Here is a 111,891-nt window from a genome sequence, read left to right as displayed (position 1 = left end):
GGCCGCACGACCCTGTAACGCCCCGGGAGGGAGACGCCCCCTGCCCGGCCTGGTTTTCAAGGAGGATCTTTTGCCCTCGGACGACTACACCAAAGACCTGCAAGGTGAGCTGGCCCGCTACGCCCTTCCCAACCCCTACCGCCATACCCGCCAGTGGCGCCTCCTTTTTGTCAGCACCGACGGACGCATGGTCCACTCCGGCAACTACCGCCGGGTGGTCACCGCCACCCTGATATGCATGGGGCTGCTCCTCATTGCCCTTGCCGTTATCACGGGCCTCTGGCTCCACACCCGAAACACCCTGACCGAAAGCATCCTGCGGGAACGCAACCTCAGCACGACCCTGGCCCGGCAGACCGCCGACCAGGAGCTGCTCATGGCCCGACTGGCCCTGGCCGAAAAAAACGTCAAGGCAAAGGCCCCCGAGGCCACACCCGCCAAGGGGCCGTCCAAGGCCAAAAAGCCTGTGGCGCCCCCTGAGCCCCCCTTTATCCGGGTGGACGCCATGGACGCCCAGAGGACCGAGGACGGCTCCTTTCTCAATATCACCTTCAAGATCGCCAACGACACCCCGGAAAAAAAGCGCATCAAAGGCACCCTCTTTCTGGTGGTCCCGCCAGGCAAAGGGGAGACGCCAGCATCCTCCCCCCGCCCCCAGCTGAAAAAGGGGGTCCCGTCAGATCCTGCCCGCGGGGAAGGGTTCAAGATGCGCAACTTCACCAACCACACCTTCACCATTGGAACAGATCCGGGAACGTTGCCCTTTAAAGAGGTCACTCTCTACGGTTTCGACCAGGGCGGTGCCCTGCGTTATAAGAAAAAATTCACCTTCTAACCGCCCGGCCCGCCTGGGTACGATATGGAAACAGTCACACAATGAACCCATCGAAACATCTCTCCGTTATCGACAAAAGCCTCACCTTTACCGGAAACATCTCCGGCAAGGGCCAGCTCGTGATCAAAGGGGTGGTCAACGGCACCATCCAGGCGGACAGCCTCATCATCGCCGAAGAGGGAAAAGCCTTATGCGACGTCACTGTCAGCTCCATCACCGTCGGCGGCACCTATGAGGGGACCCTCAAGGCGGAAAAAGAGCTCATTGTCCTTAAAGGGGGCTGCTGCTCCGGAACCGTGACCTGCGGGGACCTCATCGTGGAGGCCGGCGGGGTTATCAACGCTGCGGTGACCTGTACCAAGCCCGCCACCGGCAAGGGGCAAAGCCACGCCCGGGGCAACGAGACCCACGAGGCCGCGGTCAAGCCCTTCGCTGCCAAGGCCAAGGCCGAGGCTTAGCCCCGTCCCCGGCTTCAGCCAGCGGCTTCGAAGCGCTTCAGGACCTTACCAAAGTCGTGGGTGAGGCCTGAAAAGTTGTCGAAGGTCAGGTTGGAAAAGGGGAGATCGAACTCGGTTTTCAGGGCCTCGAAAAGGGAGAGGTAGTTGGTGGCGATGCGGCCTTTACGGGCCAGACCCAACAGGGCCGCCACCTCCTCGATGCGCGCCTTCTCTCCTTCGATCTCCATGAACTCGCCGTAAGGGAGGGTGTCCAGGCAGATCTCGCAGCCTTTGAAGTGAAGGGTCTCCCGCCACTTCTCATAGGTCTGAACCGCCTCAAATCCCAGGGCGTTCAAGATTTTGTCCATGGTGTCGAAGTCACTCACCTCCACCTCCAGCTCCCGGAAGATTTTAAAGCCGTCCGTCCCGGTGTCGGCGTGGGGCGTTTTGTGGGTGAGGCGCGTTTTTCCATCTTTTCTCAGGCGAAGCAGACATCCGGCTTGCCTGATTCCGCCATCTGCAGTATCATAGCGAGAGTTGGCTTCAAAAACCCTTCCCGTCCCCTTTGCCCCGGCATCCACCAGGCGTTGTCTCAGGGCATCGGCATCGGCCAGACGGTATTTCACCTCCACTTCCACATTTTTCATTTTTTTTGAAATCTCCTCTTTCTTTTACGATCTGATTTGTGGTATCACGTCTCCGGCAAGCCTTTACCACGTGTGCCCAAATATTAAGAATCCACTTGACAAATCAGGTGAATTCAATTATTTAATTTCAGTTATTTGTACGAAAACCGACCGGGAGTATACAACATTGAAAAAATATACCTATAGCGCAAAGAAATCGGACAATCCACAGAAATGGTTCGTCGTCGATGCCAAGGATCAGGTGCTTGGCCGACTCGCTTCCGTTGTCGCAGCACACATTCGTGGTAAGCACAACCCCATGTACACACCGCATGTTGACACCGGAGATTGGATCATTGTCATCAACGCCGACAAGATCAAGCTCACCGGCAACAAGCTCAAGAACAAGACGTACTACCGTCACAGCGGCTACGTTGGAGGCATCACCGCCATCACCGCCGACAAACTTCTTGAGAAGCGTCCCGAGGATCTGCTCCGTTTCGCCGTTAAGGGCATGCTGCCCAAAAACCGACTGGGTCGTGAGCTGAACAAAAAGCTTTTCGTGTACGCAGGGGAAGAACATCCTCATGCGGCCCAGAAGCCTGAGACCCTCGCAGTCTAAGCAACCATCACAGCGAATCAAGAGATACTGAGGATATTCATGGAAAAAGAAAACGTATTCTACGCCACCGGCAAACGGAAAAACGGCATTGCCCGCACCTGGATCACCCCCGGTAGCGGCAAAATCACCGTCAACAATAAACCTGTTGAAGAGGCGTTCCCCAACCCCATGGCTCGCCTTGTTCTCGCCTCCCCCCTGGCCCTCGTTGAGGCCCAGGACGCCTACGACATCAACGTCAAGGTCAAAGGCGGCGGTATCATGGGACAGGCCGGTGCCATCCGTCACGGCATCACCAAGGCCCTTCTCCTTGCCGACCCCGAGCTTCGCGACGTGCTGAAGCGCGCCGGGTTCATTACCCGTGACTCCAGGGTCAAAGAGCGTAAGAAGTACGGCCAGAAAGGCGCCCGAGCACGCTTCCAGTTCTCCAAGCGCTAATCGCCGTTCGATTTTTTCAAAGGAAGGAGGCAGGAGACTGCCTCCTTTTTTTGTATGCGTTTCTATTCAGGTTGCCCCGGCAGCCTGCCCTATCCCATGCAAGGCCCTCCCCCCCGGGCGCGGTGATTTTCTCACGGACTTAACGACCTTGAGTGAGGTGCCCTTGGACTCTCCACACAGCCGACTCTCCCACGAAGGGGTCATCCGTCGTTGCCTGGCCCGTCGTTTCGGGGTCTTCGCCTTTCCCGAGCCCCTGGAATCCCTATTTCGGGACCAGAAAACCGACAAACGGAACCGCCACTTCCCCCTGGCCGGCTTCCTGGCCATCGTCATCTATAATCTCTTCTTCATCAGCGACCGCATCATGGTGCCCGACATCTCCGCCACGGCATGGCGGCTCAGGCTTTTTGTGGTCTCCCCGGCCATCCTGCTGGTCATGGGCCTAGTGACCATCAAACGTTTCCGGCGCCACAGCGAGTTCTTTATCATGGTGCTGATGATGCTGACCTCCTCGGGGATCATCTACCTGTAGCCCAGAGCCGCCGTCCCAACGTCACCCCCTACTACTACACCGGCATCATCCTCATTGCCATCTTCGGGAACATCGTGGCAGGCATCCGGTTCAAGACCGGGCTCATCACCTCCTCGGTCATTCTCTTTGCCTATGTCGTCAGCCTGGACAGCATGCCCGCCATCGGCGGGGGGGCAGTCGACCAGCGCCCTGGTCCTTTGCGCTGCCCTCATCATCAGCCTCTTCGGGTGCTTTCAGCTCGAAAGCGAGGCACGGCGGGAGTTCCTCCAGGCCATGCTCCAGCGTATCAACGCCCGCAAACTGGCCGAGACCAACCGGAAGCTCGCCCGGATCTCCATCACCGACGGTCTTACCAACCTTTACAACCGCCGCCACTTCGATACCGTCTATGACGCCCAGTGGCGCAGCGCCGCGCGCGTCAGCTCCCCCATCTCCCTGATCTTCATCGACATCGACCACTTCAAGAGATTCAACGACCACTACGGCCACCAGGCCGGGGATCGATGCCTGGAACGGGTGGCCGGGGCCATCAGCGCCTGCGTCAAACGAGCCCACGACCTGGCGGCCAGGTACGGTGGCGAGGAGTTCGTGGTCCTTCTCCCCCACACGCCCCTGGACAAGGCCCTTATCGTGGCCGACCTCATTGTCCGGAGCACGGAAAAGCTGGGCATTGCCCACGAGGCATCCCCCACCCACCCCTTTGTGACCCTGAGCATCGGCGTCTCCTGCATGACCCCCGGGGATTCCGGGTGCCCCGAGCAACTCCTTAAATTTGCGGACACCGCCGTCTACCGGGCCAAGGAGTCAGGGCGGAACCGCATTGTCTCCCTGGACCCGGCCAAAGAGGGCGACGTGCTCCTTCATACCGCCCTGTAGACGTCACCTGCTTTTGTGCGGACACGCCTTTTCCCCGAGCTGGCCGCAGGCCGCCAGGAGATCTTCCCCCTGGGACCAGCGCCGTCGCACATGGATCCCCTCGGCCACCAGCCGGTCATGGAAAGCGTTGACCTCTGCATCGGAAGGGGGCTCAAAGGGGGTCTCTTCCCCGGAGGGATTAAAGGGGATCAGGTTCACGGTGGCAGACACCCCCCTTGCAAAATCCGCCAGCCTGGAGATATCCTCGCTTCGGTCGTTGAGCCCCCGGATCAAGACGTACTCCAGGAGCACCCCGTCCCGTATCCGGCGGTTTACCGCCAGGCCACGCAGGCTTTTTTGAGGGTGGCCAGGGGGTAGCGCCTGTTCACCGGCATCAGGTCGGCACGCACGGCGTCGTCCGACGCATTCAGGGAGAGGGCCAGGCGAACCCCTGTCCCTGCGTCGGCAAGGCGGGGGATCTCATCGGCCAGCCCCACGGTGGAGACGGTGATGCGCCTGGGTCCGATGGAAAAGCCCCGGCCGTCCGTCATCACCCGAATGGCCCGGACCACGTTCTCAAGGTTGTCCAGGGGCTCCCCCATCCCCATGAACACAACGTTTCGGATGGGGGCCTTCAAGACAAACCGGGCGTTCCAGAGCTGCCCGGTGATTTCGGCTGCGGTGAGGTTCCGGTGCAGGCCCATGCGCCCGGTACGGCAGAACCGGCATCCCATGCGACACCCCACCTGGGTGGAGACACACAAAGTGGCATACCCCTTCATGGGGATCACCACCGACTCCACGGCCAGGCCGTCGGAAAGGCGGTGGAGGACCTTCACCACCCCCTCCCGCTGAACCGTCTCCTCTATCACGGGCGGGGCAAAGCGCACCTCTTTTGCCAGGGAAGAGGCCAGGGCCGGTGCCTCGGAAAACGCCTTTGCCTCCCAAAAGCGGGGGTTGCCGTGAACCATCACCTCCCGTACCAGTGCCGAGGCATGAAAGGCCCCCTTGCCGTACCGGGCCTTCACATAGCCGACCACCTCGTCGTAGGGGGTCTCCAATATCTCCATTCTGCACTCTCCATCCCGTGAACTTATTATGTCATCCGGCCATCTTATCTCACGCCGGGGGCAATGCCCCGCCCGGTGGCACGAATACCTCCCACCAAAGGTGTTACCTATGAAGTAACACAAAATTGAAAAGACTTATCCATGTTGCATTTGACAGGGTATATTGATACACTTTTTACTTCCTTGTCACCCGGTATGAATATCACTAAGGAAATGACTCGCTCAGTCATTCATACCGACAGGGAAGAGAACACCGCAGGATATTCCGGTACGTGAGGGGCTCGGCACACAACCCACACCATCCCACGTTTCGGCCGCCTTGGCGATGATATTCGGCACCGCTCAACGCCCTTTGTGTATGCAAAACCGGAGCCGACGTCAAATAGAGTCATGCCCGCGTCCATGCCCCTTACATACCGGCCAAGTCTTAACCGGGCAGCAAGGAGATACGATGAGCCCCACGCCCTACCGAATGAACGTTCTGATTGTGGACGACATGCCCACCAACATCAAAATTCTCGGTGAAACCTTAAGAAAAGAATACGACATCAGCTTTGCCCGGAGCGGCTCCAAAGCCCTTGAGATGGTTGACGACCATTGCCCGGACCTCATCCTCCTGGACATCATGATGCCCGGCATCGACGGCTACGAGGTCCTCCGACGCATCAAGAACAACCCCGAACACGCCCACATCCCCGTTATCTTCATCTCAGCCAGGGACGACGAAAAAGACGAGACCTTCGGCCTGGAGCTGGGGGCCGTGGATTACATCACCAAGCCATTCCGCCCTGCGGTGGTCAAGGCCCGGGTGCGCACCCACATGGAACTCAAAATGCACCGGGACCGCCTCAACAGCCTGGTCCACGACCGAACCCGCCAGCTGATCCACTCGGATCGCCTCGCCACCCTGGGGACCCTGTCCGCGGCCATTGCCCATGAGGTGAAAAATCCCCTACACTACGTGGTGGGCAACGCGGAGATGATCATGGACGACATCCTCGGGGGGAACATGGTCTCCATCCAGCAGCGGGCAGTCAACATCGTCAAGGGGGCCCAGCGCATCAACGCCCTCACCGACCGGCTCAAGGGCTACTCGAAAAAGCGGGGGCGTTCCAATGTCCTCACCCCGCTGTGCGACATCATCGACGACGCCCTGGAGATGCTCCGGTACCGCCTCCTGAAATGCGGCGTGGAGATCAACACTTCCGGCGTCTCCAAAGAGTTGAGCGTCTGCTGCGACCCCCACCAGATCTCCCAGGTCTTTGTAAACCTCATCAACAACTCCACCGAGGTCCTCACCACCGGCTCCGGTTCCATCGTCATCCGGGCCGGAAAAACAGACGACTCGGCCTGGGTCACCCTCTCGGACAACGGCCCCGGTATCCCGCCGGACAAAATCGACACCATCTTCGAGCCCTTTTTTACTGAAAAAGCTGACGACAAAGGCACGGGGCTGGGCCTCTTCATCACCCCACCCGGCACATCCTTTCGCGGCACGGGCGGGAAATCCACCTGACGCGCACCGACGCCTCGGGTTCCGAGTTCACCTTTACCCTGCCCCTGAACTGACCGCTCCATGAAGAGACGCTGGACCATCTCGGAATCCTACTTCTCCCTCATGATGATCCTGATGACCTGCGCCCTGTCGGGGCTGGGGGCCCTCTGGGTTGCCGTTGAGAACAACCGCCTCCGGGACCAGTCCGACCAGGTCCGCACCCACTTCATGGAGACCCGGAAACAGAGCCTCGTTGAGATGACAAATCGCCTGGAGGCAACCCTGGACCGGGCCATCACCATTGCCGAAGAGCAGCGCCGCCAGCAACTCAAAGAGCGGGTCCTGGAGACCTCCTCCATCCTTCTGGCCATCCATTCGGAAAACCAGGCCGGGCTGCCCCTCCAGATTCGCCACGCCCTCATGCGCAACGCCCTTCGAAAGGCACGGTCCCAGAAAAACCAGCGTTTCTTCTTTGCCTTGAATGAAGACGGCACCCTCATGTTCAACGCCATTCGCCCGAAGCTTGACGGCACCCCCTTTGCCCGCCTATCGGGCCAGGAGGAGTTTCCCATCGCCAGGCGGGCCGTGGACCTCGCCCTGTCCGCCGGAGACGGGTACCTCACCTACCGATACCCCAAACCGGAAGCCCCCGAAGGGCCCCTTTTCCTGAAAACCACCTACGTCCGGTTGATCAAGCCCCTGGGTTGGATCGTGGGCACGGGCTATTATCATGACGAGTTCTACCGCACCCTTAAAAAACGGATCATCAAGGAGCTTTACCGCCCCACAAGCCCCACGGCCGACCGGGTCTTCATCCTCTCGGACACTGGCGCCCCCCTCACCGGCCACGACTTTGCCTCAGAAAGTACCGCCGCCCTTGCCACCCAGGGCTTAGAAGAGGACGGACGGTTCATCCAGTACGATGCTCCGGACGGAAGCACCGCCTACCTGGGCTATCTCCGCCCCTTTTCCAGGTTGGGCTGGGTCATCGGGGCGTCGGCGGACACCCACGCCATGGGCCTTGCCCTCGGCCAGAAACAGGATGCCCTGAAGCAACGAATCCGCGAGCAGCTCCTCTATGTCCTCGTCATCCTCTGCGCGGCCGTGGCCGTCAGTGCCACGGTCTCGGGGTTCTTTGCCAGGCACCTGGCCCGCTCCTTCGCCTCCTTCGGCACCTTTTTCAAAAAAGCCTCCAGGGACTTCACCACCATTGATCCGGACAAGCTCTTCTTCTCCGAGTTCAAGCACCTTGCCGATGCCGCCAACCGCATGATCCTCAAGCGGAAAATTGCCGAAAAGGCCCTGAAGGAAAACGAAGAGAAATACCGGACCCTGGTGGACAACACCCTGCAGGGCGTCATGATTCTCCAGGATCAGCGCATCGTCTTCACCAACGCCGCCTGCAGCATCCTCTCCGGCCGCACCACCGGGGAACTCCTCGAAGCCACCGCCGACATCCTCTGGGGGTGGACCCACCCCGATGACATCGACCCCGTCTGGACCTATTTCGACTCGGCCCTCAGAAACCCGGACAGCCCTCCCCGCACCTGGGCGTACCGCATCCGTCACGGCAACGGCAGCACCGTGTGGATCGAGATCACCGTGAGCCACCTGAGGTACCTGGGGCGGCCTGCGGCTCTCTGCACCTTTTCGGACATCACCCGTCGAAAAGCCACGGAGATCGAGCTTACCGATTACCGGGAGCGCCTGGAAGACAAGGTGGCGGAAAAGACCCGGGAGCTCACCAAAGCCAAGAACCTGGCCGAAAGTGCCCTCAAGGCAAAAAGCCGCTTTCTGGCCAACATCAGCCACGAAATAAAAACCCCCATGAATGCCATCATGGGGGTTGCCGAGCTTCTGGAGGCCGAGGGGCTCACCGAAAAGCAGCGAAACTACATCGAGATCATGATGCGCTCATCCCACGCCCTCATGACCCTCATCGACGATATCCTCGACTTTTCACGGGCCGATGCGGGAAAACTCACGGCCGAAGTCATTGATTTCAGCTACCTGGAGCTCCTGGAAGAGGTCACAGACACCTTCACCCCCCAGGCTGAAAAAAAAGGGCTGGCCCTGGTCCTGGAGGTGGACCCGGATCTGCCCGCCATGGTCACCGGGGACCCTTTGCGCATCCGCCAGGTGCTTGTGAACCTCATGGCCAACGCCGTGAAATTCACCCCCTCGGGGAGCGTCACCCTCTGCTGCCGGGTGGTCGGGCGCGAATCAGACCTCATCACCCTGGAGACCGGTGTCCGGGACACGGGCATCGGCATCGACTTCTCCAGGCTGCCCCACGGAGACGCCCGCATTCTCTTCGAGCCCTTCAGCCAGGCGGACTGCTCCACCACCCGGGAGTACGGCGGCACCGGCCTGGGCCTGGCCATCTGCAAAAAAATCGTGGCCCTTCTGGGGGGAGAGATCACTGTCCGCAGCAGGCCTCACGGATACGGAAGCGTCTTCGCGTTTCAGCTCACCGTTCCTGGAGAACCCCACCGCACCTGCCGCGCCTCACCACCTCCCAACCCGTGGTGCTCGTGGGCCCTCCCTGCGCTGATGAGACAGGCCTTTGCCGGTGCCTGGAGTGGTGGGGCTATCAGGTGGACCGCATCCACCCGGCCCATGCGGTGCCCTGCCCCAGCCCTCCCTGGGAGCTTGCCTTCTGGCTCCTCTCCGATGCCGAGCTGTCGCCCCCCGGTGCGCCCGTTGTCCCGGACTGGCCCCAGGGAATTGCCCACACCTTTGCCGTCTGCTCCGGAGGGCTCTTCGACGCCGCTGCCTCCCTGTTCAAGGAGGTTGAGGCCCTTTCCATCCTGAAAAAGCCCCTGAAACCCACCCACCTTTCACGGCGACTGGTGGAAATCCGTGGTTCCCTCAGCCCCCTTCCCATGCCGTCCACGGAAGCCCCCGAAAAATGGGGTCCCACCCCGTCGGCTCCGCCCGCCCAGCTCACCCACACCCTGGTACGGCTGCGGGACAAACTCTCCCACAACAAATTTGAGACGACCCAGGAAACCGACCTTCTCAAGGTCCTGATCCCCCCTGAAGCCGGGCACCTCATCGAAGAACTCACCTACAGCATTGAAAACTTCAATTACTACTCAGCCCTGGCCACCCTGGAGAAAATCATGGCGTCCTGCCGCTGAGCCAAAGCGCGTCAACGGCACAAAACAGCCTCATCGTTACCTGATATTCCCACCGTTCAAGCAAACCGGGTGCACCCCATGGCCCTCACCCCGCCGGAAAACGCGCGTGCTTTATTCCCGGACCAGGCCGCTGGCCAGGATCAGCAGCGCCCCCAGGCCGAAGCAATAGATATACAGGGGGGCCGCTTCCATCCAGTGGGCTGCGGACTGGAGCCCGGAGCTGGAGATACCGTCGATCCACGTCAGCCGCTCAGGAGGCAGCAGGCTCTTGAGGCTGTAGTCGAACCGAAGGGGATCCCCGGAGTAGAATTGGCCAAAGCTACCATCACCAGCAGAAACAGACCGACAACCATTGAGACACTTCCCATCAGAAACCAGCGATTCATGGTCCTCTCCTTTGTCTTTCCCTGGCGAGCCCCCTGGCTACCACGGGAGCTGCACCGGGTAGAGTTCGTGGATCAACTCCCGATACGCCTCGGAACTCTGGTAATAGAATCGCGCCAGGGACATCAGCCGCATCCCGGCGTCCACCACGGCGTGGATATTTTCATTGGATGAGGCCCCGTTTTTTTCCAGGACCTGGCGCTCCAGGGCCAGCCGCTTTTTCAGGGCGATTTTCAGCACGGACTCGGGAAGGCGCGACCACACCGAGTAGTCCCGGTTGAAATCTTCCATGTCCTCCTTGAGGAGAAACTCCCCCAGGGCTTCCACCCGGGCGATCTCCTGGGAGTTAAACGGCATCAATTGTCTCATCTCTCCTCCGCGGGGGAGCCGTCAACCACCCTCCCCCGTTGGAAAAGGTTGACCTTGCCCGGCCTGCGACCCTGTGACATACTTTGCACTTTACCCATAGACAGCAACTGATATAAGGCCATGACGAAACTCTCTCTCCAACCGTGGAATCGGCCCATGTACCGATTCCTTCTGCTTTTGACGCTCGGTGCCACCTTCGGGCTGCAATCCTGGCGTATCCTTTTTGACAACTTCTCCGTACAGGTCATCGGCCTTGACGGCAGCCATGTGGGCGCCATTCAATCCATCCGTGAAATCCCGGGCTTTCTGGCCCTGCTTGTGGTGTACGTCACCCTCTTCCTGAAAGAGCACCGCATCGCCTCGTTTTCCGTGATCATTCTCGGCATCGGCGTCTGCGTCACGGGATGGTTTCCCAGTTTCTGGGGCCTTGCCCTGACCACCCTGGCCATGAGCTTCGGGTTCCACTACTTTGAAACCGTCAACCAGTCCCTTACCCTTCAATACTTTGACCGTGACACGGCTCCCCTTGTGCTGGGCAAGCTGCGGAGCTTCGGTGCCGCCACCGCCATTTTCGCCAGTGTCCTTTTTTTCTGCGCCGCCCCCTTCCTCAGCTTTGAGGGCATGTACATCTTCAGCGGCACGGCCATCGTTGCCCTGGGCCTCTACAGCCTTGTGGGAGACCCCACCCACAGCGCCGCCGTTCCCCAACGCAAAAAGGCGATCTTTCGAAAGCGCTACTGGCTCTTCTATTTCCTCACCTTCATGGCCGGGGCACGGCGACAGATCTTTGTTGCGTTTTCCGTCTTCCTCATGGTTCAGCGCTTTGGCTTCTCCGTCCAGGAGATCGCCGTGTTGTTCCTCTTCAACAACCTGGTGAACTATTTCCTGAGTCCCTTTATCGGAAAAGCCATCGTCCGCTTCGGGGAGCGGCGCATCCTCTCCCTGGAGTACCTGAGCCTTATCTTCATCTTCATCGCCTACGCCTTTGCGGAGTCCAGGGTGCTGGTGGCCGTCCTCTACATCCTCGACCACATCTTTTTCAACTTCGCCATCGCCATCCGGACCTTCTTCCAGAAAGTGGCCGATCCCCGGGACATCGCTCCGAGCATGGCAGCAGGCTTTACCATCAACCATATTGCAGCGGTGGTGCTGCCCTTCATCGGGGGCCTGCTCTGGGTGGTGGACTACCGCATTCCTTTTATAGGGGGAGCCCTCATGGCCTGTGTCTCCCTGGCGGCGGTGCAGCGGATCCCCGAAGAGTTAAAAAGGCACCAGGCCGACATGGCCGCAAGATCCCTTCGATGACATCACGGGCGGGAGTGGATCCCCGCCCTTTAGCCTTCCCTGGCCGCCATGTACCCGTTCCGGGTGGAGGCGTTCTGCAGGGTCCCGATGTTTTCCATGTACCGGGCGGCATCCTCGAAGGTCACCTCCCCCCTGGAGTAAAGATCCGCCAGGGAAAAATCCAGGGGGACAAACTCCTCGCCGGCCGTCTGCATCTGGGTGCGGATCATGTGGGTCTTCTCTTCACGAATCAGGTTCTTCATGCGGTAGCTGTTGATGAACTTTTCCACAGCCAGAACAAGCCCCTTGCCGTCCCGTCTGGGAATCAGCCGCTGGGAAATCGTGCAGAGAAGGGAGGCGGAAAGAAGGCTCCTGATGAGGTTCTGCTGATGGGAGGGGAACATGTTGATCACCTGTTCGATGATCCCCGTGGCGTTGTCGGCATGGACCGTGCTGATCACCAGGTGCCCGGTATTGGCCGCCCGAAGGGCGATCTCGAAACTCTCCTTGTCCCGCATCTCTCCCACCACGATCACGTCCGGTGACTGCCGGAAAATGCTTCGCAGCCCGTCATGGAAGGTCTCGCAGTCTCGCCCCACCTCCCGCTGGTTCACGTTGCACTTCTTGTGCTTATGAAGGTACTCCACCGGGTCTTCCAGGCTGATGATGTTGCACCGGCGGTTGTCATTGATGATGTCCACGATCTTGGCCAGGGTGGTGGACTTTCCGTGGCCGGCCGGTCCGCACACCATGATCAGCCCCTGGGGCTTCAGGGCAAAGTCGTGGACCCAGTCCGGCAGGCCGAGGGCTTCCATGCTGGGCAGCACCTCGGGCAGGGCCCGGAAAGCGATGGAGACCGTGTTGCGCTGTTTGTACAGGGCAATGCGGAACCGCCCCACCTCCTTGACGTTCAGCGCCATCTCCACATCGTTTTCCACCTGGAACCTGCGCCACTGGTCATCGGTAAGCAGCTCGCGGGCATACTTTTCACAATCTGCAGGGGAGAGTACCCCCATGGGCATGCGCTTGAGCTGGTTGCTGATCTTCAGGGACGGAGGCGCCCCCGCCGAGATGAACATATCGCTGGCCCCCTGCTTGACCATCTCCTCCATCAGGCTTTTCAGCTTCGGCGCCTTTTCGATGCGAAGGCTCAAAGCCTCGGCCGTGCGCCGGATCACCTCCCCGGAGATGCCGTCGCCGTATCCCCCGGCAAGGGACTGGAGGGCCGCCTCCATCATGAAGCTCGGGGTCACAACGGGCCGTATCTTCATGCCCAGGGAAAACCCCAGGTCATTGATGGTCATGAAATCCTGGGGCGCCACCATGGCAAGGACAAGTTCATGCCCCTCCAGGCGTACAGGAAGGACGCGCAGGGTCCGCATCTTCTCCTGGGGAATCATGTCCAGGACATGCTGGGGGATGTTGATGCTGAAGAGATTGACGGGCTTCACCTCAAAATGCTTGCTCAGAAACTTCAACAGGTCGTCCACCCCGATGAAGCCCATGTCAATGAGGATGGAGCCCAACTGCCCGCCGTCGTGCATCTGCCGTTTCAGGGCCGTCTCCAGCTGCTCTTCGCTGATGTAACCGTACTCCATCATCAGTTCGCCCAGGCGATGCTTCCGCCCCGGAATGCGCTTGGCGCCACTGCTCTCCTTTGCCATGGTGATGCCTCCTTTCTGCGCGGGCAGCGCCCTCCTCCGGGCCCGGATGTACCACAGACCAAAGCGAGACCAACCCCGCATGAGTTCTCACATTGCCTCAAGGATTCAAGACTGATTTTCGCAACGATTTTAGGAATCATGCCGGGTGACAAGGCATGATATACAAAGACAGATTCCCCGTTTCACGGGCCATCGCACAGCGCCCGGCCCGTAGCGTCAGGGGACGGGATTACCGTCGGCCAGGCTGTGGATGATTTCGACCTCCACCATCACCTCGACGCTGCCCGCCCCTTCAGGGTCCCGGACCCGCATGGAGACGCACATCTCCCCGCCGCTGAGCCCCTGCACCGTGGCATAGTACTCCCCCCATTCCGGGCGGCTCTCTTTCATGGCGTCGTGCCCGGAAAACCACAGGGATATGGCTTTGAGCATGCCCCTGGGAACCTGCTTCCGGTTTGTAAAATAGGTCATGGCCGGGATGCCGCCGTCGGGATTCCCCGGGTAGTGTTTTTTCCGGTCCATGGAGACAAAGAGGCCGGACATCTCTGGGGGCAGGGTCCTTATTGCCTGGGTGATACGTGCCTGCTGAACCGGTGCGCCATCCATAGCTCAACCTCCGTGTGGCCCTGCAAGGGGCTGGTGGAGAAAGACTCTGGGGAAACCATAGGGAAACATGACAAATTGAGGTAATTTTCGATGGGTGCAATTATACCCCATCGCCCCTCTCCTTTCAAGGCACAGCCTCCCCGGCACAGCGGATCATCCGGGCTGTCCGGGGCGCACCCCACCGGAACAGAGCCCCTCTATCACAGGGATTTCGCGCCTGCAACGCGCTGTTATTCCCTGATTTACCCCCGTCAGATCACCGCTGCCCCCCGGCATCCCCCTCATTTTTCCCTTGCTTTCCTACCTCATTCCTGCTTTTTCTCAATGACGGCAATCTCATAAAAAGTACTGACAACCGTTCATAAAAGTCAGCATGCCGCGCGATGAAATACCCCTGACGGCATCACAGGTGTGGCACGCCCCACTGCACGGCAGCCACACAGCCTTGCCATACGACTCGACCCGGTGGGATCTGGCCACCGGGTAACCCTGCAACACATGCGTTACAGTTTAAGGAGGATACCCATGGTTCGTTCACGCAAAATGGCCTTGTTTACGGCCGTTTCGTTTTTATTGACCCTTGCAGTCCCCGCGATGCTCCTGGCCGCCGATCCGGCGATGGCCAAGGCCAACGCGGATCATTTCAAGATGCTCACCCTGATCCCGCCGGTGGTGGCCATCGTGCTCGCCTTTGTCACCCGCAACGTGGTGCTCTCCCTGTTTGCAGGCATCTTCTCCGGCACCTTCATGCTCTCCCTTGAAGGCGGTGTTGTCTCCGCTTTCAAAGACGGCTTCATCAAATTGAACCACGAGGTCCTGAGCTCCCTGGCCGATCCCTGGAACGCGGGCATCGTCCTGCAGTGCCTCGCCATCGGCGGCCTCATCGCCCTGGTCTCCAAAATGGGCGGCGCCAAGGCCATCGCCGAGGCCCTGGCCAAGAAAGCCACCGGTGCCACCAGCGCCCAGCTCTACGCCTGGTTCATGGGCCTGTTGATCTTCTTCGACGACTACGCCAACTCCCTCACCGTGGGCCCCATCATGCGACCGGTCACCGACCGCATGAAGATCTCCAGGGAAAAGCTGGCCTTCATCATCGACGGCACCGCCGCCCCCATTGCGGGCATCGCCCTCATCTCCACCTGGGTGGCCTACGAAATCGGCCTCATCAAAGACGGCTACGCAGGACTCGGCATCGAGGCCAACGCCTACGGCCTCTTTGTGGGCACCATCCCCTTCCGGTTCTACAACATCCTGATCCTCATCTTCATCGTGGCCACGGCCGTCATGCTCCGGGAATTCGGTCCCATGCTTACCGCCGAGAAGCGGGCCCGCAAAACCGGCAAAGTCCTGGCCGACGGCGCCAAGCCCATGGTGGCCGCCGAGTCCACCGGCCTTGAGCCCGATGAGTCCGTCAAGCTCAACATCTGGAACGCCATCATCCCCATCATGACCCTGATCCTGGGGGCCTTCGTCGGCTTCTACTTCAACGGACGGGGCGCCATCATGGGCGGGGACGACGCTGCCCTCATCCAGCTCCTCAAGGAGAGCCCGGCCTCCTTCACCGCCATCCGGGAAGCCTTCGGTGCGTCGGATGCCTCCATCGTACTTTTTGAGGCGGCCCTCTTCGCAGGCATCGTGGCCATGATCCTGGGGGTTACCCAGAAGATCTACACCATCGAGGCGGCCGTGGACACCTGGGTCCAGGGCGTGAAGTCCCTTGTCATCACCGGGGTCATCCTCCTCCTGGCCTGGTCCTTAAGCTCCGTAATCAAGCAGCTCGGCACCGCCATGTACCTTGTGTCGGTTCTCTCCGACGCCATCCCGCCCTTTACGCTGCCGGCCATCATCTTTATCCTGGGCTCCTTTATCTCCTTTGCCACGGGTACCTCCTACGGCACCATGGGGATCCTGATGCCCCTGGCCATTCCCCTGGCCCACGCCATCAACCCGGAGAGCGGGTACATGCTCATGAACATCGGTGCAGTCCTCACCGGCGCCATCTTCGGGGACCACTGCTCTCCCATCTCCGACACCACCATCCTCTCGTCCATGGGTGCGGCCTGTGACCACATCGACCACACCCGGACCCAGCTGGTCTACGCCGTGACCGTTGCCCTTGTCACCGTGTTCCTCGGCTACATCCCCGCAGGCCTCGGTGTACCCGTGTACATCATCCTGCCCGTGGCCGTGGTTGCCCTCATCGGCATCCTCTTCTTCTTCGGCAAACCCGTGGAAGAGGCCTGATCCGTCCCTTCGGGATGAGCTTTGAGTCAGTCCCCGCCCCTGCGGCGGGGGCTGTCTCCCCTGTATTGGTAAGACATCTCTGTTTCATTCCCCCTTTGTGAGACACAGCCCGCCCCCCGGGGCTTCCGCGTATCTCCCACCGACCTGTGCAATCGCCCCGCAGCCCGATCTATCTGATGCCACGGCACATTCGCTCCGTCACCCAGGGCCCGCCTCCGGTTTTTACCACCTTCTCCCCCGTTCTCCCGCGCTTCTGGCATGTATCTTGAAAGATTGAATCACAGGGAAACGCCCGTTGCGGAGCGCCCTGTTGAACGGAACCCAAGCAGGAGACAAAACGTGAGAGCATGTGACCACAACATAAAGACAACCCTTGAACTGGTTGAGGCCATGATCCAGCTGGCGGAAAGAGGGGACAGCGACCGTGAAGACAGCGGATGCGGTATCCTGTACGGCATCCTCCGGGACGCCGCTTACAAGATCAAGCAGGTGGCGGAGATGGAGCGGGAAGCCCATATTCGGAAAGGCTGGTGGGAAGAGCACCCTTGAACGAGATCGACCCCGAGACCTCCCCACCTTCCGGTAATGGCCGGTGACACGACGCGTTTTCATTCCACCCAGCACCCGAACACGGGACACAAAAAGAGCCCTTTGTACTGCATCGCCCCACGGCAAAGCCTGCCGTCACACCCATCGCTTTTCTCTGAGCAAGGGGCGCGCCCAGCCTGAAAGCACCTCCAACCCACGTCCCCGCACCGCTGAACAAAAACGGGCCCCCACACCCCGGATCACCGGGGCGTTCCCTTGTGGATTCCATGGCAAGGACGGGTTCGCCTTAGTGCCCCCAAGTGAACCGACAGACCAGCCCGCACATCAGAGAAAGGGTACAAAACGCATGTCACCCTCCCATCCACCGTCCACCCGACGGATGCATTCTCCCCTCCCCAGGTGCCCTGCCTGCGCTTCATGACTCCCATACCCTACTGAATCAACAAGACAAACCCTCGTCCGCACCGTAGAATACGGAGAAATTCTCTGCGTCCTCTATTCCCATAATATGAAACTAATATTTTATTTTATCATATTGTGTTGACACTATCCAAAAAGGTGTGCCACCTTATCAACCATCGGGGTGAGCAGAGAGGTCCATGCCCCCTCTCTTCGGCACACACCGCCCCGACGCAACCCAAGGGCACGGACATCCCTGATTGTAACGTTGAAACCTTTGCACTGTGCCACCATGCCCTGTGGTGGTGAGCCAAAGGAAGGGCCGGGATCTCAACCACGCCGGCCATGGAGTTACAGCAAACGTACACAGGGACATCCCCAGAAAGAGACCACGCGGCGCCTCCCAAGGCCCGCCTCCAGATACATACCGCTGGGTGCCCGGATCGCTCTGCCCGACGACCCTCCAGGTGCCCTGTTTCGAACCGCAACGCGGCGGCTCGAACCATGCGAACGCGTACACCGTCCGTTGCCTTCATGGGAACGGACAAGGCATATATCCCTGTATGGTTACCCGGGGTCCCAATCCGCCCCAAACCGTATATGCCCCAATCAACAATGCGTATAGGAGGAGGTAGTATGTTACGTAAGTCTTTTGCCGTTGCCCTTTCATTCCTTACCCTGGCCGTGTTCGGCCTCTCAGGCGCTCAGGCCGCACAGACCATCAAGCTGGGCTACGGTGATCCCCCAGAGTCTGACCAGGGCGTTTACGCCCGGCGCTTCAAAGCTATTGTGGAAGGTCTTTCCGACGGCGAAATCAAAGTGGAGCTCTTCTCCGGCGGCGCCCTGGGCACCGAAACCGAGATGCTCCAGACCACGCGAAAAGGGACCCTCCATGTTCCTCCGTCTTGGGCGGCGCCCGTCGTCCCGAGGCTGGGGCACCCTCACCATGCCCTACCTCATCAAAAACGAGTACGATGCGGTGAAAGCCACCACCGGCGAACTCGGCGCCTTCTGGAACGAGACCTGCGTTAAAAAAGGGGGATTCCGTATCCTCGGCTGGGTCTACTCCAACTTCCGCCACCTCACCAACAACAAGCGACCCGTTACCTCCCTCAAGGACGTCAAGGGCCTGAAGATCCGTATCCCCCAGAACAAAATCCACATGGCCACCTACCGCGCCTGGGGCGCCAACCCTGTGCCCATCTCCTGGCCCGAGACCTTCACCGCCCTTCAGCAGGGCGTGGTGGACGGACAGGACAACCCCTACATCGTCATGCACACCTCCAAGTTCCAGGAAGTGCAGAAGTACTGCACCGAAGTGCACCACATGTATGCCCTGCAGTTCCTCTCCGTGGGTGAGCGCAGCTGGAAAAAATACGACCAGAAAACCCGGGACATCCTGACCCGCGCCGGTATCGAGGCCCAGCAGTACAACCTGCTCTTCCAGGTCAGCGAAGCCTCCAAGGCCAAAGAGGCCATGGCTGCCGCAGGGGTCCAGATGGACAACCTCACCGATGAAGAGGAGTGGATCCGCCTGGCCAAGGAGAAGGTCTGGCCCGAGTTCTACGACTTCATCGGAGGCAAGGACCTCATCGACAGAGTCGAAGCCACCCTCGAAGCAAAATAACCCCAGTGCTTCCCTCCACTGCCTCCGGTTAGCCACCCTGACCGGAGGTGTCCCCCGATGCCTGCAAGTGATTCGGCCGAGGACGACCCGGGCCGACCACGCGTCCGCCCCGGCCGTGTTCAGCCGAACCGCAACTTTAAAAAACAAGGGGTTTTCCGGCACCTGCACCAGGCCCCGGAGCCCCAGTGCCCAAACGACGTGAACCCACAGACACGAGATCCCTTTCCGGGATGAAGGAGTGATCCATGAACCATAAAGAACGCGCACTCACCGCCCTGAACCACGAAGAGCCGGACCGGGTTCCCATCGACCTGGGAGGTCGCAACACCACCCTCATGCTCAACGGATACGAGGCCTTCAAGAAAAAACACGGAAAAGAGGACCTCACCACCGAGGTCATGTCCAAGGTGTGGCAGACGGCCTTCATCGATGAGCACTTCCTGAAAATGTACAACGCCGACTTCCGCCATGTGCGGCCCAAAAACATGGTGGTCCTGGGCGAGGACGTGAAGCAGGAGTTCACCGAAGACGGTTGCGAAATTTTCACGGATCAGTGGGGAGTCAAAAGGAAAGTGGACGGCGAATACGCCACCATCCACGAGTACAACATGAAAGAGCCCACCCTGGAGGCCATTGAAAACCACCCGTGGCCCCATGCGGCCACGGACTTTGACTTCAGCCATGTGCGGGAAGAGGCAAAAAAGCTCCACGATGAAGGGGAGTACGCGGTGGTGGGATGCATGGGAAGCCCCGGCAACCTCTTTGAGCAGTGCTGGTGCATGCGGGGCATGCCCGAGTTTTTCATGGACATGATGGCCAGAAAGGATTTCGCCCACGCCCTGCTCCGCAAGGTCTGCGACCATCGAAAAGAGAACGCCCGCCTCTTCCTCGAAGAGGCCGGTGAGTACATCGACGTCATCCAGTGCGCCGACGACCTGGCCATGCAGAACGCCCCCTTCATGTCCATGCCCATGTACCGGGAATTCATCAAGCCCTACCAGGCCGAGCTTTTCAGCTACATCAAGAGCATGACCAAGGCAAAGCTCTACTACCACAGCTGCGGGGCCGTCACAGGCCTTCTGGACGATCTCGTGGAGATCGGCGTGGATATCTTAAACCCTGTCCAGGTCTCGGCCACGGGCATGGAGACCGACCAGCTCAAAAAACGCTTCGGGGACAAGCTCTCCTTCTGGGGCGCCATCGACACCTTCCATGTCCTGCCCAACGGCAGCGTCGACGACGTCCGCAAGGAAGTGGCCACCCGCATCCGGGACCTCGCCCCGGGCGGCGGCTACATCCTGGGGTCGGTCCACAACATGCAGTCCGACATCTCCCCTGAAAATGTCGTGGCCATGCTGGAGGCCGCCGTGGAGTTCGGCCAGTACCCCATCGCCTGCTGATTTCCTCCTGGGTCCCCCACGTGGTGGACTCGAAAGGCCAGCCAGCCCCCCTTCATCCGTGAAGGGGGGCTTTTTTTATGGTGGCAAACCCGGCGCAAAAAAAAGGCGGCGCTTTTAAAAAAAGCGATCCGCCAGCCATACAACGCCATGTCCGGGCAACGCCCTGTCAGCCGATGTTCTGCTTGAGGTAGCCCACCAGCTCGTCCCGTTTGGACTCCCATTCACGGCCCACAAGGGCATCCACAGCCATGGCCCCTACGATTTTGCCTTCGAATTTCAAGGGATAGGAGACCCCAAGCCCCCCCTGGACAAGAAAGGACTCTGCGTACCCGTAGCCCAGCTTCCTGGAGAGCGCCACAAATTCCATAAAGGTCTCGCGGTCCACCAGCAGCACATCGCGAAGCCGCTCTGTGTTTCGGTCCAGAATGGCCGTGATCCTCTCATCGTCGAGGAAGGCCAGCATGCCCATGGACGGAGACCCGAACCCCAGGGGTGCCCGCTCTCCGGGTCGACAGGCCGCCAGCTGGATCACGTTGGTACCCTGGTAAATCCCCACGCATTTGCAGTCGTCCCCCTCCCGGATAAACAGGGAGGTGGTGTAGCCGAACATCCGGGCCACGTTGCCTGCCAGCGCCCCGTAGCTCGTCCGCACATAGTGCTCCATGGAGAGGCCGGAGTAGATCACGCTGTCCGAGCCGATGATGTAGGTCTTGTTTTTCTGGTCAAAGGAGAGGAACCCGCAGTCCGTCAGCACCGAAAGGAGCCTGTGGGCCGTGGAGGTGGTGATCTCCATGGTTTCGCTCACTTCTTTGAGGGTGGTGGGGGACTCCCCCCGTTGAATGATCATCTTCAATATATTGAGGGTACGATACACACTTTGTGCGCCTTGAATCATGGAATCCAACCTGTGGTGTCTTGGGATCCGTCACTCTCTTCCGGCCGGACCGGCCTGCAGAATACCTCGAATCCATCATTAATTCACAACGATGACATACCCACGCCCCGGGAAAATTGCAAGTAAAATCCCAGGTTCCCAGGCGACTCCGCACCCCATTAATTTCATATTGTGGGATAATAATTATAAATTCCCATATCAGATCGCACACGATATCCCCTGTGTCATGATGCCCGTGAAGATGCCGGGAAGCCACTGTCACACGGTCCATCCCCCGTCTTCCCCATGCACCGCGCAAGCGGAAATCCCTGATGCCCAGGCACCGTTCAAGGGAACCCGCTGCAGGGACGGTACCCCGTCAAGGTCCCGTCCAGTCAACCGATCTGTTTTTTCGACGGACGGGTTCGCACCCGACCACAGGCGCCGGCAGTGATGTGCGCCGCCCCGTCCTTTCCGGCCCAACCAACCGCCAGGTCCCGGAAAGAACGATGCCATCTGTCCGTCTTCATCAAAGGAGTAAGCAATATGTCTGTTGAAAGTGTCTTCGATGCCGTCATCGGCCTTGATCCGGCCAAAGTGGTTGCAGATGTCAACGCTGAAATTGAAGCAGGAACCCCCGTCGATGAAATCCTCAACCAGGGGCTCATCCGTGCCATGGATGTTGTGGGAGAGCGATTCGCCGGGGAGACCTTCGTCCCCGAAATGCTCATGTCCGCCCACACCATGAAGGCCGGTGTAGAGGTCCTGAAGCCCCTGCTCACCGGGGAGAGCGTGCAAAAGGTGGGAACCATCGTCATCGGCACCGTGCACGGGGACCTGCACGACATCGGAAAAAACCTGGTCTGCATCATGCTGGAAGGAGCGGGATTCAACGTGGTGGATCTGGGCGTGGACGTGCTGAAAGAAAAATTCATTGAGGCGGCCATCGAACACAAGGCGGACATTATCGGGCTCTCCACCCTCCTGACCACCACCATGTGCGTGGTGGAAGAGACCGTTGAGGCCATCAACGAAGCAGGCCTGCGCGACTCCGTGAAGATCATGGTGGGAGGCGCCCCCCTGAACCAGGACTTTGCAGACCGCATCGGGGCCGACGGCTTTGCCCCGGACGCCGGTGCCGCAGGCAAAATGGCCCGGGAGCTTGTCCTTCACTAGCCGCAATCAGCCTCCGGCGGCGAGATGAGCCACCCCGAAAGCAAGTTGCCGGAATGCCCTTCCCTCGTTCCTCGGGGAAAAGCGCATTGGCCTTTGATGTTGATCGGCCTGAATCTGCTTTTTAAAGGCCTGTTTGCTAAACCCGTCAACATGTGCAGGGGCTTTGGACTCCGAGCGTTTACGAACCCGGAGGCCTGTCTTTGCCTCGTCCCTCACCCGCCCCGCAACCATCGCCTTCTTTTTCTCAACCCCCTTGCAATTTGCAGGCATCGCGGTATGCTCATCCACGTTTTCACATGAACCCTTCAAGAAGACGGGATACTGCCATGGCACCTGCCCCCACCACCCTTTTTCTGCGCCATGCGCACGCCCCCAACCTTGAATGCCGCCTTCAGGGCCACGCTAACTCACCCCTTACGGAGACCGGACGCAACCAGGCCCGGGCCGCCGGAGACATCCTTGCAGACACCCCCATTGCCGCAGCCTTTTCCAGCCCCTCGGGCCGCGCCGTGGGCAGCGAACCCAATGATCGGATACTGGGACATCCCCACGCACCACGACGGGCTCCGGGAGATCGGCCTGGGCCCCCTGGAGGGCATGCCCCTAACCGAGGCGGAGAAAATTCACCCCAAGGCATGCCGGGACTTCTGGGAAGCGCCCCAGGACTTTGACCTGCCCGGGGCCGAGCGGTACAGCCAGGTGCAAAACCGGGTCCTTGCCGCCATCGACGAACTCTTCCAGGCCCACAAGGGCCAGGCCATTCTCCTGGTCTCCCACGCCATCGCCATCAAAACAGCCCTGGCCCACTTCCTGGGCAAGGCCATCTGGGAGCTGGGCGACATCCGGCTGCCTGAAAACGGCCGCATCCTCACCCTGCAGGCAACAGACGGACACCTGGCCCTGAAGGACCCGGAGGCCTGCCTCTTCCAGGCAGAAGCCAGTCACTAAAAAGAGCTGTGCTTTCTATGGTTAAAGTGGGTGGAAAAATCAGGTCTCCGGCGGCCAGGTGGGGCACCTTGAATAGTTAGAAATCATGTAACTATTCAGCTCAAAATTGCCTCCGGCGGCCCTGCCGGGGGCCAAACTTTTGCCCGATTTTATGAGTCGGGTTTGACAAACAGGTCTTAAGTAAGCCTTCCAGGCTACGCCGAAATAATTTCGACATTTTCACACCCGCCTTAGAAGAGTTTTTTGCGGAGCTTTTTTTTAAAAAAGCGACCCGCCGGAGGCTGGCTTTAAGGGCGGCTATGAGATATCACCCTTTGGATTCTGTGGCCTCGCCACCTGCCTTCTGGTCGCCGTCTGCGATCCTGGCGATGGAATCCAGAAGCTGTGGCCGGTACCGGGCCATGATGCGGGAAAATTCGTCTTTGCGGGTTTTGTCGATGGACGAGGCACGGGGGGTGTCGATCTTGGTGGGGTCCACGGGCTTGCCGTGGATCTTCATGCGAAAGCAGAGATGGGGCCCGGTGGCAAGGCCGGTGGAGCCCACGTAGCCGATGAGGTCTCCCTGCTTCACCTTTTTGCCGGTGCGCATGCCCTTGGCAAAGCGGGACATGTGCAGGTAACCGCTCTCGTAACCGTTGCCGTGGGTGATGAGGATGTGGTTGCCCGAGCTGTTGTTGGAGGCCACCCGCTTGAGGGTGCCGCTGCCGATGGCGTAGATGGGGGTTCCGGTGGGGGCGGCGTAGTCAACGCCGTAGTGGGGTTTGTAGCGTTTCTGAATGGGATGGTAGCGCCTCAGGGAAAACCCCGAGGAGATGCGGGTAAAGGCCACGGGGGTTTTGAGAAAGACGTGGCGCAGGTTCCTGCCGTCCGGGGCGTAGTACTCACCGCTGCCGTCGGGCTCTTCCATCCTGAAGGCCTCGTGAAGCTCCCCCTGGTTGGTGAAGGCCACGGCCAGGATCTTGCCGTACCCCTTGAACCGGTTTCCCGCATACCGTTTTTCCACGAGCACCGAAAAGGTGTCCCCCACCCGCAGGTCATGGACAAAATCGATCTCCCAGCCCATGAGGTTGCCGATGCGGACCGCCAGTTCGGGCCTTTCCCCCACGTGGGACATGGCACCGTACAGGGAGGTCCGGATGGAGCCCGTCACCGTCTCGGTGCGTACATCGTAGGCGATGGGCTTTACAACGGCCGTGTAGTCATCCCCTTCCCGGGACACCTCAAGATAGCTATCCGAATCAATGGCGTACTCAAACCGGGCAAACTCTTCGTCCAGGGTGGCCACCTGCCAGGTGTTGCCCACCTGGATCCGGGTAAGGTCGTACACCGGGGTGCATGCCCCTGCGAAGGGGCGGCCAAAGGCGAGAGCCACTTCTTTAATATGGAGGCGGCGGTGTTTCCTGAGGAAACCTTTCCCTTGACCAGGGTCTCCCGGGGCTCCGGGGGAAGGACGGGGGCCTGTGCTTCCGACACTGCTGCCGGGGCGTCGGCGGCATCGACGGCAGCAGACAAAGAGGTCTCATCGTGTTCGTCACAGGCGGTAAACAAAAGGGCAGCCAGAAGGACAGCAAGAAGGGAACGATATGTATAATTCATGAAGCGAATTCACTTACGTTTGGGGTCATTGTATCGGGCAACGGACGCGGCGATGCCCGGCGAGAAAAGGCCGGGCCAGCAAGAATGGGATGAAGAGAAGCCGCCGTCCTGCTGAAGAATTATTGTCAACAGGACGTACCACGATCAATGATTCGCTGTCAAACGGCCCCGATGCCGCCTTGCCCCAAGGGTCGGGAAATCGGCACGAATACCGCATGTTGGGAACACAAAGGCCGGGCAAAGGAAACGGGTGGTACCAATGCGCAAAAAATAAGCCCGTGAATCCTGGAATTCACGGGCTGTGGCTGTCCTGAAAAAACTGAGGAGGGGGAGGGAAGGCTTACAGGGTAAAGCGCCCTGTCATCCCTTTGAGCTCGCCGGCCAGGGTGTTCATGTCTCCGGCGCACCGGGTGAGGATGTCCGTGCTGTCGGTGATCTCCCGGGCCGACACGTTGACATCGGCGATATCCCGGGCAATGGAGGCCACAGTGGCCGAGTTTTTCCCCACCTGGCGGTTCACATCCTCCACCTTGGCCGAGGCCGCCTCGATGTTTCCGGCGATTTCGTTGGTGGCAATGGCCTGCTCTTCCATGGCCGAGGCGATGATGGAGACAATCTCCTCCATCTTCCCCACCACGGAGGAGACATTGGAGATCTCAGAGACCGTGGACTCGATCTGGGCCTGGACTTCGGCCACCTGCTCATGGATTTTTTCCGTGGCCCCGGAGGTCTCACCGGCCAGGTCCTTGATCTCCCCGGCCACCACGGCAAAGCCCCGTCCGGCTTCCCCGGCACGGGCCGCCTCGATGGTGGCGTTCAGGGCCAGCAGGTTAATCTGCTGGGAGATGCCCGAGATGGTCTCGGAGATGGTGCCGATCTCGTGGGCGGACTCGGCCAGGGCCCCCACCTTTTCGGTGGCGTTCTTGGTCCCGGAGACCGCCGAGTCCGTGATCTCCTTGGCTGTGTTGGCGTTCTTGCCGATCTCTTCGATGGTGGAGGCCATCTGCCCGGCGGCGGATGCCACCGAGGAGATGTTATCGGCCGCCTCCTCCACGGAGGAGGCCACAAAGGCAATGCCGGTGTTCATCTCTTCGGCGGCCGCGGCCACGGTGTCCGAGCGCTCCGAAGTCCCTGCGGCACCGGATTTCACCTGGGCGGTGACGGCGGAGAGTTCACTGGACGAGCGGGCCAGGTGATCGACCCCTTCGTTGATGCTCCCCATCATGGTATGCAAACTCTTCACCACGCTGTTCAGCGACGACGACAGGGCTCCGATCTCATCGCCCCGTTTCACCGACAAGGTCCGGGTGAGGTCCCCTTCGGCCATGCTCCGGGACAGATCGACCCCCTCCTGGAGGGGGGAGGTAATGGCCACGCTGATGGCCACCCCGAAAAAGAGAGAGAGGGCCACGGCAATCGCCATGATGATAAAGTTGGCGGCCTGGATCTTGGAATACAGGGCCTGCCCGTCTTCGGTGAGGTGCCGGGCGTCCCGGCTCAGGGCGGCCACGGCCTCGTCCAGAAGGGCCAGGGTCTGGGTCTGCTTTGCCAGGCAGGGGCCGTTGGCCATGGCGTTGAGTTCGATGTTCACGGCCACCGCCTTGTCCACCTCTTCGCCGATCCTGGAAAAGGCCTCGGAGACACTGGACTGCACGGGCAACAGGTCCTGCTGGTAAATCCCCGCGGCCCGGGACCTGAAGCCCTGATCCACAAAGGAATCGATCTGGCTGAAATGCCGCTGCAGGGACATGGCCTCCAGCTCGATGTTCATCAGCTCCCCTTCAATCGCCTCTCTGAGCGAGGGGATTGTGCGCGCCACGGTTGTTCAAGGGACTCGGCAATGACGTTCCAGTCCGTGCCGTCCTTGTCTTCAAGGGTGTAGATCCGCCGGGCCATGCGATTGACCGCGGCGTCAAAGGCCCCTTTGGCCTTCAGGGTCTCAGCGTGGAGCGGAAGGGGGTTGAGGATGCCTGTGGCCTCCAGCTCTTTGAGCTTGGCAAAGAAGGCGTCGTTGACGCCCGTCCACTCTTCAAAGGACTGGGTGTAGGCCTTCCACGCCGCGTCCACCTCCGGTGACCGGGGAAAGGCCTCAAAGGCCGCCATGCTTTCGGCGTATTTCGTTCGAACAATATCCAGCTCTTCATATTCGGCCTGGAGGGCCTCCGGGTCCAGGTAGGCACTCAGGAGCCCTTGCTGAGCCTGCACAAACCGATTTGCCAGCTCACGCATCTCCGCGATGTGCTCCATGGCCGGCAGGCTCTCTTCGGTGGCCGTCTGGAGGTAACGCCCGATGGTGGTGGCCGCGTATCGACCGAAAAGCCCGATCACCACCGTTGCCACCGAGAGCAGCAAAAAACTTCCCACCAGTTTTTTCTTCAAGGGAATATCACTGAGTTTCAACATACAGAGCAGCCTCCTTTCCTTCCGTTCGATGGTCCGTGTCTGCCGACCATAACGGACAGGCATCGGTCCCCCTCACAAACCAAACCTTATATCACGACAAATGCTACCCCTAAGGGAACGCACCGTCATATTTCCAACCTCTCAAATTTATTCGGCATACCCAAGCACTGCCTTTACTGATTTATTCCTTACGATGCGGGGATCTCGGGCAGCGGCGGAGGTAAAGGCCGCAAATCAGACGACAAAGAACAGGTAGAAAAAAGCACAGCCCCCGGCCACGCCATGGCTGTCTACCGGTTCAGCCTCAGGATGCCCACGCCCAGAAGGGTCATCAGGGTGGAGAGCACCTTCATCAGGTCCAGCCGCTCCTTGAGCACCATGACTCCCAGGAGCAGGGCAAAAATGATGCTGGTCTCCCGCACCGCCGCCACCATGGCAATGGGGGCCAGGGTAAAGGACCAGGTCACCATGGCGTAGGCGGAAAAAGAAGCGCCCCCGCCCTTGAGGGCAAAGGCCCACTCGTGGCAGACCACCCGGGTCAGGATCCCGGGCCTGAGGACCCGCATCACCGCGGCAAACCCAATGGCGTTGAGCACCGACAGGCAGCCGTAAAAGCCAAGGGCCGTGCCCGCCACCCGGGCCCCCATGCCGTCCACCAGGGAGTAGGAGGCGATGAAGCACCCCGTCACAATGGAGAGAAATGCGGCCTGGCCGTTGCGGAGCCCGTCGCTTTTGCGCACCAGGGTCAGGCTCATGATCCCGGTGCCGATGATCCCGATGGCGGCCATCTCGCTGTAGGAGAGTTCCACCCCCAGAAGCCCCACGGACACCACGGCCACGATCATGGGGGCCACCCCGCGGGCCAGGGGATAGACCTGGCTTAAGTCCCCGATGCGGTAGGAGGCCAGCAAAAAGAGCTGGTACCCCACATGGAGCAGGGCCCCTGCCACCAGGTAGGGCCAGGCGTCAAGGGACGGCAGGGGCGCCACCAGAAGGGCGCCCAGGGCAAAGGGGGTGTGCCCCAGCACCACGGCGGTCATGCTCACGTGCTTGTCCGGTGTGTTTTTGACCAGAAAATTCCAGGTTGCGTGCAAGAGGGCCGCAAGCAACACAACGATCATAACGGTAAGAGACATCATAAAACTCCTGTACGGCAGGGGTTAAAGCGAAACAGGCCTCGATAGCAACAACATAGCACATAATGATGCCCCGGCAGGAACGGGGCCCCGGGTCCTGAAACAGGAGCCCGGGGCCCGTCAAAAACCCTGGTCATCAGATCTTGAACTGACCCACCACCTCATTGAGGCCTGCGGCCAGGCCCGCAAGCTCTTCGGAGCGACCGTGGACCGCGTTGCTGCTTTCGGTGAAGCGACCGGCGGACCGGTTCACCCCGGCCATCTCCTCGGCGATCTCACCTGAGACGCCTGCACACTGGGCCACCTGGCCGGAGACCTCCTCCAGGCCCCGGGAGGCCTGGGCAAGGTTCTCGGCGATTTCGCCGGTGGAGCCGGATTGCTGCTCCACGGCGGCGGCGATGGCCCCCACCAGCTCGCTGACGTCGTCGATGACCGCAGAGATCCGGCCGATCCCCTCCACGGATCGGGTGGAGGAGTCCCGGACCCCGTCGATGCGCTGCCGGATTTCGCCGGTGGCCTCGGCGGTCTGACCGGCAAGGGCCTTGATCTCTCCGGCAACCACGGCAAACCCCTTGCCCGCCTCACCTGCCCTGGCCGCCTCGATGGTGGCGTTCAGGGCCAGCAGGTTGGTCTGCTCCGAGATCTCGGAGATGGCCTCGGTGACCTTGCCGATGTCCCCGGCGGCAGCCCCCAGGGCATCCATGATAACGCGTACCTCTTTGGCCTGATGCACCATCTCCGTGGTGACGCCCCGGGCCCTCTCGGAATTCCCGGCGATCTCTTGGATGGTGGCGCGCATCTCCTCGGTGGCTGCTGCCACCATGTTCACGTTGGCGGTGGCCTGCTCGGTGGATGCGGCAACATCGGCCATCACGCGATTGGTCTCCTCGGCAGAAGCCGCCACCGTTCCGGCGCGGTCGTTCATCTCGGTGGCGCCGTCGGACATGGTCACCGAGAGACGGGAGAGCTCGCCCCCGGAGTCCTTCACGGCCTCGGCATTCTCCGCAAGGGTACGGATCACCCCGTGGATTTTGTCGATAAAGGCGTTGAACCAGGTGGCAAGGGCCCCCACCTCATCGCCTGTGCCTGCCTCAAGCCGACGCGTGAGGTCGCCCTCCCCTTCGGCGATGTCCCGCAGCATTTCGGCGGTGTTGACAATGGGGTGCGTCACCACCCGGGCCAGGCCGAGGGCCGCCCCTGCGGCCAGAAGAAAAAGCACGCCGCCGATGCCCAGAATCATCAGGGTCAGGCGCCGGGTCGGCCCCATCACTTCCCGGGTCTCAATGACGCCGATGAGCTTCCAGCCCAGGGTGGGAGAGGTGTAGACATCGGCCAGGCAGTCCACCCCGCCCATCTCCACGGCCACATGGCCCGAAGCGATTCCGTTGAGGGTGGCGTAGGCCGGTGAGTCCAGCTCCGTCATTTTTTTGAAGTTGGTGGCAGGGTCATGGGGGTTGGCCAGGATGGTTCCGTCTCCCTGGACCAGGATGGCAAACCCGCTTTCGCCGATGCGGATGCCGTGAATCATGTCGGTTAAGCGCGACAGGGAGACATCAATGCCCACCACCCCGGTGCGCCTGCCGTCGGGCCCGGTCACCGGGGCCACCAGCCCCACAACCGTCAGCCCGTTACCGCCGGAGAGATACGCAGGGGTCATCACCAGCTTGCCTGCCTCGGCGGGCTTCCGGTACCAGCTCCTCTTGCGGGGGTCGTACCCCGGTTTTTTCACCGCAGGAAGGGAGGTGAGCAACCCGCCGGCCTCGGAACCCATGTAGATCTCGCAATAGGAGGGGCTGGATTCGTGAACCCTCTTGAAAAGACGGTAAAGATCTGCGTTGACGCCTCCGTCCTCAAGGGGAGTGACCCGGGTCTTTTCCGTTGTGTGCACATAGGAGGTGACCTTGTCCCCCACCCCTTTGAGCAAAGGGTCGGAGGCCAGCTGGGTCACGTGGCTGGCAATCCCGTCCATGAAAAGGTTCATGGCGTTGTCCACCTGGACGAGCTCCCGGGTCGTGGCCCCTACAAATCCGTCCATGGACAGCTGCTTTAATTGAAGGGCAACCGCCCCCATGATAATGGCGATGGGGACAACGGCAACGCATGTAAAAGCGATCACCAGTTTCTGCTTGATTGAAAATGTCATGTTCTATGGCCTTTCGACTGGGGCGGCACCCGGGATGTACCTGCCGGTACGGGTTGCCCTGCCTGTGTGTGGGGATGGCAGCGGACTCACTCTCCAGAACAGAGAAGGAAGCCTTTCGTATACATCCCTTGTTTTCGCGTAGAATGACATTTTCTTTACTTTCTTTTTTCCCCGGGATAGAAAATTTCCGTAAATCCCCCGGGACCACACACCCTTCAGCCCCCCCCAAGGCAAAAATAAGTTGCTGTAAAAATCAGCCATACGATACAATGGATGCCGATGTGGCAAGGCCCCTCACACAATCCTTACAAAACAGCGGTATGGTGAACGGTCCATTTAAAGGGAACAGCCCGAGTTCCCTCAACACACACCCAACCGAATCAAAAAAACAGAACACGCATTCACGATTAAGGAGACACACCCATGCCCCAGAAGCTCACCCTTCTCTTTCTCTGCACAGGCAACTCCTGCCGAAGCCAGATGGCCGAAGGCTGGACCCGCCACCTGAAGGGCGATGTCATCGACGCCTGCTCCGCGGGCATCGAGACCCACGGCTTGAACCCCGACGCCGTTGCCGTCATGGCCGAAGCCGGGGTGGACATTTCCGGCCAGAGGTCCCAGAACATTGCCGACTTCATGGAGACAAAAATCGATGTGGTGGTCACGGTCTGCGATCATGCCCACGAGACCTGCCCTCTGTTTCCGGGCGGCGCCAGGGTGGTACACGTGGGATTTGACGATCCCCCCCGGCTGGCCCGGGATGCAACGAGCCGCGAAGGCGAGCTGGACTGCTACCGAAAAGTGCGCGATGAGATCAAAGCCTTTGTGGAGACCCTGCCCGGCGCCATCACCGGATAACCCCATCGCAACATAAGGAGACGCCATGACCACCCCACGCCCCGACGGCGACCATCGCGAAATGAAAAACCCCTTTGAGCGATACCTGACGGTCTGGGTAGGCCTCTGCATTGCGGGGGGCATCCTCCTCGGCAAAATCGCCCCGGAGCTGGCCAGGACCCTGGACGGCATCAGCATCCGGGTCAACGGCGCCCCGGTGGTCTCCATCCCCATCGCGGTCTGTCTCTTTTTCATGATGTACCCCATCATGGTCAAGATCGACTTTGCCGAGGTGGTCAAGGCAGGGAAAAGCGGAAAACCGGTGACCCTGACCCTGGTGCTCAACTGGATGATCAAGCCCTTTACCATGTACGGCATCGGGATTCTCTTCCTGGGGGTCCTCTTCCGGGGCTTCATCGGCCCCGAGGCCACGGACCTCGTCAAGATGCCCTTTGGCCTGGACCTCCCCGAAGGGGCCGCCCACGGGGCAGGCACCGTGGTGGTCTCCGGCGGCATCAGGATGCTCGAAGTCCCCCTGTGGCGGAGCTACCTGGCTGGCTGCATCCTCCTGGGCATCGCCCCGTGCACGGCCATGGTGCTGGTCTGGGGCTACCTGGCCCGGGGAAACGACGGCCTCACCCTGGTCATGGTGGCCATCAACTCCCTGACCATGCTCCTTCTCTACGGGGTGCTGGGCGGGTTCCTGCTGGGGGTGGGCCGCCTCCCCGTGCCCTGGGAGGCCCTGTTTCTCTCCATTGCCGTCTACGTGGCCCTGCCCCTGGTGGCGGGCTACCTCTCCCGACGGTGGCTGATCAAGGCCAGGGGGCGCGCCTGGTTTGAGGAGACCTTTCTCCACCTGCTCACCCCGGTGACCATCACCGCCCTTCTCACCACCCTGGTGCTTCTCTTCAGCTTCAAGGGCGAGGTGATCCTTGCCAACCCCCTGACCATCCTCTGGATTGCCGTTCCCCTGTTCCTGCAGACCATCCTCATCTTCACCTTAGGTTACGGTGCGGCCCGGGTCCTGAGGCTCTCCTACGAAGACGCGGCGCCCGCGGCCATGATCGGGGCCTCCAACCACTTTGAAGTGGCCATCGCAACGGCCACCATGCTCTTCGGGCTCTCCTCAGGCGCTGCCCTGGCCACGGTGGTGGGGGTCCTCATCGAAGTGCCGGTGATGCTCATGCTGGTAAAAATCTGCACCCGGACCCGCCACTGGTTTACCCCATAAAAAAAAGCCCCATGCAGCCGGTCGCTGCATGGGGCTTTTCCTTACTTTTTACGTCAAACGAGGCAGGCACCGCTTAGTAGCGGTCGTACCCTCCGCCGTCTCCGCCGTTGTTGTAACCGCCTCGACGGCCACCGCCGTAATCCGAACGGGGTTTTCTCGGCCGTGCTTCGTTAACGGTCAGGGTCCGGCCCATGATCTCGGAGCCGTTGAGCGCTTCCAGGGCCGCGGCCGCCTGGTCTGAATCAGGCATCTCCACAAACCCGAACCCTTTGGAACGGCCGGTGTCACGATCGGTGATGATGCGTGCTGAATCCACCTCACCAAAATTTTCAAAGACTGTCCTGAGCTCATCATCGGACATACTGTAGGCAATATTGCCGACATATATGTTCATCTGCGCTTTTCCTCATCGCCATTGGTTCCATGTCATCATCGAAATTTACCCCATGGCGAACGCAGACAAACTTCGATACCCGGGATACGTCATCCGGGCTTTTTCCATTTTGCCGGTACCATCAGACCTGGATATCCTGTGTCACGGCCTCCCCACGTTCGGCGCCATTTCGATACAGTACACTTAGTCATTGGAATACCTAAAAGATTACAGATCAACACCAAGGCTGTCAACACGAATAGTGACCGGCGGTTATTTTTTCAAACCCCAGGCCCTGCGGATCTTTTCACGTGTTTCCCACACGCAGGAGCCCCCGTGGACCTTGCATCCCCTTCAGCCCCGGCTCCGGACCCTGAGATTTCTCCCTTGACACGGCAACCAAAACCATGCAATTAATTAGTAATTATAACCAATTATAAGTAATACTCGCCTTTCATATCCATGGCGCCCAGCCCCCATGGTTCCACGCACGAAGGCCCCTTCGCCGGAGTCTCACCCCATCGCCGCCAACCCGACGCACCAGATAACGGTCCCACGGACCATGGCACCTGCCGCCACGGCAAGACAATGCCCCTCCCAACCCACGTGATGCCTCCCCGGGGAACACGGCAGACGCCACACAACCTCGACCCGTAAGCCCCTCGACCCTTCTCATCAAAGGTGTCGACGTCAACACGGCCCTGCTCGCACCCCGCTGCGATGCGACTCACAGAAGGCCCCACCCCATCCCGGAGGACTGAATGAAAGCCAAAGCCAAGTCTGCCAAGCCGTCAGCACCCCATCGCCAGTCTATTTCCCGACACCTGAGGTACTCTTTGGGAACCCCGGAGAAACAGGCAACGCTCCCAAGCCTCTACGAAGCCACAGCCCTTGCCGTACGCGACCACCTCATCGACAAGATGATGGAGACCGAAGCCCGGTATGAGAAAAAAAAGGCAAAGCGTGTTTACTACCTCTCCCTTGAATTCCTCATGGGGCGATCCCTTGGGAACAACCTGTACAACCTGGGGCTCTTCAAAGACTTTGCCCAAAGCCTGACAGACATGGGGGCCGACATCGACGAAATCCGCGCCCAGGAACACGATGCCGCCCTGGGCAACGGTGGCCTGGGCAGGCTCGCCGCCTGCTTTCTGGACTCCATGGCCACCCTGGGCCTGGCCGGATACGGCTACGGCATCAATTATGAGTTCGGTCTGTTTAAACAGGAGATCGACAACGGTTACCAGAAAGAAAAACCCGACAACTGGCTGGGGGACGGCACCCCCTGGCAGATCACGCGCCCCCAGGAGCAGTGCATCATCCCGGTGTACGGGCGCATCGTCCACGCCAAAGACCGCGACGGCAACTACAACCCCATGTGGATGGACTGGAAGACCCTCATCGGGGTCCCCCACGACATGCCCGTGGCCGGGTACGGGGGCAAGACCGTAAACACCCTCAGGCTCTACGCGGCCAAATCCTCCGACGATTTCGACATGGACATCTTCAACACCGGCGACTACTTAAGGGCCGTGGAGCAGAAGATGACCTCCGAGACCGTCTCCAAGGTGCTCTACCCCTCCGACGCCATGGAGTCCGGCAGGGAACTGCGACTGGTCCAGGAGTACTTTTTCGTGGCCTGTGCCATCCGGGACATCGTGAACCGCCACCTTAAAAACTACAAAACCTTCAACACCTTTGCCGACCGGGTGGCCATCCAGCTCAACGACACCCACCCGGCCCTGGCCGTTGCCGAGCTCATGCGCCTGCTGGTGGACGAGCATGCCCTCTCCTGGGACCGGGCCTGGACCATCACCCGCGCCACCTTTGCCTACACCAACCACACCCTGCTCCCCGAAGCCCTGGAAAAATGGCCCGTGGGCCTCATGGAGTATGTGCTGCCCCGGCACATGCAGATCATCTTTGAGATCAACCACCGGTTCCTGGACGAGGTGAAAGCCAAGTGGCCCGGAGACACGGGCCGACTGGCCTCCATGAGCATCATCGAAGAGTCCCACCCCCGCCAGGTACGCATGGCCCACCTGGCCATCATCGGAAGCCATTCGGTCAACGGGGTGGCCGCCCTGCACTCCGAGCTGGTCAAGACCGAGCTCCTGCCCGACTTCTATGCCCTCTACCCCAAACGGTTCAACAACAAAACCAACGGGGTGACCCCCCGGCGCTGGCTCTACAAGGCCAACCCGGGCCTGACCTCCCTGATCACCCGGCACATCGGAGATTCATGGGTCACCCAGATGGAGCGAATCGAAGACCTGGCCCCCTTGAGCCGCGATGCAGCGTTCCAGGACGAATTTGCCGCGGTGAAGCGGGCCAACAAGGAGATCCTGGCCCAGACCATCTGGGACACCTGCCGCCTCAGCGTCTCCCCGGACTCCCTGTTTACCATCCACGCCAAACGCATCCACGAGTACAAGCGGCAGCTCCTCTGCCTGCTTCACATCATCCACCAGTATCTGGAGATCGCAGAGGGGGGCAAGCTCCCCGAGGTACCCCGCACCTACATCTTTGCAGGCAAAGCCGCCCCGGGCTACGAGGCGGCCAAGCGCATCATCAAACTCATCAACAGCGTGGCCGAGACCGTCAACAGCGATGACCGCGTGGGCGATGCCCTTAAGGTGGCCTTTATCCCGGACTACCGGGTCTCCCTGGCCGAAAAGATCATCCCGGCAGCCGACCTGAGCGTGCAAATCTCCACGGCAGGCAAAGAGGCCTCGGGCACGGGCAACATGAAGTTTGCCATGAACGGGGCCCTGACCATCGGCACCCTGGACGGGGCCAACATCGAGATCATGGAAGAGGTGGGGGAGGAGAACATTTTCATCTTCGGCCTCACCGCAGGGGAGGTGCAGGCCATCCGGGCTTCCCACAACTACCGCCCCTGGGAGATCGCCGAGACCAACCCGGCCATCAAGCGGATCCTGGATGCCCTGGGCACAGGCCGGTTCAGCCCGGACGCCCCGGGACGGTTCATCCCGGTCTGCGAGAGCCTGCTCAGCAAATACGACCCCTACCTGCACCTTGCCGATCTGGCGACCTACATCACAGCCCAGGAGCAGGTGGAGACCTGTTACGCCACGCCCCGTAGCTGGATGGAAAAGGCGATCCTCAACGTGGCCCGCATGGGCAAGTTTTCCAGCGATCGCACCATCATGGAATACGCAAAGGACATTTGGAATGCAACGCCCCAGGTCTGACCCGGAGGGCATAATCGCCATACTTTAAGGAGGCAGCACATGCGTTTAGAGACACGCAAAGAGGGAGAGGTCTTCATCGTCCGTTCCCTTGAAAACAGAATGGACGCCAAAGTGGCCGTGGACTTTCGCACGGACATGGCCCGCTACATCGACGACGGCAACACGCGCATCGTCCTCAATGTGGGAGGCCTCAACTTCATCGACAGCAGCGGATTGGGAGCCATCGTCTCCTGCCTCAAGCAGGTGGGCCGGGACGGCGCCTTCGTCATTGCCGAAGCCGACGAAACCGTTCTGAGCATGTTCAAGCTCACGCGCATGGACCGGGTCTTCCGGATGTTCGATACGGAAACCGAAGCGGTCCAGGCCCTTTCCAGCTGACCCCTCAGGAGGATCCCATCATGGATTCAAAAAAAATCACCTTTGCCATCGACAGCAACCTGAGGGACGTCTCCCTCATCGGCCTGTCCATCAACAAAATCTGTTCCCAGATCCCTTTGTCGGACGTGGAGGTCTACCAGATCGAGGCCTGCGTGGTGGAGGCCATCAACAACACCATTGAACACGCGTATCAGAACACCACGGGCCACCGCGTGGAGGTGGACGTGGATCTCTACCTCGACCGCATCGCCTTCAAGGTCAGCGACACCGGGTTGAGCATGGACCCGGCCGTCAGCCCCTCCCTGGACTTTGACCCCGAGGATCTGGACAAGCTGCCCGAAGGCGGCATGGGCCTGTTCATCATCCACCAGGTCATGGACCAGGTGGCCTATCGCACGACCAGCGGCAAAAACACCCTTGAGATGACCAAGAACTTCGGGCCCCACCCCCTCCTCGACGGTCACACGGATCCCCACCAGGCGCCCTCTGCCTCCCCACACCCCGGGTAAGGGACAAGGAGACCCATGAAGACACCTTCCTTTACACAGGCAGACCGTGAGGCCTTAGCCGCCCGGGGCATCTCCGAGGAGCAGGCGACAGAGCAGCTCAGGACCCTTGAGCAGGGAGTCCCCTACCTCCCCCTGGACAGGCCCTGCACCATAGACGACGGCATCATCCGGCTCTCCCCGGACACCATCCGGGAGTGCATCGCCCGTTACGAGCGGGAGGCCCCGAGGCGGGAGATCACCAAGTTCACCCCGGCCTCGGGGGCGGCCACCCGCATGTTTCAGGACCTGATCCGCATGGAAAAAGACGACGCCTTTGTGGAGCCGGACTGGGTCCAGAAAAAAGCAGACAAAGGGGACGCCGCCAGCAAGACCCTGGTCACCTTCATGGCGAACCTGGACAAATTCGCCTTTTATGAGGCCCTTTCCGTGCTGTCCGCCCACGAAGGGATCCCCCTGACCCGCCTCCGGGACCGCAGCCACCACCTCCGGATCCTGCGCTACCTCCTTCACCCCGTGGGCCTGAATTACTCCCGGCGCCCCAAGGGCCTCATCCTCTTTCACCATGCCCCGGAAGGTCCCCGCACCGCCTTTGAAGAGCACCTGGTGGAGGCGGCCCACTACGCCAGGGGAAGAGGCGATATCTGCCGACTCCACTTCACGGTTTCCATGGATCACCAGCCCCGCTTTGAAGCCCTGTTCAACCATGTGCGCCAGGGTTACGAATCCCGCCTCGGTGTCCGTTTCGACCTGCACTTCTCCACCCAGAAGAGCAGCACCGACACCCTGGCCCTGGACCTCTCCGGAAACCCCTTCCGCCAGGACGACGGCTCCCTTCTCTTCCGACCCGGCGGCCACGGGGCCCTTCTGGATAACCTGAACCGCCTGAAAGGGGACATCGTCTTTATCAAAAACATCGACAACGTGGTCCCCGACCCCTTAAAGCCCCCCACCACACGGTTCAAAAAGGCCCTGGCCGGGCTGCTGCTCACCCTCCAGGCAGACACGTTCAGGTGGCTCAAGCTCTTGAGCGTGCCCGGGCCGCCCACCATGGCCGACGAAGCCATGGAATTCGCCCAAAGCTGCCTCAACATCAACATTCCAGAGTCCATCCGGCGGGCCTCGCCCCCCCACCGCCGCACCTGGATCATCGACAGGCTGCATCGCCCCTTGCGCGTCTGCGGCGTGGTGGAAAACCACGGAGAGGCCGGGGGAGGCCCCTTCTGGGTAGGCCAGGGCAACGGCCCTTCCCTGCAGATCGTGGAGGCGTCGTCCGTGGACCCGTCCTCTCCCCGCCAGCAGGAGCACCTGAAGTCCGCCACCCACTTCAACCCCGTGGACCTGGTCCTGGGGCTCCGAGACTTTCAGGGACGGACCTTTGACCTTACCCAATTCACGGACCCGGAGGCGGTTTTTATCTCCAGAAAGACCAAGGCCGGGCGAGACCTCAAGGCCCTGGAGCACCCCGGACTCTGGAACGGCGGCATGGCACGATGGAACACCGTGTTCGTGGAGGTGCCCCCCGAGACCTTCGCCCCGGTTAAAACCGTTTTGGACCTCCTGCGGGACGAGCATCGGTCCGCCCCCGCGTACCAGGACCCCTCACGTCCCTGGGCCCTGTGCAGGGGCGCCGAATTCGGAAAACCTTCTTCGGGCACAGCGCCCCCCGACGGAGAGGTCCCCCCATGAAACCTGAGCGCCCCATACCGTCCATGGGCCCGGTACGCACAGGAGCCTGGGTCGCCGCCTTCCTGGCGGTGGTGATGGGGTGTGTCGCCTGCATGACGCCCCAGGCGCCTCCCGACGCATCGCCTGAAAACCATGCCGTACAGGCGCTCTCCCTGGACGGCCCCTGGCACTACAAAACAGGGGGCCTGGGCCCTGAAAATCTCTTTGACCCGGCCCTCTCCCATGGGGACTGGGCCCTGATGGAGCTCCCGTCCAACTGGTACCTCCGCGGCCTGGACCACGCCGGGGTGGTCTGGTTTCGAAAAACCGTGACCCTTGACCTGCCGAAAGACGCCCTGGCCCGGCTCCACTTTGAGGGCGTGGACTATGCCTGCGACGTCTGGGTCAACGGCCACTGGGTGGGCCACCACCAGGGCTATTTCGCCCCCTTTGCCTTTGATGTCACGGACCGGCTCACGCAAGGAGAAAACCTCATCGCCGTGCGGGTCAACAGCCCCAACGAGGAGTACGGCAAAGAGTGGAGCCTGAACAAGCGCCTCATCAAAGGGGTGCTGAACCACCACGACACCCGCCCCGGCGGGGCCTGGTCCCACCGGGGGCAGGAGAAAAACTGCGGCGGAATATGGGCGCCGGTAACCCTTCGGATCACCCGAAAAGCTGCCATCACGCGCCTTGCCGTCACGCCAAAGATTACGGGCACCGGCGCCGAGGCCCGGGTTGCCATTGACCTGGCCACACCGAACATTGAAGGGGAGACCGTGGAGGTCCTCCTCGGGATCACGCCCCACACGGCAGAGGGCCAGCCAACGCAAACCGTCACCACCCGGGCGGAGTTCCCCTGCCCGGGCACTGCCCTTACGGGCCACATGGTCCTTTCCGTGCCCGAGGCCAGGCTCTGGTGGCCCTGGGACCACGGAGAAGCCGCCCTCTATCGCCTCACGGCCACGGTTCGCCAGGGCAAGACAATCCTGGATACACGCTCGGAGACCATGGGGTTCCGAGAGGTCCGAAGGGATCCCGACTCAGGCACCTGGTTCATCAACGGCAGACGAATCTTCCTGAGGGGCACCAACTACATCGCCTCCCAGTGGCTCTCGGAGATGACCGAAGAGCGCCTGGCAGCAGACCTTCGGATGATGAAAGAGGCCCACATCAATGCCATCCGCGTCCATGCCCACGTGGAACCCAAGGCTTTTTACCGCCTCTGCGATGAAATGGGCCTTCTGGTCTGGCAGGATATGCCCCTGCAGTGGGGCTACTCAGACGACAACGAGGTGGCAACTGAGGCCGCCCGTCAGGCAGGGGAGATGGTGGTCTCCCTCTACAACCACCCCGGCATCTTCACCTGGTGCGGCCACAACGAGCCTCCCTGGGATGCCACCTGGATGAAGTGGAAATACCCCAATTACACCCCGGGCCAGAACCGCCTGCTGGGCGAGACGGTGGGGCGGGCCCTGGCCAAAACCGATGCCACCCGGCCCGTACAGAATATCTCCCCCACCGCCGACCACCCCTGGCTGGGGTGGTACTCGGGGCACTGGCGGGATTATGCCCGGCCCACGGACAGGGCCCTTATCTCGGAGTACGGGGCCCAGGCCCTGCCCGCACGCAAGACCCTGGAGAGCTTTCTGCCCCCGGACGCCCTCTGGCCCCGGACCCGTGAGGCATGGGACCTCTGGGCCTACCACAACTTCCAGAAGAGGGAGAGTTTTGAAATCGCAAAAATCCCCCGAGGAGAGTCCGTCGATGAGCTGATCCACGCCACCCAGTCCTACCAGGCCAAGCTCACCCAGCTTGCAGCGGAATCGTACAGGCGCCAGCGTTTTGCCCCGGTGGGGGGCATCTTCCAGTTCATGTTCGTGGAGGGCTGGCCCTCCATGAACTGGGCCATTGTGGATTACCTCAGGCACCCGAAACCGGGCTACGAAGCCCTGAAACAGGCCTATCAGCCCCTGCTGCCCAGCATCGAAATGGACAAGGAGACCTGGGCAGAAACTGAAACCGTCACCGCCCGGTTCTGGGTCATCAACGACCGGCCGGAGGGAATCCCCGAGGCCACCTTGACCCTGGCCCTCATGCAGGGTGACAAAACCCTCACCAAAACACGGACGCCCGTTACCGTTGAGGCAGACAGCGCCCGAGAAATCACCCACCTCTCCCGGGCCGGGCTGATCCCAGGGGACTACCGCATGGAGGCGGCCCTCCAGGGGCCAGACGGCGGGGTCCTGGCCACAAACGCCCTGGATTTCAGGGTGGAAAAAGGAGACAAACCGTGACCCGTGTCCTGGCCCTTGCCCTCATGGTTGCCGCCCTGCCCGTGGCAAGCCTCGGCAACGCATTGCACCCGGGGTCCGAGCCCACGCGCATCCTGGTCAATCAGGTTGGGTACCTCCCCCACCTGCCCAAGCTGGCCCTGCTCACCGGAGAGCCGAAGGGCGCGCGGGATGCCCGGGCCACCCTGGTGGACGAGAACACCGGCACCCCCGTCCTTGAGATCGCCCCGGGGACCCCGTACCGGGAAGAGCCCCACGGCACCGCCCTGAGGGTTCTGGATTTCTCAAGGCTCACACAGCCGGGCCGCTACCGCATCACCTGGCAGGGGGTACGCTCCGCCCCCTTTGAGGTCAGCCCCAAGGCCTTCCATGACGGCCTGACTCTGTTGCTGCGCTCCTACACCCTGCAACGGTGCGGCACGGCCCTGAACGACCCTGTCACCGGGCTGGTCCACGAGCCCTGCCACACCCGGGACGGGGTGGTGGCCCATGAAGATGCCTTTGCCGCCACGGGCTCTACCGTGGACGCCCGGGGCGGATGGCACGATGCCGGAGACTTCGGAAAATACGTGGCCACCACCGCCGTCACGGTGGGCAGGCTCCTCGCGGCCTGGGAAGAGGCACCGGCGTTCTTTGAAAACCTCGACCTCTCCCTGCCCCATAAAGAGAAAAGCCCTCTGTGCGACACCCTTGCGGAGATCCGGGTGGGCCTTGACTGGATGCTGCGCATGCAGCGGAGCGACGGCGCCTTTTACCGAAAGCTCTCCGGGGCATCCTGGCCCGCGGCCATCCCGCCGGACGCGGATTTGCAGATCCGGTATCTTTACGGCATCTCCTCCCCGGAAACAGCCAAGGCTTCAGCAGCCCTTGCCATGGCGGCCCGGGTTTACAGAACCAAAGACCCCGCCTTTGCCGGGACCTGCCTTAAGGCAGCCCGGCGCGGCTGGGACTTTCTTGAAGCCACCCCGGAGATGGTGGTGGATGTCCATAAGGGGGACGACACGGGCTCCGGCCCCTACCTTGCCGGTCCCATCGACCGGGAGGCCACCCTCACCACGGATATAGACGACCGGTTCTGGGCTGCGGCCGAGCTCTACATCACCACGGGAGAGGCCCCCTTTCTTTCAGAGGTGCAACGCATCCTGCCCCTGCTCCCCTGGGGACTCTTTGAGTGGAAAGACCCCTCGGCTCTGGGCATGGCCAACCTCCTGCGCCACAAAAACACACCGGGCAAGGTCTCCGCAGCCCTTGAGGCCAAGCTCCTCCGCAGGGCGGACAGCCTCCTTGCCAATGTACGCAAAAGCCCCTGGATGACGGCCAACCCCCGCATCATCTGGGGATCCAACAAAATGATCGCCGAAGAGGGCATCACCCTGGCCCTGGCTGCCGAGAAGACCAAAAACCCCGCCCATGTATCGGCGGCCGCAAGCCAGCTCAACTACCTTCTGGGGATCAACCCCTTTGGCATAAGCTACGTCACAGGCCTTGGGGAGACCTCGGTGAGCCACGTCAACCACCTCTACGGCAGGGCCGTGGGCATCAACATCCCGGGGCTCCTGGTGGGCGGGCCCAACGCCAACGCCGAAGACGGCGTCGCCCCCAAAGACAAGGGGCTCAGGAGCTACATCGACAAAGAGACCTCCTACGCCACAAACGAGTACGCCATCGACTACAACGCAGCCCTCATCGGCCTGATGGTCCGCTTAAGGGCCCTGGAGACCACCTTATGACCGCCTATTTCGAAAAATACGAATCGGTCCTGCCCCCGGAGCCCATCCCCCACTCCATCCCCCGGGAGCTTCTCTGGCAGTTCCTGGCCACCATGAGCCTGGGGGTGGGGTTCTGGTACATTGCCTGGCGCTGGACCGACTCCCTGAACCCCGAGGCTCTCTGGTTTGCCGTGCCCCTGGCCACGGCCGAGACCTTTGCCTATGTGGGGCTCATCCTCTTTGTCATCAACCTCTGGGCCGTGCGGGACATCCCCATGAAAGAGCCCCCCTCCTCCATTCGCCAGTGCGTCTCCGAACCGGACGCCTTTGAGGACCGCCCCCTGCAGGTGGACATCTTCTTTCCCACCTACGACGAAGATCCCGAGCTGGTAAGGCTCAGCATCCTGGACGCCAAGGCCATGGACTACCCCCACCCCCTGTCCCTCACCATCCATGTGCTGGATGACGGCAAGCGCCCGGCCATGGAAGAGGTGGCCCGGCAGGAGGGGGTCAACTACATCACCCGGGACTCCAACATCGGGTTCAAAGCGGGCAACCTGCGAAACGCCATGGAGCAGACCTTCGGGGACTTCATCGTCATCTGCGATGCCGACACCCGCCCCTTTCCCACCATGCTCCGGCGCACCCTGGGCTACTTCCGGGACCCGGACGTGGCCTGGGTCCAGACCCCCCAGTGGTTCTTCGAGCTTCCCCCGGGCACTCCCCTTGCCCAGGTGATGAAAAAGCGGCTGGGCACCCCGGGCCACCTCCTCGGCCGGGGCATCGAAAAGATCGTGGGCCCGGTCATGGTGGGGGAAGACCCGTTCTGCAACAGCCCCCAGATGTTCTACGACGTGATCCAGCGGCGCAGAAACTGGGCCAACGCCTCCTTCTGCTGCGGGGCGGGCTCCATCCACCGGCGTGAGGCGGTGATGGAGGCGGCCCTGAAGTCCTACTCCACGGCCATGGACCGCTTTATCGGAAACATCACCCGGGACATCAAAGACCTCTCCCTGAAGTCCGACCTCACCGAAGCCATGCAGCGGGAGCTGGCCCTGGAGACCGAGCTCACGCCGTACAAGTTCCACGTCTCCGAGGACATGTACACCTCCATCGTCCTCCACTCCGACCCGGACCGGCAGTGGAAGTCGGTGTTTCATCCCCCCATAGAGTCCAAGATGCTCTCCACCCAGGACCTGGTGAGCTGGGCGGTCCAGCGGTTCAAGTACGCCGGGGGCACCATCGACGTGGCCTTGAACGACAACCCCCTGTTCAGGCGGGGCATGACCATTCCCCAGAAGCTCATGTACGCCTCCACCTTCTGGTCGTACCTGGGGTGCATCTGGAACGTCATCTTCCTTGCGGCCCCCATCATCTACCTGTTTACGGGCATCGCCCCGGTGGCCGCCTACTCCATGGACTTTTACAAGCACGTGCTCCCCTTCCTCTTTTTGAACACCCTGGCCACCATGGTGGGCACCTGGGGGGTGGCGGCCTGGTCCGGCCAGTCCTTTTACCTCTCGTTTTTCCCCATCAACTTCCGGGCACTGACCACCGTGCTCAGGGGAAAAAAGATCTCCTTTCCCGTGACCCCCAAGACCCGGCAGGAGGGAAACTTCGCCCACCTGGTGGTCCCCCAGATCCTGGTGATGGTCCTCACCGCCGCAGGCCTTGTCTATGCGGGCCTCATGGCCTGGGCAGGACGGTTCGACAATGTCAACGGCCTGCTCACCAACGCCTTCTGGGGCGCAAACAACATCCTGGCCATGTGGGGCATTGTGGCCGCCGCCTTCTGGAAACCCGACCCGAACGATGAAGGAGAGACACCATGACCTTTACCCAAGGCCTGCTCAGGGCACGCAGTCACATCGTCTTCCTCCTGGGACTCGTTGCCGCCTTCGGCACGGTCATCGCCCTGGAACGGGCCGAGTTCCAGCAGGCCGCGGCCCCGGCCCTTGTTATCGAAGAGACCGCCGACCTTGCCATGGGGGCTCCGGCGTCCCTGTCCCAGACAGAGATGGCCTGGGCCCGCATCGCCTGGACCTACTTTGAGAACAACCTCCAGGAAAACGGCCTCGTCAACTCCGTGGACGGCTACACCGCCACCACCCTCTGGGACACCGCCTCCTACATGATGGGCCTCATCTCGGCCCGGCGCCTGGGGCTCATCGACGACGGGACCTTCCACGGCCGCATGGGCACGCTCCTTGAGACCCTGGAAACCCTGCCCCTGTTTGACGGCAAGCTCCCCAACAAATCTTACAACACCGTCACCGGCGCCATGGTGGATTACAACAACCGGCCAACAGAACGTGGCATCGGATGGTCGGCCATCGACATCGGGCGGATCCTCACCCCCATGAACATCCTGGTCTGGAACCACCCCCGCCACACCCAGCGCGTGGCCGCCATCCTCTCGGCCTGGGACTTTGAGGCCCTTATTCAGGAAGGAAGCCTCTACGGGGCGGCCCTGGACGATAACGAAGAGATCCTCCTGCTCCAGGAGGGACGGGTGGGCTACGAGCAATACGCGGCCAAGTCCCTTGCCCTCATGGGCCTGGACGTGACCCGGGCCCTCTCTTACACGGCCTTCCTCGATTTCGTGGATGTCTACGGGGTCATGGTGCCCCACGACAGCCGGGACCCGGAGATCTACCACGCCCACAACTACGTGGTCAGCGAGCCCTTTATCCTGGATGCCCTGGAATACGGCTGGGACGAAACCTCCCGGGAGTTCGCCTACCGGGTCTTTACGGCCCAGCAGCGACGGTTTGAGGCCACAGGCATCTTGACGGCGGTGAGTGAGGACAATATCGACACCGCCCCCTGGTTCGTCTACAACACGGTCTTCACCGACGGAAAGATCTGGAACTGCATCACCGAAGCCGGAGAGGACGCCTCGGCCTTCAAGAGCCTCAGCACCAAGGCGGCCTTCGGCTGGCACTGCATCTTCGACACCGACTACACCCGCCGCCTCATGACCGCCGTGGCCGGGCTCAACGACCCGGCCAAGGGCTGGTACTCCGGCCTCTACGAAAAAAGCGGGGCTCCCAACAAAGCCATCACCTGCAACACCAACGCCATTGTCCTGGAGAGCCTCTGCAGGAAGCAGACAGGAAAACTCGTCGCCATCCACGGCACCAGCGACGCCAAAGAGTCCGAGCCGCAGACCGCGGTGCGGCTCCACCCCGAAGGAGAGACCCCATGACCACTCCGACCCCAGCCCGACGCACGGTGTTGTTCGGTGCCGCTGCCGGGATGCTCCTGCTCATCCTCGGCGCCTGCTCCCCGGACGGCTACCGGTTCATCCCCTCCTACGACGACGGCGAGGAGGACCGCATCGAGGCCATTGCCATCGACAAAAAGCCCGAGCCGCCCCGGGACGGTCCGCGCCATGTGGGGCGCAACGGCGCCCTCACCGAAGAGGAGATGGCCCTGGCCAGGGTGGCCTGGGTTTACTTCGAAAACAACTACAACCCGGAAACCGGCCTGGTGAACGCGGTCAACGCCTACCCCTCCACCACCATGTGGGACACCGGCTCCTACCTTGGGGGCCTCGTGTCTGCCTATGAGCTGGGCATCGTCGACAAGAACGAACTCAACATGCGCCTCACGGCCATCTTAAAAACCTTCAATGAACTGGACTTTTTCAGAGGAGAGCTGCCCAACAAGGCGTACAACACCAAGACCGCCCAGAAGGTGAACTACGCCAACCAGCCCGGGGAAATCGGCTACTCGGCCCTGGACCTGGGCCGCCTGCTTATCTGGCTGCGCATCATCAAGGAGCGCTACCCCGAGCACAGCAACGCCATCGACAGCTTTATCCTGCGCTGGGACTTCTGCCAGGTGCTGGACCGATGCGGCACCATGTACGGGGCCATCCTCAAGGACGGCCAGCCCCAGTACCTCCAGGAGGGGCGCCTGGGTTACGAAGAGTATGCGGCCAAAGGGTTCCAGCTCTGGGGGTTCGACACCACCCGGGCCTCCAAGGCCGAGCCCTTTGCCTACATCCTCATGTTTGACGTGGACGTCCCCTACGACACCCGGGACCCCCGGGAGCTGGTGGCCCACAACTACGTGGTGTGCGAGAGCTACGTGCTGGACGGCATCGAGCTCAACTGGGACCTCACCACGGACAGGGACGACAACGACCGCTCCCACTCCGACACGGTCTCCGAGGATTTTGCCCAGCGGATCTACGCGGTGCAGGAGGCAAGGTACCGCATGAAAGGGATCCTCACGGCCCGCACCGAGCACCAGCTTGACGGCCCCCCGTACTTTGTCTACGACACCATCTACACCGACGGCTACACCTGGAACACCATCACCGAGGACGGCACCTACGTGCCCCAGTTTTCGGCCATTGCCCTGAAAGGGGCCTTCGGCCTCTGGACCCTCTGGGAGACCCCGTACACGGACCTGCTCTACGACGCGGTCTCCGGCCTCTACGACCCGGAAAAAGGCTTTTACGAAGGACGCTACGAGGTCAACGGCGGCCTCATCAACACCTTTACCGCCAACAACAACGGCATCATCCTGGAGACCCTGCTCCACAAGGTCCAGGGCAAGCTCCTGAAGTTCGGGGACCACCCGAGCAAGTGGGATAAGGTCATCGCCGACGAATTTTCAGGATCCGACAAGTGTTACCCCGGCCACCGCGAGAGCTGCGGCCCCTTTGTAAAAGAGAAGGTGCCCTGACCCATGACGGGAGAGCCCATGGCCCGCGTTCCCCTTTTTGGCCCCATGCTGCTCGGCCTGCTCCTGCTCATGCTTGGAGCCATGACGGGCTGCGGGGTCATCGTCCGCGGGGTGGACCGGGGGGTGTCGGCCACGGCCAACTCCGACCTGTTTCACCAGGGGCGCCACGGGGAGCTCACAGAACAGGAAGAGACCTGGGCCAAAATCGCCTGGCGATACTTTGAGAACAACCACAACCCCAAGACGGGGCTCGTCAACTCCGTGGACCGCTATCCCGCCACCACCATGTGGCACACGGCGGACTACCTGGGGGCCATGGTCTCGGCCCGGGAGCTCGACATCATCACCCCGTGCGAGTTTGACGAGCGGCTCAGCCGCCTGATGCACTTTTTCAACACCATGCCCCTGTGCTTTAACGAGCTCCCCAACAAGGTCTACAACACCCAGACCGGGGCCATGGTGGACTACACCAACCAGCCGGGCGAAATCGGCTGGTCGGCCATGGATTTAGGAAGGCTTCTGTCCTGGCTCTACATCGTCAAGTGCCGCTACCCCATCTACTCGGAGTACATCGACAAAGCCGTGCTCCGCTGGACCTTCTGCCGGGTGGTGGACAACTGCGGGACCCTCTACGGCGGCCTCAAGGTACACAACGCCGTGGACACCTTCCAGGAGGGGCGCCTGGGTTACGAGGAGTACTGTGCCAGGGGCTATCAGCTCTGGGGATTTGACACGACCCAGGCCTCCCGCATCGAGCCCTTTGAAAAGGCCACCCTGTACGGAATCGAGTTTCCCTACGACAGCCGGGACGTCCGGGAGACAGGCACTTACGCTCCGGTGCTGAGCATGGGCTACCTTTTAGACGGCCTGGAGTTCAACTGGGACCGCACCGACCAGAGGCAGGGGTGGGACAGCGTCCACAGCGACACGGACATGGCAACCATCGCCGACGCCATCTACCGGGTCCAGGAGGCGCGGTTTGAAAACGACCACGTCTTCACCGCCCGCACCGATCACCAGGTGGCCGGGCCGCCCTACTTTGTCTACGACTCCATCTTCGCCGCCGGGTACCCGTGGAACGTCATCTCGGACAGCGGCACCTACCACAAGGAGCAGGCCCTGGTCTCCACCCGGGCCGCCTTTGCCATGTGGGGCCTCTGGGAGACGCCATACACCGACCGCCTCATGGAGCTGCTTCACTGCCTCAACGACCCGGAAAAAGGGTGGTACGAAGGCCGCATGGAGAACACCGGGAGCCACATGAAGCTCATCACCGCAGGCACCAACGCCGCGGTGCTGGAGACCCTGTTTTACAAGGCCGACGGCAAGCTCTCGGCCTGCGTCGACCCCAATGAAGCGTTTCCCAGGCCCTATTACGACCTCAACGTGGAAAACCCCTTTACCGAGGAGGGCAAATGCCTGCCCCTGGAGCGAACAGGATGCGTCCCGTAACCCAAGCAAGCCCCCATGGCGGCCAAAGACGCCCTGGCCCGTGGCTCCTTGGGCTGTGCCTGCTCCTGTGGGCCTGGACCGCTGCGGCCGGTCCCCTGTCCGATCCGTCTCCCTTTGAAGACGGATTCCGCCATGCAGAAGAAGAGGCCTGGGAACGCGCGGCCCAGACCTGGGTGGCCGACGGCGAGACCCACCTCAAGCGTTCCCGGGACCAGGAAACCCTTCGCCTGGCCGCCTGTTTCAACGTGTTTGCCACCATCGCCTTTGAAAAGGCGAACAACGCCAGGGCTTACGTCACCTGGTCGGCTGCCGTGCGCTACTTTCTGGAGAGCAACACCTCGTGGGAGGCCCAGCAGGAGGATCTCCGCCTGGAGGCCCACGCCATCGACACCCGGCTGAAGGCGGGCCTTTCGGGCAGCCTGCCCCTGTCTGGAAACGATCCCCAGCGGCGGCTCATGGACATGGTGGAGGGCCTGGGTCTCCTGACCTACAGCGGCCCGAAAGCAGGGCTCCAGGTACGGGACGTGGCCGACGACGAACCCGAGATCCGGGTCACTCGGAATTACTTTCCCCGGCCCCAGGCCCTTGCCGTCCGCGAGACACAAGCTCCCGTGGACCAAAAAGGGACCCGCCACGGCGCCCTGGCAGCAGAGGCCGCGTCACAGCCCAAGACAGAGGGTCTTCCGGGCAAAGGGATGATCCCGCCCCCCGCCACCGAGACGGTACCCACGGACGTTCCTCCGTTACCACCGCCGCCCGTCAGGGAGGAGCCCCTTGCCGCGTCCCCGGTCCAAGACGTGCCGGAGGCGGATGCCACGGTGGTCGAGACAGCCCCCAAGGCGGCCCCCATGCCCTTCACCACCCGGGGCAACATCCGGAAAGCCGAGGGGTTCACCGCCGAGGACCTGGAGATCTCCCGCACGGCCTGGCGCTATGTCATCGAAAACTACCAGACCAACACCGGCCTGGTGAACTCCGTGCACAACTACCCCTACGCCACCCTCTGGGACCTGGGGAGCACCCTGGCCGCCTTTTCCTGTGCCATGCAGCTCGGCATCATCGGGCCCACGGAAGGGAAACAGAAGATCACCCGGTTTTTAGAGACCCTCCAGGTTGTGGAACTCTACAACAACGAGCTTCCCAACCGGGAATACATGACAAAGACCGGAGAAATGACGGATCTTGGCAGCAGGCCCAGCAGCGTGGGCAGCGGGTGGTCGGCCCTGGACATCGGCAGGCTCCTCATCTGGCTCAAGATCACCGCGGCCTGGTACCCGGACTTTGCCCCCATGGTGGACAAGGTGGTGGACCGGTGGACCTTTGACCGCCTGGTTCAATACCGGGAACTCAACGGCATGCTTTTTAACGGAGAGAAAGAGTGGCTTCGGCAGGAAGGACGCCTGGGCTACGAGCAATACGCAGCCACGGGGGTGGCCCTCTTCGATCTGGATGTGCGAAAGGCCCTGGATTACAAGGAGACGGACACGGTCACCATTTTGGAAAAGAAGATTCTCCACGACACCCGGAACAAGGCATTTTTCACCAGCGACCCCTTTGTCATGGCCGCCATGGAGCTGGGTCCCATCGACGATACCTTTTCGGACCTCACCCGTAAGGTCTACGACATCCAGCGAAAGCGATGGCTCAAGAGCGAAGAGGTGACGGCGGTGAACGAAGACGCTGTGAACAAGGCGCCCTGGTTTGTCTACACCAATGTCTATTACGAGGGCACCCCCTGGGCCTGCGTCACCCACGACGGCGCCCCGGCCGACGACTTTTTTTCCCTCTCCACCAAGGCGGCCCTGGGCTGGAGCGCCCTTTTTGACGACGCCTACGCCACCGCCCTTCGCCAGGCCGTCGTCGGCCTGAAGCACCCCCGCTACGGCTTCTACGCAGGGAAATACCCGGACGGCACCATCAACACCTCCCGGAACATCAACACCAACGCCGTCATTCTTGAGACGATGCTTTACATGAAACGAGGGTCCACCCCATTTTTAACACAAGGAGTCTTTCCATGATCAACACCATCAACCTCAACCTCAACTACGACGACCCCATCAAAATCGCCGAAAGCATCTACTGGGTAGGCTTTTACGACGAGGAAACCGGGCTGCACTGCAACCCCTACCTCATCGTGGACGGCGACGAAGCCGTGGTCATCGACGGAGGCAGCCGTCCCGATTTTCCCACGGTCATGACAAAGATCCTCAAAACCGGCACCAACCCCTCGGCCATTCGGTGCTCTATGACCACCACTACGACCCGGACCTCTGCGGCAGCGTCTCCGATTACGAAGACATCATCGAGCGAAAGGACCTGCGCATCATGTCGGCTTTAGAGAACAACTTCTTCATCCGGCACTACGGCCCGTCGGCAACCCTCATAGACATCGCAGACTACAACGACCGGTTCACCTTTTCGTCGGGACGCGTGCTGGAGTTCATCCGAACCCCGTATGCCCACAGCGCAGGCAGCTTCATCACCTACGACGAGTTGAGCGGCGTGGCCTTTACCAGCGATCTGTTCGGCAGCTACGGCAGTCAATGGGAGCTCTTCATCGGCCTGGACGACGAATGCAGGACCTGCAAGCACCTGGACGACTGCCCCAAGGGCAAGGACTACTGCCCCATCACCGACATTCTCACCTTCCACCAGATGATCATGCCCTCGGGCAAGGCTTTGAGGCACGCCATCCGGCAGATTTTGAAGACCCCCGCAGGCATGGTGGCTCCCCAGCACGGCAGCGTGATCCCCATGGAGCAGGACTTCCGGGCCATCGGAGAGAGGCTCATCAACCTTGACGGGGTGGGCATCGACAGGATCATTACAGACGAAGGAGACACCTGATGAACATGGAAGAGCTGGGCTTCCCGGAACTCAGCGGGTTCAAGCTCAAACGGGACATGGCCTACAACGTTTACAAGGCCGCCGTACGCTACCGTACGGAGAAGAAAGACCACGACCTCAACAACCGGGTGCTGAAAACCATCATCCTGCACTTCTCCCAGTCCCAGCGACAGCTCGCCGCCCTCAACCGCAAGCTTCTGGCTTCCCAGCAGGAGCTGGAGATCGACCTGAAGGCGGCCGCCGGGATCCAGGAGAGCCTGCTTCCCCAGTCCGCACCCAACGTCGAGGGGTTACGCCTTCGCCGTGGGTTTATCCCCTGCCAGAGCATCGGCGGGGACATCTTCAACGTCTTTCGCCTGGACGAGGACCACATGGGGCTCTACATCCTTGATGTCAGCGGTCACGGGGTGCCGTCTGCCCTGGTGACGGTGTCCGTGTCCCAGCGCCTCAACGCCCAGAGCGGCATGCTGGTGAAAAAAAAGCAGGACGACCCGCCCCGCTACAGCCTCACCTCTCCGTCTGAGGTGCTTCAGGCCCTGGACGAAGAGTACCCCATGGAGCGGTTCGACAAGTACTTTACGGCGGTCTACCTCATCATCAACTTCAAGACCGGCCACCTGACCTACAGCAACGCAGCCCACCCGGCCCCCATCCTCCTCCACCCGGACGGCCCTCCGACCCTTCTCACCGAAGGAGGCACCATCGTGGGCATGGGGGGCATCATCCCCTTTGAAGAGGAGACCATCCGCCTCCGCCCGGGCAACAAACTCATCCTCTACACCGACGGCATGACCGAATCCCGCAACCTTCTGGGAGAGTTTTACGGAGACCAGCGCCTCCAGGATACCCTGGACGCCCACAAACACCTGCCCATCGACGAGCTGCTCACCCGAACCCACGAGGACATGATGAACTTCGGGGAGAACGAACCCCTGGGGGACGACGTCACCATGCTGGGAGTTGAGTTTGTGTAGTCCCCGTCTCCCATGGGCAGCAAGCTTCGCCGCCCTGGTTCTGGTCCTGCTGTTCCACGTGCCCTGCCGGGGCGAAACAGCCCAGGAGATTTACCATGCGGCCTTGAGCTCCTTTTCCATGCCCTTAAGCGATCTTATGGAGAAAGAGCACGACTCGGAGTGGCGCAACCTCTTTTCCGGCTTCAGCGGCAACGTCGCCTTCAACTACCCCCTTGCCGACACCGTGGAAGAGTCCCGGGGGCCGGACGGCACCCAGACCGAATCAGGATTTCGAAAGGCCACGGTATCGGCCACCTTCAAGTACAACCCCCTCAGCTACTGGTTTGCTTCGGTGACCTTTTACGGGTACCTGAACTTCGATGAAAGCAACCCCTGGTGCCCGGACTGTAGAGCTCCCTGGGACCCTGATTTTTCCTACGTCTTCGGCTACGACGACTGGCACCCCTACACCTTCAGCCTCACCTACGCCAATTACGGAGGCAACCGGCTCAACCCGGACAAAGAAAAAGGGGAGAAGGTCACCGACTTTTCAAGCGGCACCTACTCCCTTGGCTGGAAATTCCTCATCCCCCGCAGCGTTGAAGAGCTCTTCATCGTCCACCCCACCGGCGGCCTGGGCGGCGGCATCAACTACAACCTCACCCCCACCTACTCCGACCTCGCGTCCGGTGAGGAGAAAAGCTGGAAACAGAGCCTCTCTTTAACCCTCAAGTACACCATCTACAAATGGTGGTACGCCACCATCACCTGCTATTACTACCCCCGGCCGGACCAGCAGCAGCCCTGGGACCCCGACTACACCTACGGGTTCGGCTACTTCGACTGGCACCCCGGCACCGTCTCCGTTCAGTACAACAACTATTCGGGCAACCGGTACCCCTGGAACGACTCCCCGGAGGATACCGGCAGCTTCAAGTACGGAAGCATCTCCGTTCTCTGGTCCTGGGTGTGGTGACCCGTGGAGCCCCAATCCTAAGGCGCCCCACGGGCCGCGCCTTCACTCCGCGCTCTCTTTGCCGCCGTTGCCTGAACGTGCCCCCTTGCCCGCCATCACCGTGCGCTCACGAAGCACGATAAAGTAGGCCAGAAGCGCCACCTTCTTCTCCCAGTCCATCTCCTGGTCCAGCACCGAAAGCACAAGGTCCGCCATCTCTGCGGCGTTCTTGGAGACCCCGGAGGCGATGCGAATGCGGGAGACCCCTTCGGAGAGCTCCTTGAGCAGCGCCTGGTACATCTCGTTGGTGAGCTGGGTCTTGAACTCCGGCACCACGGCGTAGGGGACCACGTTGGAGGAGAGGATCCCGGCCAGGCAGAACACCTGCTCGTCCTTCTCTTCCCGGCCTTCCAGGAGCTTTTGCACCTCTGCGGCGGCCGAGTCCGGCTCCATGCGGTTGGAGAGGATGCTGCCCAAGGTGGCGTCCACCATGCTCCCCACCTTTCCGGTGAGCTCTTTCATCCGCTCCTGGGACAAGCCGCCCCCGTAGATGGGGTCTTCGGTCCGAAAGGCGGGGAGCCGGTAACGGGTCATGAGGTCCTTCAGCGCCACCTGGCGGTCATCGGGCTCAAGGACGGACCAGAAGTCCAGAAAGGCGTCGGCATGATGGACGAGGCTCTCTGCCTTGCCGCCGATGAGTTTGGTCAGGGTCTCCTGCATGTCGTGGTTCATGGTTTGCCTCCAATTCATCCCGTTTTCATGGGGATCGTAGGTATATTCCGGTAAGGGTCCGGGGCCGTGACACGGGCAGAACCGAAGAGGTCGGTCTCCCCTTGTGAATGTCGGCCCCGAAGGTGTCGGCGGACCGCGGCGCGTCGGTCCGGCCGGTTGCCAATCGCACCAGGTTCAAGGCGGGCACAGGGCCCGGGCAGGAATGGGAAAGGGAAAGAATCGCTTGTGCAGGTCGCTGGAACAGAGCCCGAAAGGGCTGGGAGCAGGCGCAAACAGGGTCGTGGAGAGCAAGGCGGCGCACCGCCCCGGCAAGAGAAAAAAGAAACCTGTTTTCAATGGGATATATGCAACAATTATATATTTTTTCAATACGTTTGGCAACCGGAGCGTCAGAATACCCATTGACAAAGGGGGCAATCAGGCGTTTAATGGGTGCCACTTATTCTCAGGGCGGGGTGAAATTCCCCACCGGCGGTAAGCCTCAATGGCAAGCCCGCGAGCGCTCTTTCCGGTTCATCACCGGCGAGGGGACAGCAGATCCGGTGAGATTCCGGAGCCGACGGTTACAGTCCGGATGGAAGAGGATAGGATGTCCCCATACGGGGCCTGAACGAAATTGATTTTTTCGTTGTGCCCTGTTTCGTGATGCCTTTCGACGCGTGCGGCAAAGGATGGTCCTTTTGCCCACACCCCTTCCGTTAGCCCTGATTCTGGAAATCCTCGACCCTGGTGCATGATTTTTTTCGTCTGGTCCCATGCGTGCCTTTAGGAGTCGGGTTAAACATTATCTGGAGGTTTTTCCATGAATCAGAATCTTCTCGAACAGTTTGGCAACCCCATTGAACGGGTTGAAAAGGCCCTTGAAGCCCTTCGAAACGGCAACGGTATCCTTGTTGCCGACGACGAAGACCGTGAAAACGAAGGCGACCTGATCTTTTCCGCCGAAAAGATCACCGATGCCCAGATGGCCCTGATGATCCGGGAGTGCTCCGGCATTGTCTGCCTCTGCCTCACCCCGGAGATGACCTACCAGCTGGACCTGCCCCAGATGGTTCCGGCCAACAGCTCCCAGTACGGCACCGCCTTCACCCTCACCATTGAAGCCGCCAAAGGGGTCACCACCGGTGTCCGGGCCAAAGACCGCGTCACCACCATCAAGGCTGCCATCGCAGACGGCGCCCACCCCGACGACCTCAACCGGCCCGGCCACGTCTTCCCCTTGAAAGCCAGAAAAGGGGGCGTGCTGGAGCGCGGGGGCCACACCAGGGAGGAGGCGCGGATCTGGACCTCTGCCGCCTGGCAGGGCTCAAGCCCACGGGCGTCCTCTGCGAGCTCACCAAGGAAGACGGCACCATGGCCCGCCTTCCCGACCTGGTGGACTTCGGAAAGAAACACGGGTTCCCGGTCCTTACGGTGGAGGACATTGTCCACTACCGCCGGACTGTGGAGTCCAGGCAGGTGGCCTGATCCAAGCCCTTCGTCCGGGGCCGGCCAAAGGCCGCACCTTGTCACGATGACATCACCTGACCTATGACAACCCGAATAAAAGGGGGCGCTGTCCCTCCTCCCGACAGCGCCCCTTTTTTGTTTTGTCCCTCCAACGCGCCGAACCGCACCCTTCTCCCTCAGCCCCCAAAACAGCAGCATCTTTCCCATACGGTGTTTACCCTGCGCAAATACCTGTGCTATGACCAATAACATCAACCATCCAAGAACAGTACGTATCGCCAACCGGACCACGACATCAGACCGAGCAAGGGCCCATGACCACTTACTGTCTCCACCACCCCCACGACCCTGCCCACTGGAGCTGCCCCCTCTGCGGCGGCACCTTCTGCAATGCCTGCGTAAAAACCAGCACCCATCGCACCCTCACCGTCGACCGCCAGATCACCCTCTGCCCGAAGTGCAACCGGGAGATGGACTGGATAGGTGCCCAGAACGCCATCGTCCCTTACTGGGAGAGGCTGCCCCACTTTTTCCTCTACCCCCTGACCACAAAGATCCTCCTCTTTCTGGGGGTGCTGGGCCTGCTTCACTACATCTTTGACCCGGAGAGCCTCCCGGGAGTGCTCGTAAGCATCTCCAGTTCGGCCCTGGTCCTCCGGTACGCATACCTGGCCCTGACCACCACGAGCAGCGGAGACCTGACCCCGCCGCCCATGGGCGGTATTCCTTTGGGCAGCAGCATCGTCATTGTGCTGAAACAGGGGCTGGTGGCCTTTCTCCTCATCGTGCCCTACGCCTTTGTCGTTACCATCGCAGGCCAGACCGCCGCCTACCTTCTGCTGGTCGTTATCATCCTCTGCGTCCCGGCCATCATCATCCTGCTGGCCACCTCCAACCGGGTACTCCACGCGGTGAACCCCAACGCCTTTATCCGCCTGGCCACCCGCATCGGCAAGGGGTACCTGGGCATGTTCGGTCTCCTCACCATCCTCTGGGGCGCCCCTGCCCTGGTGGTCGGCCGCCTGGCCCCCCATGTTTCCCCCAACTTTCTGAGTGCCCTCACCTGCGTCGTCAGCGGGTACTACAGCCTGGTCTCCTACCACCTCATGGGCTACGTCACCCTCCAGTACCATGAATCCATCGGGTACGACGTGGCCCAGGAAAACTTCAAGGCCGCCGCCACACCCATGAAGGCCGCAGAAGAAAAAACCGTGGAAGACCCGCAGCTCAAGCAGGTCACCTTCCTGCTGCGGGAAGGCCGACTGGAGGACGCCCTGGCATATATCGGGGAGATCAAGGCACAGAAAGGAGAGTTGCCCACACCGGAGCTCTCGGAAAAATACTTCAGCCTGCTGAACATGCTTGGACACACTGAAAAGCTGACGGCCCACGGCCACACCCACCTTGACGAGCTCATCACCGCAGGAAAAAAAGAGGAGGCCTTAGCCACCTATGCCGCCTGCATGGAAGCGGACCCGGACTTTGTCCCCTCGGCAGGCATCCTCTACCACATCGGCACCTGGACCAGCGACCGGGTCTCCCCGGAACAGGCCATCGCCATCCTCCAGCGAGCCATCCGAAACCACCCGGACGACCCCATGCTGCCCGCCATCTGGTTCCGGGCCGCCCGCATCTTAAACGACCGGCTACACCAGCACGACAAAGCGCTGAAGCTGCTGAACGGCATCCTCAAAAAATTCCCGGAGCACGACATCGCCCCCCAGGTGAGAAACTACCTTTCGGTTATGTGATGGAAAGTTAAAGCCTGCCTCCGGCGGCGGGGTGAGCCACCTCGAAAGCAGATTGCCCTGGTGGTTTGTGCAAGCTCGCCCACAGGCTTCGAGCTATCCTTACGTCACCGCTCCCCATGGTTCGCTGAACCAGGGCGGCTTCGGCGGAGTCGGGAAACTGCTCCCGGAGCACGGCAAGGAAACGTCTGCAATGTGCATCGTCCCCCTTTTGCTTGAAGTGGGTGGCGTGCCGCAGGAGGGCATCGGGAAGACCCGCAAGGTTCGGGGCTTTGCGGGTAAGCATCATGAGAAACCGATCGCATGGCTTCCACCGTGACCGGGGAAAAACCCGGCAAGGGCGGGGTAGAAGGGAGGGAGGAAGACCACGGACAAAGCGTTCCACGTAATCGTCATAGGTACTGAGCACGGCCTCGGGCAGGGCGTTGTGACGGAGCATGGCCGTGAGCACCGCCACGGCCGTCTGATGGTAAGCAGGGTCGTTGGGGGTATTCCGGGCAAGGGTGTAGAGCTGTTCCAGGGCCTTGGGATGCCCGGGTTCCAGGGCGAGCACCGACTCCAGGGCCGTTTTCGCACCGGCCACATCAAGCTGTGCCATGCAGGCCAGTGTCTCGTCCATCAACACGGAGACCCGGTCCTCTTCCGGTTCCGTGTCAAACACCTCCTTGACCTGCCCCTTGAGCACATGGGTAAAGAAAAGGGCGCACAGTCCCCCGGAAATCAGCCCGCCGATGTGGGCCATATACGCCACATGAGACACACCTCCGAAGACCAGTTGCCCCACCTCGCAGGCCACCCACACGGGAAACAGAAGCCAGGCATGGGCCCACACCGTGTTGAAATAAAATCCCAGAGAATAGAAGACCCGGATTTTGCGCCTGCCGAACAGAAGGGAGAACGCCCCCATGAGCCCGGCGATGGCCCCGGAGGCCCCCACCAGGGGCGTGGTGCTCGTGCTGTACACCAGCCCGAAAAGAACGGCTGAACAGACGCCCGTCACCACGTACCCGATGCCGTAGGCCAGGCTTCCGATGCCCAGCTCCAGGGCGCACCCCACCAGCCACAGAAAAATCATGTTGCCCACAAGATGGGCCAGGCCTCCGTGGAGAAACATACAGGTTACCCAGGTCAGGGCCCTGGGCTTGTCCGGGATCAGGCCCCACCGTCGGGAGGTCATCTTGTTCAGGCAGTCTTCATAAATGTCCCTGTTCAGGCGCCAGCGCCTGTAGCCGTCCATACCCGGGGAGATCACCCGGTTAGCTGTAAGCTCCCGCTGGAACGCCTCATCCTTCACCATCTGGCTGTAGCATTCTGGAAACGCCTGGGACTCCGGGTCCACGGCATGTCGGCATGGCCCACTCTCCCCTTCGTCGCCCCCCAGGTATTCGCGGTAGGCTGTCACCTCGGTCTGGTAAAGCCCCGACGCCTCGTAGTGCGCCATGGCGGCGTTATACGCGTCCTGGTCGGCCTGGTTGGTAAAAAAAAAGACCGCGCAGTTCAGCACGATCAGTGAGATGGTGACCACCGGCAGGTTTTTGAGGGTCAGCTTTCCGGTCAGTGGAACGACGAGCATGGGTGCCTCCGGGCGACAGCGCAGATGAGGGTAAATACCGGATCAACGGGCAAACGGGTCTGGGCACTACGGGCCGGAGGGACAAGGGCGGCAGGACAAAGGGACGTCCGGGGCGATTTCTTTTCCCAAACCGGCGGAAAAAGCTTACAATGTGATATCGTTCAAAACAAGGGCTGTCAACCAGCGGGGCGGGCGTTTTCCACCACAAAAAAAGCCCGATGATCCTCTGTCGGGATCTTCGGGCTTGGGATGTTTCGTGGTGTGGAGCCAATGCGCGGATTCGAACCGCGGGCCTGCTCATTACGAGTGAGCTGCTCTGCCAACTGAGCTACATTGGCTCGACGGGCCCAAAATAGGCGAAAACCAGTGAAGCCGTCAAGAGGAATTCCGCATCCGCTAAAAACCAGCCCTGAGGGAAGGCCAAAACACAGCCCTGAGGGAACTGTTCTTCGAAATCCGCGATTCGCCTCAAAAACACGCACCATATTTCTGGACTTCTGGGTTCAAGGGGGATAAAAGGAAAAGGCGCTCTTCTCGGAGCAATCTTCTTCCTCGGCAGAGATCCCTGCCAGACGCGGCCGTACCGGCCATTGAATTCTAAAAAAACCCACCGTCGCCTGTTTCGTTGCGACGAAAGGATTATCACGTGGCATCAATGAAATTTTATGCCGTCGCAGTAGGCCGTGTGCCCGGCATTTACACCAATTGGCCAGACGCTCAATCCCAGGTTTCGGGGTTTGAAGGGGCCATGTATAAAAGCTTCACAACCCGGGAAGAGGCCGAAAGCTGGTGCAAGAAACCCTCCTACAACACCGTGGTGCGCAAGCGCTGCAAGCCCAAGGAGGCCCCCGTTAAAAAAACGGTGGCACCGCGGCCCAAAGGCGACGGAAAAACCCTGCATATTTACAGTGACGGCGGCGCCATCGGCAACCCCGGCCCCGGGGGCTACGGCGTGGTGATCGTGGACGGCAAAAAACGCACGGAACTCCAGGGCGGCTACGGCTACACCACCAACAACCGCATGGAGCTCATGGGCTGCATCAAGGCCCTGGAACACATCGGTTCCACCAAGCGTCCCCTGGTCATCACCACCGACTCCTCCTATGTGGTCAACGGCATCTCCAAGGGCTGGGCCGAAGGCTGGCGCAAGAGGGGCTGGAAAAAGTCCGACGGCAAGCCCGCCGTCAACACCGACCTCTGGGCCAAGCTTCTCGACCTCTGCGCTCCCCTTGCCGTCCGTTTCCAGTGGGTCAAGGGCCATGCCGGCCACCCGGAAAACGAACGCTGCGACACCCTTGCCAACACCACCGCCAGAAACGGCAAAAACCTCGAACTGGATGTGGGCTACGTGTTCAAGGTGAGCCTGTAGACGCCATTGGGGCATTACCCTGTTCCCCTTTTGTTTCATCATCAAAAAAAGGCCCTCCCGGATTCGCATCCAGAGGGCCTTTTTCGATTCCCTCGGCTGCAAGGGAAATCAGATTCGCGCTGCATTTTTATCAACAGAAAATCAACACACCGGACAAACCGATCGCGGCCATCTTATGGGTTTTCCCCGACCGTTTTTTCATCACATATCCGGGTTAGCCAAGGCGCGCCCAGATCCACTCGGTAATGTCCGCCACCACCTCGTCTCGTCCGGTCTCGTTTAAAATCTCATGGAAAAAACCGGGGTACATCTTGAGGGTCTTGTCCTGTGAAGCGATGTGGTCCGCCATGTAGCGGGAGGCTTCCGGTGTGACAATCTGGTCATCGTCGCCGTGGAGAATCATGCAGGGGTAGGCGTACTCCGGAAGTTTCTCCGTCAACCACCCGGCGCCGTTGATGAACACCTCTCCCAGGAGTTTCTGGCAGGTCTCCTTGAGTACCAGGGGATCTTCGTCGTAGGCCGTCACCACGGCCTTGTCCCGGCAGATGAGTTCGGACAGGGCGTTGGGAACCTTCACCCGGGGCTCCTTCTCAAAATCAACATCCTTGAAGGCCTCAAACAATGGCAGCTGGATCACCGCCGCCCCGGAGAGCACCTGGCCCTTGAGCTTGCCCGGGTATTTCACCCCATAGCCCGCCGTGATGAACCCGCCCATGCTGTGCCCCAGCATAAACACCGGAAGCCCCGGGTTTTCCTCTCTGGCTTTTTCAACAAGCAGATCCGCATCGTCGATGAACGACTGAAAATTGTCCAGGTAGCCCCGCTCGCCCCCGGAGCGCCCGTGGCCCTGGTTGTCGAACCGGTACACCGAACATCCCGCCTCATTGAGCTCGCTGGTCACCAGGTCGTACCGGCCCAGGTGCTCTGCCAGGCCATGGACGATGACCACCACGGCCCTGGCGGCTTCAATCCGATTAACGGCCACAAACAAATCCACACCCGGGGTGCTGGACGGTATCGTTGTTTCGACGGTATCACTTGGCATATGGCGAGCTCCTTCGGTTTGAGATGGTAATCACGGCCCCGTCACCCGGGCCCCTTATGTTCCTACTCCTTTTTTGAGAAAAGTCAAACACCCCCGCCCGGACGTTACTGGGAACCTTCCGCACAGGTCTCCTATTTTTCACGGCATTGCCTGGCTTTGCCGCACACATTTTTTCCTCCCCGGGACGGCTTGCCTTTTTTCAGAAAAAAACCCCCTGGTGTGGGGTATGTCACACGCCGAAGGGCTTGACAGTACTTCTTTTCCGGTAAGGCAACATCTGCCTTGACACAGGTTCCCTTTCACGGGTATCTGTTCCCTTCCAGGGGCCTTCCGTCCCCGGACATGCTGTTGATTCCCCCGCGTAACGGGGCTTATTCATAACCAACGTAAGGAAAAACATGTTTATCCTCAAAACTCTGCTTAAAGTGATTGTCGTCCTGCCCCTTGTTGCCGTGGCAAGCTTCAAGGCCACAGCCATCATCCTCGCCCAGGTATCCTACTCTGCAAGCCAGAACGTGTGGATTCCCATCCTTGTCTCGGTCATCGCCTCCCTTGCCTACCTGATCTGGGACGGCAAACGGGAAAAAGACCGTTTCACAAATCACGTCACCTCACTGAACATCACCCCCGAATACGTGGCAAGCTACGGCGAAAACGGCATTGCCATCGACAGAACCAGCGGTAAAATCTTCGCCGGAAGAATCGGCAAAGGCAAGGTCCTTGCGTTCAGCGACGTCTCAAGCATCGAATGGGAAGATTATGCCATGGGAAACCACATGAAGTACCTCATCCACCTCAACACCAAAGACTTCGACACCCCCAGGGTCACCGTCGGGTTTTCGAGCAACAGGACGAGACGGGAAGAGGCTTACGCCAAAGTGCGGGCGGCGTTGAATATAAGTTAAGGATGAAAGGCTAAAGGCTGAGGGCTGAGGGCTGAGGGCTGAGGCGGGCGTACACCGGCAAGGCCAGCTTGCATACCCTGTTTTTTATCAGCGGAGTCAAAGGCTGCCGGTGGCCTTCTTCCCCACGCCCGCAGCCCGCCACAAAGAGCACCCATGGAGCGCCGCACTCCCGTGCGGCATTCATGGGCCGGAGCGGCCCCAAAATCGCAAAGGCGGCTCTCCATTCCCATCCCCCACATTCTTATCTAAAATAATCTGTTTACCTCCCACCATTCCCTGTTCACGACCCTACCTCATAAACACGCTACTCCGGTGCTTTGCCAGATTCTCTTCCCCAGGTGAATACATGGGATTCTTCGGTTCCACGATGGGTTGATGTTCTAAATCAAGCAAGTTGGCCGCAGAGTTTCCCGCCGCCCTCATGTGGCTGGAGCCGCTTCGAATTTGGTCTGATTCCTGTCAATCCCAAGCATTCCCTCGTCAAAGGCCCAGTGGCAGAGTTTGCACAGGGAAAGGCCGTTGGTAAGTTTGTTGTTGCGGGTCTCGGCAAAGGGAACGATATGGGCGGCATCCACCACATGGTGCTCCTCCGGGGTTCTCACCCTTATTTTGCACATGGCGCACCGGTGATCGTATTCTGGAAGAAGGCTGCCGAAACCCTCGGTCCCTGACAATTCGCGTCACCTTCACTTCCTTGATTTCATCAGGGGTAAGGGTCCCTTCGTCCAACAGGTAATGTGTGTATTTTGCAGAAAGCCTGTTGATTCTGAGGACTCACCCTGAACCAGGGCACGAATGTCCGGAGCAAAGTAATGGTTCACAACGCTATGTCTCAACGCTTCCCGAGTCTGAGCCCCCTGCAGCAGAACATAGAGATTATCATCAAGGCAGGCATGGCTGTAGCAACGCTGAATATCTTCGTTTTTCCCATCTGCACCCTCTCCCTATTAGCATTATTGGGATACAGATTCCACTTAAGCCTGTTGTCCTAAAATCGAGAGTAAACGCACTCTCTTTGCCTGGACCTGTTTCCCTGAGCAAAATTTCGAAGGCTAAAGAGAGCAGTTAGGGTGAATTTGTTTTAGCCATGATGGTTACCTTCAAAATTTGGACATATCACAACTGGTGGCAAGCAGACTGTTACCGTAGCGAGGAATTAGAATATCATCCCAGAGGCAATAGTGACAATAAATCGAGATTACAGAGGCTTAAGCTTTTTCGGCTCTCCGTCATGGTTGCTGAGCGTGTGAATCCGCGTGGACAAGAATTCTCTCGTAAAATACGGCTTTTGTCGACTGTGATGGCCGTAAGCATTGCATACTTGACGAAACCTTCAATTTTATAGATCAATTCTTGATGATACAGAAAGTACACAGAAATTCTATTCTTACCTTTGCTGAGAATCGGGATTGCGCCGCAAAGACAACCAAGAACCAAAAAAAAATGACATTATGATAATTACAATAGCCACGAAGAGGGAACATGAAAGTCCATAAAACGTGATTGGTAAAATGGGAATAATAAGCTATATTTATGATAGATTTAAATCTTAAGACTAAAATTAAAACACAGCCCCGTCTATCATCATTATAATTACTTTCGTTTTTTATTGACCATTACAAGGAGAGGTGATTATATTGCCCCAAATCTAAGGAAGAATACAAACTAATGAAATCAGACTTAGTAAAAAATCATAATAGAATTACCGAAGATGATATTCCATCTGGGAAAGATACCCACGATAATTTTATTCGATTTGTTAAGAGTGAAAAACTTTCTGTCCGGGCGACCAATATTCTTTTGCAAAACTGCTTTTCGTTAAGGACTTCTCCTCTCTTTCAGAAGAAAAGCTACTGAATTTTCCGAATTGCGGAAGAAAGACAGTTCAGGAAATATTGACCTTTCTTACTGCACACTATTCTGGAGGTATGCCCAAGTCCTCACCATCGCCAGAAGAACTGTTATCTACTACACCCAAGCATGACACTATTGAGTTGCTGCCCCTCTTTTCTAATAGGAGGTTGAACAACTTTTCTGTTGACCAGCTCCACTCAGATTTCCAGGGTAATTTAAAAAATAAAGACATAGCCCTCTCTGCTTGCACAACAAACATCCTTAAAGACTTACAATTAGAGACAATTGGTGAAATAATGCTTACTCCACAGACAGATCTCTTGGAGCAGCCAAACTTTGAACCAAAATCCCCATTTTTTTGCGGAATTGCAGGATGTAGTTTACGAGTTATGTACTTTTGGGAATCAGCAAAAACAACTATCATTTCCGCCTACTGAATATTCTATTTCTATTCTACCACTGTTCTCTTCTCAAAGATTTAGATGCATAGCTATCGAGGATTTTCACCCGGAATTCCGTACCTCTACAAAACTATCTGATTTAATAGTTTCTCAGCGTACATTAAACGCTTTGAATGATTTAGGCTTACTGACAATCGGAGAGGTTATGCTTACTCCGGGTGGCGACCTATTGCAAATCAAAAACTTTGGCCGCAAAAGCCTAAATGAATTGAGAGAAATTGTCCGATTAGTCTGCCTCAGTGATAGCCAAGAGAGAGATCATGAAATTATTGATTACTCAAGCTATGATTCAATGGTTGAGTCTTTCATAAACCAATGCGAAAAAAATGAACGAAATCAAGAGCTCTTCAAGCAAAGATTTTGCTTTACTGAAGGTAAAGTCCCAACATTAGAAGAGCTCGGTCAACAATTCGGAATCACAAGGGAGCGGGGCTAGGCAGATTCTAAAAAAAGGATTTCATAAATTACGCATAAAGGCAAACCTGGATAGGCTACATTCTTTTTGGCAACAGAAAGATAATCTTGTAGTGCACGGTGGTGGCCTGATAAAGTTAAAAACATTATCTTCACTTTTGCAGACTCATTATGATTCGCCAACAGCACCTTTCCCCAGCCTTAAGCCAATTTCTTCTTCTCGAGAATCCAGATGCGGTCGTAAAAATCATGACCTGTCAAATCCTGTCTCCTTGTCAGAGTTGTAGCTTGCCAAGGGAGCAGTTACAGAAGCTTGACTTTGAAACAACTGAATCTTTCCATATCCAAGTTTTAGCATCCAAATTGAGTGATTATTGTCAACACAAATGCCCTGTAGGCAAGCCTGTTACTACTTTTTTCCCTGCCTTTATTGAGCATTTAGTGGAAAACAGCGATAGACCCTTAATGATTCATGATGAAGTGGTGCTTCCCTTAGAGCTGTGGAAGAAAAAGTATAGTGATAACCTTGAAGAGGTGGCCTGCCAGGTTTTGGAAAGCAATGGAACGCCCATGCACTTTCGAGCGATTGCTAACAGTATCCGGCAATCGAATGAAAACTTCAAGAATCTTTCCGATCACAATGCTCACGCAGCCATTCTCCGCTACGACTCAATTGAAATCATTAATCGTGGCACTTATGGCCTGAAGCTATGGGGGTTAGGCGGCTACCGCTCTGTTTCCACAGCCATTGAGCTGTTGATTGACGAAACAGGGCTACCTCAAAAAAAAGACCGTATCATTAGTGCCTTGCGTGGAGAATTTTCAGAACAAAACATCACTGCTGCCCTGGGTTTTAAGACAAGATTTAAGGGTATTGGCGGAGGTTTTTATGACCGACCACAAAATTGGCGGACAAGCGCCAAAGTCTTATCAAATTATTGCCAGAACCGGTGGATGATTTAGCCAATTACATTGTAAGCCGTAATAATACCTCTTACAAGTTGGTTATGGCCTTTATTTTCATCCGCAGCATGGATGATGATGGTTCCATCTACCTATCCAAGCTCAAGGATATGTTTTACAATTTTTACCGTACCCGCCACAAGAAAGGTCTGGTGGTTGAACTTAATTCTTCTGTGGTGAGCCATATCCTAGAGTTACCCCTGCTGATATCAAAAATAGAGCAACAAGAAAGCCGTTGGATAGTTTTTTACATACCAATTTTTTTCAAGCCTACTCTCAAAATGGAGCAAAACTAAAATTGGCTGACAACCTGCTTGCGCTCTTACGAAACGGTCCAACGCGAGACAACTTGCTCGTCACAATTCTTAAGGCCATTGACGATTATTTTTTAAAGATTACTCCAGCCATAGATTCTCACTTGGCATCGCCATCCCCCCCAACTGGAAAGCCGCTTCGAGAATTAGAACAGGACGAGCCAGGAGTGGAACCAAAGCAGCGCCCTCGCTCTATTGCAATCAAAAAAAGGAAACGGGGAATGATCAAATTATGAGTAAACCAACAGGAAAAAGGGCCTATTGGTGCGACTCCTGCCATGTTCCCCTGCTTAAACCAAAATGTTTAGCCTGTGGTGCTCAAGGCCGGGATCTCTGCGCTGCTACTTTGGTACCGGTGTTTCGACCGGAGATTCAGTTTCTCAAAAAGCTGGTGGCCAAAAAGATACATCCACTGCTCAAAGAAGGTGAGGTGTGGGTAGTTCATGCTAAGCATGCCTATTATATTCAAGGTATTTTAATCTTTAAGTTAGCAGTCAATACTGAGAAGGTTACCATGACCCCTGAGGCTCTTAGCTTAAAACCGCTGGCGAGGACCAAAAAGCAGTGGATGGACACTTTCCAGAAAGCAAACAAAAAATATATCGAAAATTTGCAATATGAGGCTGAAAATTTTATCCGCCAAACAGTGAACAATTATGGCAACAAAACAACGCTTATCTCTTTTTCCGGAGGCAAGGATTCGACGGTTGCCTCTCATTTGGTGATGAACGGATTAGGTCGTAGTGATGTACTTCATATTTTTGCCGACACTACCATCGAATTTCCTGACACCTACCAATATATCAAAGATTTTCAGCAACACCATCCCCTTACGCCTCTCATTAAAAGCACGTCAAAGCTTGATTTCTTTCAGACAGCAGAAACTATTGGCCCTCCCAGCCGCATCCTTCGTTGGTGCTGTACCACCCATAAGACCAACCCCTTGGCAAAACTTATTGACTCTATGAGTCCAAGAGCAAGGTGTGTTGACCTTCGATGGAGTGAGACGCGCTGAATCAACCAGACGATCAAAATACACGCGTATATCCAGTCAAAATAAAATTGCAAGAGAAGTACTTGTTAGCCCTATTCTTCATTGGACTGATATAGAAGTATGGGCCTACCTCCTCTTTCACGAGTTGCCCTTTAACAGTGCCTATAAAAAAGGATTTCGGCGGGTGGGGTGCCTTTATTGTCCCTACAATACGTTGTTGATCTTGGTCGCAAAAAATGATGAGTTTTCGTTACCCGCTAAAAGACAAAAAATGGCGGACCTTTCTCCAAAATCAGGCCGAACGCATGCAACATCCTAACCCTGAAATATTCACTGATCAAGGCTGGAGGGCGCGAGCAGGAGGCCGGGGTCTGGATCATTATAAATCTACCCTGGAATCTCAACCCTGTAAGCTCTCAAATGATGCCGTAATGTACCAGCTTTTCAGCGGTGATATCCACCTCGTGCGTAATTTTCTGCGCCCGTTTGGTCCTCAGTCCAGAGTGAGTAGTGACGACTATGGCGAGACATTTTTCATCCATGATAAAAAAACGCATGAGATTCTGGCCAGTGTAGAAGTCGGCTATGTGGACCAGGCCATCCGAGTCAACTATCTGATCAAAAAATATCGGCGGCTTTTCCAGCAACGAGTTGAAAAGCAGCTTAAAAAATTACAGACCTGCATTTTTTGTGGAGCCTGCGGAGCCAAATGTAAGGTTAAGGCCCTTAAGTCAGAGGGTGGTTTTGAAGTAGACGATACAAAATGCAATAGCTGCTTATCCTGTGTTAAACATTTATGTCCAATCCTCGATTCTTTAACAAAAAGAGGAAAATAATTAGTATGGCAAAATTCGAATTTGGTTTTGAAGAGGCATGGTTACGACTTATTCTAAAAAATTTACCTGATAATCCTGACCTTTTTCTTCCTAAGGCCGTCGAGAAGGCACAGTCCATTTTAAGGGTAGGTAAGCTTAAGGTTGGTGCTGCCCGTACCTGGGCCCAAGTATTCCGGAATCTACAAAAAGAAAGGGGGCGTTCAGCTCACTCCTTTAGGCCAAATCATTGCCAAGCACGATCCTAACCTTGAAGAGGATGGCATCTGGTGGCTTCTGCACTATAACCTATCCAAAACCAGTAGTCCGGCCTGGTTTTATTCTTTTTATTGCAACGAATTCACTAAAAACTGCTTCAGCCGGAATGATTTCGAGAAAGCACTGCGTGCACATTGGGATGCGAACCATGAAAAGCCCATGACCGATAGTGTGTTTCACAAGCTGATCTTCTCGCCATTTAAACAAGTGTTCGAAGGAACACGACTTGGAGCTGATTTTGGCTTTTGGCTAGTCGATGACAACGGTAATTATCAGCGCAAAACAGAAAATGCACCACCTCTCCCCAAGGCCATTCTCGCCTACGCCCTTTTAGACTGGGCCGTAGAATAAACGCCAATCGGTTCATTTGGAAAAACTGCTTGAAGCCGGTAATGTGGGACGCATTTTCATGCTTGTAAGGGAGGATATTGACAGCCTGTTAGTTGATATTGGGGAATACTACCAGAAACAGGTAGTATGGATCAGCCATACCGCAGGCCTAAATTCATCTATGGACTGTACGCCTCTGCCCATGGTGAGTGCTTATTATAATAAGTTGGACGGTGAGGAACCCATGGATGCACTTGCCATGGGAAAAAAGAAGTCGAGAAGATTCTCGGCCAATAAACCCAGCTTTTTCTTAGGTGATCATTATGGCTATTTATGATGAACTGTTAGAACGATACTATCGTTACCGGGAACATCGGTACAAGGTGCTGATTATCATCAAAGGCCCGCAGGACACCTTATTTCCCAGTTCTTTGGTGGAAGAATTTGCAGGGAGTACCGACGCGCAGGTGATCAATTTCGAAAAAAAGTATAAGGGCAGGCTGAATGAGTTCTTTATCTGGCAGGATATTCGCGACCAGCTTTATAAAATGGCAAATACACAGGTAACCATTGCTACCGATTTAGAGCCAATATATGCCAAGTGGCCCGACAACGAGAGGATCGCTTTTCTGAAAAATATCCTATTGAGTGAGCCTAAACACCCATTTGTTTTGCTACTGAATTGTCAAGAGGATTTGAGCGTCCTGAAAGAGATCGATAAAAGCAACAGAGGCCTTATTTGGGCACCATCAAAGTAGGAAAATTTGAGATATCCGTCTAATTCATGAGTGGAGAGCAGGCATGACAATCCAAAATTTAAGTGACTTTATCCATATATCGCCTGGTTTTAAGGCGGCTGTAAACTTGCAAAATGACCGTGACAACCTTGAAAAAGTTGGTGGCTTTATTCCAACTGAGGAGTTCTAAGGAAATTATTTTGGATTTAGCAAAGAAGCTTCATCCTACCAGTGACCTACGCTCACGGATCATCATGGGTACCTATGGTACAGGAAAAAGTCATTTGGCACTTGTTCTGCTCAATTTGTATGTCCGCGACTTAGAGACTAAACAGCTTCAGAAAGTCATAGAGAAACTGGATACAGATACAAAGGATGTCTTAACCGAGTTTCGCCAGTTGGTCCCGGAAAAGTTTCTTGTCGTAAATCTTTATGGAGATGCCGGAAACATTGCAGATGGCCTGATGATGGGTTTGCGACAGGCACTTGAATCAGAAGGCTTAGACTATCTCTTACCAACCTCTGCCTTTGATGCAGCTTTGGCAAGAATTCAAATGGTAGAAGCGAACTTTCCCGCAAGTTTCACCAAACTTAAAGATGAGCTTGCGAACAACCCTATTGAGCAGAACCATTATAGATGGAAGAGTTGAAAAACAAGTTGTCCCAAAACTTTATATCTCAAAAAGAGGGCATTGATGTGTTCAGATCCATTCATCCTGTGTTTTCTGCTGGCAGCCAGTTTGAGTTCACCACCATGCTGTCACCAAACGAGTTTTATACCTCAGTGGTCAAGGAACTGAAAGCGAAACATGGGTTTGCCGGTATTGTCGTTTTTGGGATGAGTTTGGGCATGAATGGGTGAGGTTGTTAAGGACCCAACTGGCAAGGAGGGCTTGGTTTTACAAGAATTTGCAGAATGTTGTAATAATAGTGGAGACAATCAGATCCATTTTTACCTATTCTGTCATAGATCACTAAAGGAATATCATGATATCTCCATGAATACCATGGGAGAGAACAATCATCAACTTGAAGATGATTTGCGTAAAATAGAAGGCCGTTTTAAGCAATACATAATGAAGAGCACTGATGTTGAAACGTTCCAGCTTATTGACGAGACTGTAGCCGATGAGTCTGCCATTGGCTGGGATCGATTGAAAACCGAACATGATGCCTACTTTGACTCACTAGTCAGGAAACTTCTCGCTTAAAATATTTCACTGGCTTTACTCGAGACGAACTCAGAAAGCAGCGAGTGGTTTTGGGAACTTACCCTTTGCATCCGATGTCAGTGTATAGCTTACCTGCAATCTCTGAAAAGGTCGCACAGAATAATAGAACCTTATTTACTTGCCTTTGTGAAGATGAGCCCGGAAGTTTTAAACGCTACTTAGCCAAGGCGGTATATGATTCTGAAGCAACTTGTCCGCCCATGTTTACTGTGGATGGTTTATGGGATTACTTTGCTAATGATGTCAGACAACAAGAACGGACATGTTCAATTTATCGAGATTTTGAATATCTTAAAGCGCGGATAGATAGCAATGACGAGTTGGGTTTAAGAATTTTAAAAGCTGTGTCTGTTTTTCGTGTTACAAATCCGACCAGAATTAGAGTGACAGACGAAATCCTTGCTTATTCTCTGGATATTCCGCAGGAGAAAAAGCAGGCTTTTGTAAATGAGCTGGCCCGCCACTCTGATTTGCAAAATGAGAATCATATTTTGTTGAAGCTGTCTTCGGATGGTTCCTATCGGCCAGCGGTGAGCAGTTCCACTGAATCTCTCATGAAGAAAGTTGGCAAACTGTTGAATGACACCCCAAAAATTAAGGCCAAGCCCAGTTCAGTACCTTAAATCCTTATGGGTAAGGTTACCAGTTGGTGAGAGCTATGAAGCAACAAGCTACGGTGACGAGTACGGAGTAGTACGACAGTTGATGATTGAGCCAATCAGCATGAGCCAGCTCAAGGAAAATCTTCATATTTTAACCAAAAACCTCGGGACAGGGACATTTCAGGATGGAATCCTTTTGGTGGTTCTTTGTGCAAATAGAAGTGAAATAGAAGAAGCTAAAAGTATTGCCGCTACAGAGCTTGCTGTCCAGAAATATAATCAGGTGGTGCTGGCTGTCCCCAAAGAACCGGTGCAGATCTTTAACCTACTGAGAGAGCATCAGGCCCTTTCGTATTTGAAGACTAACGAGGCAAGTCTTTATGCTGAAGGTGGAGAGCTCACGAGGAGTGGCGTGTTTGGGATGAAGATAAATCTACCCAACTTACTGATACGGTGGGAGATTATCTTCTCCAGAAATGCAAATGCTTGATTATTTTTGGAAAGGCCAGTTGCAAAAAGTATTAAACACAAGACAGATCAAAAAATTAACCACTAATGTAATGTATGAGGTGTTTCCAGATTGCCCTAATATTCACGAGCCCAAGTTGACCTTAGATGATTTTGTTGGAAATTGGGGTTACAGGAAAGACTGCCGTGATATCATAATTAAACTGGCAGCCAAAGGGGCGGCAGAAAATCTTTGGAATGAGACAGCGACCGCCCCAAGCATATCATCACCCAACTTTTTAAAAGCAATGGTCTGCTACGGAAAAACCAGGCTGGGGAATATATTATTGAAAAGCCAGACGACATGGCATTTAGGGGGGCAAGCAAGACTTGGGAGTGTATTGAAAAATATATCGAAAAAGCTCGTAGTCACCCGGTAAAGATGGATAATGTTGTTCGGGCATTACGAAAACCGCCATTCGGAGTGAAATGCCGAGCCATGCCTCTGTTCTTTGCAGCCGTAGCTCATAATGAGTTGGCTTTTGGCAATATATCATTTGAGTTCCTTCGTAATGCTAACCATATAGAAAAGATAACCGTTATTGAAAACGATACATTGGAAAAGGTTTTCACTTCGCCGGAAAAATACAAGTTGGTATATGTGAATGTTAGTTCCAATCAAAAAGCCCTGACTAACGGCATGGCCAAGCTATTTAATGTTGAACTTAGCCCAGCTGATCCACCCCTTGAGAGAGTAAAGAAAGTCGGAAATATGGTTGGGGCCTGGTATCGTGCCTTGCCTAAACATGCTCAATTAACAGAAGAAATTTCTGATGAAGCGGCCATTTTACGCGAATATATGTTTCGGCCTCTTGCAGAGCTTGAACCAGATATTCAGCAAATTTACCTGAAAGATGCCTTTGAGTATGTTTTTGATACGGATAAAAAAGTTCAACAAAAACGGGTTGAAGATGTAGTCGGCCCAATAATAAAAGAATTTGAAAATTTATTTGATACGTTAAAAACACGAGTTATTTCTGTGTATAGCGATGTCTTTGGTTGTGACTCTAAACCAGGCATAGGTTTAGCGACCTGGTTCAGAGGGCTTTCTGAGGAAAAGAGAATTTATGTCTATGGCGGTGATATGGCTCGTTTAGTTAATACTTGCCGTGAGAGTGATGACATCAACGACGTCGTCTTGCTGGACATTGCAGAGAAGTTGACAGGACTCGCCTTCTCCTCCTGGGGGGATGATATGGTGGTAAAATTTGCTGCAAAACTCGAATCTGCAAAGAGTTTCATTGATTCCTTTGAACCACAACCACGTGTCGATCCAGTCAAAGGAGACGAGTCTGATCCTGTCCCAACTCCGCTACCAGGTCAAGGATCCCTCAGTATGTTTTTGAACGGCAAAAATATCGGTGAGGACCTTTACAATCATGGACTCTCTCTCGACAAATGGTGGTGTCCTTGAAAACATGCTGAATTCTACCCTGGAGCAGTTAGGAAAAGGTATCAATGGCCAAAAAAGTAGCAATTATCTATCGTGTTGTCGGCAAGCATATTTTCGGAGCATAAGGCCTATGATTGAAATTATCTGCGACCAATATGAACTTTGCCAAGTAACTGAAAAGGATCGTCTTGTAACTGAAGCTGATCAATTTGAGGATGAGCTTTCCACGATTAAGGTACATTCTGAGTCTGGAGATGACTTACGGGTTATCGTCCGTAATCAAGTTCTTTTCAAGTATTTCGATTCCGCTCTTAAATACGGAGCAATAAAGCAAGTTCTTGATCCAGTTGCAATGCTCGCTGGGATACTGCAGCAAGCCGTGATACCTAAGTATATAACGGCTCATCCTCAATGGGTTGTGGAGATGGATTTGCTTGGCAAAGCAAAAGAACAACCCAGCAACGGAGAAACAATTGAAAATTGGTTAAAGAGGGTTCTTCTGGGAGAAGATTTGGGTTAGCCACGTCCCTGATACTCAAGATGGACTTTCGGCTTTATTTGAATACTTCACAGGCCGTGATGAAAAAGAGCTACACCCCCTTGAAAAGCTCCTTGTACACGAGCACTTGAAAACTTGGCATCACCAGCGCTCTTGTCAAATAGAGCTTTTAACATGGTTGTTGGAGAACCCATTTCAAAGAGCTAAGTTCGTCATTTGGGAACAGCAATTATCTTTGTATCCTGACAACAAGATTTCGGACTGGTTACAGCAGGATGAAATTTGGTTTGAATTATCCAAATTTCCTAATCGTACTCAGCTCCCACACCTCGTTTCCTCTCTTCAAATTCCGGAAAAAATTGCTGTCTTTTGCCAGAAATTTTCTATTGGAAAAATGGGAAATTTCACCCGAAGAAGCTATCCTGTTTATTTCAGGAAAACTGGATTTCGAGGCAAATTTTCTTCAGGAGCAGCTCCGCCAACAGCTGCAGGCCGGGATAACGATAAGCACTTCGGTTTACGATCGTATAGTGTCTTTAAATATCCCTGAAGTCATCTCTTTGGCCAAGCAACTCATCCTCGCTGATGCTCCTTCTTTTATATCGGATAAAAGCAGTGTGTCAGAAGTTCAAAGTTGGATGGAAAATGAATATCTTTCCATATTACGACTCTTTGTTCGCTGCTTGGAAAATTAGATGCAACAGAACCATATTTAAATAATTTTGAAGACTGGCTCCAGCAGCATTACAAAAAAGAGATGCTGTTTAATGGAGAGGGAATGGCATACCGACAAATTTCCCAACTAAAAGGATGCAGTATTGATGAACCGATTCTCATGGTCGTTTTTGACGGTCTTGACTACCTCTGCGCCTGTGAAGTGGTATTGCCAATAATGCAAAAAAACAACCCTTATCCATTAACAGAGCCAGTTCCCTTTTTCTTTTTTGCCTTCACAGACTGAAGTTGCTAAGCCAGTCCTGGTGGCAGGGAAAATGAAGTCGCAAATTCCAGATGAAAAACCGAATGCTGTCTTTTACAAAGATTTATTGCAAGGCTTTCTGGGATTAGCGGGAAATGATCGTGCAAGCTAAAACAGATAATGATGGTTCTCTTCTTGAGCTCATTCAGGAGCCTGCCAAGATCTATTTATATTTGGACAATCAGCTCGACCGAGAATATTTACACTCCAACCTTCGGCAATTCTCAAGAAAATACAAATATCACGAGTATGTCAATCGTCAAGCAAATCAGATTGTTCAATGTCTAAAGGATTTCAAAGACCTTTTTACGGAAAGTCTCTCAAGGTTTTGATTTGCAGTGACCATGGCTATACAATTCTTCCTAAGGATGCTGAGGTTATTAAAATCGGTACTGGAAAGCATGGCAAAACTCAATCACTCTCGGGATTAGAGCAGGAGCTTGTTGAGTCTCTGCCTGTAAAACATGTATGGAAGTTGAATCCCGGCTTATGCGGTTTAAAAAAAGAAGTGATTTTACCCGGGGATACTGCTGTTTTAACTGTCGCCCCCATGGCGCTACCCACGGCGGTTGTTCTCCCCAAGAGATGGCTGTCCCCTGGTTTTTATTCAGCAACAAGAAGCCTACAGCTCTTGAACCGCTTATTTTTTCACTTGAGGGGGATATCTTTCGCAAACGTACCGAGAATGATGTTGTACTGAATATATCTAACCCCAACAACTATGCCGTGAAAGTGGTTGAAATAGAACTAACTGGAATAGAGGCCATTATCGAGCCTGCCAATCAAAATTGGTAAAAGTAAAATTCATAAATTATATTTTCATTTCAATGCCTCTACCATAGGCGATAGTAACATCGATTTATCTATTCGCTATCGTGTTTAAGCAGGTCGCGAAGAGCTGATAAGACATTAACAATAAAAAAAGTGCCGACCAAAGGCGCTATGTCAACGGATTTTGACGATGACTTCGATATCTGAGAATGAAATAAATCAGGAATATCTTGACCGGAAGATAGCCAGTTCGTTTCCGGACGTATGTGTACACAAAGGGATAGCATCCAAAGTCGGGCTCTCTGGGCGCACAATTCCAGCATTTGTCTCTGACTGGTTAGTCAGTCGTTATAGCGATGGTTCTGGGAGTATCAACAGTGAAGGTATGCAAAAATTTGTCGCAAAATACCTGCCAGACAAAAAGCAGAAAGAAACTTTGATGTATGATCTGCGTAACGGCACACCGTTGAAAATTCTGGATTCATTCAGCGTAAAGGTTCACCCAACCAAAGGAACCTTACAATTACGAATTCCTTGCCTTGACCTCAATGGGATTGTACTTGATTCCATAGTTGATGCTAATCCTTTGTTGCTAATGGGCAATGTTTGGGGAAGTGGTACTTTAACCTGGATGCCATCTCAGGAGAAGGAAGATAAGTATGATATCGTTATGACGAATTTTAACCCCAGTCCAGCCACGACCTTGACCTTGAATATTTTCTTGCTCAACGAAAAGAATTTGACCTATCAGAGTGGCTGGCATTGCTGGCCCGGACAATGGGCTATGACGAGCGTGAATACTCAACAAGACAGAAACTATTAATTTTATCCCGGCTGCTACTCTTCATGAACCCCGTGTAAATATCATGGAGCTTGCACCCAAGGGGACGGGAAAGTCATACATTTATAGTCAGTTGTCGAGGCACGCATGGCTTGTGAGTGGTGGTGTCGTTACTCGAGCCCAGCTTTTTTACGATATAAGTAGTCAGCAATCTGGTATCATTTCAAATTATAATGCAGTGATATTAGATGAGATTCAAACTATCAAGCTGAGCAATGAAGGAGAAATTGTCGGGGCTCTTAAAGGGTATTTAGAGTCTGGTGAGTATCGTGTCATGGGGTTTCATGGTTCTTCTGACGCGGGTTTTGTTATCTTGGGTAATGTTCCCATTGTTGATGGGCGACCACGAGATGAAAATTGTTTTACCGAATTGCCGAGATGGTTGAGGGGTCATGAAGCAGCAGCTCTTCTTGACCGTTTCCACGCATTGGTTCCTGGCTGGGAGCTTCCCAGAATACAATCAACCTCATTGTGTCAGTCCTTTGCCCTGCGAGCTGATTACTTCGAGGAGTGCTTGTACTTCTCTTTAGAGTAAACCAGGAACATATGACTTTCGTTAAGGACCACACTCAATCATACGGTGACTTGCGTGATACTGAGTCCGTTCAGCGTCTGACCTGCGGCTATCTGAAACTATTATTTCCAAACTTGGAAACTGTTACCCTATCGGAATTTGAGATTTGCCTACAACCCTCCATAGATTACCGATCAAATATCCGTCGACAAATGGCTCTATTAGATCCAGAATTCTCTCCAAAAATTGCCGATATTCAGGTTTGTTGAACGTGGGATCCTGAGTCGCGTCTTGATATTGGACAAAAAACTTTATTGTCAAAAAGTAACTGCAAAATGTTTTGCGAGAGCATTCTATGTCTCTACGTTATTTTAGTTTTCATAATATTATTAAATTGGGATGCGTGGCGCAGATTGGTGACACCAAGAAACCGCTAATCCGATGGTAGAGCCTTTAGAAGTTACCATTTAATTTGGGTGCTTGTTTTTTCGCTGATCACTACACTTTTGCAAACCTCATAGGCCCTTCAGTCTTTCATATAACTTCTGCCTCCACTGTTTTTCATACGCCAGAAGTTGCTCTTGCGTCTCCTTCGTCAGCTTTCCGAACACTTCCTCGGACAGCAAGCCGTTTTTCCGCCACATGGCCACCTTGGCGGTGCTTCGCTTGAAGCTATCAAACATGAGGGATATCTGCTCGTCTTCATCCTGCATAAGTGTCCACAGTTTCTGATAGTATGTGTGATTTTCAACACCTCGCGAATCCACAAGGTCTGCAACCCGTTGCAGCACCTTGTCGCAGGCTGTATTCAAGGTGAGATCTTGCAAATCACGGAGCAGTTTCCAGTCTTTTTCAGCTATATCACTGCTCAAGGGGCATACTCCTTCGTATGTGTTTCGGTTTCTTGGTCGGCAGCTGTTTGACGCCTGATCAGCGGTCAAAGATCCTTATGTGTGGTCGTTCACAATCCTGACGTCAAAGCATCGAGGCTTCAGGCAGCACTGCGTATACCAACCCCATGCAGGCCTAAGCACCGCATCATTCCATATCTCTCAAAACGAATAACAGTTGAATTTTTCAGACAAAAATCTTGACAGGCAAAAAAGATGAAATTATGGTGGGAGACGATAACTAGTTATTATCGACACATGATGCGACCCGACAGGATGCGGCTAACATCCTGCCAGGCCTGACCAAAACAACCTTCCAGAGAGGTCATCATGGCTAAACGGTTTTTTACACCACCCCCCTCTCCTTTTCAAGGCGATTTTTCCTTAATCCCCAGTACACGAATCCCCTTTTACAAACGCTATTGCTGTGCCAAATGGCCCATGCACGCGTGCTTCCCTGATTAACGACCGGGAAGGCGCTTCACCGGGTCTCTGCGCGTGCTCTATCAGCCTTGGTATTCTTAGCGATGCGCCCATTCTCCGCGACTTGTGTTTGACGGAGTCGCGCCTTCCCTTTTCCCTTTCAGGGAACGACATGTTTTCTTTTTTGAGGCATGTCTGGCCCTGAAAAATTTTCCTCTTTCAGTAAGCTGTGAATAAAAACCGTGTTTGGTGTTGCTGTTGGTGCGCTTGGGTGTTGGCCGACAATGAAACCATGCGAATGATGGCGGGGCGTCGAGGAGCGCCATGATTCGGTTTCGGTATGTGGGACGAGATATCAGGTTATAGGTCATAGGGGATAGGGGATAGGGGATAGGGGATAGGAAATCGTGTCCCAAAGGGTTTCGTTTTTGGGGTGGTGTCGGGGAACGCCACGCTTTGGTTCTGGGGAGTGGGACGCGATAAAGGTCATAGGTCATGGGGGATAGATAATCGCGTGCCAAAGGCTTCCGTTTTTGGGGTGTTGCCGGGGAACGCCTCGCATCGGTTTCGGTGCGTGGGACGCACCCTACGGGCCACGGAGCTTCGGGCGTTGGAGGTAGCTTGGGTCTTTGGCATAGGGGGGGGGAATAAGCGGGTCCCAAAGGGTTTCGTTTTTGGGGTGTTGTCGGGGAATGCCACGCATCGGTTCTGGGGAGTGGGACGCGATAAAGGTCATAGGTCATGGGGGATAGATAATCGCGTGCCAAAGGCTTCCGTTTTTGGGGTGTTGCCGGGGAACGCCTCGCATCGGTTTCGGTGCGTGGGACGCACCCTACGGGCCACGGAGCTTCGGGCGTTGGAGGTAGCTTGGGTCTTTGGCATAGGGGGGGGGAATAAGCGGGTCCCAAAGGCTTCCGTTTTTGGGGTGTTGCCGGGGAACGCCACGCATCGGTTTCGGTGCGTGGGACGCACCCTACGGGCCACGGAGCTTCGGGCGTTGGAGGTAGCTTGGGTCTTTGGCATAGGGGGGGGGAATAAGCGGGTCCCAAAGGGTTTCGTTTTTGGGGTGTTGTCGGGGAATGCCACGCATCGGTTTCGGTGCGTGGGACGCACCCTACGGGCCACGGAGCTTGGGCGTTGCAGGTACCCCGGACGGCACGGCATAGCGGGAATGATCTTTTTCTATTCCCTATTCCCTATTCACCATTCACTATTCACCTTTTACCCTTTGCCCTTTGCCTTTTGCCTTTTGCCTTTTGCCTTTTGCCATTCACAATTTGCCATTTGCAATTCACGAAAAAAAAGGAGTCCATCATGACACGATCAGAAATGTGTAGCGAGCCCGGGATTTTTGCGGGGTCGGAGATCACGGAGTTGTGTGAGGCCATTAAGGATATTCACCGGTTGCTGGCGTCGGTGGGGGATTTTCTTGTGGAGCTGGACGGAGCTGAGGCCCCGGGGGGAAACGGGCTTCAGGTGGATTTCAAGCGGTGGGGCGTGCGGACCATCGCCGAGGATCTGCTGGCCCGGCAGTATGAAAAGCTGGATCGGATTGTGGCGATTTACAAGCAGGAACAGGAGAAGATGTCGGAAGGCCGGGGACCGCGGCCAGTGGAGGAGCATCCGGTGCTGCGGCAATGAACCGGCACCGAGGCGTGTGTTCCCTGGTGCCGGGGCACAGCCTGTGGCAGGCCCCGGCACTGGACGAGGGGGGTTAAAACACCCGGCGCATGGCGGCGCTGCTGCGCATCAGGGCCGAGGTGCCCCAGGAGAGCGTCACGGCCAGGGTGAGGGTCAGCGCGAATTTAAGGAATATGGGAAGCTGCACCTTGGTGAGGCCGTAGGAGACCCCGAACACGAAGAACTGGTGCACGTAATAGCTGCCGTAGGAGTTGTCGGAGAAGTGCCTGAGCACGGTGCCGGTGCGATTGAAGCAGGTCTTGCACAGGGCCAGGAGCCAGATAATGCAGGTGTAGCAGAATAGATTGAAAAGCGCGGCGTTGGCCCCTTTGAGAAGCAGAGTGGTGAGCTTTGGTTCGGGGAAGACAAGCTTCATGTAAAGGTACAGGGCCCCGGAGATCAATGCGAGAACACCCCAGGGAAGGGCTTTGGGTTCATAGCCGCCCTGGGTGAACCAGCCGTTTTGCTCGCAGTAAATGCCCAGGAGAAAAAAGAGGAACAGGCCGCCGATGCGCACGGGCTGGAACACGAACACGTAGCCGGGATGGATCCAACTGTCCAGGGGGAAAGACAGGGAAGCACCGAGGAAAATCAGGGTGGTAAGGGCCACAAAGCCCACATGGAACAGAGGCCCGGGAGTTTTCTGCTGATCGGGCTTTTTCACAAGGGAGGGAAAGGCCAACGCCAGGGCTGTTGTCACCAGAACAAACCCCATAAGCACCCCGATGAACCAGTAGTGGGCCTGCTGATAGGCTTTGCCCCAGAAATCATGGGTGAAAAAGTCGATGTAGGAGACGGGGATCTGGCGCGAAAAGTAAATCATGTAGGCAAGGGGCGGGGCCAGGACAAACACCCCCACCACCCAGGGCAGGGCGATGCGCATGAATTTGCCCTTAAGAAAGCGCCCGGTGCCGTGCTTCCTTAAAGAGGCAAAGAGAAAATACCCCGAAATATAGAACATGACGGGCATGATAAAGACATCCAGCACAATGACCACGGCGGTGAAAAAGAGGCTGCGCTGGGGGTCCAGCACATACCACCACTCCGGGGCAAAGGCCATGTAGCAAAGGGATGTATGAAGGGCCACCACCAGGATGATGGTAAGGCTCCGTAAATTATCCATGAAATAAAGTCGGTTTGAGTTGTCCATGATCACTCCACACGGGGTCTGGGGGGTTAACACACAAAGGCACGGGGCGGAGGCCCGTTGGGCCGGGGAATTGCGGAGGAAACGCGATCTTCCTCAGGGCTCGGGCTTCGCCCCTTTTGCGTTGCCTACGCCAATCCCGGGGCGTTTTCAATTCAAATTCCATGGATAGTCGAAATAAAACAGAAGGATCCACCATCGGGGAACACCCGTGTGAATCAGGGGGGAAATGCCACCGACAAAACAGTGGGCAGCCAGTCCAATGAGTTATTGCTGAAACAAAACGCATCACGTATCGTGGGCCTTCAACTCAAACGTACCCACTCATTCCGGCAACAGGAGGCCTTCACCGTGAACGACACCCAACAGACCAACACCTTCATCCTGAGACTGTATCTGGCCACGGTGGACGAACCCGTCTTCGTCAGCCTTCGAAAAGAAGAGAAAGACCGCTTCACATCCACCCTCCTCCAGTTCGGAGAAGGTGTTGAGGCAGAGGGCTTTTTCGTCAGCGACACCGTTAACGGGAAAACCATCGCCATAAACCTCTCCAACATCCAGGCCGTAAATATCCTGTGGGAACCCGCCACCTCCGACAAAGACCAGGCACTTAGCGACGGCCCCATCACGATCTTCCTGAAAAACCGAAAAGAGCCCATGGAGAGCTACACAGGCTCCCCGGATGAGCTCCACGAATTCTTCTCGTCCCTTGACCTGGGCCCGGAGGTCTCCGGTTTTTTTGCGGGTTTTCTGGATAGTGAAGGGGAAGAGCTGCTGTTCAACACAAAGGAGCTGCTCTACATGGAAGCCCCCACCTGTGTGGTGGATGAGGGGTGGGAGATGATCAAGGCCGAGTCCGGCATGGACGATTAACCCGGATATGTTTTGAAAACACGGCCCGCGTGGCGGGCCTCTATCCCTGTTTCTTCCCTGCCTTGAGTTTGCGGGACACGGTGGTGCGGTTCACCTGGAACATCTCCGCTACCTGTTCCATGGAGTGGCAACCCTCCATGGCTTTGCTGAGGATGTCGTACTCGATCTCTGCCATGATCTCCTTAAGGGGCCTGCCCCCCTGGCCCTGGACCGGTACGTAGGATCGGGAGCCCCGGGCGGCCTCTTTGGGCATGAGCCGTGGAAAATCCTCGGGTTCGATGACGCGCTTGTCCAGGGTGATGACAATGCCCTGGATCATGTTCTGAAGCTCCCGGACGTTGCCTGCCCAGCCGTGACGCAACAGCATGGGCATCACGTCGTCGGAGAAGTAAAACTGCTTGCGGTACTTCAGGTTGTAGCGCTCAAGGAAATACTGGGCCAGGGGCTGGATGTCTTCGAGCCTCTCTTTGAGGGGCGGGATGTCCAGGACGCTCACCTGGAGGCGGTAGTAGAGATCCTGACGGAAGGTGCCCTTGGCCACGGCCTCTTCCAGGTTCACGTTGGTGGCCGCTATGATCCGGGTGTCGATCTTTTTGGGCTTCAGGCTCCCCACCTGCATGATCTCCTGATCCTGAAGGACCCGGAGCAGCTTTGCCTGCACGTTCAGGGAGAGCTCGCCAATCTCATCCAAAAAGATGGTGCCGCCTGCCGCAACGTCGAAGTAGCCGGGCTTTCCCTCCCGCCTTGCCCCGGAAAACGCGCCCCGGGCATACCCGAACAGTTCGGACTCAATGAGGTTCTCTGGAATGCTGGTGCAGTCCGCGCAGAAAGGGTCCCTAGGAACGATCGCTCCGGGAATGGATGTATCGCGCCACCTCGCCTTTTCCCACGCCGGTGTCCCCGGTGAGGCTTCCGTGGCATCGGTGGCGGCCACCTTGCGGGCCTGGGCCATCACCTGCTTCATGGCCGGGCTCTCCACCACAACGGCGTCCGGGGCGGACACCTCCCGTGCCCCATGCTGGATGTTGCTCCAGAAGGTCTGGAAAATGTGCTTGTGGTACTCGATCTGCTCCTTGAACAGGGTCAGGTGGCTGATATCCCGGATAAAGGTCACCACCAGCTCCACCTCCCCGTCGGCATTGAGGACGGGGTAGCCGTGCAACAGGTTTTTCCGCCCCCCGCTGGTCTGCTGCACCGAGCTTGCCGGACGCTTTGATTTCAGGATCACCGGGCTCACGGCCCCCATGAAGAGGAGGATCCCTTTGCTCTCCACCCGGACTCACGTGATGGGCACCGTCAAACACCCCCTCCTTGCTGTTCAGAAAACGCACCTCTTTCCCGAGAAGAGCCTCCGGGGGCAACCCGCACAGCCGCTCATACATGGGGTTCATCTTGAGGATCACCCCCTCGGCGTTGCTGATGCAGATCCCTTCGTGGAGCACGTTGAATATCGCATCCATCTCGCTGAAGAGGTGGCCGTATTTTTCCTGAAAATAGGGGACTTCGTATGCTGTTTCGCTCATTGCCATCCATGCGCCGTTTGGGATTTCAAGGCAGTCAGGGACGCCGGTGCCCGGAACGGTTCCAAAGAGGCCCGACGATCATCTGAATTTATGAGGAGTTACCACGCTGTCTCCAAAATGTCGAGGCCTGGGCCGGGGAGGCGGGACCCGCCGAACGTTAAAAAAAAACCTTCTTCCGCGCCCTGTGCAGTTCTGCACGCCGTGCAATTCTGCACATTCCCCCAACCCTTTTAAATTATATTGATTTGTGAAATCATGCGTGCATTCCTGCACAAATCAGCGCCAAAGACGAGGGCACGCAGAATCCATGACAAGGATTCATAAATAACCTAAATCAAACTGATTAAAAGGGGCCTGTTCATTTTTCAGGGGGTTGGCATCCTTGTTGCTATTCTTCCGGGGCGTTGGTTTGCAGAATGTTACCCTGAACGGGCAGCGCAGCACGGTGGGGTAACACCGGGGAATTCATTTTTTATCGGATCAGGGAACCGCATCCCCCTGGGCCGAGAGGAGGTCTTTTTGTCAGCGACATTCTACCCATATGTGGGCGCCTTTATCTGGATCAGTATTCTGCTTGTTGGTGGTGCTTTTTTACGTAACAAGATTCCGTTTTTGCAAAACCGGTTGATCCCGTCGTCCCTCATCGGCGGCGTCATCGGATTTGTCCTTTTGAACACCGGGCTCATCGGAATGCCCACGCCCGAGGGCTGGGTCACCATTCCGTCCAAGGTCTTCGGGGTGATGGTCTTTCACCTGTTTGCCTTTGGTTTTGTGGGCATCGGCCTGCTGCAGCAGGACAAAAAGGTGGACAGCGGCAAGTCCACATGGCTTCAGAACGGCGCCCTTTGGATGGCCTTTATGTACTGCCTGGTCTACGCGGTCCAGGGCGTCACCGGCAAATCCATCTTTGAGTTCGCCAGGATGATCACCGGCGGAGAGTTCTTCACCGGCTTCGGCTACCTGGTGGGCTCCGGCTTCTCCCAGTCTCCGGGGGCGGCCCAGGCCTTCGGCACCATCTGGGAGAGCACCTACGGGGTCCACGGCGCCAGCAGCGTCGGCCTTGCCTTCGGCGCCATGGGATTCCTCTGCGCCATCTGCCTGGGCATCCCCCTGGCCAACCGGGGCATCAAAAACGGCTGGGTGGCGGACAAAAGCTCCAAAGCCCTTCCCACCAGCCTTCTCACCGGCATGATGGGCAAAGGCGAGGCCACCGAGTGCACCCGAACCACCACCCACCCGGCCAACATCGACAACCTGGCCTTTCACCTGGCCATCATGGGAGCCCTCTATGGCGTGGGATACGTCTTTGCCCTGGCCTGGTCCGTAAACATGCCCAAGGGCGTCAACGGCCTGGGATTCGGCCTTCTCTACACCTGGGGAATGATCGCGGGCCTTGTGACCCGCAAGGTGCTGGACAAAATCAACCGCCTCCATGTGCTGGACAACGCCACGGTCCGCGGCGTCACCAGCAGCACCATCGACTACATGATCTGTGCCGTGTTCATGGGCATCTCCATGAGCGACATCCAGGCCATCATCGTCCCCTTCCTCTGCACCGTTGCCGTGGCCGCCATTGTGACTTACCTCCTCATCCTCTGGTTTGCCCGCCGCATGCCCGAGTACGGGTTTGAGCGGGGCCTGGCCATCCTGGGGTGCTACACCGGCACCGTGGCCTCGGGCATCCTGCTGCTCCGCATCGTGGACCCGGATTTCAAATCCCCGGCTGCCGTGGAGCTGGCCGTGATGAACGTGTTCATCACCGTCTCTATCCAGCTGGTGTACCTGAACCTGCCCTTTATCCCCACGGAAGGGTCCATCATGCTGCCCATTTTCATCGCCTACATCGTGGTGATGCCCATTGCCCTGTTCTTCTTTAAATTTGTTCAAAAACGCGCGTGGTAGCCTTTTGACGCCACACGTTCCGGGCGGCCCACGCCGCCCAGTATAGCGGATGATCACGGGCCGACACCTGGTCGGCCTGCGTCATCCCCGTAGATATAAATAGACAGACGTCATGCAGGCCCCTTTTTACCCTGGGGCCCATGACTGCAAAGGACATGTTGTATGGTTACGCCTTTTACAATTGATATTTCAGAAGAAACCCTTGAACAGATTCGCCGACGGGTCGCCGACTTTCCATGGCAGGACATGACCCAGGACGAAGGGTGGGACCATGGAACCAACCTGGACTACATGAAAGAGCTTTGCGCCTACTGGCTTGAGAGCTATGACTGGCGCGCCCATGAAAAGAAAATGAACGCCTTCGACCATTTCAAGGCCGAGGTCGACGGCATAGAAATGCACTACATCCTTGAAAAGGGAAGCGGGGACAACCCCATGCCCCTGCTCATCAGCCACGGATGGCCGGGCTCCTTTGTGGAGAGCCTGGACATCATCGAAAAGCTGGCCCACCCCGAGCGGTTCGGCGGACGCGTGGAAGACGCCTTTGATGTTATCGTGCCCTCCCTGCCCGGGTTCGGGTTTTCCGGCCGCCCTCCCCGCCCCTTTGGCCCCCGCGCCATGGCAGGGGTCCTCAACAGCCTGGTCACCGATGTGCTGGGCTACGACTCCTACTACGCCCACGGCGCGGACTGGGGCAGCGCCATCTCAAGCTGGCTGGGCTACGATCACGCGGATCACTGCCGGGCCATCCACATCAACTTCCCCACCATGAGACACGTTGACGGCCCCCAGACCCCGGAAGAGGAAGCCTGGGCCAAATCCTGCGAGACCCTGCCCAGGGTGGTCCTGCAAAACGGCTACCGGACCCAGCAGGCCACCAAGCCCCAGACCCTGAGCTATGCCATGATGGACAGCCCCGTGGGTGTGGCCGCCTGGATCGTGGAAAAATTCCACGCCTGGTCGGACATCGATGGAGACAACGTGGAGAGCGCCCACACCAAGGACGGCATGCTCACCAACATCATGGTCTACCTTGTGACCAAGACCTTCAACACCTCCACCTGGATCTACTACGGACGCCGAGAAGAGGGTGGGCGCATCCTGGGCACCAAAGAGCGCCCCAGGGTGGAGGTTCCCACGGCCGCGGCCATGTTCCCGGCCGAGAGCTTTCCCTGGCCCCCCCGCTCCTACGCCGAGCGCCTCTACAACATTCAGCGCTGGACCGCCTTTTCCCACGGCGGCCATTTCGCCTCCCTGGAGGAGCCCGACGTGCTGATCAACGACATCGTGGCCTTTGCCCGATCTTTTCGGTGAGGTTGAATGGAGAGCTTAAGCGCACTGTACCGCATCGGCCTCGGCCTGTTGTCGAGGAAGACTACCTGTCCCAGGTTTGCCGCTGAGCAGTTTGCCTCCCGGTATCCTGCGGCCAGCCGATTCCGGGTCACCCTGTACGGAAGCCTGGCCGCCACCGGCAAAGGGCACCTCACCGACCAGGCCCTCTACGAGGTGTTTGGCCGGGACTGCCTGGACGTCTCCTGGAAACCGGACCACAGCCTGCCCCAGCACCCCAACGGGATGAAGTTTGAAGCCTTGTCCCATGGGAAGGAGCTGCTCGGAGAGCAAATTGTCTTCAGCGTGGGCGGGGGCAGCATCCGAACCCCCGGCGAGATGCCCCTGAAAGAGGAACCCGTGTATCCCCACCAAACCCTCGGGGAGATCATGGACCATTGCCATGGGCCGGGCATCACCCATTGGCAGGATCGTGCAAGACCACGAAAACACCGCCGCCTTTGATCACCTGGCCGCGGTGTGGCAGGCCATGAAAGCCGCCGTGGAAAAAGGGCTCACCGCCCGGGGCGTGCTGCCCGGCTCCATCGGCCTGGGCCGAAAATCCTGGACCGTGTACCAGCGCACCCGCTCTGCCGGGGACGCCATGCAGGAGACCGGCCTCATCACCGCCTACGCCCTGGCCGTGTCAGGCCAACGCATGCTGGCACTGTTGTCACGGCCCCCACCTGCGGCTCCTGCGGGGTGATGCCCGGGGTTCTCTATTACCTGCAACAAACCCAGGGCCTCTGACGCGGACATCCAGGCCCTGGCCACGGCCGGGGTGTTCGGAAACGTCATCAAGCGCAACGCCTCCATCTCCGGCGCAGAGGTAGGCTGCCAGGGCGAGGTGGGCTCGGCTTGTGCCATGGCGGCTGCGGCGGCCTGCCAGCTTTTGGGAGGCTCCCTGCGCCAGATCGAGTACGCCGCCGAGATGGGCCTTGAGCATCACCTGGGGCTCACCTGCGACCCCGTGGACGGCCTGGTGCAGATCCCCTGCATCGAGCGCAACGCCTGCGCGGCCACGCGAGCCCTGTCCGTTGCCCACATGTCCATTTTGTCCGACGGCTCTCACCTCATCTCCTTTGACGAGGTTGTCTCCGTCATGAAACTCACGGGCCACGACCTGCCCGCCCTCTACCGGGAGACCTCGGTGGGCGGCCTGGCCATGGTCTATCGCGGAAAGCAATCGTGCCCAGGGGCCGTTACGCCCCCGTGCCAGTCGTAATATTTACTTAAATAATTAAGGCAGGTTCTGCCTCCGGCGGCCCTGCCGGGGGCCAAACTTTTGAAAAGTTTGACAAACAGGTTTTCCGCACCGCCGGAGGCACTTGAATCATGCTTTTGACACACATGCAGTTAAACGGAGAAAAAAATATGACCTACGCCAAACCGTTATCCAAAGAGGATATCTTTGCACAGGCAAAAAACGGAACCCTTGAAGCCAGGGCCATCATCCCCAACAGGAAAAGCGCCCAGGGAACCATGACGCCCACCTTGAACCCCTTTGACAACAGCGTCATCGGCCATGTGGAATTCTGCGACGCCGAGGTGGTCAACGAAGCCGTGGCCGTGGCCCGGGACACCTTTGAAAAGGGCACTTGGTCCCGCATGTCCCCCTACGACCGCAAGCTGGTGATCCAGAAGTGGGCACGGCTCATCGACGAGCACGCCGAAGAGCTGGCCGCCCTGGAGTGCAAGGACGTGGGCAAGCCCCTCAAGGAGTGCATCGGCTTTGACCTGCCCGACACCAGCTACACCATCTCCTGGTTTGCCGAAGCCGCAGACAAGGTCTTCGGCAAGGTCTCCCCCTCCCCCGGCAACAACCTCGGCATGGTTGTTAAAGAGCCCATGGGCGTGGTGGGGGCGCTGCCCTGGAACTTTCCTGCCACCATCTTTGCCTGGAAAGTGGCCCCGGCCCTTGCCGCAGGAAACTCCATCATCGTCAAGCCCGCGGAGCAAACGTCCCTGAGCACCTACCGCATGGTGCAGCTGGCCCACCAGGCCGGGATCCCCGAAGGCGCCCTGCTGCTGGTCACCGGCCTCGGCGAAGCCACGGGCAAGCCCCTGGGCCTCCACAACGAGGTGGACGTGGTCTCCTTCACCGGCTCCACCGAGGTGGGACGCTACTTCCTCCACTACTCGGCGGACAGCAACCTCAAGGAGATCGTCCTGGAGTGCGGCGGCAAAAGCCCCCAGGTGATCTTCGAAGACACCTACCCCATGGATGAAGTGGTGGACCAGATCCTGGACGCCGCCTTCTACAACATGGGCGAAAACTGCAGCTGCGGCTCCCGCCTTCTGGTGCAGGAGAGCATCAAGGACGAGGTGATCAAAGCCATCGTCGCCAAGCTGCCCGAGTGGAAAATCGGCGATCCCGCGGACATGTCCGTCTTCATGGGCCCCATGATCGAAGAGGGCCACTTCCGTAAGGTGCTGGCCCACATCGACGCCTCCAAAAAAGAGGGCGCCACCCTCATCTACGGCGGCAAGGCCGTGGATGCCGGTGCGGGCAAGTGCATTGAGCCCACCATCTTCGACAACGTCACCCCGGAGATGTCCCTATTTAACGACGAGGTGTTCGGCCCGGTCCTTGCCGTCACCACCTTTAAAACCGAAGAGGAAGCCATCGAGCTGGCCAACGCCACAAAATACGGCCTGGCCTCCTCCATCTACACCTCGGACATTCGCCGCGCCCACCGCGTGTCCCAGCGCATCAAGGCTGGCACCGTCTCCGTGAACTGCTTCTCCGAAGGAGACATCGGCACCCCCTTCGGCGAGAGCATCCGGCTTCTGCGGCCGCGACAAAGGCTTTGAAGCCCTTGAGCAGTACATGGCCACCAAGACCATCTGGTACGAGAACTAACGCCTTACCTTACCTCACCCAAGCCTGGGCTTCGGGGCAACTGCCCCGGGGCCTGGCTTTTTTATAATGATCACTCGAACCGTTTTTTGTAGCTATTCAAAAGCTCCTCAAACTGGCTCTGGTGCGTGAGGAACGTTCTTTGGGGCGCTTTTTTCAAATAAAAAGCGCCCCGCCGAAGGAAAATTAGAGCTTAACAAAATCCTTTTTAATTGTTCTGTCCCTTCACCCCTTTCCTCGTTCCCTGCCTTGACACAAATCCATCATCGTATTACACCACCCCTTTATTTTAGGAAGACCAAATATTTTTAGCAGAATCAAAACAGAACACAAAAACACGGCCGGAAACCTTTCGGCCGATTCGTTCCCGGGAGAGCGCCTGACGGGCTGGAATCCATTCAGGCAAACCGGTTGTTCGGCCGCTTCTTCGAAGCCGATGCCCCCTTGGAGGGCAGCTCCGAACATGTTGAAGACGCTGGGAATGGCCCAAAGAGATGGGCTGCGGTTCCATGTCCATGATTGAGCTTCGCCCGGGCCTCAGCCTTGGGATCGGATGTTACCGGCTTCTGTCCAACCTCTCTTTCTCCTTTGAAATCGAAACGTCGCCTTTTACCATCGCCTTCAGCCTGTGCAGGCAACATCCGCCAGAGGATCACCTATGAACACGGCGAACTGGACGTCTGGCATCTCCAGGCGGGCCACGGGATCATGAGTTACCTTCCCCTCTCTGGCAGGGGGTGACCTACCCGCCATCGGGGGTCTCCCTGGAAGGCGTAATGCTGATGCGGACCCGTCCCTTCTCATGTCCCTCACCGGCCCGGAGGCGGAATCCCTTCCCCGGGAATGCCACGACATCATCAGAGGGGGCGACGACCACACACACTTTTACCGGCGGTTTCCCCTCTCCCCCCACACAGCCGCCACCGTCAACCGGATCCTCAACCTGGGCCCCGAAGAGCCCTTCCGCCTTGTAACCCTTCAGGCCTACGCTTTGGAGCTGATCCGGGACAGCCTCCAGGCGCTCCTGCCGGACGCATGCCCCTTAAGCCCGCCGTGTCCCCTCACCGACCGGGAACTCAAGCGGGTCCGCATGGCCCACACCCTCCTGACCCGGAATTTGGAGTCCCCGCCCTCCCTGCCCGAGCTTGCCCGCTCCGTGGGCACCAACAAAAACAAGCTCAACCACGGGTTCCGGGAACTCTACGGAAAAAGCGTCTACGACTGCCTGAGGATCCACCGCCTGGAAAAGGCAAGGCAGCTGCTGGAGACCGGCCAGGTTCACCCAGTGTGGCCCTTGAGGTGGGGTATGCCCAGCACAGCAACTTCACCAAAGCCTTTAAGAAGCACTTCGGCATCTCCCCCTCCGGCCTCTTTCGTTAATCCGTATTTTTTCCTTCCGCCCAAGAAATTGTGTCGCCTGGCAACACCATCGGTCCGTTCGGCAAAGCCCAGGCCCTTTGCCTGCCGTATGTAAGGTATCGGCTTCGGGCCAACGGTTTGCAGGAAACGCGGCCCGGGCCGTTACACAGGGACTGAATGAACGAAGGAAGGAAAAAACGGAATATGATCACCCACCGCAAGACTCCCCCCGCTCGCCGTGCCGAAGCACGCCGCCCTGATAAGCGCCATGCTCCTCTTCTCCGCGCCGGTCTGCCCGGCCGACACCACGGCCAAGGAACAGCGAGGTGCCACCGAGCTGGAGAGCCTCACCGTCACCTCACAGAAGCGTGAAGAGAGCATCCGGGATGTACCCGGAAACGTCACGGCCGTGGACGGCTTTCTCATGGACGATCTGGGCAAGAACACCATCGATACGCTCACCGAACTCGCCCCCAACATCAACGTGAACCGAATTGATTCCCACACGACCCAGGTGGTCTTCCGGGGCATCGGCGGCCTCACCAACATGAACAAGGTGTGGAACACCAACGTGGACGGCGTTACCATCCCCTATGTGGGCATGGACATGTTCCTGCACCCCGAACGGGTGGAGCTTATCCGGGGAAGCCAGGGGGCCCTTTACGGGCGCAACTCACACGCAGGCATGGTCAACGTTATCAGCCGAAAACCCACCGAAGTCTTTACCATGGACAGCCCCCCTTGAGGTGGAACGCTTCAGCACCACCCGGTTCAAGGCGGCATTCGGTGGGCCCTTGGGGCCCAAACAGGGGTATCGACTTGCCCTGGGCTACACCAAAGGGGGACGGCTACTACAAAAACAGCTACCGTGACAAAGAAGACGGGGGCGAGCACGAGCAGTTCTCCGGCCGGGCCACCTGGAGTATAAACCAGCAGTGGACAACACCCTTCGCCTCAGCATCACCGGGGACAGCTACGACGGGGCCTTTGAGGTCTTCACCCCGCTGGCAACAGGGGTCTCCCGCACCACAACCAACAACGAAGGGAGCAACGAAGGCTCCCTCTTCTCGCCCACCCTCACCTGGAAAAGGCGTTTCCGGGTTTTGAGCTCACCACCATCACCAACGTGAGCAGCTCAGATTACAGCTTCTCCTACGACATGGATTTTTCTCCGGCAGACCTCATGAGCCTGGCCTTTGACGAGCAGTTCAAGACCGTCACCCAGGAGGTACGCCTCTCCGGAGAAAAAGGGCGACTCCAGTGGCTCGGCGGCCTCTTCTTCCTGGCCGAGACCAACGACATCTTAACCGACTTCAGCTTCGGCCAGGATGCACCGGGCCCTCCGGTAACCGGCCCCGGCGGCATGCACCAGATCGCCGATGCCACCATCGACAGCCAGGGGGGCGCCCTCTTCGGACAGACCACCCTCACCTTCCTGGACCGCTGGAAACTCCGCACCGGCCTTCGGGTGGACTATGAACGGCGGGACTTCACCTGGCAGGGGCGCACGGAACTGGGCGGCACAGCCCTGGACACCCGTACGACTTTTCCCGGGATGACGACTGGGTGGGCCTCATGCCCTCGGCCAGCCTGAGCTACGCCCTCACCCCCAAACAGCACGCCTACGGCTCCGTTTCCAGGGGTTACAAGGTGGACTACGCTGCCAACCAGTTTCAACTCGACGCCATCAAAGAGCCTGTGGACCCCGAGTACACCGTCACCTGGGAGCTGGGCTACAAAGGACTCCTGGCCGACAACCGCCTGGAGCTCAACACCGCCCTCTTCTACATCGACTACACGGACATGCAGGTAAGCATCATGAAGGACAACGTGGCCGTGATGCAGAACGCCGCCGAAGCCCATAGCTACGGAGCCGAGGTGGAGGCCATCGTCAAGGTGGCCGACCGGTTCGACCTGCTCATGGGCCTGGGCTGGCTGGAAGGGGAGTTCGACTCCTTTGACAACCACCCCAGCGGCAAGGACCTTGCGGCAAACTACCTGCCCAACGCCAACAAGTACAGCGCCACCCTGGGCGGACGGTACCGCCACGAGAGCGGCTTTTTCACCTCCTTTACCACCGCCTTTATGGGCCCGAAATACATGGATGAGGAGAACACCACCCGCCAGGAGAGCTACACCCTTGTCAGCGCCAAGGTCGGCTACGAAAGCGACACCTGGGGCGCCTACCTCGACGGACGCAACCTCCTGTAACCAGACCTACCTCCAGCACACCTTCGCCAACGCCGGTCGCGTGGGCGAGCCCGCCGTGGTGGGCGGTCGGGTAAATGTATTTTTCTGATGAAAGGAGACCAAGGCGTATGTCTACCCTTGAGCAATTGAACAAAGGCCGCAGCGCGGTCATCGAGGCCCTTTCCGGGACGCCGGGTTTTGTGAACCGGGCAGCGGCCATGGGGTTTACCCCCGGAGCGCGGGTCACGGCCGTGCAGAACACCCGCACACTTCCCCTTCTGGTCCACCTGAGGGACACCCTGGTGGCCATTGACAGGCACGACGCCGAAAGGATCGCCATCCATGAACCCAGCAAATAGCTGCCAGGGGCGGTGTGCAGCCGGGTGTTGCCACGCAGAACCCGCCGCCTGCACTCCGGCCTGTGACCGGGACCTCACCGTGGCCCTGGTGGGCCAGCCCAACACCGGAAACTACTCCTTGTACCGCCTCACCGGGGCAAACCAGCACGTAGGCAACTGGCCCGGTAAAACCGTGGAGAAAAAAGAGGGACAAGTGAAGGCAGGGGGACGACGCGTCGACATCTTCGACCTGCCCGGTACTTACAGCCTCACCGCGGAGTCCATGGAGGAGCGCATCTCCCGGGACTTTCTCACCGAAGAGCGCCCCGATGCCGTGGTGGCGGTGGTGGACGCGGCCCAACTGGAGAGATCCCTCTACATGGTGGCGGAGCTGGCCCTCGCCGAACGTTCCCACTGGTGATCGCCCTGAACAAAATGGACCTGGCAGCCCAAAACATCATGGTGGACGCGGAAAAACTCGCCTTCCTCACCGGAATGCGCGTGGTGCCCTTGTCGGCCATCGACCGCAAAAAGGAGACGGGGATCGAGGCCCTGCTGGGACCCGTCGGTACACGGGCTGTCCCTTGTGCCCGGTGCTGGCCGAAGAGATGGAGGCGGCTTTCGGAGAGGTGCTTCCCGCTGTTTCCGAGGCCCCTGCGCCGCACACCCGCCCCAGGGCATGCCGCCCTTGTGGCTGGCGGTGAAATGCCTGGAAAAAGACCCGGAGATCCTGGAAAGAGTCCAAGAGACCATGGGGCGTGACGCCAGCCCCCGGGAGGTGGCCCGCCTTACCGAGTCATGCCCGGACGGCCTCGTGGCGGGCACCGCGGCCCTGCGCCGTGGATCAGCCATATCCTCTCGGAGGTGCGATCCCAGGCAGACCGAACGCCCAAGAGCTTCCAGGGACGCTTACAGGCTGGCCACCCCACCCCCGTCTGGGCAAAGGGGTGGCCGCCTGTGTTCTCCTGCTGGGCATTGTGGCGGCCTACGCCGTCGGCCGTCCTCATGGTTCCGGCCTTTGCCCTTTTCTTCTCCACCCACGCCATCCATGACGCGATCGCCCGGTAGCCCGGCCTGGCTGGCGGTGGTCTGAACGGCGTTCTCTGCGGTGTGAGCCTCGGACTGATGATCATGGGCTTTATCGGGGCGGTCTTTTTTGTCATGGGGATCCTGGGAAAACTCCGGCTACATGGCCCGGCTCGCCTACATCTTCAATCCGTTCATGCGACGGCTCGGCCTCCACGGCAAATCCGTGATGCCCGTGCTCATGGGGCTCATCTGCGACGTCATCGGCACCGGGGGTAGCCAAACCGCACCATCGACTCCTGGCGACAACGCATGCTCACCCTGGCCCTGATTCCCATTGTGCCGTGCAAATCCCTTCTCATTGTCACGGCCTTTCTCAGCGGCATCTTTTTCGGCTCCAAGGCCCTCTGGGTGATGCTCGCCCTTTTTGCCGTCACCGGCCTTCACATGGTGGTCACCTCCCGCCTGCTGCAGCGGTTTGTGGTGCCCGGTGAGCCCACGGGCCTCATCATGGAACTGCCCCCCTACCAGAAGCCGGACATGAAACACGTCTGCCTCTACAGCCTCACCCGCATGAAGGCCTTTTACCACCAGGGGTTCTGGTTCCTGGCAGGGGTTTCCTTTCTCACTTGGGCCGGGATCTACTTTCCCGGGCCAACCATCCACCAAAGCTACATCGCCTGCCTGGGACGCTCTTTAGAGCCCCTGGGCCACTTCATGGGCTTTGACTGGCGGCTCTGCATCGCCTTTATCGTGGCCTTTGCCTCCAAAGAGGCCACTCTGGGCACCATGGCCGTCATCTTCGGAGCGGCCACCACCACCGGTGCCGACTCTTCAACATCATCATGGACAAGGAGCTCCTCTCGGTTGTCCACAACGGGCTCAGCTCGTTCTTGGCGTCCTCAGGGGTCTCCCAGGCCAGCGCCCTGGCCTTTGTCTTTGCGATCTTCTTCTCCCTGCCCTGCTTTGCCACCCTAGGGACCATCTATGCAGAGACGCGCTCTGTACAATGACACCAGGCACCCTGCTTTACTATTTCGCCGTCTCCATCACCATGGGGGCCGTGGCGTTTCAGGTGGGCCGGGTTCTCTTTCCGGGGGGATAGCCATCAGAAAAATGAACACCCAAACCGCATGCGCACCCGGCCGGGGCAGCCCCGGCATCTGGGTGCGCATGCGTATAATACTGGCGTGTTGTCCGGAGAATTGCGATAGTACTTCTTCTGATCATACCTGGCTAATGGGCAAAGGAGGTGCCATGACCCGCAGCGATATAGACAAGGTCGAAACAGACGCCAAGCACATTCTCAACCAGCTGGGCTCCCTGAGTTCCTTTCTCACAGGTATGGACCCGGCCTCTGAAGGGGATGCCTGCTTCACCATGCCCCTTTCGATCATGACAGAGGCCATGGCCTTTGATGTAAGCGTGCTTTACGAGGTCTGCAACGTGGTGGACAACTGGCTGATCCTGGAAGTGGCCCGCGTGTTCGACCCCAAAGGCTACCGCGAAGACCTGAAGGAAGGAAAAAAACTCATTCTGGACCTCACCCGTGCCGAAGGGATCTACATCAACGAGATCAAGGCCTTCACCTCCCGCAAGGTCTCCTGCATCAACGTGCCCAACGAAGGGTGCGACATGATGGGGTTTGTCTACCTCCCGGAGAGCCTGGGCGGCGGCTACCTCTTCGGCGGGGACTACTGCGGAGAAGAATCCCGGGTGCGGGACTACGAGGCCAGCGTCTGTGAGATCATGTGCAACTTCCTCAGCACCATCCTCATCAAGGCCCAACTTGAAAAACTCGCCGTCTACGACAGCCTCACCGGCCTGGCCAACAGCAGACGCATCAAAGAAGAGGCCTCCCGCGTCCGCAACCGATTTGCCCGAAAGCCCAAGGCCGTGGCCTCCGTGGCTATCTGCGATATCGACCACTTCAAGGCCGTCAACGACACCCACGGCCACATTCAGGGGGACATGGTCATTAAAGAGGTGGGCGAGCTGCTCTCCACCTCCATGCGCAAACACTTTGACGTGGCAGGACGCTACGGCGGGGAGGAGTTCCTCCTGGTCCTGGATGAAACCACGGGCCCCGAAGCCATCGCCATGATCGAGCGCATCCGCAAAAAAATCGAAACCCACGCCTTCCCCAAGGTGGACCAGGCCGGAAAACCCATCCCCGGCGACTCCCTTCGCATCACCCTCTCCTTCGGCGTGGCCGAAAACCGGGCGGACGCCTCCCCCTGCGATGCCCTGGAGTGGATCAGCCGGGCCGACCGGGCCCTCTACCGCTCCAAACACGATGGCAGGAACCGGGCCACCCTCTGGAGCCATGCCCTGGATGAGGCGTGCGTAGAAACGGCTTAAGACTGCCTCCGGCGGCGAGGTGGGCCACCTGGAAATGTGACATCCCGTAGGGTGTGCTTGCGCACCATTTGTTCGGAAAACCAACGCCTTTTGCCATTTCTATGCGTTGTGAAGGTCACCTGCAGATGGGTTTTCATGGCCGGTACGATTCTTCGGCGGTGCGCAAGCGCACGTACCTAAGTCCCTACACCGTCGGCAACGCGTCACCTACATAAGGATGCCTTTGTAGATAAAATACCCGTAGCTTGCGGCAAGCAGGGCCCCTGCGCCCCGGGGAAGGCGCTTCATGGCCCCGACAAAGAAGAAGTGGACGGCACACGCCGCCATGATGGTGAAGGCCCCGGTTTCAAAGGAATCGGGGATTCGGATGGGAGAAAAAAACGCGAAAATGCCGATACACATGGGAATGCAGATATGGCCGTCCCCGATCTGGGAAGAGTAGGCGATGTCGGAGCGGTCCACGGCTGCATAGTAAAAGGCAAGAAGCCCGTTGGGAACCACCATGAGAAGACCGCTTAAGATGCCGATCTGGCTTGTGGAGATGATCCCCCCGCCCCCGGCCGACACCCAGGCCACAAGCCCTTCGATGCTGACATAGGTTCCCCAGGCCGCCCCGCCCACCAACAGGATATCCACAACCACCCAGAGACTTACGGCTCTGTGTTTCTGGACGTTGGTCTTCATCACATCAAAGACCTGAAACACCTGCCAGAAAAGAAACAGCCCCATGAGCACCAGGCCGTCCCCCTGGTTCAGGACCCCGTCCCGGCCCAGGGCCCAGGTCACGGCCGTAAAAAACACCATGGCAATGAGGGTAAGAAGAAGGGAGAGGTAATCGAGCTTCTCTTCTGAACGGTCTTCCTTTGTCCCCTTGAGGGTCAGGCCCCACAGCACGGCGGGGATGCCCAAGAGGATGGTCAGGTTGGTGACGTTGTTCACGATGCAGTTTTCAAGGACCATGGCCGCGTCCCCGCCCGTGGTTCCCATCACATAGGCAAAGGCGAGATTGGAAAACCCCGAGCAGTACGGCATCACCATGGTGCCGATGGCAGTACCCTCAAAGCCGCGCTTCTCAAAGGCATTAAGCCGCCAGACCATGACCATGGAGGACACCAGAAACAGCCCCAGAAGCTGCCACGGCCCTGCGTGGGACCCGGCGGACAGGACGCTCTTAAAAATAGCGGTATAATTGGGGGTGGCAAGCAGTGCCATCAGGCCGCTCAGCAGCCGGGCACAATAATCCAGTATGTTATCCACAACGCATCCATCAATCCGGTTTAAGGCGCAACATCACAACAAGACGCTCGACAGCAGTGTCCAGGGGGCGACAATCCTCAAGGCCTGTGGGTCACTCAGCGGCAAGGGCTCCCTGAAGGATGTCATCGACCAAAAGAGGCGTTGCCTTTATTCTTATGTGGAATGCGCCCGGACGATAAAGAGAATTCACCGTCAAGGCGTGCCCCGACATCGAATTTATTTTGCCTTTCGTCATTTTTCGTATGCAGCAGTGCAAATTAAATCGACTTTGCATCCAATTGGGCTGATTATTAACGATATCCTGTCATTTTTAAGGGCTATACACCTTTCACCTGCTTCGACAATTCAATACAGATCATCGCGACCTGAACGTATGCAGCCATGCCAATACAATGCGGCATGATGGTTTCTCAATCCCGGCAAAGCTTTCCCGTATAATGAAAAGAAAACCCTCCCGGACAAATGAGAAACCTGAGGCCTGCCTCTTCTGCTGAAAAGCGCTCTCGTAATTCTCCAAAAATGAGTAAAAAATCGTCCCGCCAACATTTGGGACGACTGTATGCCGTATGGCCGGAACTCAACCCCATAGTCCGTTACATTTTTGAGGTAATTTCGAATCTAAAAAAGGAGAGCTAACATGAAGATCAACGTTTCTGCTTTAATCCTGACCCTGATTATGATGGTTTCCCTGGCGGCCTGCGGCACCTACTACCAAGTGACCGACCCTTCAAGCGACAAAGTCTACTATACTGAAAAAATAAACAAGAAAAGCAACGGAGCCATCGAGTTTAAAGACTCGGCCACAGGAAAAGAGATCATCATCCAGAACTCTGAGGTGATCGAAGTTGACAAAGATGCCTACGAAGCAGGCATGGCAGAACCAGCCCCCGCACCAGAACCTGAAGCGGAACCAGCTGCTGAAGCAATGCCTGAAGCCGAAGCCGAGCCCACAGCTGAGGTAGAGCCTGCTGCGGAAACGGAACCTACCGCTGAAGCAGAGCCCGCCGCCGAGTAAAACCCAGCGCTAAAATGGAATAAATAAGATGGAATATTCAGGCTTTGCCCCTCTGTTTTGAACGTTTTCGAAACGGAGGGGCAAGGCAGGTGATCACGATTTTGGCGGTGATGGGTACAGGTTTTTATGATACAGCTGGCACGCAGTAAAGCGATGGATACTCACCCATCAAGAATCCCCATGATTGATTCCATTAACCAACCAAAGGAAATCCTTTCCTGTTCCAGCCTGACATGCTCACCATAATGCCCTCCTCGCAACGCAGCGTAAAGGCCTGCCCCTTTCCTTGAAAGCCGATTCAAGTCTCGATTTTCCTGCCGTGACTCTTTTGACCTATGCTGGAAATAGGTGACAAGGCAACAGTTATTTCAGTTCAAAAATGCTTGGCAGAAAAGGCTCTGCCGGAGTGGGATTTGAGGTAGGTCTCGAAGGTGGTGGCTTTGGGTTTGGAGGGGAAGGCGATGGCGATTTCAATTTTCCAGGGTTTGTACTTTGACGTGTGGGGGACGCTTCCGGAATTAACGGCCTATAGGCGAGTTCCAAGGTCAGAGGTCATACCGGTATAAAACCGTTCCGGAAACGACTCACTTCGGAGCATGTATACATAGTGAAAGCCCAAAGGAGCCTCCTCATCATCATCATATAACAACTGGAAGAATTTATTTTGTGAAACGTGATTCGGGAATCTTTATTTTTAAGGATTGCAGGCTTCTTGCTCGCTGGCGCTCAGGCGAAGCCTGGTGGAGGCGGCGGGAATCGAACCCAGGTCCTATTCTGGACGTAATCCATTTATAATATCAACCCCATACTTAATACATCGTCTTTCATCTGTATCACCTTGAAACCCCGTAAAGCCCCGAAAATACGTGCCCCATTTTGAAGAACTTCCACAAAAACTTCCACAATTTTTGTGCCTTCGACCATGCGGCTCACGCCATTACAAGAATTAAGCTCACGGACATGTCTTTGGAATTAAATTAAGGCAGATTCCAAAAACGGCGCATTTTGAAAAACCGCTTTTTTTAGGTGACAGGCACTATTTCACCTCTACTTAGGTTCGGGGGGCCAGGGGATTGAATCGGTAACGAAAATTAATGTTGCCGGAAGATCGTCCAGCATCTGTAAGCCTCCCACTCTGCCCGTTTGCTTTGGTCAATCGGATAATCCGGCATCATTGTATAGTCGCATGCTAAAAGCTTGGCGTCACGTTGCGGCCTTACCACATTATCCAGCCAAAGGCTCAAATCAATTTCCCAATCGGTGCCATTCCATCTCGAATACGGTAACGGCTCCTTATCGGTCCAACCTGAATCAAGGACAGTCCCTATCTCAGATATTCTGTATCGTTCCTGTGAGGCGGTATCAAAATACACCGCTCCACGGTAATCAGATTTTACGATCCACAAACCCTGCTCCAAGACCGCGACCTCATATTCGTTTGTTTCAGGAGGTGGCTGCAGGGATGAGGATTTAGGGTTGTATAGCCAGCGATCACTTGGGCTACCAGTTTCTTCGTCCCACATTCCATTTTGCCGTGGCTTGGAGTCTCGTCCCTTCAAGTATTCACCCGTTTCGGGGTGTGCATTATACAATGTTGTCATTAGTAAAATATCCCCCCCCATTTAGTTACGTTTTTTGGCCTGGCCTCAGCCCCACCAGATGATAACGAACGTACAATTCGAGCTATTTGTTGTTGATCCATACGCTGCGCCTGATCCGGCTAATTTGTTGCGAACGTATATAGTCCGTGTGGATGCTCCTTGTTTTTAGACGCCTGCCCCGTACCACAGATGACCACCCGTTGTTCCATCGCCTCTATCTGAACGAGATGAGGCATCAGGATCAATCCCCGCCCCATGGTCCCAATATCTGGGAAAAAGGCCTCGGTCATCAGGCAGGCTAAAATGCATTTCGTCGAGGACCTCCCATACATGGTTCCAATTTTCGCAAAGAGGTTCGGATAATCAGAGCGTAAGAGACTCGATCCGTCCCGTTCAAGCATACGACGCCTTCTCATCTCTTCATCTGAAGGCATATATCACACGGTTAATGTCATCTCCCGGCTCGTAAAACGAGACTCTTTCCTTTGACACTCAAGTCTCCCGAAATCGACACATTACCCTGCCCATCCTTCCTCACCATATCCGGATACGCCTTCAACTCATCCGCAACATGCTCCCTCGTCGCCAGTACCACCGCCGGATCCACCTTCAGCTCCACGGCGGCCATCTCCGAAACCTCCAGGATCATCTTCACGTAAAGATCCTTGGATGCCCCCTGGGTAATCTTGGGTTTGTAGGTGTGGGGATACTTGCCGATGGCAATCAGGTTGCCGTCCGGGTGGAGAAGATACCCACCTCCCGGATGTCGGAGTCCCCCACGTCCGATGGGATAAAGGCCTCCACCACCAGCCAGTTGCTGTTGGCTTCATGGATGGAAATGTGGTTGATGCTGCCTCGCCACCTTCATTAATCAAAGATGTCCGCTGAAGCATGCCTGCCAGGTCCAGGCTCGCGTAGGATCCGTTGCCGTCGCCCACGGCCAGGGTTGAAAACGAGACCGATTTACCTAAGACCGGCGAGTTGGCGAACATCGCCTTGCCGGTGTTGGTTAAGGTTGTGAAATAGGATTCTGCCGGTCAGAGTATTCCTTTTTTAGGGATAGATGCAGGTGGTTTCGATCATCTGAGTTCCCAGGCCAAAGTAGACGGGCCCGGACTCTTCCAGGTTTTCGGGTTGCCAGGGGAAGACGGAGACGGTTTCGGCGTATTGTCCGGCCATGGCCATGTGGATTGTGCCCTGCCCTCTCAGGTATGTAATCACGGCATCAAGCTTGGAACGGACGTTCTTGTAGGCTTCGATGAGCTGGTCGGCCCAGGCGTAGGCCTGATCGGTGACGCCCTGGTCGGTGACTTCCACGCGTACCCGGAAGTGGTAGGGCTGGCCGTCGTAGGTCCACCACTCTTCCACGGTTCCGCCGCCGAGCACGTCGGCGATGGCGCCCTCGATGGCGGACGGGGTTCCTTTTTGTCGATGACGGGCCACGGAGTTCCTGACAAGGGCCCTCTTCTTTTCAAGGGTCAGGCTGTCGTCCCAGAAGTCCACCTTGAACTGCCAGGCCAGGTGGGTGAGGAGGGGCTCCTCCAGCTCGTCCCACCGGCTGTATATATATAAGGTGTCGATGGCCCGGTTGATCTGCTTCAGGTCGTCATCGATGGCGCTGGCAGCTGCCCGGATGCTTTCGTCTCCGGAGATAGACGCGGGGAGGATGTCTGCAAAGGAGATGTCGGGCAAAGCCTTACTCATCTTCCACCCCCGCGTAATTCAAGGTTTGGGTGTCTGCCTGGGCCACCTGGGTGGTGGCCAGCTTTTGAAATGAGGGGGACCGCAGCACCACGCGTTTTGCGCCGGCACTCTTTAAGCGGAAAACCAGTTCATCGGGGTTGATGTCACGGCCCAGCTTTTCGCATTGCCAGGCTGTATAGTCGGCAATGGCCTTGCTCACCCGGCTTTGAATTTCAGAGATGGCCTCCTGGTTCTCTCCGGAAATAAAATAGTCGGCATCGATGTCGAAGCCCACCGGCACCGGGGCAATGACGGAGACTCTATCCGTCAAGGGCCTTCGGTTCTTCGGCGTCACGGCATCGGCCACGGTTTGCAAAATGGTTTCATCCGGAAGCCTGCCTCCGGAGAGGAGCACTACCACCTGGACGGTGGCGTCTGCAGGAGAGACCACGGCCACGTCGGCGATCTCCTGGTGGGCCGACTTGGCCCAGTAGATGTAGGCCCCTTCCGGACCGGCAACCGAGTATTTGTCCGGGGCGTTGTGGATCCGCTCCCTGTAAGGATCGTTGCCTTCTTTGTCGGCTCCGCCCGTGGATGTGATGGTGTTGGAAACGCTCACCACATAGGGGACGGGATCCACCATCTGGTTGATCTGCCCCGGCACGTAACCGTTGCCCTCGGTGCCCGTGGCCATACAGGTCACGGGCACGTCAACGAAGGTGTCCCCGGCGGCCACCTCGGCATAGCTTTCCGTCTTGAAAAAGAGTGTACCGTCCGGAGAGACGCGGGTCCCTTTGTTGATGGCCACCACAAACCCCAGGGCCTCGGCAATGGAAAACCGGCACAGGGTTCCGGCGGCAGAAGAGTCCAGCCGCTCCGTCTCCGTAAAGGCCCCCAGGTGATCCAGGTGGTCGCCTTCGCTATAAGCCAGGAGATTCATTTTCCCCGCGTGGTTGATCAGCTCGCGCTGCTGCACAATGATGGAGGCCAGGCCCATGAGGAAGAGGCGCTCCGGATCCGCAGGGGCCAGGGATTTGCCCGTGATGCCCTCGTGCACGGTCAAAATATTGCTGATGGTTTTCTCGGCATCGGCTTCCACAAATTGGATGTCCGGAAGATTCTTAAGGCTCATTGATTTTAATCCTCACCACGGGGATCAGTGTCCCGGACCGGGCCTTTTCGGTGTCGGCCACCCAGGACACGGAGAGAACATCCACCCCGGGAACGTAGGTCTCAATCCCCTGGGTCACGGCTGCCGATGCTTTGGCCTTGGCCACCGGAAGCGGCGCTCTCGGATTAATCCGCCTGGGCTCCGAAGGCCCTGTCCAGGGGAAGGGTCCCCACCCGGGTGGCGCATACAATCTGCACCTGCTGTACAATGGCATCGATGCCCGTTGCTCCGATCACCACACGGTCCAACTGGCCCGTCACATTCAATTCCATTTACGCAAACTCCTTTAACTTGATGGAAACCGCCGCAACCAGGAGCCGCCCTTTGCCGTCGAACTTCTGCCAATCCTCTTCCATGGAAAGGAGGGCAAACCGTCCGAAATCTCGCCCACAACCAGGTTCTTTGCCTCTCCGGAGGCCAGGACCTTTCGCACGGCATCGATCTCACCTGAAGGCGAGACGCCCAGGCTTTCGGCGAACATCATTTGGAGCGACACCTCATCCAGGCCCGGCCCCAGAAACTCCAGGACAGGCTTTTTCCCTGTGACGGCATGCTCGGCAAACCGCGCCTTGGATGAGCGCTTGAACTCATCGAAGGTGCGGATCCGCGTGCGGCTGGTTTCAAAAACAATCTCTCCGAAAGTCCCCACGTCCATTTATCTGTGTCCTTTGGATGCCGGGCTTCCGGAGGTGTCGTCCAGAAGGGTCATGTGTTTGTAGACGGCCCGGCCCAGGGCCGCTGCCATTTTTTCTGTCTGGGCGAACTTGGCTCCCCGTTGCAACCCTTCCACTTCGAGTTCCTTGATAATGTCTGCCACGAGGGCTGCTGCGCTTGTTGCCATGATTATTTGCTCGCAATGACTGTTTTTGATGCGTCCACATGGGGCTTGCCGTCGAACTTGCAAATGGACTTATCCGTGATTACCCCGCCCAGCTCCCCGCCGCAATCCAGGGTCACTTTTTCCGCTTTTACCGTCACCTCCCCGCCCTTCACCGTGATGCCCAGGCTGTGCGTCTTCCTGTCGTAAGCCATGACGGAGCCATCCCCAAAGGTGATATGGGTCAGGTGGGATCCGTCTGCAGGTGGCGCGTCCACGTCGGAGTAGATCGCCCCCAGGACAAAGCCCTGTTCCAGGCCGATGGGAAGGAAGATACAGGCCACCTCTTCCCCCACGTCGGGCATGGCAAAGAACTTGTCCGTCTGGGTCCGAGGGAAGAGAACCGGCAGCTTGTGGGTGGGATGGCCATGGATCTCCACCTTCACGGATCCGCCCACCACTTCGGTCACCGTACCCACCTGGACCATGCTGTTCACCTTCTCCTCCAGGGCCTTCATGCGCTTTTCGATCTCGATCATCAGTACCCCAGCACCTTTCTCAGGCTTGCGTTTGTCTTGTAACCGGAGCCCAGGGAGTGCTTGGCCTCGTCGATAAAATAGATCCCGTCAAAGATACCGAATCCCTCTACCTTCACATTTAGCCCGGCCAGGGCCCGGGGATTGCACCCAGGGAGAAGCTTATTCACCTCCTCCTTGTTCGCGCTCCGGAGTTCAGCCACGGCCTGGGTCTGGGCTTCGGCGATGGACTCCACCATACCACGAGAACCTGACCGGTCTTCGGACTGTTCTCCGGGGTGAAGGTGTGCTCCACCAACCTCTTTTTTGTCGGGTCAAAAAACTGCACCGTGCATGCCCGGTAGATGTTGTGGGACTTGGTGTTGAACGACCAGGTCAGAATCTCGGAGGCCCCCTTTTTCAAGGTGAACACCGGGGCCTTGGCTTCAAAGATTTTCCCCTGGTAGAGAACCAGCTTCTCTTCGGCCATCTTCAGGTTGAGGCCCCGCGCCTTGCAGAGCCTTGACAAAAGAGCAAGGTCACTCTCCTTGCTCTGGGTCACCCGCTCATACGGTGCGTCCAGGTCGGCGCTGAAAAAAAGGGAGAGCCCGTGCTCTGCCGCGATGCCCCCGGCCAGTTGCTCCAGGGTGATGGCTTCCCAGACCCGTTCCTTCAACTCGTTCTTGATGGCAGTGGAGGTCATGGAGCTGATGGCTTTCATGGTCACGATGGCAGGAGGCCCGCTTGATGTGATGTCATCCACCTGAAAGGATCCGCAGGAGAGTGAAAGATCCCCCAGGTCGCCCCATGCCGAGCACTCAATCTCCGCCTTTACCCGGGAACCCTTCTCCGGAAACCAGTCTCCTGACCAAAGCCCGCCGGTGTCCTCCAGGGTGATCTGGAGATCATCGGCCTTGCCCGATGAAAAATCGGTGTAGGTCATGTTCTTTAAATAAGGTGAGATCTCTTTAGAGATGTCCTTGCCTTCAAAGTTCAGGTTCAGTCGTGCTTTTCTCATCATGATTTCCAGGGGGGTAAAACGGTTTCGGTTCTCTTCCCGTGTCCGATCAGCTCAATCCGGCGCTGAAACCACGTACTCCGATGCTCCGGGTTGGCCGCAATCAGCCGGGCCATGTGCATCTCGTTTCCCATGCGGGACAGGGCGATGGCGTCCCACATGTCGCCCTGCCGTGTGGTGTATGACTCAGCCAAACGCGCGCCTCCTGTCGTCGTGGTGAATATCCGTCATAACCTTCCGGACTCGCTCTTCGCTCTCCATCATGCTCTGATCCGCTGCCGCCTTGAATTCGGCAACGTTGGAGCCGGTGGCCGTGATATTAATTTGGGGTTTGTACTCAATAGCCGTGCTGGAACTGTTCATGGCCGCCGGGGAAACCTCTGGAAACTTCACAGGCGTCACGCCCTGGCTCTGTCTTTCAGGGAAAGGCACCACATTGTCCGGGGGCGTGGGAATGTTCCCGGCGACATTGCCCACCTTGGCGGCCTTTTCTGACGTTTCAGTCTCTTCGTCACTCCCGAAGCCAAAGAAGCGACCTCCAATTTTCATGAATTTCTTGATCTTTCCCCATATGGAGTCCACCAGCTTCTGGAAGGGTTCGAACTTCTTGTAAAGAACAGCACCAAGCCCCACCAGAACGGCCACACCGCCGACAATCAACCCGATGGGGTTGGCATTCAGGGCCACGTTTAAGGCCCATTGTGCTGCTGTCATGGCATAGGTGCCGATGGCCGCTGCCTTTTGAACTCCGGCCAGGGCTATGGTTTTCATTTTTGATAGTGTGAGATGTTTGTTGATGAGCTGATAGGCCGTCTTTGCCCTTAACAGACCTCCAGACACAAAAGTCCAGGCATACCCTGCGGCAACTGTTGCAGCAGTCAAGGCAATGGTACCGCCTGTCAGCATCCCCGCTACTTTCGTGACTGTTGGGTACTTTTCTGATGCGGCAGTAAGCTTGCGTGCAATAAAGGCAAAAAACAGATCAGCCGCACCTGAGATGGCAGGTGTCAGGGTGTTTCCAAAAGTTATGGCGAGGCTTTCTGATGCAGAACCAAAATTTTTAAGGGCTCCGACGGTTGTGTTGTCCATGATATTAGCAATGGACTGGGCGGTAACTTCTCCGTCTTTCACTTTTTTTGTGTATTCGGTGATGCCCTTTTTCCCTGCCTGAGAGAGCAGTTCCGTTAAACCAGACGCCGGTTCCTTGCCAAATATGGTACTGATTACATCCAACTTCTCGGCATTACCCATACCGTTTAGTGATTCGGATAGATCTGCTAAAATTTGTGCAGGCTTCCGAAGATTACCTTCCATGTTTGTGGCCTGGACACCCAACTCCCGGAGTGTACTTAGTGCTGCGGTTGACGGCGCGGAAAGCCCCAAAACCATACTTTTTAAGGTAGTGCCCCCCATGCTTCCTTTGATCCCAACGTTGGCAAGGAGCCCGGCCATGGCGGAGGTCTCTTTCAAGGACATTCCAGCTTTCGCCGCAACAGGCCTACATTGCTGAGTAGTCTCGCCCAGCATCTCCAGGGAGGTGTTGGAACTGGTGAAGGTCCGGGTGAGGACGTTTGAAACACGGTCCATCTCAGAGGCCTCTAAGCCAAAACCGGACATGATATCTGACGCAATATCTGATGCGACGCCAAGCTCTACGGCACCGGCCTTGGCCATGTTAAGCACGCCCGGCATAGCAGAGATGATTTGCTGACTATCAAAACCAGCCATGCCCAGATATGACATGCCCTGAGCTGCTTCACTGGCTGAGAAGGAGGTCGTTGATCCAAGTTCCCTCGCTTTTGCCGTCAAGGCCTGGAAGTCTTTGCCGGTGGCTCCGGTAAGGGATTTCACCTTAGCCATGCTTTGTTCAAAATTGGCCGCAATCATGACAGGAGCCGCCACCGTTGCTCCCAGGGCCACAGCGTCAAACAGCTGGCCCTGCATGTTGGCGCGTTTGTCCTTCACGGCCTTCTGTTTCATCATGAGCTTCTGAAGCTTGTCCTGCTTGCGTCGGGCAAGGTCGATGGACTGGGCCAGCTTCTGGTTGTGCATCACCAGCTGCCCCGTCTTGATTCCGGTAGAGGCCATCTCCCGCCGAAGCTCGGAAAGGGAGGTCCTCTGCTCCCCCAGTGACGTTTTCAGTTTCTTAGCCTTACGGTTCGCCGCGTCAAACTGGCTCTGAAGCTTCTTGGTGGGCTTTGCGGTGGCGGCCAGCTGAGCGGCAAGGGCCTTGCTCTCGTTCTGGGCCTCAAAGAACCGCCGCTCCGTCTCCTGGATCTCCTTTTTCAGCGATCCAAACCGGTCCACCTTGGCCTTGGATTTTTCAAGCTGGCTGATCTTCTGCCCCAGTGCGCCCACCGTCTGGGACGCACTGAGCATCGATCCCTTAAACGTTGGAGCCACCGAACCGTTCAGCTTAAACGCTATGTCATATACCCGTGATCCCATCGCCTACGCCTTCTCATTCAAATCCGTGATCCATTCAAAAAGCTCGGGAAAGGGCATCTGGTAAAAGAATGCCACCCCCGTCCGGGTTGCCTTGCCCATGTCCAGGCACGCTAAGCGGATCTGCCGGGCACTTGGTCTTCCATACCGTGCAAAAAAAGCTGCACCTCCATGGCAATATTCGTGCTGTCCCTGGCCGACATGGACCGGATGGTCTCAACGGAAAGATCCGCCGCACGGGCCGCAAGGCAGTGGCAGTAGGCATGGCTCAGGGTGAGGCTCGTCATCTGGCCCCCCATGGCAAGGTACTCCCTCTCCGCCTGCGCCATGTCCTCCCCCGTGAGCCCCTCCAGGTCCAGGTTGATTGTCTTGATCTCTTTGCCTTCAAAGGTGATGGCTTTTTTCAGTTTGATTTCCATCGTGGTTTTTCCTTTTTCAAGAATGTCTACGCGTAGACATCGGTTTGATCGTTACAGCCCCAGGGCCTTGTTCACGTCAGACAGGCAGTTCACGCCGTTTACCACGTAAAGGTTGTTGAGCTTGTCGATGAGGATGTTTTCCTTCCCGTCGATCATGAGGTTAAAGCGGGTGAGTTCCAGCTCTACGCTGGAGTCGTTGCCTTCCCCCACGGCAAACTTGCCGAAGCTGGTCTTTTTGGTGGAACCCTGGCCGGAGATCCGCACGGGCATCACCTTCCGCACACCGCTTGCCGTGTCCTGGACCTGCATGGCCCCGCGCAAATCCACCACGTGGGGAACGGGCATGTTGAAGAGGTTCACGTCCTGGCTGATGGTCCGAAAGTTGATGGTCATAGCCATGGCCCCGATGTGCCCGAGGATGGGAACCGAGATCTCACCCAGGATACCGGCCCCTTTGAGGGAGGCGTTCAGGGGCTCGATGTCCGGCACGGTGACGTCCACCACGCCCATCATGTCCTTGGCGCCGCCGTAATAGAGGCGAAAGTTGGTCAATACTTCAGGGGTATTCATGCGCGCACTCCTGTGTGGGTTTAGGGATGTCTACGCGTAGACATCCAAAAACCTGTTAAGCGAAAATTAAGCGAAAAGGGTTGAAAAGTAGGCCGGGTCGTACTCCTGGATGAAGTCGATCTCCCGGGCAGGAGACGGGGGCGTCATGTAGACATGGAACCGGGAGATCCCGTCCATCATGTCCGTCACCGCGTTTTCATCGGCCTGGAACTCCACCCGCGCGCCCAGGAGAAACTGCCGGGACACCAGGCCGTCCAGCCACATCTGGGCAGAATCCCGGATGGTCTCGATGAGCCGCCGCTTTGCCGGGGCATCCACCCTGGACCAGTGGCTCAGGATCAGGGTGTTGCCCACCCAGGTGAACATCCGGCTCACTGAGATCCAGGAATCTTTGGGGTCGGTATTGGCCGGGTAGCAGGCCGTCCGGTTGCCCCAGCACTTCCACCCGCCGATGAAGTTCAGGGCCGTCACGATGCCGTTGCCGTTCAAATAATTCGCCTGCTCCGGCTGAAGCCACACCTCTTCCCCGTTAGCCACCATGGCGTCCATCTGAAAGTTGTGGTTGGAAGGCGAGGCGTAGGGGATGTCCTCGTTGTCCGCGTCCACCTTGGCCATGAGCCCGGCAAGCTGGGTGGACATGTGAAAGGTCTTCGTGCCCAGCTTCACCCTGGGCCAGCAGACCACCTGGGCCGGGTCGGTGAGGTTGTTCTGGTTCTTGTACTCCGGGGCGTCGCTGTACCGGGTCACGGTGGCGTCATCGATATCGATAATCGCCTTGCAGGAGAACAGCCCGTTGATGGTTTTGGCCTTGGCCGTCATCACCGCCGACACCGTGGAGGCCGAAGACCAGCCCGGGGCCACGATGAGCCCGGGCACCAGGCGATACTTGGGGAACACCTCGTTCACCAGCTCCAGGCCGGTGAGGGCCCCGGTTTCAGAATCCACCCCGCCCACGATATCCGCCGCCGTCACCTTGGACGGATCCGCATAGGTGTAAGTTCGATTGACGGTGGCCCCTGCCTTGATTGAGCCGGTAGGGATGCGCTTGATGGTCCCGGCAACCCGGTCCACCTCATAGTCCGTGTCCTCCACGTAGGTGGTGGACTTGTCCGAAGAGGTCACCACCACCGGCCCCAGGAGGTCCCCGTGGTCCAGCTTGATCTCGTCATCGGCAAAGGTGGCCGCGCCTTCGGCCACATCGGCCTTGTGAACCGCCGGGTCAAAGACGTTGATGAAGACAATGGGGGCCAGGGCGAACAGCGCAAAGTGGGAGTAGATGAACTCGCAAAGCGTGTACTTCTCCCAGGCGTCGGAATAGCCCAGCAGCTCCACGGCCTCTGCGTAGGTATAGGCCATGGTCACCTTGTTCACCGGCCCTGCCCCGCCCTTGGCCAGGTGCACGGGGGCCGTGCCCACCACCACCGGCAATGAGGCAGACACCCTCCGGGGCGGCGTGATGGACGTGGGCATCTGGGATGCGTAAACACCGTGTCTGTATGTCATGATTACTTGGCTCCTTTCGCTTCGGCGTATTTCCGGGCCAGAAGGGATTCAGGGTTGTTGAGGTCGGCCATGGCCGAGGCAAGGGCCTCCACCGGAACCATGAAGCGCTTCAGCTCCATCCGCTCCTTAAAGTAGGCCGCCACCTCTTTGGGCAGGCCGTTTCGAAAGACCTGATACCGACTGATGTGCACCGGCTGCCGAACCTCCGGCCCCCATAGGCCACCTGTTCCGTTTTCTTGCCCTTTGCCGCCGTTGATGTTGTTTTCTTTGCTGCCATTAGAGACATGCCTCCACGTCTTCCGTTAATGTTTGCCGGATCCCCGAGGTCTCCCAGTGGGTGGTGATCTCGCCCTCCGCATGGGGCTGGGGTTGAAAGTACTTTGCGTCCGGATCTCCGCATTCCCAGGTCACCGGAAGTTTCAAGGTGTACAAGCCGTCTTCGGTGCGCCGCTTGGAGAGCACGATCTTCCGGCACCGGGTGAGAAGGTTCAGGATGTCGTTCACCCCGGCCTCCACCCCTTCCGCCGAGTAGATCCCGCAGAGGATCTTCACCGCCACCTCCGAGCTTTCGTCCTGGTCGGTGCCGGAGACGGCCTGAAGGATCACGTAAGGGAAATCGATCTGCCCCTGTTTTTTGGGGGGAAGCTCACCAAGAAAGATCTAGCGAGCCGAGCGTAGGACGCCCGGC

General features: G+C 57.5%; 121 protein-coding genes, 1 tRNA gene, 7 pseudogenes and 1 riboswitch. Of the genes and pseudogenes, 84 read left to right on the top strand and 45 right to left on the bottom strand.

Annotated features, from left to right (window positions below; genetic code table 11):
- Window positions 1–70 precede the first annotated feature (70 nt).
- Together ACOYW1_RS00645 and ACOYW1_RS00640 are read left to right on the top strand one after the other, a co-directional pair.
- A complete protein-coding gene (locus ACOYW1_RS00645; RefSeq protein WP_482421272.1) occupies window positions 71–835 on the top strand; it encodes a hypothetical protein in 765 nt (254 codons plus the stop codon).
- A 41-nt stretch (window positions 836–876) separates the two neighbouring features.
- Window positions 877–1,293, top strand: coding sequence for a bactofilin family protein (locus ACOYW1_RS00640; protein WP_482414769.1), 417 nt, complete (start codon window positions 877–879; stop codon window positions 1,291–1,293).
- Between the two features lie 14 nt (window positions 1,294–1,307).
- On the opposite strand, the gene ACOYW1_RS00635 is transcribed toward ACOYW1_RS00640, so the two are convergent.
- Window positions 1,308–1,919, bottom strand: a complete 612-nt coding sequence (locus ACOYW1_RS00635) for a class IV adenylate cyclase (protein ID WP_482414768.1) — start codon at window positions 1,917–1,919, stop codon at window positions 1,308–1,310.
- 166 nt (window positions 1,920–2,085) lie between these two features.
- On the opposite strand from ACOYW1_RS00635, the gene rplM reads away from it, so the two are divergent.
- The 4 genes from rplM to ACOYW1_RS00615 all read left to right on the top strand — a co-directional run bounded on the left by rplM (window position 2,086) and on the right by ACOYW1_RS00615 (window position 4,363).
- Window positions 2,086–2,520, top strand: coding sequence for a 50S ribosomal protein L13 (gene rplM, locus ACOYW1_RS00630; protein WP_180137125.1), 435 nt, complete (start codon window positions 2,086–2,088; stop codon window positions 2,518–2,520).
- 39 nt (window positions 2,521–2,559) lie between these two features.
- Window positions 2,560–2,955: a 30S ribosomal protein S9 gene (gene rpsI / locus ACOYW1_RS00625; protein WP_180137126.1), complete on the top strand. Its 396-nt coding sequence runs from the start codon at window positions 2,560–2,562 to the stop codon at window positions 2,953–2,955.
- A gap of 163 nt (window positions 2,956–3,118) precedes the next feature.
- On the top strand, window positions 3,119–3,487 hold the full coding sequence (locus tag ACOYW1_RS00620; RefSeq protein ID WP_482421271.1) for a hypothetical protein: 369 nt from the start codon (window positions 3,119–3,121) through the stop codon (window positions 3,485–3,487).
- A 132-nt stretch (window positions 3,488–3,619) separates the two neighbouring features.
- A complete protein-coding gene (locus tag ACOYW1_RS00615) occupies window positions 3,620–4,363 on the top strand; it encodes a diguanylate cyclase (protein WP_482421270.1) in 744 nt (247 codons plus the stop codon).
- 3 nt (window positions 4,364–4,366) lie between these two features.
- Here ACOYW1_RS00615 and ACOYW1_RS00610 read toward each other — a convergent pair whose 3' ends face one another.
- Both ACOYW1_RS00610 and ACOYW1_RS00605 read right to left on the bottom strand, forming a co-directional pair.
- A complete protein-coding gene (locus tag ACOYW1_RS00610; RefSeq protein ID WP_482421269.1) occupies window positions 4,367–4,654 on the bottom strand; it encodes a hypothetical protein in 288 nt (95 codons plus the stop codon).
- A 20-nt stretch (window positions 4,655–4,674) separates the two neighbouring features.
- Window positions 4,675–5,412 (bottom strand): radical SAM protein, encoded by a 738-nt coding sequence (locus ACOYW1_RS00605; RefSeq protein WP_482421268.1) that lies wholly within the window; start codon window positions 5,410–5,412, stop codon window positions 4,675–4,677.
- Window positions 5,413–5,863: 451 nt separating this feature from the next.
- On the opposite strand from ACOYW1_RS00605, the gene ACOYW1_RS00600 reads away from it, so the two are divergent.
- From ACOYW1_RS00600 to ACOYW1_RS00590, 3 genes are read left to right on the top strand one after another with little or no spacing between them, the layout of a single operon-like run.
- Window positions 5,864–6,928: a sensor histidine kinase gene (locus ACOYW1_RS00600; RefSeq protein WP_482421267.1), complete on the top strand. Its 1,065-nt coding sequence runs from the start codon at window positions 5,864–5,866 to the stop codon at window positions 6,926–6,928.
- A 60-nt stretch (window positions 6,929–6,988) separates the two neighbouring features.
- Complete coding sequence (locus ACOYW1_RS00595; RefSeq protein WP_482421266.1) at window positions 6,989–9,721, top strand: cache domain-containing protein; 2,733 nt, start codon at window positions 6,989–6,991, stop codon at window positions 9,719–9,721.
- 38 nt (window positions 9,722–9,759) lie between these two features.
- Entirely contained in the window at window positions 9,760–10,050 is a 291-nt protein-coding gene (locus ACOYW1_RS00590) for a hypothetical protein (RefSeq protein WP_482421265.1), read from the top strand.
- Window positions 10,051–10,473: 423 nt separating this feature from the next.
- On the opposite strand, the gene ACOYW1_RS00585 is transcribed toward ACOYW1_RS00590, so the two are convergent.
- On the bottom strand, window positions 10,474–10,803 hold the full coding sequence (locus tag ACOYW1_RS00585; RefSeq protein ID WP_482421264.1) for a hypothetical protein: 330 nt from the start codon (window positions 10,801–10,803) through the stop codon (window positions 10,474–10,476).
- A 156-nt stretch (window positions 10,804–10,959) separates the two neighbouring features.
- Between ACOYW1_RS00585 and ACOYW1_RS00580 the strand changes: the two genes are divergently transcribed.
- The gene (locus tag ACOYW1_RS00580) at window positions 10,960–12,108 is read left to right on the top strand and encodes an MFS transporter (RefSeq protein ID WP_482421263.1); all 1,149 of its coding nucleotides are present in this window, start codon (window positions 10,960–10,962) and stop codon (window positions 12,106–12,108) included.
- Between the two features lie 29 nt (window positions 12,109–12,137).
- On the opposite strand, the gene ACOYW1_RS00575 is transcribed toward ACOYW1_RS00580, so the two are convergent.
- Together ACOYW1_RS00575 and ACOYW1_RS00570 are read right to left on the bottom strand one after the other, a co-directional pair.
- The gene (locus tag ACOYW1_RS00575) at window positions 12,138–13,751 is read right to left on the bottom strand and encodes a PilT/PilU family type 4a pilus ATPase (RefSeq protein WP_482421262.1); all 1,614 of its coding nucleotides are present in this window, start codon (window positions 13,749–13,751) and stop codon (window positions 12,138–12,140) included.
- Between the two features lie 216 nt (window positions 13,752–13,967).
- Window positions 13,968–14,357, bottom strand: a complete 390-nt coding sequence (locus ACOYW1_RS00570; protein ID WP_482414759.1) for a hypothetical protein — start codon at window positions 14,355–14,357, stop codon at window positions 13,968–13,970.
- 525 nt (window positions 14,358–14,882) lie between these two features.
- Here ACOYW1_RS00570 and ACOYW1_RS00565 point away from each other — a divergent pair.
- From ACOYW1_RS00565 to ACOYW1_RS00545, 5 genes are all read left to right on the top strand, one after another.
- A complete protein-coding gene (locus ACOYW1_RS00565) occupies window positions 14,883–16,601 on the top strand; it encodes a Na+/H+ antiporter NhaC family protein (RefSeq protein ID WP_482421261.1) in 1,719 nt (572 codons plus the stop codon).
- A gap of 339 nt (window positions 16,602–16,940) precedes the next feature.
- Window positions 16,941–17,150 carry a hypothetical protein gene (locus tag ACOYW1_RS00560; protein ID WP_180136638.1) on the top strand — a complete coding sequence of 70 codons (210 nt, stop codon included), beginning with the start codon at window positions 16,941–16,943 and terminating at the stop codon, window positions 17,148–17,150.
- Between the two features lie 1,035 nt (window positions 17,151–18,185).
- Window positions 18,186–18,581 (top strand): hypothetical protein, encoded by a 396-nt coding sequence (locus ACOYW1_RS00555; protein ID WP_482421260.1) that lies wholly within the window; start codon window positions 18,186–18,188, stop codon window positions 18,579–18,581.
- Window positions 18,496–19,176 carry a TRAP transporter substrate-binding protein gene (locus ACOYW1_RS00550; protein ID WP_482423628.1) on the top strand — a complete coding sequence of 227 codons (681 nt, stop codon included), beginning with the start codon at window positions 18,496–18,498 and terminating at the stop codon, window positions 19,174–19,176. Before ACOYW1_RS00555 ends, ACOYW1_RS00550 begins: the two co-directional genes overlap by 86 nt.
- Before the next feature lie 245 nt (window positions 19,177–19,421).
- Entirely contained in the window at window positions 19,422–20,576 is a 1,155-nt protein-coding gene (locus ACOYW1_RS00545; RefSeq protein WP_482414756.1) for a uroporphyrinogen decarboxylase family protein, read from the top strand.
- Between the two features lie 166 nt (window positions 20,577–20,742).
- Here ACOYW1_RS00545 and ACOYW1_RS00540 read toward each other — a convergent pair whose 3' ends face one another.
- Entirely contained in the window at window positions 20,743–21,450 is a 708-nt protein-coding gene (locus ACOYW1_RS00540; protein WP_482421259.1) for an IclR family transcriptional regulator, read from the bottom strand.
- A 546-nt stretch (window positions 21,451–21,996) separates the two neighbouring features.
- Here ACOYW1_RS00540 and ACOYW1_RS00535 point away from each other — a divergent pair.
- From ACOYW1_RS00535 to ACOYW1_RS00525, 3 genes and pseudogenes are all read left to right on the top strand, one after another.
- Entirely contained in the window at window positions 21,997–22,626 is a 630-nt protein-coding gene (locus ACOYW1_RS00535) for a corrinoid protein (RefSeq protein ID WP_482421258.1), read from the top strand.
- Between the two features lie 296 nt (window positions 22,627–22,922).
- Window positions 22,923–23,126 (top strand): annotated as a pseudogene (locus ACOYW1_RS00530) (histidine phosphatase family protein); the annotation flags it as partial.
- A gap of 25 nt (window positions 23,127–23,151) precedes the next feature.
- Window positions 23,152–23,574, top strand: coding sequence for a histidine phosphatase family protein (locus tag ACOYW1_RS00525; RefSeq protein WP_482421257.1), 423 nt, complete (start codon window positions 23,152–23,154; stop codon window positions 23,572–23,574).
- 307 nt (window positions 23,575–23,881) lie between these two features.
- Here the strand turns inward: ACOYW1_RS00525 and ACOYW1_RS00520 are convergent, their stop codons facing one another.
- The 5 genes from ACOYW1_RS00520 to ACOYW1_RS00500 all read right to left on the bottom strand — a co-directional run bounded on the left by ACOYW1_RS00520 (window position 23,882) and on the right by ACOYW1_RS00500 (window position 30,852).
- The gene (locus tag ACOYW1_RS00520) at window positions 23,882–24,901 is read right to left on the bottom strand and encodes a peptidoglycan DD-metalloendopeptidase family protein (RefSeq protein WP_482421256.1); all 1,020 of its coding nucleotides are present in this window, start codon (window positions 24,899–24,901) and stop codon (window positions 23,882–23,884) included.
- A gap of 609 nt (window positions 24,902–25,510) precedes the next feature.
- Window positions 25,511–26,941 carry a methyl-accepting chemotaxis protein gene (locus ACOYW1_RS00515; RefSeq protein WP_482421255.1) on the bottom strand — a complete coding sequence of 477 codons (1,431 nt, stop codon included), beginning with the start codon at window positions 26,939–26,941 and terminating at the stop codon, window positions 25,511–25,513.
- On the bottom strand, window positions 26,941–27,573 hold the full coding sequence (locus ACOYW1_RS00510) for an MCP four helix bundle domain-containing protein (RefSeq protein ID WP_482421254.1): 633 nt from the start codon (window positions 27,571–27,573) through the stop codon (window positions 26,941–26,943). The genes ACOYW1_RS00515 and ACOYW1_RS00510 overlap by 1 nt, the downstream gene beginning before the upstream one ends.
- Window positions 27,574–27,863: 290 nt before the next feature.
- A complete protein-coding gene (locus ACOYW1_RS00505) occupies window positions 27,864–28,712 on the bottom strand; it encodes a hypothetical protein (RefSeq protein ID WP_482421253.1) in 849 nt (282 codons plus the stop codon).
- 133 nt (window positions 28,713–28,845) lie between these two features.
- The gene (locus ACOYW1_RS00500) at window positions 28,846–30,852 is read right to left on the bottom strand and encodes a methyl-accepting chemotaxis protein (protein ID WP_482421252.1); all 2,007 of its coding nucleotides are present in this window, start codon (window positions 30,850–30,852) and stop codon (window positions 28,846–28,848) included.
- Window positions 30,853–31,275: 423 nt separating this feature from the next.
- Between ACOYW1_RS00500 and ACOYW1_RS00495 the strand changes: the two genes are divergently transcribed.
- Window positions 31,276–31,710, top strand: a complete 435-nt coding sequence (locus ACOYW1_RS00495) for an arsenate reductase ArsC (protein WP_482421251.1) — start codon at window positions 31,276–31,278, stop codon at window positions 31,708–31,710.
- A 25-nt stretch (window positions 31,711–31,735) separates the two neighbouring features.
- Window positions 31,736–32,920 (top strand): ACR3 family arsenite efflux transporter, encoded by a 1,185-nt coding sequence (arsB, locus tag ACOYW1_RS00490; RefSeq protein ID WP_482421250.1) that lies wholly within the window; start codon window positions 31,736–31,738, stop codon window positions 32,918–32,920.
- 73 nt (window positions 32,921–32,993) lie between these two features.
- On the opposite strand, the gene ACOYW1_RS00485 is transcribed toward arsB, so the two are convergent.
- Window positions 32,994–33,314, bottom strand: a complete 321-nt coding sequence (locus tag ACOYW1_RS00485) for an RNA recognition motif domain-containing protein (RefSeq protein ID WP_180137148.1) — start codon at window positions 33,312–33,314, stop codon at window positions 32,994–32,996.
- A gap of 740 nt (window positions 33,315–34,054) precedes the next feature.
- Here ACOYW1_RS00485 and ACOYW1_RS00480 point away from each other — a divergent pair.
- From ACOYW1_RS00480 to ACOYW1_RS00415, 14 genes and pseudogenes are all read left to right on the top strand, one after another.
- Window positions 34,055–36,508, top strand: coding sequence for a glycogen/starch/alpha-glucan phosphorylase (locus ACOYW1_RS00480; RefSeq protein WP_482421249.1), 2,454 nt, complete (start codon window positions 34,055–34,057; stop codon window positions 36,506–36,508).
- 39 nt (window positions 36,509–36,547) lie between these two features.
- Complete coding sequence (locus tag ACOYW1_RS00475) at window positions 36,548–36,886, top strand: STAS domain-containing protein (protein WP_180137150.1); 339 nt, start codon at window positions 36,548–36,550, stop codon at window positions 36,884–36,886.
- A gap of 20 nt (window positions 36,887–36,906) precedes the next feature.
- On the top strand, window positions 36,907–37,395 hold the full coding sequence (locus ACOYW1_RS00470; protein ID WP_482421248.1) for an ATP-binding protein: 489 nt from the start codon (window positions 36,907–36,909) through the stop codon (window positions 37,393–37,395).
- 15 nt (window positions 37,396–37,410) lie between these two features.
- Complete coding sequence (locus tag ACOYW1_RS00465; RefSeq protein ID WP_482421247.1) at window positions 37,411–39,081, top strand: DUF4301 family protein; 1,671 nt, start codon at window positions 37,411–37,413, stop codon at window positions 39,079–39,081.
- The gene (locus ACOYW1_RS00460) at window positions 39,078–41,357 is read left to right on the top strand and encodes a glycoside hydrolase family 2 protein (RefSeq protein WP_482421246.1); all 2,280 of its coding nucleotides are present in this window, start codon (window positions 39,078–39,080) and stop codon (window positions 41,355–41,357) included. Before ACOYW1_RS00465 ends, ACOYW1_RS00460 begins: the two co-directional genes overlap by 4 nt.
- Window positions 41,354–43,084 carry a glycoside hydrolase family 9 protein gene (locus ACOYW1_RS00455; protein ID WP_482421245.1) on the top strand — a complete coding sequence of 577 codons (1,731 nt, stop codon included), beginning with the start codon at window positions 41,354–41,356 and terminating at the stop codon, window positions 43,082–43,084. Before ACOYW1_RS00460 ends, ACOYW1_RS00455 begins: the two co-directional genes overlap by 4 nt.
- Complete coding sequence (locus tag ACOYW1_RS00450; protein ID WP_482421244.1) at window positions 43,081–44,895, top strand: glycosyltransferase family 2 protein; 1,815 nt, start codon at window positions 43,081–43,083, stop codon at window positions 44,893–44,895. Before ACOYW1_RS00455 ends, ACOYW1_RS00450 begins: the two co-directional genes overlap by 4 nt.
- A complete protein-coding gene (locus ACOYW1_RS00445) occupies window positions 44,892–46,271 on the top strand; it encodes a DUF3131 domain-containing protein (protein WP_482421243.1) in 1,380 nt (459 codons plus the stop codon). Before ACOYW1_RS00450 ends, ACOYW1_RS00445 begins: the two co-directional genes overlap by 4 nt.
- Window positions 46,268–47,761: a DUF3131 domain-containing protein gene (locus ACOYW1_RS00440; protein ID WP_482421242.1), complete on the top strand. Its 1,494-nt coding sequence runs from the start codon at window positions 46,268–46,270 to the stop codon at window positions 47,759–47,761. Before ACOYW1_RS00445 ends, ACOYW1_RS00440 begins: the two co-directional genes overlap by 4 nt.
- Window positions 47,762–47,779: 18 nt before the next feature.
- Window positions 47,780–49,213 (top strand): DUF3131 domain-containing protein, encoded by a 1,434-nt coding sequence (locus ACOYW1_RS00435; protein WP_482421241.1) that lies wholly within the window; start codon window positions 47,780–47,782, stop codon window positions 49,211–49,213.
- Entirely contained in the window at window positions 49,201–51,234 is a 2,034-nt protein-coding gene (locus tag ACOYW1_RS00430; RefSeq protein WP_482421240.1) for a DUF3131 domain-containing protein, read from the top strand. The genes ACOYW1_RS00435 and ACOYW1_RS00430 overlap by 13 nt, the downstream gene beginning before the upstream one ends.
- Window positions 51,231–52,063: pseudogene (locus tag ACOYW1_RS00425) on the top strand (oxygen-binding di-iron domain-containing protein). The gene ACOYW1_RS00430 and the pseudogene ACOYW1_RS00425 overlap by 4 nt, the downstream one beginning before the upstream one ends.
- Window positions 52,063–53,037: a PP2C family protein-serine/threonine phosphatase gene (locus ACOYW1_RS00420; protein ID WP_482421239.1), complete on the top strand. Its 975-nt coding sequence runs from the start codon at window positions 52,063–52,065 to the stop codon at window positions 53,035–53,037. The pseudogene ACOYW1_RS00425 and the gene ACOYW1_RS00420 overlap by 1 nt, the downstream one beginning before the upstream one ends.
- A complete protein-coding gene (locus ACOYW1_RS00415) occupies window positions 53,030–53,992 on the top strand; it encodes a hypothetical protein (RefSeq protein WP_482421238.1) in 963 nt (320 codons plus the stop codon). Before ACOYW1_RS00420 ends, ACOYW1_RS00415 begins: the two co-directional genes overlap by 8 nt.
- Before the next feature lie 42 nt (window positions 53,993–54,034).
- On the opposite strand, the gene ACOYW1_RS00410 is transcribed toward ACOYW1_RS00415, so the two are convergent.
- Window positions 54,035–54,703, bottom strand: coding sequence for a hypothetical protein (locus ACOYW1_RS00410; protein ID WP_482414734.1), 669 nt, complete (start codon window positions 54,701–54,703; stop codon window positions 54,035–54,037).
- A 437-nt stretch (window positions 54,704–55,140) separates the two neighbouring features.
- A riboswitch (FMN riboswitch) is annotated at window positions 55,141–55,293 on the top strand.
- A gap of 212 nt (window positions 55,294–55,505) precedes the next feature.
- Between ACOYW1_RS00410 and ACOYW1_RS00405 the strand changes: the two genes are divergently transcribed.
- Window positions 55,506–56,237, top strand: a complete 732-nt coding sequence (locus ACOYW1_RS00405) for a 3,4-dihydroxy-2-butanone-4-phosphate synthase (RefSeq protein ID WP_482421237.1) — start codon at window positions 55,506–55,508, stop codon at window positions 56,235–56,237.
- 229 nt (window positions 56,238–56,466) lie between these two features.
- Window positions 56,467–57,903, top strand: coding sequence for a hypothetical protein (locus tag ACOYW1_RS00400; protein WP_482421236.1), 1,437 nt, complete (start codon window positions 56,467–56,469; stop codon window positions 57,901–57,903).
- 7 nt (window positions 57,904–57,910) lie between these two features.
- Here the strand turns inward: ACOYW1_RS00400 and ACOYW1_RS00395 are convergent, their stop codons facing one another.
- Together ACOYW1_RS00395 and ACOYW1_RS00390 are read right to left on the bottom strand one after the other, a co-directional pair.
- Window positions 57,911–59,473 carry a rhomboid family intramembrane serine protease gene (locus ACOYW1_RS00395; RefSeq protein ID WP_482421235.1) on the bottom strand — a complete coding sequence of 521 codons (1,563 nt, stop codon included), beginning with the start codon at window positions 59,471–59,473 and terminating at the stop codon, window positions 57,911–57,913.
- 262 nt (window positions 59,474–59,735) lie between these two features.
- Window positions 59,736–59,811: transfer RNA gene (locus tag ACOYW1_RS00390), tRNA-Thr, on the bottom strand.
- Between the two features lie 317 nt (window positions 59,812–60,128).
- Between ACOYW1_RS00390 and rnhA the strand changes: the two genes are divergently transcribed.
- Complete coding sequence (gene rnhA, locus ACOYW1_RS00385; RefSeq protein ID WP_482423877.1) at window positions 60,129–60,842, top strand: ribonuclease HI; 714 nt, start codon at window positions 60,129–60,131, stop codon at window positions 60,840–60,842.
- A gap of 214 nt (window positions 60,843–61,056) precedes the next feature.
- Here the strand turns inward: rnhA and ACOYW1_RS00380 are convergent, their stop codons facing one another.
- Window positions 61,057–61,887 carry a lysophospholipase gene (locus ACOYW1_RS00380; protein WP_482421234.1) on the bottom strand — a complete coding sequence of 277 codons (831 nt, stop codon included), beginning with the start codon at window positions 61,885–61,887 and terminating at the stop codon, window positions 61,057–61,059.
- Window positions 61,888–62,285: 398 nt separating this feature from the next.
- On the opposite strand from ACOYW1_RS00380, the gene ACOYW1_RS00375 reads away from it, so the two are divergent.
- Entirely contained in the window at window positions 62,286–62,792 is a 507-nt protein-coding gene (locus ACOYW1_RS00375; protein ID WP_482421233.1) for a hypothetical protein, read from the top strand.
- Window positions 62,793–63,211: 419 nt separating this feature from the next.
- Here the strand turns inward: ACOYW1_RS00375 and ACOYW1_RS00370 are convergent, their stop codons facing one another.
- Window positions 63,212–63,409: an HNH endonuclease gene (locus ACOYW1_RS00370; RefSeq protein ID WP_482423876.1), complete on the bottom strand. Its 198-nt coding sequence runs from the start codon at window positions 63,407–63,409 to the stop codon at window positions 63,212–63,214.
- 1,573 nt (window positions 63,410–64,982) lie between these two features.
- Between ACOYW1_RS00370 and ACOYW1_RS00365 the strand changes: the two genes are divergently transcribed.
- From ACOYW1_RS00365 to ACOYW1_RS00250, 24 genes and pseudogenes are all read left to right on the top strand, one after another.
- Entirely contained in the window at window positions 64,983–65,543 is a 561-nt protein-coding gene (locus ACOYW1_RS00365; RefSeq protein ID WP_482421232.1) for a DNA-directed RNA polymerase subunit alpha C-terminal domain-containing protein, read from the top strand.
- A 149-nt stretch (window positions 65,544–65,692) separates the two neighbouring features.
- On the top strand, window positions 65,693–66,484 hold the full coding sequence (locus ACOYW1_RS00360) for a hypothetical protein (RefSeq protein ID WP_482421231.1): 792 nt from the start codon (window positions 65,693–65,695) through the stop codon (window positions 66,482–66,484).
- Window positions 66,472–66,780, top strand: coding sequence for a hypothetical protein (locus tag ACOYW1_RS00355; protein WP_482421230.1), 309 nt, complete (start codon window positions 66,472–66,474; stop codon window positions 66,778–66,780). The genes ACOYW1_RS00360 and ACOYW1_RS00355 overlap by 13 nt, the downstream gene beginning before the upstream one ends.
- 250 nt (window positions 66,781–67,030) lie before the next feature.
- Window positions 67,031–67,813 carry a phosphoadenosine phosphosulfate reductase domain-containing protein gene (locus ACOYW1_RS00350; protein ID WP_482421229.1) on the top strand — a complete coding sequence of 261 codons (783 nt, stop codon included), beginning with the start codon at window positions 67,031–67,033 and terminating at the stop codon, window positions 67,811–67,813.
- Window positions 67,782–68,111, top strand: coding sequence for a phosphoadenosine phosphosulfate reductase domain-containing protein (locus ACOYW1_RS00345; protein ID WP_482421228.1), 330 nt, complete (start codon window positions 67,782–67,784; stop codon window positions 68,109–68,111). The genes ACOYW1_RS00350 and ACOYW1_RS00345 overlap by 32 nt, the downstream gene beginning before the upstream one ends.
- The gene (locus tag ACOYW1_RS00340; protein WP_482423887.1) at window positions 68,029–68,628 is read left to right on the top strand and encodes a hypothetical protein; all 600 of its coding nucleotides are present in this window, start codon (window positions 68,029–68,031) and stop codon (window positions 68,626–68,628) included. Before ACOYW1_RS00345 ends, ACOYW1_RS00340 begins: the two co-directional genes overlap by 83 nt.
- A gap of 144 nt (window positions 68,629–68,772) precedes the next feature.
- The gene (locus tag ACOYW1_RS00335) at window positions 68,773–69,234 is read left to right on the top strand and encodes a DUF4007 family protein (RefSeq protein WP_482423875.1); all 462 of its coding nucleotides are present in this window, start codon (window positions 68,773–68,775) and stop codon (window positions 69,232–69,234) included.
- A gap of 16 nt (window positions 69,235–69,250) precedes the next feature.
- On the top strand, window positions 69,251–69,550 hold the full coding sequence (locus tag ACOYW1_RS00330) for a hypothetical protein (RefSeq protein WP_482421227.1): 300 nt from the start codon (window positions 69,251–69,253) through the stop codon (window positions 69,548–69,550).
- Window positions 69,537–69,971: a hypothetical protein gene (locus ACOYW1_RS00325; RefSeq protein ID WP_482421226.1), complete on the top strand. Its 435-nt coding sequence runs from the start codon at window positions 69,537–69,539 to the stop codon at window positions 69,969–69,971. The genes ACOYW1_RS00330 and ACOYW1_RS00325 overlap by 14 nt, the downstream gene beginning before the upstream one ends.
- A gap of 43 nt (window positions 69,972–70,014) precedes the next feature.
- Window positions 70,015–70,140, top strand: a complete 126-nt coding sequence (locus tag ACOYW1_RS00320; RefSeq protein ID WP_482421225.1) for a hypothetical protein — start codon at window positions 70,015–70,017, stop codon at window positions 70,138–70,140.
- A gap of 10 nt (window positions 70,141–70,150) precedes the next feature.
- Window positions 70,151–70,600, top strand: a complete 450-nt coding sequence (locus tag ACOYW1_RS00315; protein WP_482421224.1) for a hypothetical protein — start codon at window positions 70,151–70,153, stop codon at window positions 70,598–70,600.
- Window positions 70,588–70,812 (top strand): hypothetical protein, encoded by a 225-nt coding sequence (locus ACOYW1_RS00310; RefSeq protein ID WP_482421223.1) that lies wholly within the window; start codon window positions 70,588–70,590, stop codon window positions 70,810–70,812. The genes ACOYW1_RS00315 and ACOYW1_RS00310 overlap by 13 nt, the downstream gene beginning before the upstream one ends.
- Window positions 70,805–71,161 (top strand): hypothetical protein, encoded by a 357-nt coding sequence (locus ACOYW1_RS00305; protein WP_482421222.1) that lies wholly within the window; start codon window positions 70,805–70,807, stop codon window positions 71,159–71,161. The genes ACOYW1_RS00310 and ACOYW1_RS00305 overlap by 8 nt, the downstream gene beginning before the upstream one ends.
- A gap of 50 nt (window positions 71,162–71,211) precedes the next feature.
- Entirely contained in the window at window positions 71,212–71,805 is a 594-nt protein-coding gene (locus ACOYW1_RS00300; RefSeq protein WP_482421221.1) for a hypothetical protein, read from the top strand.
- 100 nt (window positions 71,806–71,905) lie between these two features.
- A complete protein-coding gene (locus ACOYW1_RS00295) occupies window positions 71,906–72,274 on the top strand; it encodes a hypothetical protein (RefSeq protein WP_482421220.1) in 369 nt (122 codons plus the stop codon).
- On the top strand, window positions 72,267–72,671 hold the full coding sequence (locus ACOYW1_RS00290) for a hypothetical protein (protein ID WP_482421219.1): 405 nt from the start codon (window positions 72,267–72,269) through the stop codon (window positions 72,669–72,671). The genes ACOYW1_RS00295 and ACOYW1_RS00290 overlap by 8 nt, the downstream gene beginning before the upstream one ends.
- Before the next feature lie 2 nt (window positions 72,672–72,673).
- Complete coding sequence (locus ACOYW1_RS00285) at window positions 72,674–73,705, top strand: hypothetical protein (protein WP_482421218.1); 1,032 nt, start codon at window positions 72,674–72,676, stop codon at window positions 73,703–73,705.
- 109 nt (window positions 73,706–73,814) lie between these two features.
- Window positions 73,815–74,204: a hypothetical protein gene (locus ACOYW1_RS00280; protein WP_482421217.1), complete on the top strand. Its 390-nt coding sequence runs from the start codon at window positions 73,815–73,817 to the stop codon at window positions 74,202–74,204.
- A gap of 365 nt (window positions 74,205–74,569) precedes the next feature.
- Complete coding sequence (locus tag ACOYW1_RS00275) at window positions 74,570–74,878, top strand: hypothetical protein (protein WP_482421216.1); 309 nt, start codon at window positions 74,570–74,572, stop codon at window positions 74,876–74,878.
- Window positions 74,879–74,961: 83 nt separating this feature from the next.
- Window positions 74,962–75,144 (top strand): hypothetical protein, encoded by a 183-nt coding sequence (locus tag ACOYW1_RS00270; RefSeq protein WP_482421215.1) that lies wholly within the window; start codon window positions 74,962–74,964, stop codon window positions 75,142–75,144.
- A 486-nt stretch (window positions 75,145–75,630) separates the two neighbouring features.
- Window positions 75,631–75,957 (top strand): hypothetical protein, encoded by a 327-nt coding sequence (locus tag ACOYW1_RS00265; protein ID WP_482421214.1) that lies wholly within the window; start codon window positions 75,631–75,633, stop codon window positions 75,955–75,957.
- 166 nt (window positions 75,958–76,123) lie between these two features.
- Window positions 76,124–76,756, top strand: coding sequence for an anti-phage BREX system Lon protease BrxL (locus tag ACOYW1_RS00260; protein ID WP_482421213.1), 633 nt, complete (start codon window positions 76,124–76,126; stop codon window positions 76,754–76,756).
- Window positions 76,690–77,309 (top strand): annotated as a pseudogene (locus ACOYW1_RS00255) (BREX system Lon protease-like protein BrxL). The gene ACOYW1_RS00260 and the pseudogene ACOYW1_RS00255 overlap by 67 nt, the downstream one beginning before the upstream one ends.
- An 11-nt stretch (window positions 77,310–77,320) precedes the next feature.
- The gene (locus ACOYW1_RS00250) at window positions 77,321–77,557 is read left to right on the top strand and encodes a BREX system Lon protease-like protein BrxL (protein ID WP_482421212.1); all 237 of its coding nucleotides are present in this window, start codon (window positions 77,321–77,323) and stop codon (window positions 77,555–77,557) included.
- Between the two features lie 246 nt (window positions 77,558–77,803).
- Here ACOYW1_RS00250 and ACOYW1_RS00245 read toward each other — a convergent pair whose 3' ends face one another.
- Window positions 77,804–78,160: a hypothetical protein gene (locus ACOYW1_RS00245; protein ID WP_482421211.1), complete on the bottom strand. Its 357-nt coding sequence runs from the start codon at window positions 78,158–78,160 to the stop codon at window positions 77,804–77,806.
- Window positions 78,161–79,915: 1,755 nt separating this feature from the next.
- Here ACOYW1_RS00245 and ACOYW1_RS00240 point away from each other — a divergent pair.
- On the top strand, window positions 79,916–80,242 hold the full coding sequence (locus tag ACOYW1_RS00240; RefSeq protein WP_482421210.1) for a hypothetical protein: 327 nt from the start codon (window positions 79,916–79,918) through the stop codon (window positions 80,240–80,242).
- A gap of 73 nt (window positions 80,243–80,315) precedes the next feature.
- Here the strand turns inward: ACOYW1_RS00240 and ACOYW1_RS00235 are convergent, their stop codons facing one another.
- Window positions 80,316–81,431: an acyltransferase family protein gene (locus ACOYW1_RS00235; RefSeq protein ID WP_482421209.1), complete on the bottom strand. Its 1,116-nt coding sequence runs from the start codon at window positions 81,429–81,431 to the stop codon at window positions 80,316–80,318.
- A 348-nt stretch (window positions 81,432–81,779) separates the two neighbouring features.
- Here ACOYW1_RS00235 and ACOYW1_RS00230 point away from each other — a divergent pair, with 348 nt between their 5' ends.
- Complete coding sequence (locus tag ACOYW1_RS00230; RefSeq protein WP_482421208.1) at window positions 81,780–82,301, top strand: hypothetical protein; 522 nt, start codon at window positions 81,780–81,782, stop codon at window positions 82,299–82,301.
- A 40-nt stretch (window positions 82,302–82,341) separates the two neighbouring features.
- Here the strand turns inward: ACOYW1_RS00230 and ACOYW1_RS00225 are convergent, their stop codons facing one another.
- Window positions 82,342–83,574 (bottom strand): sigma-54 interaction domain-containing protein, encoded by a 1,233-nt coding sequence (locus ACOYW1_RS00225; protein WP_482421207.1) that lies wholly within the window; start codon window positions 83,572–83,574, stop codon window positions 82,342–82,344.
- A gap of 67 nt (window positions 83,575–83,641) precedes the next feature.
- Window positions 83,642–83,761, bottom strand: a pseudogene (locus ACOYW1_RS00220) (PAS domain-containing protein); the annotation flags it as partial.
- Between the two features lie 606 nt (window positions 83,762–84,367).
- On the opposite strand from ACOYW1_RS00220, the gene ACOYW1_RS00215 reads away from it, so the two are divergent.
- The 19 genes from ACOYW1_RS00215 (at window position 84,368) to ACOYW1_RS00125 (ending at window position 97,189) form a co-directional block, all read left to right on the top strand.
- Window positions 84,368–85,726, top strand: a complete 1,359-nt coding sequence (locus ACOYW1_RS00215) for a sodium/glutamate symporter (RefSeq protein ID WP_482423874.1) — start codon at window positions 84,368–84,370, stop codon at window positions 85,724–85,726.
- A 162-nt stretch (window positions 85,727–85,888) separates the two neighbouring features.
- Window positions 85,889–87,040 carry an epoxide hydrolase family protein gene (locus tag ACOYW1_RS00210; RefSeq protein ID WP_482421206.1) on the top strand — a complete coding sequence of 384 codons (1,152 nt, stop codon included), beginning with the start codon at window positions 85,889–85,891 and terminating at the stop codon, window positions 87,038–87,040.
- Between the two features lie 6 nt (window positions 87,041–87,046).
- The gene (locus tag ACOYW1_RS00205) at window positions 87,047–87,520 is read left to right on the top strand and encodes a serine dehydratase beta chain (RefSeq protein WP_482421205.1); all 474 of its coding nucleotides are present in this window, start codon (window positions 87,047–87,049) and stop codon (window positions 87,518–87,520) included.
- Window positions 87,489–87,761 carry a hypothetical protein gene (locus ACOYW1_RS00200; RefSeq protein WP_482421204.1) on the top strand — a complete coding sequence of 91 codons (273 nt, stop codon included), beginning with the start codon at window positions 87,489–87,491 and terminating at the stop codon, window positions 87,759–87,761. Before ACOYW1_RS00205 ends, ACOYW1_RS00200 begins: the two co-directional genes overlap by 32 nt.
- A gap of 15 nt (window positions 87,762–87,776) precedes the next feature.
- Entirely contained in the window at window positions 87,777–88,280 is a 504-nt protein-coding gene (locus tag ACOYW1_RS00195) for an L-serine ammonia-lyase, iron-sulfur-dependent, subunit alpha (RefSeq protein WP_482423873.1), read from the top strand.
- 149 nt (window positions 88,281–88,429) lie between these two features.
- Window positions 88,430–89,869 carry an aldehyde dehydrogenase family protein gene (locus tag ACOYW1_RS00190; RefSeq protein ID WP_482421203.1) on the top strand — a complete coding sequence of 480 codons (1,440 nt, stop codon included), beginning with the start codon at window positions 88,430–88,432 and terminating at the stop codon, window positions 89,867–89,869.
- A gap of 848 nt (window positions 89,870–90,717) precedes the next feature.
- Window positions 90,718–91,389, top strand: a complete 672-nt coding sequence (locus tag ACOYW1_RS00185) for a helix-turn-helix domain-containing protein (protein ID WP_482421202.1) — start codon at window positions 90,718–90,720, stop codon at window positions 91,387–91,389.
- A 123-nt stretch (window positions 91,390–91,512) separates the two neighbouring features.
- Entirely contained in the window at window positions 91,513–92,019 is a 507-nt protein-coding gene (locus ACOYW1_RS00180; protein WP_482421201.1) for a TonB-dependent receptor plug domain-containing protein, read from the top strand.
- A gap of 1 nt (window position 92,020) precedes the next feature.
- Window positions 92,021–92,146: a hypothetical protein gene (locus tag ACOYW1_RS00175; RefSeq protein WP_482421200.1), complete on the top strand. Its 126-nt coding sequence runs from the start codon at window positions 92,021–92,023 to the stop codon at window positions 92,144–92,146.
- A gap of 63 nt (window positions 92,147–92,209) precedes the next feature.
- A complete protein-coding gene (locus ACOYW1_RS00170) occupies window positions 92,210–92,404 on the top strand; it encodes a hypothetical protein (RefSeq protein WP_482421199.1) in 195 nt (64 codons plus the stop codon).
- Complete coding sequence (locus ACOYW1_RS00165) at window positions 92,401–92,868, top strand: TonB-dependent receptor domain-containing protein (RefSeq protein WP_482421198.1); 468 nt, start codon at window positions 92,401–92,403, stop codon at window positions 92,866–92,868. Before ACOYW1_RS00170 ends, ACOYW1_RS00165 begins: the two co-directional genes overlap by 4 nt.
- Window positions 92,850–93,485 carry a TonB-dependent receptor gene (locus ACOYW1_RS00160; RefSeq protein WP_482421197.1) on the top strand — a complete coding sequence of 212 codons (636 nt, stop codon included), beginning with the start codon at window positions 92,850–92,852 and terminating at the stop codon, window positions 93,483–93,485. Before ACOYW1_RS00165 ends, ACOYW1_RS00160 begins: the two co-directional genes overlap by 19 nt.
- 107 nt (window positions 93,486–93,592) lie before the next feature.
- On the top strand, window positions 93,593–93,823 hold the full coding sequence (locus ACOYW1_RS00155; RefSeq protein WP_482421196.1) for a FeoA family protein: 231 nt from the start codon (window positions 93,593–93,595) through the stop codon (window positions 93,821–93,823).
- A complete protein-coding gene (locus ACOYW1_RS00150; RefSeq protein ID WP_482421195.1) occupies window positions 93,807–94,223 on the top strand; it encodes a FeoB small GTPase domain-containing protein in 417 nt (138 codons plus the stop codon). Before ACOYW1_RS00155 ends, ACOYW1_RS00150 begins: the two co-directional genes overlap by 17 nt.
- 14 nt (window positions 94,224–94,237) lie before the next feature.
- Window positions 94,238–94,564, top strand: coding sequence for a hypothetical protein (locus ACOYW1_RS00145; protein ID WP_482421194.1), 327 nt, complete (start codon window positions 94,238–94,240; stop codon window positions 94,562–94,564).
- A gap of 36 nt (window positions 94,565–94,600) precedes the next feature.
- Window positions 94,601–94,870 (top strand): hypothetical protein, encoded by a 270-nt coding sequence (locus tag ACOYW1_RS00140; RefSeq protein ID WP_482421193.1) that lies wholly within the window; start codon window positions 94,601–94,603, stop codon window positions 94,868–94,870.
- Between the two features lie 88 nt (window positions 94,871–94,958).
- Window positions 94,959–95,159, top strand: a complete 201-nt coding sequence (locus ACOYW1_RS00135; RefSeq protein WP_482421192.1) for a nucleoside recognition domain-containing protein — start codon at window positions 94,959–94,961, stop codon at window positions 95,157–95,159.
- A complete protein-coding gene (locus tag ACOYW1_RS00130) occupies window positions 95,141–95,806 on the top strand; it encodes a hypothetical protein (protein WP_482421191.1) in 666 nt (221 codons plus the stop codon). Before ACOYW1_RS00135 ends, ACOYW1_RS00130 begins: the two co-directional genes overlap by 19 nt.
- A gap of 279 nt (window positions 95,807–96,085) precedes the next feature.
- Window positions 96,086–97,189 (top strand): GGDEF domain-containing protein, encoded by a 1,104-nt coding sequence (locus tag ACOYW1_RS00125; protein ID WP_482421190.1) that lies wholly within the window; start codon window positions 96,086–96,088, stop codon window positions 97,187–97,189.
- Window positions 97,190–97,396: 207 nt separating this feature from the next.
- Here ACOYW1_RS00125 and ACOYW1_RS00120 read toward each other — a convergent pair whose 3' ends face one another.
- Entirely contained in the window at window positions 97,397–98,446 is a 1,050-nt protein-coding gene (locus tag ACOYW1_RS00120) for a hypothetical protein (protein ID WP_482421189.1), read from the bottom strand.
- Window positions 98,447–99,083: 637 nt separating this feature from the next.
- Between ACOYW1_RS00120 and ACOYW1_RS00115 the strand changes: the two genes are divergently transcribed.
- Window positions 99,084–99,461: a hypothetical protein gene (locus tag ACOYW1_RS00115; protein ID WP_482421188.1), complete on the top strand. Its 378-nt coding sequence runs from the start codon at window positions 99,084–99,086 to the stop codon at window positions 99,459–99,461.
- Window positions 99,462–99,622: 161 nt separating this feature from the next.
- On the opposite strand, the pseudogene ACOYW1_RS00110 reads toward ACOYW1_RS00115, so the two are convergent.
- From ACOYW1_RS00110 to ACOYW1_RS00005, 22 genes and pseudogenes are all read right to left on the bottom strand, one after another.
- Window positions 99,623–99,781 (bottom strand): annotated as a pseudogene (locus ACOYW1_RS00110) (Wadjet anti-phage system protein JetD domain-containing protein); the annotation flags it as partial.
- 771 nt (window positions 99,782–100,552) lie between these two features.
- Window positions 100,553–101,020, bottom strand: a complete 468-nt coding sequence (locus ACOYW1_RS00105) for a phage tail assembly chaperone (protein ID WP_482421187.1) — start codon at window positions 101,018–101,020, stop codon at window positions 100,553–100,555.
- Between the two features lie 161 nt (window positions 101,021–101,181).
- Window positions 101,182–101,463 (bottom strand): tail fiber protein, encoded by a 282-nt coding sequence (locus ACOYW1_RS00100; RefSeq protein WP_482421186.1) that lies wholly within the window; start codon window positions 101,461–101,463, stop codon window positions 101,182–101,184.
- Between the two features lie 50 nt (window positions 101,464–101,513).
- Window positions 101,514–101,849 (bottom strand): phage tail-collar fiber domain-containing protein, encoded by a 336-nt coding sequence (locus ACOYW1_RS00095; RefSeq protein WP_482423872.1) that lies wholly within the window; start codon window positions 101,847–101,849, stop codon window positions 101,514–101,516.
- Window positions 101,822–101,914: pseudogene (locus ACOYW1_RS00090) on the bottom strand (phage tail-collar fiber domain-containing protein); the annotation flags it as partial. The pseudogene ACOYW1_RS00090 and the gene ACOYW1_RS00095, both read right to left, overlap by 28 nt.
- A gap of 71 nt (window positions 101,915–101,985) precedes the next feature.
- A pseudogene (locus ACOYW1_RS00085) lies at window positions 101,986–102,081 on the bottom strand (phage tail-collar fiber domain-containing protein); the annotation flags it as partial.
- Window positions 102,082–102,115: 34 nt separating this feature from the next.
- Entirely contained in the window at window positions 102,116–102,766 is a 651-nt protein-coding gene (locus tag ACOYW1_RS00080) for a phage tail protein I (RefSeq protein ID WP_482421185.1), read from the bottom strand.
- The gene (locus ACOYW1_RS00075; RefSeq protein WP_482421184.1) at window positions 102,759–103,877 is read right to left on the bottom strand and encodes a baseplate assembly protein; all 1,119 of its coding nucleotides are present in this window, start codon (window positions 103,875–103,877) and stop codon (window positions 102,759–102,761) included. The genes ACOYW1_RS00080 and ACOYW1_RS00075 overlap by 8 nt, the downstream gene beginning before the upstream one ends.
- Window positions 103,867–104,022 (bottom strand): hypothetical protein, encoded by a 156-nt coding sequence (locus ACOYW1_RS00070; protein ID WP_482421183.1) that lies wholly within the window; start codon window positions 104,020–104,022, stop codon window positions 103,867–103,869. The genes ACOYW1_RS00075 and ACOYW1_RS00070 overlap by 11 nt, the downstream gene beginning before the upstream one ends.
- Before the next feature lie 19 nt (window positions 104,023–104,041).
- Entirely contained in the window at window positions 104,042–104,188 is a 147-nt protein-coding gene (locus tag ACOYW1_RS00065; protein ID WP_482421182.1) for a hypothetical protein, read from the bottom strand.
- Window positions 104,189–104,202: 14 nt separating this feature from the next.
- On the bottom strand, window positions 104,203–104,571 hold the full coding sequence (locus ACOYW1_RS00060) for a phage tail protein (protein WP_482421181.1): 369 nt from the start codon (window positions 104,569–104,571) through the stop codon (window positions 104,203–104,205).
- Window positions 104,572–104,757 (bottom strand): hypothetical protein, encoded by a 186-nt coding sequence (locus ACOYW1_RS00055; protein ID WP_482421180.1) that lies wholly within the window; start codon window positions 104,755–104,757, stop codon window positions 104,572–104,574.
- A 2-nt stretch (window positions 104,758–104,759) separates the two neighbouring features.
- Entirely contained in the window at window positions 104,760–105,272 is a 513-nt protein-coding gene (locus ACOYW1_RS00050; protein ID WP_482421179.1) for a phage baseplate assembly protein V, read from the bottom strand.
- On the bottom strand, window positions 105,272–105,439 hold the full coding sequence (locus ACOYW1_RS00045; protein ID WP_482421178.1) for a hypothetical protein: 168 nt from the start codon (window positions 105,437–105,439) through the stop codon (window positions 105,272–105,274). Before ACOYW1_RS00045 ends, ACOYW1_RS00050 begins: the two co-directional genes overlap by 1 nt.
- Window positions 105,436–106,269: a phage late control D family protein gene (locus ACOYW1_RS00040; protein WP_482421177.1), complete on the bottom strand. Its 834-nt coding sequence runs from the start codon at window positions 106,267–106,269 to the stop codon at window positions 105,436–105,438. Before ACOYW1_RS00040 ends, ACOYW1_RS00045 begins: the two co-directional genes overlap by 4 nt.
- On the bottom strand, window positions 106,266–106,460 hold the full coding sequence (locus ACOYW1_RS00035; RefSeq protein WP_482418966.1) for a tail protein X: 195 nt from the start codon (window positions 106,458–106,460) through the stop codon (window positions 106,266–106,268). The genes ACOYW1_RS00040 and ACOYW1_RS00035 overlap by 4 nt, the downstream gene beginning before the upstream one ends.
- Window positions 106,453–108,714: a phage tail tape measure protein gene (locus ACOYW1_RS00030; protein ID WP_482421176.1), complete on the bottom strand. Its 2,262-nt coding sequence runs from the start codon at window positions 108,712–108,714 to the stop codon at window positions 106,453–106,455. Before ACOYW1_RS00030 ends, ACOYW1_RS00035 begins: the two co-directional genes overlap by 8 nt.
- 110 nt (window positions 108,715–108,824) lie before the next feature.
- The gene (locus tag ACOYW1_RS00025; RefSeq protein WP_482418968.1) at window positions 108,825–109,130 is read right to left on the bottom strand and encodes a phage tail assembly protein; all 306 of its coding nucleotides are present in this window, start codon (window positions 109,128–109,130) and stop codon (window positions 108,825–108,827) included.
- A gap of 51 nt (window positions 109,131–109,181) precedes the next feature.
- Window positions 109,182–109,700 (bottom strand): phage major tail tube protein, encoded by a 519-nt coding sequence (locus ACOYW1_RS00020; RefSeq protein WP_482418969.1) that lies wholly within the window; start codon window positions 109,698–109,700, stop codon window positions 109,182–109,184.
- A 66-nt stretch (window positions 109,701–109,766) separates the two neighbouring features.
- Window positions 109,767–111,203 carry a phage tail sheath family protein gene (locus ACOYW1_RS00015; protein WP_482421175.1) on the bottom strand — a complete coding sequence of 479 codons (1,437 nt, stop codon included), beginning with the start codon at window positions 111,201–111,203 and terminating at the stop codon, window positions 109,767–109,769.
- A gap of 2 nt (window positions 111,204–111,205) precedes the next feature.
- Window positions 111,206–111,394: a hypothetical protein gene (locus ACOYW1_RS00010; RefSeq protein WP_482421174.1), complete on the bottom strand. Its 189-nt coding sequence runs from the start codon at window positions 111,392–111,394 to the stop codon at window positions 111,206–111,208.
- An 85-nt stretch (window positions 111,395–111,479) separates the two neighbouring features.
- Window positions 111,480–111,809, bottom strand: coding sequence for a hypothetical protein (locus ACOYW1_RS00005; protein ID WP_482421173.1), 330 nt, complete (start codon window positions 111,807–111,809; stop codon window positions 111,480–111,482).
- Between the last annotated feature and the right edge of the window lie 82 nt (window positions 111,810–111,891).

Source organism: Desulfoluna sp. CYM3A, assembly GCF_056829965.1.
Note: the sequence above shows the minus strand (reverse complement) of the source record. Positions and strands in the feature narration are given on the sequence as shown.

What these genes read in the sequence shown, in the direction of transcription:
- ACOYW1_RS00640 (WP_482414769.1), top strand. Translation starts at nt 877, where the DNA reads ATGAACCCATCGAAACATCTCTCCGTTATCGACAAAAGCCTCACCTTT.
- ACOYW1_RS00635 (WP_482414768.1), bottom strand. Translation starts at nt 1,919, where the DNA reads ATGAAAAATGTGGAAGTGGAGGTGAAATACCGTCTGGCCGATGCCGAT.
- rpsI (WP_180137126.1), top strand. Translation starts at nt 2,560, where the DNA reads ATGGAAAAAGAAAACGTATTCTACGCCACCGGCAAACGGAAAAACGGC.
- ACOYW1_RS00615 (WP_482421270.1), top strand. Translation starts at nt 3,620, where the DNA reads ATGTCGTCAGCCTGGACAGCATGCCCGCCATCGGCGGGGGGGCAGTCG.
- ACOYW1_RS00605 (WP_482421268.1), bottom strand. Translation starts at nt 5,412, where the DNA reads ATGGAGATATTGGAGACCCCCTACGACGAGGTGGTCGGCTATGTGAAG.
- ACOYW1_RS00600 (WP_482421267.1), top strand. Translation starts at nt 5,864, where the DNA reads ATGAGCCCCACGCCCTACCGAATGAACGTTCTGATTGTGGACGACATG.
- ACOYW1_RS00595 (WP_482421266.1), top strand. Translation starts at nt 6,989, where the DNA reads ATGAAGAGACGCTGGACCATCTCGGAATCCTACTTCTCCCTCATGATG.
- ACOYW1_RS00585 (WP_482421264.1), bottom strand. Translation starts at nt 10,803, where the DNA reads ATGAGACAATTGATGCCGTTTAACTCCCAGGAGATCGCCCGGGTGGAA.
- ACOYW1_RS00580 (WP_482421263.1), top strand. Translation starts at nt 10,960, where the DNA reads ATGTACCGATTCCTTCTGCTTTTGACGCTCGGTGCCACCTTCGGGCTG.
- ACOYW1_RS00575 (WP_482421262.1), bottom strand. Translation starts at nt 13,751, where the DNA reads ATGGCAAAGGAGAGCAGTGGCGCCAAGCGCATTCCGGGGCGGAAGCAT.
- ACOYW1_RS00570 (WP_482414759.1), bottom strand. Translation starts at nt 14,357, where the DNA reads ATGGATGGCGCACCGGTTCAGCAGGCACGTATCACCCAGGCAATAAGG.
- ACOYW1_RS00565 (WP_482421261.1), top strand. Translation starts at nt 14,883, where the DNA reads ATGGTTCGTTCACGCAAAATGGCCTTGTTTACGGCCGTTTCGTTTTTA.
- ACOYW1_RS00555 (WP_482421260.1), top strand. Translation starts at nt 18,186, where the DNA reads ATGTTACGTAAGTCTTTTGCCGTTGCCCTTTCATTCCTTACCCTGGCC.
- ACOYW1_RS00550 (WP_482423628.1), top strand. Translation starts at nt 18,496, where the DNA reads ATGCCCTACCTCATCAAAAACGAGTACGATGCGGTGAAAGCCACCACC.
- ACOYW1_RS00545 (WP_482414756.1), top strand. Translation starts at nt 19,422, where the DNA reads ATGAACCATAAAGAACGCGCACTCACCGCCCTGAACCACGAAGAGCCG.
- ACOYW1_RS00535 (WP_482421258.1), top strand. Translation starts at nt 21,997, where the DNA reads ATGTCTGTTGAAAGTGTCTTCGATGCCGTCATCGGCCTTGATCCGGCC.
- ACOYW1_RS00525 (WP_482421257.1), top strand. Translation starts at nt 23,152, where the DNA reads ATGATCGGATACTGGGACATCCCCACGCACCACGACGGGCTCCGGGAG.
- ACOYW1_RS00515 (WP_482421255.1), bottom strand. Translation starts at nt 26,941, where the DNA reads ATGAACATCGAGCTGGAGGCCATGTCCCTGCAGCGGCATTTCAGCCAG.
- ACOYW1_RS00510 (WP_482421254.1), bottom strand. Translation starts at nt 27,573, where the DNA reads ATGTTGAAACTCAGTGATATTCCCTTGAAGAAAAAACTGGTGGGAAGT.
- ACOYW1_RS00505 (WP_482421253.1), bottom strand. Translation starts at nt 28,712, where the DNA reads ATGATGTCTCTTACCGTTATGATCGTTGTGTTGCTTGCGGCCCTCTTG.
- ACOYW1_RS00500 (WP_482421252.1), bottom strand. Translation starts at nt 30,852, where the DNA reads ATGACATTTTCAATCAAGCAGAAACTGGTGATCGCTTTTACATGCGTT.
- ACOYW1_RS00495 (WP_482421251.1), top strand. Translation starts at nt 31,276, where the DNA reads ATGCCCCAGAAGCTCACCCTTCTCTTTCTCTGCACAGGCAACTCCTGC.
- arsB (WP_482421250.1), top strand. Translation starts at nt 31,736, where the DNA reads ATGACCACCCCACGCCCCGACGGCGACCATCGCGAAATGAAAAACCCC.
- ACOYW1_RS00485 (WP_180137148.1), bottom strand. Translation starts at nt 33,314, where the DNA reads ATGAACATATATGTCGGCAATATTGCCTACAGTATGTCCGATGATGAG.
- ACOYW1_RS00480 (WP_482421249.1), top strand. Translation starts at nt 34,055, where the DNA reads ATGAAAGCCAAAGCCAAGTCTGCCAAGCCGTCAGCACCCCATCGCCAG.
- ACOYW1_RS00475 (WP_180137150.1), top strand. Translation starts at nt 36,548, where the DNA reads ATGCGTTTAGAGACACGCAAAGAGGGAGAGGTCTTCATCGTCCGTTCC.
- ACOYW1_RS00470 (WP_482421248.1), top strand. Translation starts at nt 36,907, where the DNA reads ATGGATTCAAAAAAAATCACCTTTGCCATCGACAGCAACCTGAGGGAC.
- ACOYW1_RS00465 (WP_482421247.1), top strand. Translation starts at nt 37,411, where the DNA reads ATGAAGACACCTTCCTTTACACAGGCAGACCGTGAGGCCTTAGCCGCC.
- ACOYW1_RS00460 (WP_482421246.1), top strand. Translation starts at nt 39,078, where the DNA reads ATGAAACCTGAGCGCCCCATACCGTCCATGGGCCCGGTACGCACAGGA.
- ACOYW1_RS00450 (WP_482421244.1), top strand. Translation starts at nt 43,081, where the DNA reads ATGACCGCCTATTTCGAAAAATACGAATCGGTCCTGCCCCCGGAGCCC.
- ACOYW1_RS00445 (WP_482421243.1), top strand. Translation starts at nt 44,892, where the DNA reads ATGACCTTTACCCAAGGCCTGCTCAGGGCACGCAGTCACATCGTCTTC.
- ACOYW1_RS00440 (WP_482421242.1), top strand. Translation starts at nt 46,268, where the DNA reads ATGACCACTCCGACCCCAGCCCGACGCACGGTGTTGTTCGGTGCCGCT.
- ACOYW1_RS00435 (WP_482421241.1), top strand. Translation starts at nt 47,780, where the DNA reads ATGGCCCGCGTTCCCCTTTTTGGCCCCATGCTGCTCGGCCTGCTCCTG.
- ACOYW1_RS00430 (WP_482421240.1), top strand. Translation starts at nt 49,201, where the DNA reads ATGCGTCCCGTAACCCAAGCAAGCCCCCATGGCGGCCAAAGACGCCCT.
- ACOYW1_RS00420 (WP_482421239.1), top strand. Translation starts at nt 52,063, where the DNA reads ATGAACATGGAAGAGCTGGGCTTCCCGGAACTCAGCGGGTTCAAGCTC.
- ACOYW1_RS00410 (WP_482414734.1), bottom strand. Translation starts at nt 54,703, where the DNA reads ATGAACCACGACATGCAGGAGACCCTGACCAAACTCATCGGCGGCAAG.
- ACOYW1_RS00405 (WP_482421237.1), top strand. Translation starts at nt 55,506, where the DNA reads ATGAATCAGAATCTTCTCGAACAGTTTGGCAACCCCATTGAACGGGTT.
- ACOYW1_RS00400 (WP_482421236.1), top strand. Translation starts at nt 56,467, where the DNA reads ATGACCACTTACTGTCTCCACCACCCCCACGACCCTGCCCACTGGAGC.
- ACOYW1_RS00395 (WP_482421235.1), bottom strand. Translation starts at nt 59,473, where the DNA reads ATGCTCGTCGTTCCACTGACCGGAAAGCTGACCCTCAAAAACCTGCCG.
- rnhA (WP_482423877.1), top strand. Translation starts at nt 60,129, where the DNA reads ATGAAATTTTATGCCGTCGCAGTAGGCCGTGTGCCCGGCATTTACACC.
- ACOYW1_RS00380 (WP_482421234.1), bottom strand. Translation starts at nt 61,887, where the DNA reads ATGCCAAGTGATACCGTCGAAACAACGATACCGTCCAGCACCCCGGGT.
- ACOYW1_RS00375 (WP_482421233.1), top strand. Translation starts at nt 62,286, where the DNA reads ATGTTTATCCTCAAAACTCTGCTTAAAGTGATTGTCGTCCTGCCCCTT.
- ACOYW1_RS00370 (WP_482423876.1), bottom strand. Translation starts at nt 63,409, where the DNA reads ATGTGCAAAATAAGGGTGAGAACCCCGGAGGAGCACCATGTGGTGGAT.
- ACOYW1_RS00360 (WP_482421231.1), top strand. Translation starts at nt 65,693, where the DNA reads ATGATTCGCCAACAGCACCTTTCCCCAGCCTTAAGCCAATTTCTTCTT.
- ACOYW1_RS00350 (WP_482421229.1), top strand. Translation starts at nt 67,031, where the DNA reads ATGAGTAAACCAACAGGAAAAAGGGCCTATTGGTGCGACTCCTGCCAT.
- ACOYW1_RS00340 (WP_482423887.1), top strand. Translation starts at nt 68,029, where the DNA reads ATGATGAGTTTTCGTTACCCGCTAAAAGACAAAAAATGGCGGACCTTT.
- ACOYW1_RS00325 (WP_482421226.1), top strand. Translation starts at nt 69,537, where the DNA reads ATGGCTATTTATGATGAACTGTTAGAACGATACTATCGTTACCGGGAA.
- ACOYW1_RS00320 (WP_482421225.1), top strand. Translation starts at nt 70,015, where the DNA reads ATGACAATCCAAAATTTAAGTGACTTTATCCATATATCGCCTGGTTTT.
- ACOYW1_RS00310 (WP_482421223.1), top strand. Translation starts at nt 70,588, where the DNA reads ATGGAAGAGTTGAAAAACAAGTTGTCCCAAAACTTTATATCTCAAAAA.
- ACOYW1_RS00305 (WP_482421222.1), top strand. Translation starts at nt 70,805, where the DNA reads ATGGGTGAGGTTGTTAAGGACCCAACTGGCAAGGAGGGCTTGGTTTTA.
- ACOYW1_RS00295 (WP_482421220.1), top strand. Translation starts at nt 71,906, where the DNA reads ATGAGCCAGCTCAAGGAAAATCTTCATATTTTAACCAAAAACCTCGGG.
- ACOYW1_RS00290 (WP_482421219.1), top strand. Translation starts at nt 72,267, where the DNA reads ATGCTTGATTATTTTTGGAAAGGCCAGTTGCAAAAAGTATTAAACACA.
- ACOYW1_RS00285 (WP_482421218.1), top strand. Translation starts at nt 72,674, where the DNA reads ATGGATAATGTTGTTCGGGCATTACGAAAACCGCCATTCGGAGTGAAA.
- ACOYW1_RS00280 (WP_482421217.1), top strand. Translation starts at nt 73,815, where the DNA reads ATGATTGAAATTATCTGCGACCAATATGAACTTTGCCAAGTAACTGAA.
- ACOYW1_RS00270 (WP_482421215.1), top strand. Translation starts at nt 74,962, where the DNA reads ATGGCATACCGACAAATTTCCCAACTAAAAGGATGCAGTATTGATGAA.
- ACOYW1_RS00265 (WP_482421214.1), top strand. Translation starts at nt 75,631, where the DNA reads ATGGAAGTTGAATCCCGGCTTATGCGGTTTAAAAAAAGAAGTGATTTT.
- ACOYW1_RS00260 (WP_482421213.1), top strand. Translation starts at nt 76,124, where the DNA reads ATGACTTCGATATCTGAGAATGAAATAAATCAGGAATATCTTGACCGG.
- ACOYW1_RS00250 (WP_482421212.1), top strand. Translation starts at nt 77,321, where the DNA reads ATGACTTTCGTTAAGGACCACACTCAATCATACGGTGACTTGCGTGAT.
- ACOYW1_RS00240 (WP_482421210.1), top strand. Translation starts at nt 79,916, where the DNA reads ATGACACGATCAGAAATGTGTAGCGAGCCCGGGATTTTTGCGGGGTCG.
- ACOYW1_RS00235 (WP_482421209.1), bottom strand. Translation starts at nt 81,431, where the DNA reads ATGGACAACTCAAACCGACTTTATTTCATGGATAATTTACGGAGCCTT.
- ACOYW1_RS00210 (WP_482421206.1), top strand. Translation starts at nt 85,889, where the DNA reads ATGGTTACGCCTTTTACAATTGATATTTCAGAAGAAACCCTTGAACAG.
- ACOYW1_RS00205 (WP_482421205.1), top strand. Translation starts at nt 87,047, where the DNA reads ATGGAGAGCTTAAGCGCACTGTACCGCATCGGCCTCGGCCTGTTGTCG.
- ACOYW1_RS00190 (WP_482421203.1), top strand. Translation starts at nt 88,430, where the DNA reads ATGACCTACGCCAAACCGTTATCCAAAGAGGATATCTTTGCACAGGCA.
- ACOYW1_RS00185 (WP_482421202.1), top strand. Translation starts at nt 90,718, where the DNA reads ATGTCCCTCACCGGCCCGGAGGCGGAATCCCTTCCCCGGGAATGCCAC.
- ACOYW1_RS00160 (WP_482421197.1), top strand. Translation starts at nt 92,850, where the DNA reads ATGCCCTCGGCCAGCCTGAGCTACGCCCTCACCCCCAAACAGCACGCC.
- ACOYW1_RS00155 (WP_482421196.1), top strand. Translation starts at nt 93,593, where the DNA reads ATGTCTACCCTTGAGCAATTGAACAAAGGCCGCAGCGCGGTCATCGAG.
- ACOYW1_RS00150 (WP_482421195.1), top strand. Translation starts at nt 93,807, where the DNA reads ATGAACCCAGCAAATAGCTGCCAGGGGCGGTGTGCAGCCGGGTGTTGC.
- ACOYW1_RS00145 (WP_482421194.1), top strand. Translation starts at nt 94,238, where the DNA reads ATGGACCTGGCAGCCCAAAACATCATGGTGGACGCGGAAAAACTCGCC.
- ACOYW1_RS00140 (WP_482421193.1), top strand. Translation starts at nt 94,601, where the DNA reads ATGCCCGGACGGCCTCGTGGCGGGCACCGCGGCCCTGCGCCGTGGATC.
- ACOYW1_RS00130 (WP_482421191.1), top strand. Translation starts at nt 95,141, where the DNA reads ATGCTCACCCTGGCCCTGATTCCCATTGTGCCGTGCAAATCCCTTCTC.
- ACOYW1_RS00125 (WP_482421190.1), top strand. Translation starts at nt 96,086, where the DNA reads ATGACCCGCAGCGATATAGACAAGGTCGAAACAGACGCCAAGCACATT.
- ACOYW1_RS00115 (WP_482421188.1), top strand. Translation starts at nt 99,084, where the DNA reads ATGAAGATCAACGTTTCTGCTTTAATCCTGACCCTGATTATGATGGTT.
- ACOYW1_RS00100 (WP_482421186.1), bottom strand. Translation starts at nt 101,463, where the DNA reads ATGCTTGAACGGGACGGATCGAGTCTCTTACGCTCTGATTATCCGAAC.
- ACOYW1_RS00080 (WP_482421185.1), bottom strand. Translation starts at nt 102,766, where the DNA reads ATGAGTAAGGCTTTGCCCGACATCTCCTTTGCAGACATCCTCCCCGCG.
- ACOYW1_RS00075 (WP_482421184.1), bottom strand. Translation starts at nt 103,877, where the DNA reads ATGAGCCTTAAGAATCTTCCGGACATCCAATTTGTGGAAGCCGATGCC.
- ACOYW1_RS00065 (WP_482421182.1), bottom strand. Translation starts at nt 104,188, where the DNA reads ATGGAATTGAATGTGACGGGCCAGTTGGACCGTGTGGTGATCGGAGCA.
- ACOYW1_RS00060 (WP_482421181.1), bottom strand. Translation starts at nt 104,571, where the DNA reads ATGGACGTGGGGACTTTCGGAGAGATTGTTTTTGAAACCAGCCGCACG.
- ACOYW1_RS00055 (WP_482421180.1), bottom strand. Translation starts at nt 104,757, where the DNA reads ATGGCAACAAGCGCAGCAGCCCTCGTGGCAGACATTATCAAGGAACTC.
- ACOYW1_RS00050 (WP_482421179.1), bottom strand. Translation starts at nt 105,272, where the DNA reads ATGATCGAGATCGAAAAGCGCATGAAGGCCCTGGAGGAGAAGGTGAAC.
- ACOYW1_RS00040 (WP_482421177.1), bottom strand. Translation starts at nt 106,269, where the DNA reads ATGATGAGAAAAGCACGACTGAACCTGAACTTTGAAGGCAAGGACATC.
- ACOYW1_RS00030 (WP_482421176.1), bottom strand. Translation starts at nt 108,714, where the DNA reads ATGGGATCACGGGTATATGACATAGCGTTTAAGCTGAACGGTTCGGTG.
- ACOYW1_RS00025 (WP_482418968.1), bottom strand. Translation starts at nt 109,130, where the DNA reads ATGGAAATCAAACTGAAAAAAGCCATCACCTTTGAAGGCAAAGAGATC.
- ACOYW1_RS00020 (WP_482418969.1), bottom strand. Translation starts at nt 109,700, where the DNA reads ATGAATACCCCTGAAGTATTGACCAACTTTCGCCTCTATTACGGCGGC.
- ACOYW1_RS00015 (WP_482421175.1), bottom strand. Translation starts at nt 111,203, where the DNA reads ATGACATACAGACACGGTGTTTACGCATCCCAGATGCCCACGTCCATC.